Annotated in this window: 108 protein-coding genes, 1 tRNA gene, 2 other RNA genes, 3 pseudogenes, 1 riboswitch and 1 other annotated feature (1 of these 116 cut by a window edge); of the genes and pseudogenes, 104 read left to right on the top strand and 10 right to left on the bottom strand. The window is 36.8% G+C overall.

All coding sequences use genetic code 11. The features are described 5' to 3' along the window. Positions 1 to 28: 28 nt before the first annotated feature. Positions 29 to 874, bottom strand: coding sequence for an AraC family transcriptional regulator (locus tag OCV53_RS11140; RefSeq protein WP_022374924.1), 846 nt, complete (start codon positions 872 to 874; stop codon positions 29 to 31). Between the two features lie 173 nt (positions 875 to 1047). On the opposite strand from OCV53_RS11140, the pseudogene OCV53_RS11135 reads away from it, so the two are divergent. The 13 genes and pseudogenes from OCV53_RS11135 to OCV53_RS11075 form a co-directional block, all read left to right on the top strand. After that, positions 1048 to 1396: pseudogene (locus OCV53_RS11135) on the top strand (MFS transporter); the annotation flags it as partial. A 50-nt stretch (positions 1397 to 1446) separates the two neighbouring features. Next, entirely contained in the window at positions 1447 to 1833 is a 387-nt protein-coding gene (locus OCV53_RS11130; protein WP_055198314.1) for a hypothetical protein, read from the top strand. A gap of 646 nt (positions 1834 to 2479) precedes the next feature. Further along, on the top strand, positions 2480 to 4483 hold the full coding sequence (locus OCV53_RS11125) for a hybrid sensor histidine kinase/response regulator (RefSeq protein ID WP_055198312.1): 2004 nt from the start codon (positions 2480 to 2482) through the stop codon (positions 4481 to 4483). A gap of 119 nt (positions 4484 to 4602) precedes the next feature. Next, entirely contained in the window at positions 4603 to 4920 is a 318-nt protein-coding gene (locus OCV53_RS11120) for a PBECR4 domain-containing protein (protein WP_055198310.1), read from the top strand. Further along, positions 4912 to 5002, top strand: a riboswitch (cyclic di-GMP riboswitch). It overlaps the preceding gene by 9 nt. 232 nt (positions 5003 to 5234) lie before the next feature. Beyond that, complete coding sequence (locus OCV53_RS11115; protein ID WP_055198308.1) at positions 5235 to 8441, top strand: response regulator; 3207 nt, start codon at positions 5235 to 5237, stop codon at positions 8439 to 8441. Between the two features lie 456 nt (positions 8442 to 8897). Further along, entirely contained in the window at positions 8898 to 9200 is a 303-nt protein-coding gene (locus OCV53_RS11110) for a hypothetical protein (RefSeq protein ID WP_148368964.1), read from the top strand. Between the two features lie 36 nt (positions 9201 to 9236). Beyond that, positions 9237 to 9383 carry a hypothetical protein gene (locus tag OCV53_RS11105; protein ID WP_022374522.1) on the top strand — a complete coding sequence of 49 codons (147 nt, stop codon included), beginning with the start codon at positions 9237 to 9239 and terminating at the stop codon, positions 9381 to 9383. A 105-nt stretch (positions 9384 to 9488) separates the two neighbouring features. Further along, positions 9489 to 9677, top strand: coding sequence for a hypothetical protein (locus tag OCV53_RS11100; protein ID WP_022374521.1), 189 nt, complete (start codon positions 9489 to 9491; stop codon positions 9675 to 9677). 144 nt (positions 9678 to 9821) lie between these two features. Further along, positions 9822 to 9986 (top strand): MATE family efflux transporter, encoded by a 165-nt coding sequence (locus OCV53_RS11095; RefSeq protein ID WP_081020117.1) that lies wholly within the window; start codon positions 9822 to 9824, stop codon positions 9984 to 9986. A gap of 310 nt (positions 9987 to 10296) precedes the next feature. Beyond that, positions 10297 to 11667 (top strand): MATE family efflux transporter, encoded by a 1371-nt coding sequence (locus tag OCV53_RS11090; protein WP_055198304.1) that lies wholly within the window; start codon positions 10297 to 10299, stop codon positions 11665 to 11667. 16 nt (positions 11668 to 11683) lie between these two features. Continuing rightward, the gene (locus OCV53_RS11085) at positions 11684 to 12280 is read left to right on the top strand and encodes a cytidylate kinase-like family protein (RefSeq protein ID WP_055198302.1); all 597 of its coding nucleotides are present in this window, start codon (positions 11684 to 11686) and stop codon (positions 12278 to 12280) included. 118 nt (positions 12281 to 12398) lie between these two features. Beyond that, positions 12399 to 12599: a PF20097 family protein gene (locus tag OCV53_RS11080; protein ID WP_022374516.1), complete on the top strand. Its 201-nt coding sequence runs from the start codon at positions 12399 to 12401 to the stop codon at positions 12597 to 12599. A gap of 200 nt (positions 12600 to 12799) precedes the next feature. Then, a complete protein-coding gene (locus OCV53_RS11075) occupies positions 12800 to 14674 on the top strand; it encodes a glycogen/starch synthase (RefSeq protein WP_055198300.1) in 1875 nt (624 codons plus the stop codon). 307 nt (positions 14675 to 14981) lie between these two features. On the opposite strand, the gene OCV53_RS11070 is transcribed toward OCV53_RS11075, so the two are convergent. After that, positions 14982 to 15998: an MATE family efflux transporter gene (locus tag OCV53_RS11070; protein ID WP_331485946.1), complete on the bottom strand. Its 1017-nt coding sequence runs from the start codon at positions 15996 to 15998 to the stop codon at positions 14982 to 14984. Positions 15999 to 16457: 459 nt separating this feature from the next. Between OCV53_RS11070 and OCV53_RS11065 the strand changes: the two genes are divergently transcribed. The 51 genes and pseudogenes from OCV53_RS11065 (at position 16458) to OCV53_RS10815 (ending at position 63576) form a co-directional block, all read left to right on the top strand. After that, positions 16458 to 17366, top strand: a complete 909-nt coding sequence (locus OCV53_RS11065; protein WP_055198298.1) for a hypothetical protein — start codon at positions 16458 to 16460, stop codon at positions 17364 to 17366. Between the two features lie 279 nt (positions 17367 to 17645). Further along, on the top strand, positions 17646 to 19586 hold the full coding sequence (locus OCV53_RS11060) for an OPT family oligopeptide transporter (RefSeq protein ID WP_055198296.1): 1941 nt from the start codon (positions 17646 to 17648) through the stop codon (positions 19584 to 19586). A gap of 80 nt (positions 19587 to 19666) precedes the next feature. Continuing rightward, positions 19667 to 20002 (top strand): PqqD family protein, encoded by a 336-nt coding sequence (locus OCV53_RS11055; protein ID WP_022375407.1) that lies wholly within the window; start codon positions 19667 to 19669, stop codon positions 20000 to 20002. Positions 20003 to 20028: 26 nt separating this feature from the next. Beyond that, complete coding sequence (locus OCV53_RS11050) at positions 20029 to 20373, top strand: hypothetical protein (RefSeq protein ID WP_022375406.1); 345 nt, start codon at positions 20029 to 20031, stop codon at positions 20371 to 20373. Positions 20374 to 20386: 13 nt separating this feature from the next. After that, positions 20387 to 21838 carry an aminoacyl-histidine dipeptidase gene (locus OCV53_RS11045; RefSeq protein ID WP_022375405.1) on the top strand — a complete coding sequence of 484 codons (1452 nt, stop codon included), beginning with the start codon at positions 20387 to 20389 and terminating at the stop codon, positions 21836 to 21838. A 384-nt stretch (positions 21839 to 22222) separates the two neighbouring features. Beyond that, a pseudogene (locus OCV53_RS11040) lies at positions 22223 to 22528 on the top strand (5-methyltetrahydropteroyltriglutamate--homocysteine methyltransferase); the annotation flags it as partial. 262 nt (positions 22529 to 22790) lie between these two features. Continuing rightward, positions 22791 to 23306, top strand: a complete 516-nt coding sequence (gene rimM, locus OCV53_RS11035; protein ID WP_022374561.1) for a ribosome maturation factor RimM — start codon at positions 22791 to 22793, stop codon at positions 23304 to 23306. Continuing rightward, complete coding sequence (gene trmD, locus OCV53_RS11030; RefSeq protein WP_022374562.1) at positions 23299 to 24018, top strand: tRNA (guanosine(37)-N1)-methyltransferase TrmD; 720 nt, start codon at positions 23299 to 23301, stop codon at positions 24016 to 24018. Before rimM ends, trmD begins: the two co-directional genes overlap by 8 nt. Then, positions 24005 to 24844: a Cof-type HAD-IIB family hydrolase gene (locus tag OCV53_RS11025; protein ID WP_055198294.1), complete on the top strand. Its 840-nt coding sequence runs from the start codon at positions 24005 to 24007 to the stop codon at positions 24842 to 24844. The genes trmD and OCV53_RS11025 overlap by 14 nt, the downstream gene beginning before the upstream one ends. A 170-nt stretch (positions 24845 to 25014) precedes the next feature. Then, positions 25015 to 25362: a 50S ribosomal protein L19 gene (rplS, locus tag OCV53_RS11020; RefSeq protein WP_009265055.1), complete on the top strand. Its 348-nt coding sequence runs from the start codon at positions 25015 to 25017 to the stop codon at positions 25360 to 25362. 117 nt (positions 25363 to 25479) lie between these two features. Next, positions 25480 to 26025, top strand: coding sequence for a signal peptidase I (gene lepB, locus OCV53_RS11015; RefSeq protein ID WP_022374267.1), 546 nt, complete (start codon positions 25480 to 25482; stop codon positions 26023 to 26025). Between the two features lie 24 nt (positions 26026 to 26049). Next, complete coding sequence (ylqF, locus tag OCV53_RS11010) at positions 26050 to 26907, top strand: ribosome biogenesis GTPase YlqF (RefSeq protein WP_055198292.1); 858 nt, start codon at positions 26050 to 26052, stop codon at positions 26905 to 26907. A 26-nt stretch (positions 26908 to 26933) separates the two neighbouring features. Continuing rightward, positions 26934 to 27455 carry a signal peptidase I gene (lepB, locus tag OCV53_RS11005; protein WP_022374269.1) on the top strand — a complete coding sequence of 174 codons (522 nt, stop codon included), beginning with the start codon at positions 26934 to 26936 and terminating at the stop codon, positions 27453 to 27455. A gap of 10 nt (positions 27456 to 27465) precedes the next feature. Further along, positions 27466 to 28122: a ribonuclease HII gene (locus OCV53_RS11000; protein WP_022374270.1), complete on the top strand. Its 657-nt coding sequence runs from the start codon at positions 27466 to 27468 to the stop codon at positions 28120 to 28122. 15 nt (positions 28123 to 28137) lie between these two features. Next, positions 28138 to 28485: a YraN family protein gene (locus tag OCV53_RS10995; protein ID WP_022374271.1), complete on the top strand. Its 348-nt coding sequence runs from the start codon at positions 28138 to 28140 to the stop codon at positions 28483 to 28485. Further along, positions 28475 to 29293, top strand: a complete 819-nt coding sequence (gene pgeF, locus OCV53_RS10990; protein WP_022374272.1) for a peptidoglycan editing factor PgeF — start codon at positions 28475 to 28477, stop codon at positions 29291 to 29293. Before OCV53_RS10995 ends, pgeF begins: the two co-directional genes overlap by 11 nt. Positions 29294 to 29411: 118 nt before the next feature. Beyond that, positions 29412 to 30734, top strand: a complete 1323-nt coding sequence (der, locus tag OCV53_RS10985) for a ribosome biogenesis GTPase Der (RefSeq protein ID WP_008393643.1) — start codon at positions 29412 to 29414, stop codon at positions 30732 to 30734. Further along, entirely contained in the window at positions 30734 to 31357 is a 624-nt protein-coding gene (gene plsY / locus OCV53_RS10980; RefSeq protein WP_022374273.1) for a glycerol-3-phosphate 1-O-acyltransferase PlsY, read from the top strand. The genes der and plsY overlap by 1 nt, the downstream gene beginning before the upstream one ends. Before the next feature lie 14 nt (positions 31358 to 31371). Next, entirely contained in the window at positions 31372 to 32382 is a 1011-nt protein-coding gene (locus OCV53_RS10975) for an NAD(P)H-dependent glycerol-3-phosphate dehydrogenase (RefSeq protein ID WP_055198290.1), read from the top strand. A gap of 69 nt (positions 32383 to 32451) precedes the next feature. Next, complete coding sequence (locus OCV53_RS10970) at positions 32452 to 33723, top strand: aspartate aminotransferase type Ic (protein WP_055198288.1); 1272 nt, start codon at positions 32452 to 32454, stop codon at positions 33721 to 33723. Positions 33724 to 33918: 195 nt separating this feature from the next. Beyond that, positions 33919 to 34770, top strand: coding sequence for a diaminopimelate epimerase (gene dapF / locus OCV53_RS10965; protein WP_022374276.1), 852 nt, complete (start codon positions 33919 to 33921; stop codon positions 34768 to 34770). 35 nt (positions 34771 to 34805) lie between these two features. Continuing rightward, positions 34806 to 36263: a UDP-N-acetylmuramoyl-L-alanyl-D-glutamate--2,6-diaminopimelate ligase gene (locus OCV53_RS10960; protein WP_055198286.1), complete on the top strand. Its 1458-nt coding sequence runs from the start codon at positions 34806 to 34808 to the stop codon at positions 36261 to 36263. Between the two features lie 46 nt (positions 36264 to 36309). Further along, entirely contained in the window at positions 36310 to 37185 is an 876-nt protein-coding gene (locus OCV53_RS10955; RefSeq protein ID WP_055198284.1) for a shikimate dehydrogenase, read from the top strand. Between the two features lie 108 nt (positions 37186 to 37293). After that, complete coding sequence (gene spoIVA / locus OCV53_RS10950) at positions 37294 to 38766, top strand: stage IV sporulation protein A (RefSeq protein ID WP_022374964.1); 1473 nt, start codon at positions 37294 to 37296, stop codon at positions 38764 to 38766. A 129-nt stretch (positions 38767 to 38895) separates the two neighbouring features. After that, complete coding sequence (locus OCV53_RS10945) at positions 38896 to 39858, top strand: beta-ketoacyl-ACP synthase III (RefSeq protein WP_055198282.1); 963 nt, start codon at positions 38896 to 38898, stop codon at positions 39856 to 39858. Positions 39859 to 40030: 172 nt separating this feature from the next. Continuing rightward, entirely contained in the window at positions 40031 to 40834 is an 804-nt protein-coding gene (locus OCV53_RS10940; protein ID WP_022374962.1) for a GTP pyrophosphokinase, read from the top strand. A 7-nt stretch (positions 40835 to 40841) separates the two neighbouring features. Beyond that, a complete protein-coding gene (locus tag OCV53_RS10935) occupies positions 40842 to 42203 on the top strand; it encodes an RsmF rRNA methyltransferase first C-terminal domain-containing protein (RefSeq protein WP_055198279.1) in 1362 nt (453 codons plus the stop codon). Continuing rightward, positions 42194 to 42940: a pseudouridine synthase gene (locus OCV53_RS10930; RefSeq protein ID WP_055198277.1), complete on the top strand. Its 747-nt coding sequence runs from the start codon at positions 42194 to 42196 to the stop codon at positions 42938 to 42940. The genes OCV53_RS10935 and OCV53_RS10930 overlap by 10 nt, the downstream gene beginning before the upstream one ends. Further along, positions 42927 to 43598, top strand: coding sequence for an HAD family hydrolase (locus tag OCV53_RS10925; RefSeq protein ID WP_055198275.1), 672 nt, complete (start codon positions 42927 to 42929; stop codon positions 43596 to 43598). The genes OCV53_RS10930 and OCV53_RS10925 overlap by 14 nt, the downstream gene beginning before the upstream one ends. A 26-nt stretch (positions 43599 to 43624) precedes the next feature. Continuing rightward, positions 43625 to 44383 carry an SDR family NAD(P)-dependent oxidoreductase gene (locus OCV53_RS10920; RefSeq protein ID WP_055198273.1) on the top strand — a complete coding sequence of 253 codons (759 nt, stop codon included), beginning with the start codon at positions 43625 to 43627 and terminating at the stop codon, positions 44381 to 44383. 11 nt (positions 44384 to 44394) lie between these two features. Then, complete coding sequence (locus OCV53_RS10915; protein WP_055198271.1) at positions 44395 to 45369, top strand: RluA family pseudouridine synthase; 975 nt, start codon at positions 44395 to 44397, stop codon at positions 45367 to 45369. Then, positions 45369 to 45932, top strand: a complete 564-nt coding sequence (locus tag OCV53_RS10910) for a Holliday junction resolvase RecU (protein WP_055198269.1) — start codon at positions 45369 to 45371, stop codon at positions 45930 to 45932. The genes OCV53_RS10915 and OCV53_RS10910 overlap by 1 nt, the downstream gene beginning before the upstream one ends. Positions 45933 to 46019: 87 nt before the next feature. Further along, positions 46020 to 46901, top strand: a complete 882-nt coding sequence (locus OCV53_RS10905) for a YicC/YloC family endoribonuclease (protein WP_022374955.1) — start codon at positions 46020 to 46022, stop codon at positions 46899 to 46901. Between the two features lie 18 nt (positions 46902 to 46919). Continuing rightward, positions 46920 to 47537: a guanylate kinase gene (gene gmk, locus OCV53_RS10900; protein ID WP_055198267.1), complete on the top strand. Its 618-nt coding sequence runs from the start codon at positions 46920 to 46922 to the stop codon at positions 47535 to 47537. An 11-nt stretch (positions 47538 to 47548) separates the two neighbouring features. Next, positions 47549 to 47791, top strand: a complete 243-nt coding sequence (rpoZ, locus tag OCV53_RS10895; protein WP_022374953.1) for a DNA-directed RNA polymerase subunit omega — start codon at positions 47549 to 47551, stop codon at positions 47789 to 47791. A 74-nt stretch (positions 47792 to 47865) separates the two neighbouring features. After that, entirely contained in the window at positions 47866 to 48693 is an 828-nt protein-coding gene (locus OCV53_RS10890; protein ID WP_022374952.1) for an undecaprenyl-diphosphate phosphatase, read from the top strand. 14 nt (positions 48694 to 48707) lie between these two features. After that, positions 48708 to 49478 carry a sigma-70 domain-containing protein gene (locus tag OCV53_RS10885; protein WP_022374951.1) on the top strand — a complete coding sequence of 257 codons (771 nt, stop codon included), beginning with the start codon at positions 48708 to 48710 and terminating at the stop codon, positions 49476 to 49478. A 35-nt stretch (positions 49479 to 49513) separates the two neighbouring features. Next, entirely contained in the window at positions 49514 to 50521 is a 1008-nt protein-coding gene (locus OCV53_RS10880; protein WP_022374950.1) for a deoxyguanosinetriphosphate triphosphohydrolase, read from the top strand. Between the two features lie 63 nt (positions 50522 to 50584). Next, positions 50585 to 52360 carry a DNA primase gene (dnaG, locus tag OCV53_RS10875; protein ID WP_055198265.1) on the top strand — a complete coding sequence of 592 codons (1776 nt, stop codon included), beginning with the start codon at positions 50585 to 50587 and terminating at the stop codon, positions 52358 to 52360. 36 nt (positions 52361 to 52396) lie between these two features. After that, positions 52397 to 53488 carry an RNA polymerase sigma factor RpoD gene (gene rpoD / locus OCV53_RS10870; RefSeq protein WP_022374948.1) on the top strand — a complete coding sequence of 364 codons (1092 nt, stop codon included), beginning with the start codon at positions 52397 to 52399 and terminating at the stop codon, positions 53486 to 53488. A 9-nt stretch (positions 53489 to 53497) separates the two neighbouring features. Next, positions 53498 to 54193 (top strand): tRNA (adenine(22)-N(1))-methyltransferase, encoded by a 696-nt coding sequence (locus OCV53_RS10865; protein WP_022374947.1) that lies wholly within the window; start codon positions 53498 to 53500, stop codon positions 54191 to 54193. Next, complete coding sequence (locus OCV53_RS10860; RefSeq protein ID WP_022374946.1) at positions 54183 to 54974, top strand: Nif3-like dinuclear metal center hexameric protein; 792 nt, start codon at positions 54183 to 54185, stop codon at positions 54972 to 54974. Before OCV53_RS10865 ends, OCV53_RS10860 begins: the two co-directional genes overlap by 11 nt. Before the next feature lie 41 nt (positions 54975 to 55015). Continuing rightward, entirely contained in the window at positions 55016 to 56671 is a 1656-nt protein-coding gene (locus OCV53_RS10855) for a nucleoside kinase (protein WP_055198263.1), read from the top strand. 22 nt (positions 56672 to 56693) lie between these two features. Then, positions 56694 to 57041: RNase P RNA component class A (gene rnpB, locus OCV53_RS10850), an RNA gene on the top strand. A gap of 255 nt (positions 57042 to 57296) precedes the next feature. Then, on the top strand, positions 57297 to 57983 hold the full coding sequence (locus OCV53_RS10845; RefSeq protein WP_055198325.1) for an N-acetylmannosamine-6-phosphate 2-epimerase: 687 nt from the start codon (positions 57297 to 57299) through the stop codon (positions 57981 to 57983). Positions 57984 to 58001: 18 nt separating this feature from the next. Then, complete coding sequence (locus OCV53_RS10840; RefSeq protein WP_022374943.1) at positions 58002 to 58823, top strand: MurR/RpiR family transcriptional regulator; 822 nt, start codon at positions 58002 to 58004, stop codon at positions 58821 to 58823. Further along, positions 58820 to 59548 carry a glucosamine-6-phosphate deaminase gene (nagB, locus tag OCV53_RS10835; RefSeq protein ID WP_055198261.1) on the top strand — a complete coding sequence of 243 codons (729 nt, stop codon included), beginning with the start codon at positions 58820 to 58822 and terminating at the stop codon, positions 59546 to 59548. Before OCV53_RS10840 ends, nagB begins: the two co-directional genes overlap by 4 nt. 335 nt (positions 59549 to 59883) lie before the next feature. Continuing rightward, positions 59884 to 60525: a cell wall hydrolase gene (locus OCV53_RS10830; protein WP_055198258.1), complete on the top strand. Its 642-nt coding sequence runs from the start codon at positions 59884 to 59886 to the stop codon at positions 60523 to 60525. 47 nt (positions 60526 to 60572) lie between these two features. Further along, positions 60573 to 60811 (top strand) — a binding site (T-box leader). 71 nt (positions 60812 to 60882) lie between these two features. Further along, positions 60883 to 61905 carry an ABC transporter substrate-binding protein gene (locus tag OCV53_RS10825; RefSeq protein ID WP_055198256.1) on the top strand — a complete coding sequence of 341 codons (1023 nt, stop codon included), beginning with the start codon at positions 60883 to 60885 and terminating at the stop codon, positions 61903 to 61905. A gap of 19 nt (positions 61906 to 61924) precedes the next feature. Beyond that, entirely contained in the window at positions 61925 to 62806 is an 882-nt protein-coding gene (locus OCV53_RS10820; RefSeq protein ID WP_055198255.1) for an ABC transporter permease, read from the top strand. Next, positions 62803 to 63576, top strand: a complete 774-nt coding sequence (locus tag OCV53_RS10815; RefSeq protein ID WP_055198254.1) for an ABC transporter ATP-binding protein — start codon at positions 62803 to 62805, stop codon at positions 63574 to 63576. Before OCV53_RS10820 ends, OCV53_RS10815 begins: the two co-directional genes overlap by 4 nt. A 231-nt stretch (positions 63577 to 63807) precedes the next feature. Here the strand turns inward: OCV53_RS10815 and OCV53_RS12570 are convergent. Further along, positions 63808 to 64235: pseudogene (locus OCV53_RS12570) on the bottom strand (transposase); the annotation flags it as partial. Positions 64236 to 64587: 352 nt separating this feature from the next. Here OCV53_RS12570 and OCV53_RS10800 point away from each other — a divergent pair. From OCV53_RS10800 to OCV53_RS10735, 14 genes are all read left to right on the top strand, one after another. Continuing rightward, entirely contained in the window at positions 64588 to 65289 is a 702-nt protein-coding gene (locus OCV53_RS10800; RefSeq protein WP_055198251.1) for an ABC transporter ATP-binding protein, read from the top strand. Further along, positions 65290 to 68019 (top strand): FtsX-like permease family protein, encoded by a 2730-nt coding sequence (locus OCV53_RS10795; RefSeq protein WP_055198250.1) that lies wholly within the window; start codon positions 65290 to 65292, stop codon positions 68017 to 68019. A gap of 59 nt (positions 68020 to 68078) precedes the next feature. Beyond that, on the top strand, positions 68079 to 68342 hold the full coding sequence (locus OCV53_RS10790) for a hypothetical protein (RefSeq protein ID WP_055198248.1): 264 nt from the start codon (positions 68079 to 68081) through the stop codon (positions 68340 to 68342). Between the two features lie 65 nt (positions 68343 to 68407). Continuing rightward, a complete protein-coding gene (locus OCV53_RS10785) occupies positions 68408 to 69307 on the top strand; it encodes a LysR family transcriptional regulator (RefSeq protein ID WP_055198246.1) in 900 nt (299 codons plus the stop codon). Positions 69308 to 69363: 56 nt separating this feature from the next. Then, complete coding sequence (locus tag OCV53_RS10780; RefSeq protein ID WP_055198244.1) at positions 69364 to 71061, top strand: AAA family ATPase; 1698 nt, start codon at positions 69364 to 69366, stop codon at positions 71059 to 71061. A gap of 29 nt (positions 71062 to 71090) precedes the next feature. Further along, positions 71091 to 72149 carry a 16S rRNA (cytosine(1402)-N(4))-methyltransferase RsmH gene (gene rsmH / locus OCV53_RS10775; protein WP_055198242.1) on the top strand — a complete coding sequence of 353 codons (1059 nt, stop codon included), beginning with the start codon at positions 71091 to 71093 and terminating at the stop codon, positions 72147 to 72149. Positions 72150 to 72332: 183 nt separating this feature from the next. Beyond that, positions 72333 to 74294: a PTS fructose transporter subunit IIABC gene (locus tag OCV53_RS10770; protein ID WP_055198240.1), complete on the top strand. Its 1962-nt coding sequence runs from the start codon at positions 72333 to 72335 to the stop codon at positions 74292 to 74294. A gap of 274 nt (positions 74295 to 74568) precedes the next feature. Beyond that, positions 74569 to 74988, top strand: coding sequence for a 6-carboxytetrahydropterin synthase QueD (gene queD, locus OCV53_RS10765; RefSeq protein WP_008393720.1), 420 nt, complete (start codon positions 74569 to 74571; stop codon positions 74986 to 74988). Positions 74989 to 74993: 5 nt separating this feature from the next. Further along, a complete protein-coding gene (queE, locus tag OCV53_RS10760) occupies positions 74994 to 75662 on the top strand; it encodes a putative 7-carboxy-7-deazaguanine synthase QueE (protein WP_055198239.1) in 669 nt (222 codons plus the stop codon). A gap of 27 nt (positions 75663 to 75689) precedes the next feature. Beyond that, entirely contained in the window at positions 75690 to 76277 is a 588-nt protein-coding gene (folE, locus tag OCV53_RS10755) for a GTP cyclohydrolase I FolE (protein ID WP_022375443.1), read from the top strand. A gap of 18 nt (positions 76278 to 76295) precedes the next feature. After that, complete coding sequence (gene queC, locus OCV53_RS10750) at positions 76296 to 76961, top strand: 7-cyano-7-deazaguanine synthase QueC (RefSeq protein WP_055198238.1); 666 nt, start codon at positions 76296 to 76298, stop codon at positions 76959 to 76961. 215 nt (positions 76962 to 77176) lie between these two features. Next, positions 77177 to 78352 carry an iron-containing alcohol dehydrogenase gene (locus OCV53_RS10745; RefSeq protein WP_022375445.1) on the top strand — a complete coding sequence of 392 codons (1176 nt, stop codon included), beginning with the start codon at positions 77177 to 77179 and terminating at the stop codon, positions 78350 to 78352. A 649-nt stretch (positions 78353 to 79001) separates the two neighbouring features. Beyond that, positions 79002 to 80372, top strand: coding sequence for a hypothetical protein (locus OCV53_RS10740; RefSeq protein WP_055198237.1), 1371 nt, complete (start codon positions 79002 to 79004; stop codon positions 80370 to 80372). Between the two features lie 55 nt (positions 80373 to 80427). After that, positions 80428 to 81783: an AAA family ATPase gene (locus OCV53_RS10735; RefSeq protein ID WP_055198236.1), complete on the top strand. Its 1356-nt coding sequence runs from the start codon at positions 80428 to 80430 to the stop codon at positions 81781 to 81783. Between the two features lie 68 nt (positions 81784 to 81851). Here OCV53_RS10735 and OCV53_RS10730 read toward each other — a convergent pair whose 3' ends face one another. After that, positions 81852 to 82850: an acyltransferase family protein gene (locus OCV53_RS10730; protein WP_055198235.1), complete on the bottom strand. Its 999-nt coding sequence runs from the start codon at positions 82848 to 82850 to the stop codon at positions 81852 to 81854. A gap of 18 nt (positions 82851 to 82868) precedes the next feature. Beyond that, positions 82869 to 84224 (bottom strand): MATE family efflux transporter, encoded by a 1356-nt coding sequence (locus OCV53_RS10725; RefSeq protein WP_022375450.1) that lies wholly within the window; start codon positions 84222 to 84224, stop codon positions 82869 to 82871. A gap of 317 nt (positions 84225 to 84541) precedes the next feature. Here OCV53_RS10725 and gltB point away from each other — a divergent pair, with 317 nt between their 5' ends. From gltB to OCV53_RS10695, 6 genes are all read left to right on the top strand, one after another. Further along, positions 84542 to 89086 (top strand): glutamate synthase large subunit, encoded by a 4545-nt coding sequence (gltB, locus tag OCV53_RS10720; RefSeq protein ID WP_055198233.1) that lies wholly within the window; start codon positions 84542 to 84544, stop codon positions 89084 to 89086. A gap of 9 nt (positions 89087 to 89095) precedes the next feature. Next, complete coding sequence (locus tag OCV53_RS10715; protein WP_055198232.1) at positions 89096 to 90583, top strand: glutamate synthase subunit beta; 1488 nt, start codon at positions 89096 to 89098, stop codon at positions 90581 to 90583. Positions 90584 to 90741: 158 nt separating this feature from the next. Then, complete coding sequence (locus OCV53_RS10710) at positions 90742 to 91335, top strand: DUF5662 family protein (RefSeq protein ID WP_022374635.1); 594 nt, start codon at positions 90742 to 90744, stop codon at positions 91333 to 91335. 67 nt (positions 91336 to 91402) lie between these two features. Continuing rightward, positions 91403 to 91579: non-coding RNA, 6S RNA (gene ssrS / locus OCV53_RS10705), on the top strand. A 95-nt stretch (positions 91580 to 91674) separates the two neighbouring features. Next, positions 91675 to 92802, top strand: a complete 1128-nt coding sequence (locus OCV53_RS10700) for an AI-2E family transporter (protein WP_022374634.1) — start codon at positions 91675 to 91677, stop codon at positions 92800 to 92802. Between the two features lie 44 nt (positions 92803 to 92846). Continuing rightward, entirely contained in the window at positions 92847 to 93017 is a 171-nt protein-coding gene (locus OCV53_RS10695; protein ID WP_022374633.1) for a (2Fe-2S)-binding protein, read from the top strand. Positions 93018 to 93054: 37 nt separating this feature from the next. Here the strand turns inward: OCV53_RS10695 and OCV53_RS10690 are convergent. Both OCV53_RS10690 and OCV53_RS10685 read right to left on the bottom strand, forming a co-directional pair. Next, positions 93055 to 93138, bottom strand: a tRNA-Leu gene (locus OCV53_RS10690). Positions 93139 to 93271: 133 nt separating this feature from the next. Further along, a complete protein-coding gene (locus OCV53_RS10685) occupies positions 93272 to 93886 on the bottom strand; it encodes an NUDIX hydrolase (RefSeq protein ID WP_022374632.1) in 615 nt (204 codons plus the stop codon). 122 nt (positions 93887 to 94008) lie between these two features. Here OCV53_RS10685 and OCV53_RS10680 point away from each other — a divergent pair, with 122 nt between their 5' ends. The 12 genes from OCV53_RS10680 (at position 94009) to OCV53_RS10625 (ending at position 105161) form a co-directional block, all read left to right on the top strand. After that, a complete protein-coding gene (locus OCV53_RS10680; protein WP_022374631.1) occupies positions 94009 to 94623 on the top strand; it encodes a DUF4362 domain-containing protein in 615 nt (204 codons plus the stop codon). A 23-nt stretch (positions 94624 to 94646) separates the two neighbouring features. Next, positions 94647 to 95084 (top strand): RrF2 family transcriptional regulator, encoded by a 438-nt coding sequence (locus OCV53_RS10675; RefSeq protein ID WP_022374630.1) that lies wholly within the window; start codon positions 94647 to 94649, stop codon positions 95082 to 95084. A gap of 142 nt (positions 95085 to 95226) precedes the next feature. Continuing rightward, positions 95227 to 96156, top strand: a complete 930-nt coding sequence (cysK, locus tag OCV53_RS10670; RefSeq protein WP_055198230.1) for a cysteine synthase A — start codon at positions 95227 to 95229, stop codon at positions 96154 to 96156. Positions 96157 to 96423: 267 nt separating this feature from the next. Next, positions 96424 to 99063: a DNA polymerase I gene (gene polA / locus OCV53_RS10665; RefSeq protein ID WP_055198228.1), complete on the top strand. Its 2640-nt coding sequence runs from the start codon at positions 96424 to 96426 to the stop codon at positions 99061 to 99063. Positions 99064 to 99076: 13 nt separating this feature from the next. After that, entirely contained in the window at positions 99077 to 99664 is a 588-nt protein-coding gene (coaE, locus tag OCV53_RS10660) for a dephospho-CoA kinase (RefSeq protein WP_055198226.1), read from the top strand. Between the two features lie 107 nt (positions 99665 to 99771). Continuing rightward, positions 99772 to 100554 (top strand): MBL fold metallo-hydrolase, encoded by a 783-nt coding sequence (locus OCV53_RS10655; RefSeq protein WP_022374626.1) that lies wholly within the window; start codon positions 99772 to 99774, stop codon positions 100552 to 100554. A 22-nt stretch (positions 100555 to 100576) separates the two neighbouring features. Further along, positions 100577 to 100849: an ACT domain-containing protein gene (locus tag OCV53_RS10650; protein WP_015530898.1), complete on the top strand. Its 273-nt coding sequence runs from the start codon at positions 100577 to 100579 to the stop codon at positions 100847 to 100849. A gap of 12 nt (positions 100850 to 100861) precedes the next feature. Then, complete coding sequence (locus OCV53_RS10645; RefSeq protein WP_009204555.1) at positions 100862 to 102226, top strand: PFL family protein; 1365 nt, start codon at positions 100862 to 100864, stop codon at positions 102224 to 102226. 255 nt (positions 102227 to 102481) lie between these two features. Beyond that, positions 102482 to 103711 (top strand): tyrosine--tRNA ligase, encoded by a 1230-nt coding sequence (gene tyrS, locus OCV53_RS10640; protein WP_055198225.1) that lies wholly within the window; start codon positions 102482 to 102484, stop codon positions 103709 to 103711. A 123-nt stretch (positions 103712 to 103834) separates the two neighbouring features. Then, positions 103835 to 104485: a YczE/YyaS/YitT family protein gene (locus tag OCV53_RS10635; protein WP_070097227.1), complete on the top strand. Its 651-nt coding sequence runs from the start codon at positions 103835 to 103837 to the stop codon at positions 104483 to 104485. A gap of 23 nt (positions 104486 to 104508) precedes the next feature. Continuing rightward, positions 104509 to 104766 carry a hypothetical protein gene (locus OCV53_RS10630; RefSeq protein ID WP_055198224.1) on the top strand — a complete coding sequence of 86 codons (258 nt, stop codon included), beginning with the start codon at positions 104509 to 104511 and terminating at the stop codon, positions 104764 to 104766. Positions 104767 to 104837: 71 nt separating this feature from the next. Continuing rightward, positions 104838 to 105161 carry a hypothetical protein gene (locus OCV53_RS10625; protein WP_242852161.1) on the top strand — a complete coding sequence of 108 codons (324 nt, stop codon included), beginning with the start codon at positions 104838 to 104840 and terminating at the stop codon, positions 105159 to 105161. A gap of 132 nt (positions 105162 to 105293) precedes the next feature. On the opposite strand, the gene OCV53_RS10620 is transcribed toward OCV53_RS10625, so the two are convergent. Continuing rightward, positions 105294 to 106217, bottom strand: coding sequence for a Cof-type HAD-IIB family hydrolase (locus tag OCV53_RS10620; protein WP_055198220.1), 924 nt, complete (start codon positions 106215 to 106217; stop codon positions 105294 to 105296). A 189-nt stretch (positions 106218 to 106406) separates the two neighbouring features. On the opposite strand from OCV53_RS10620, the gene OCV53_RS10615 reads away from it, so the two are divergent. From OCV53_RS10615 to OCV53_RS10605, 3 genes are all read left to right on the top strand, one after another. Then, complete coding sequence (locus OCV53_RS10615; protein WP_055198218.1) at positions 106407 to 106691, top strand: autorepressor SdpR family transcription factor; 285 nt, start codon at positions 106407 to 106409, stop codon at positions 106689 to 106691. Then, a complete protein-coding gene (locus tag OCV53_RS10610) occupies positions 106672 to 107328 on the top strand; it encodes an SdpI family protein (protein ID WP_055198216.1) in 657 nt (218 codons plus the stop codon). The genes OCV53_RS10615 and OCV53_RS10610 overlap by 20 nt, the downstream gene beginning before the upstream one ends. A 203-nt stretch (positions 107329 to 107531) precedes the next feature. Beyond that, positions 107532 to 109946, top strand: coding sequence for a glycyl radical protein (locus OCV53_RS10605; protein ID WP_055198215.1), 2415 nt, complete (start codon positions 107532 to 107534; stop codon positions 109944 to 109946). A gap of 160 nt (positions 109947 to 110106) precedes the next feature. Here the strand turns inward: OCV53_RS10605 and OCV53_RS10600 are convergent, their stop codons facing one another. Further along, the gene (locus tag OCV53_RS10600) at positions 110107 to 111009 is read right to left on the bottom strand and encodes a glycyl-radical enzyme activating protein (protein ID WP_022375321.1); all 903 of its coding nucleotides are present in this window, start codon (positions 111007 to 111009) and stop codon (positions 110107 to 110109) included. A 192-nt stretch (positions 111010 to 111201) separates the two neighbouring features. Here OCV53_RS10600 and OCV53_RS10595 point away from each other — a divergent pair, with 192 nt between their 5' ends. Further along, entirely contained in the window at positions 111202 to 111882 is a 681-nt protein-coding gene (locus OCV53_RS10595) for a fructose-6-phosphate aldolase (RefSeq protein ID WP_022375322.1), read from the top strand. Positions 111883 to 111974: 92 nt separating this feature from the next. After that, positions 111975 to 112733, top strand: coding sequence for a DeoR/GlpR family DNA-binding transcription regulator (locus OCV53_RS10590; protein WP_055198213.1), 759 nt, complete (start codon positions 111975 to 111977; stop codon positions 112731 to 112733). Positions 112734 to 112829: 96 nt separating this feature from the next. On the opposite strand, the gene OCV53_RS10585 is transcribed toward OCV53_RS10590, so the two are convergent. Then, complete coding sequence (locus OCV53_RS10585) at positions 112830 to 113132, bottom strand: hypothetical protein (protein ID WP_022375324.1); 303 nt, start codon at positions 113130 to 113132, stop codon at positions 112830 to 112832. 162 nt (positions 113133 to 113294) lie between these two features. Here OCV53_RS10585 and hrcA point away from each other — a divergent pair, with 162 nt between their 5' ends. The 3 genes in view from hrcA to dnaK are tightly spaced (at most 50 nt apart) and all read left to right on the top strand, a layout consistent with a single transcriptional unit that may run on beyond the window. Further along, positions 113295 to 114329, top strand: a complete 1035-nt coding sequence (gene hrcA / locus OCV53_RS10580) for a heat-inducible transcriptional repressor HrcA (RefSeq protein WP_172674566.1) — start codon at positions 113295 to 113297, stop codon at positions 114327 to 114329. After that, positions 114304 to 114915 carry a nucleotide exchange factor GrpE gene (grpE, locus tag OCV53_RS10575; RefSeq protein WP_055198209.1) on the top strand — a complete coding sequence of 204 codons (612 nt, stop codon included), beginning with the start codon at positions 114304 to 114306 and terminating at the stop codon, positions 114913 to 114915. The genes hrcA and grpE overlap by 26 nt, the downstream gene beginning before the upstream one ends. A 50-nt stretch (positions 114916 to 114965) precedes the next feature. Continuing rightward, positions 114966 to 115343 carry the beginning of a molecular chaperone DnaK gene (gene dnaK, locus OCV53_RS10570; protein WP_055198207.1) on the top strand. Its footprint extends 1482 nt past the window's final position, so 378 of the gene's 1860 nt are visible here — the first part of the coding sequence; the start codon lies at positions 114966 to 114968; its stop codon lies off the right edge, out of view.

Raw genomic sequence — 115343 nt, 5'->3', positions numbered from 1 at the left:
CGATGAAATTCCCTATGAAATAAAAATGCTAATTACTCAGTACAGTCCCATGGCTACGCTGATTTTTTCGATATCCAGAGGGAGAAACACCCATCCATCGTTTAAATGCCTTAGAAAATGTTGCAGGGTCTCCATACCCGCAGGAATTACTGATGCTTTCAATAGAAAGAGTCGTTGTACTTAATAACTCAGATGCTTTCGTGAGTCGAAAAGTCGCAAGATAATCTTGAGGACTTTGTTGGAAATATTTTTGAAACAATAAGTAAACATAACTTCGATCAATACAAAGATATTTCGCAATGTCATAAATATGAATCCCATCCCAATAATTATTTTTAATATATTCGACTGCTTTGTTGATATAAACATATTCAGAATCTGTCTGTGTATCTGTCTCCATTGGATTTTCTGCAAGAATTGAAAGAAACTCATATAAAAGACCAGTTCTTCGAAGATCTGAAGCAAAACCAGATCTTGCATGAACTAGCATATCATTGACAAGCCAGTATAAATCTTTCCCTTTATCACAATGAAAAACTGGCTGCGAAGAAGAAAGACCAATCTGTTTTAATAATTCAGGAACCATCGTTCCGTTAAATCCAACCCATAAATATTCCCATGGTTCTTTTGCATCAGCTTGGTAAAAAGTAAGCTCATCTGGTTCGATAAAGAATCCTTGCCCAGTTTCTAAATGATAGGTCTTATCACCTTTTTGAAAAATTCCTTTCCCGTTTAAAATAAAATGAATTAAATAATGTGGGCGGACGGCTGGTCCAAAACTATGGAGAGGAGCTGTCGTAGAATATCCGCAAAATTGTAATAAAAGATCTCGGTCTTCATTATTTAAAAAAGTTAAAACTTGTGCTTGTTCCATAAAAAATTCTCCTAAACATGATCTGATTATAAAATATTCTGATGATTTATTCAATATTTTGACAAAAATATAAAACAAAACTTCATAACGCAAGATAAAAATAGATGCTATACTTTAAGTACATCATGAGAGAAGAAAAACAAAGGGCCTTACAATTAAAAAAGAGAAAAACGATGAATTTAACAAAAAAAGAAAAGTTTTCATTTGGCTTTGGAGTGCTTGGAAAGGACGCTATCTGCTGTTTTGTAGGTAATTTCCTAATGTTCTATTTTACAGACGTTTTGTTTTTGGCACCGGCATTTGTAGGAACATTATTCTTTGTAGCAAGAATCTGGGATGCGATCAATGACCCAATGATGGGATTAGTTGTTGATAATACTCATAATCGATTTGGCAAATTTAGAACATGGTTATTGGTGGGAACACTTTTAAATGCAGTTGTATTATACGATCATGGACGTTCCATACTGGTCATGGCTTCCTAATTTAACAAACGATCCTCATGAGAGAGAATCTTTAAACAGATCATCAATATTTTATTTAAAAACAAACAGCTGATCGCATACATTGCCATGGTATGCGTTGCCGCTGTAGCGCTCGGATTAAGTACATATGCTTGGTTTGTAAGTAATAATAATGTAGATGCAATTACAACAGATATTAGTGCACAGTCTAACTCTGCTTATCTTGTAATTCAGGAAGCAACTGCTGACAAAACAGCAACAGATAACACATCTGAATCTTCTGCAACAGCTGCAGAGGCAGTAACAAACCAGTATGCACATAAAGATACATTTTATATCGGTACTGGTGGATACGATGGCAGCTTTACGAATCTTAAAGTTGAAGATGTAAAAGTATCAGCAAAGGATAATGCTAAAGCAGATCTTAAAGATTGTGGTGTAACAGTTACATTTACTGCAACACCTTCTCAGCCAGGAAACAAAACACAGGCATAATTTAACTTTTCATACCCCACGGTTGTGGCGTGGGGTACATACCAAAGAGTAGAAGAGAAATTCTGCTTTTTGGTATGTAACGAATAATAGGGTTGAGGCAACCACTACAAACATCAGCGCAACTGCAAATGGTTTTATTCTCCAGATTGCAACTGCGGATCAAGGTCCACAACATGGTGGGGAACAAACTTCATTTAACGTAAATGTAAAACTGGCAGGTATTTCTGCTGAATAAGACAGCAAATATGAATTGAAAGGCCATGGCTTTTCTCTTTTTCTCCAAATTCCCCTATTGTCAACTATCCCCAATCTCCTCCACGCATTTTCGGTACATCTGATGAATTGCTATTTCACCGACTTCTGGTATAGTCATGTAACTGAAAAGAAAACTTCAGAAGGGAGAAATGCAATATGCGAAAAAAACAGGATATCATATGGGAGAGAAGCACACTATGGGAATCAGTGGAGAAATGGGTGAATAAGTATTTGAATAGTTACCACACTCTTTTTTATTGACGGACACACAAAAATAAGGATATAATCTGTATCAGAGAATTTACAGGGAGATAAATAAACATGAGTCAGGATATTATTAATAATCGTTTTTTTAGAAGAGTCGATATTTGCTATTGCCGATGGATACTGCGTGATCAATCTCACAAAGAATATCGTACGTGGTTCCATGTATCAGGTAGTTAATGGAAAAAAATATAATCTGAATGAACAATTAGGTTTGCCGGAAAATTCAAGCTTACAGAGTCTGGTAGATGCATGGGCATTGACCATACCTGAGGAAGATCTTAAAGATTTTCAGCACGAGTTTGACAGAGAACGATTATTAAATCGGTTTGAAAATGGTGAACGGCATATATCGTTCCGATACTGGACCAGGACTGCTACTTTTGAGCCCATGCTTGCAGAAGATCACATGGCCCTGTACCGTGAAGAGGAAACTGGAGATGTCATTGCAGTTAATTATGTTCTTGACCGTACAGAACATTACCGTTTAGAGGAAAAAGAGCGGGCACTGGAAAAATCAAACAGAGAGTATGCGAAGCTTCTGGCAGAAGAGAAAAAGCATAAGGCCATGATCGAGGAATTGACAAAGAAACTGCAAAGTCAGCTGGAGTTATTTACCGTATCCATCCCTGACGGTGTCAAAATCAGTAATGATGACCCAGAATACTCTTTCAAATATGTTTCAGAACAATTTGCAAATATGCTCGGTTACGCAACGCCAAAGGAACTGATGGATGCTTCTGGCGGTAATATTATCGGTCTTGCCCATCCAGATGACGTGAAGGTCGGACTTGCAGATGCATTAAATCAATATACTCATTCTGATCATTATGCTACTATTTACCGGATACGCTGTAAGGACGGCACATACAAATACATCGAAGATCGTGGACAGAAAGTAATAAAAGAAGACGGAACCATTGAACATTGGAATCTCATGCTGGATAAAAATGACTTCATGCACAAATCAATTGCATTGGAAAGTGAAAAGAAAGCAAATAAAAGCAAGTCTGATTTTCTCTCCAGGATGTCTCACGATATGAGAACCCCGCTGAATGGAATTATCGGATTGATGAAGATTGCTGAGAAACATTTTGATGACAGGGAATTGGTCCTGAAAAATTTCAGAAAAATGCAGGTAGCTGCAGACTATCTATTGTCTCTTATTAATGATATCCTTCAGATGAGCAAAATTGAAGATGGAAATGTACCTCTGACGCAGGAAATCATCAACTTTGAGGAATTAAGTCAGGATGTTCTGACTATCATAGAACAGCGGGCAAAAGACAGAGGAATCCAGATGCAGTTCCGTGCAAAAAAGGAAGGGCTTCGATATCCTTTTATTTATGGAAGTCCGGTACATTTAAGACAGATATTTCTTAATATTTATGGAAACTGTATTAAGTATAACCGGATTGGCGGCAAGATAATGACGGTGTCAGATTATACAGAAGCTGTTGACGGAATTACGACATATGAGTGGACCATAACTGATACTGGCATTGGTATGAGCAGGAAATACCAGGAGCATATATTTGAGCCGTTTTCGCAGGAAAGAGAGGATGCAAGAAGTACACAGCAGGGAATTGGACTGGGAATGGCGATTGTAAAAGGTCTGATTGAAAAGATGGGTGGAACTATTGAAGTTAAAAGCGAAGAAGGCATTGGCTCAACCTTTATCATCAGGATTCCGTTTAAACTTGCTCCCGCACCAGATACAGTAAAGAAAACAGCGGCACAGATGGATATCAGCGGATTAAACTTATTGCTGGTAGAGGACAATGAATTGAATGCAGAAATTACGGAAACGCTGTTGTCTGATGAAGGTGCAAATATGACAGTTGCAAGAGATGGATTGCAGGCGGTCAGAATGTTCCAGGAGAAATCGGAAGGTTATTTTGACGCAATTCTGATGGATATCATGATGCCTGTAATGGATGGGATTACTGCGACAAAAACAATCCGGTCACTGAAACATCCAGATGCTGAGACAACCCCGATTATTGCCATGACAGCAAATGCATTCAGAGAAGATAAAGAAAAGTGTCTGGCAGCAGGAATGAATGCTCACTTGGCAAAGCCTATAAAAATTGAAAACGTAAAGAGAATTTTGTGTGAATATTGTGTGTAGTGATTGCAACTTCTCAAATCCGTATACCTATTTTTCACGTTCTGTAGGATATTATAACGTAAATGTAAAACTGGCAGGTATTTCTGCTGAATAAGACAGCAAATCAGAAGATGGTGTGTATGGAAAATAATGATTACGGATTATTGTATGATGCAGCCGTTGCGTGGAAAGAACTAACAGAATATTATTATGTTTTTACATTTGGCTACAAACAGCAACTGTACACAATTCATCTATCATTTCCATCTGAAAAGGTTCCACATCTTGCAGCCAGTGAAATTGTAATAAATAATTTTATGGTGAGTGGTTTGGCGAGCCGATCGATAACTGACAATGCAGGCTGGCATACGCAAAATACACAGATTTTCTATTCAGCAATATTGACGTATGAAAAACTTTATGGTATTTTGTTTTTGATAAAAATAGAAATTATTTAAAGGCAAACCTGCTGAAAGGCAGGGACGCAAAGCCAGAAGGGGCTAAAGTCAGAAAGTTTGACCAGGTCAGCCGGTTGCCACTGTTTCCATATCATCATAATATATGGAAAAGATGTTTGAACAGAAGAGATTCCGATACCTTTTATACTATATAGATGTGTGATTTTAGAGAAATATAGTAGGGACACTGGCAGATTTTGGCAAGTGTCCTTTTTGTATGCAAAAATAGGTAACAAAACTAGCAGGGACAGGTTCTCTGTATACAGATAAAAGCAGGATAGTGAAGCATAAAACAGAGAGAGGATTTTTATAAAATGGAAAATTATGAGGACAAAATATATTCCTTAGGTGAGACTGTAACGGGACAGACACAGACCATGTCACAGGCCGTACAGAAAACACTGGAAAATAATGGTGGAGTAGGTATAATGACAGGATCTTATGACCCAAACCTGTCTATTTTGTCTGTGAATAATCTGCTGTTGCATAGTACAGGATATACATTCGATACTTTCATGGAACAGACAAAAGGCTCATTGAGAAACTTCTTTTATGGTGAGGAAGATATACTGGAGCGAGACCGTTTTTGGCAGCTTCACGGAACAGGGGAAGCACAGATCCTTGCAGCAGACGGTACAGTGAAAAATGTACGGCTTTGTAAAGAGGATGCGACAGATGAGGCGGGCAGACAGATCTGGGTTATGTCCGTACAGGTCAACTGGGATCATGTAAATTTGACACTGCTCAATGAGGCTATCTATTCCGGCTTCTGGTATTTTGACTGTGACGAAAACAGTGAGATTGTGAATGCAAACTGGAGTCATGAATTCCGAAAAATGCTTGGCTATCATAACACTTTGGACTTTCCGAATAAACTGGAATCCTGGTCAGATCTTCTGCATCCACAGGATAAAGAAAGAGTAATGGTGCAGCTTCAGGCGGCAATTAAGGATAAGACGAACCAGATAAAATACCAGGTAGAGTATCGTATGAGAATGAAGGATAATCAATACCAGTGGTTTCGGGCATCGGCAGAAGTAATACGCCGTCTGGATGGTTCTGCCAGCAGAATTGCCGGGATTTTTATTAACATTGATGGGGAGAAAAAAGAAATCATGCAGGCACAAAAATCTGCTGCTTTCCACCGGGCTTTTACGAAAGCAGATTTGTGCGAGTATTATGTGAATCTGGAAGCAAATACTTTTGATACCTTTAAGGTTGAACCGTCCCTGATGACCGTCTTTGAACAGAGTCATACGTGGGATGAATTGATCCGGCATTTTGTGGATTCCTATGTTGTGGAGATAGATAAGAAGGCGGTATCCTCTTTTTACGACCGTGGTTATATTGCAGAAAGGCTGAAGGGTCTGGAAACCGAATTGGATTTGGAGTGCCGTATCACTCTGAATGGAGAAGAACGATGGGTCCGCAATGTGGTCATACGTGGCGAGATAGAGGATTCAGAATATGCCATGATCTTTCTGCGTGATATCACAGAGGCAAAGGTAGAGAGCGCACGGCATCTGCAGATGGCAGCGGATAATGCTTCCATGGAGCAGCTGATCCAGAGTATTGTGCGTCTGGTTGACCGCTTTGTTGTCTGTGATCTGGAAAATGACAAATATGAATTCTACAATCTGAATGGACATATGATATATAAACCTCTGGGATTTTATCATGATTTTCAGATGCAGGTTCTTGAAAAATATAAGACACTGGAACCATTGGAAACTATAGATATCCTGATAGCCCCGGATAATATTCAGAAAAAACTGAAAAGTGAAAATGATATTTATAAGTTTGAGTATTGCAGCCTGGATGAAAAGACTTATAAAATCGCTTCTTATATTCCCTTGGAATGGAAGAACGGAAAGCTGGAAAAGGTATTGCTGGCATCCATGGATGTGACACAGGAGAAGAAAGCAGAGATTGAATCCCGTCAGGCACTGAAAGAGGCTTACCGGTCCGCAGAAAATGCAAATCGTGCGAAAACAGAATTCCTTTCCAATATGTCCCATGATATCCGGACACCAATGAATTCGATTGTGGGTCTGACGGCAATCGCAGGAGCAAATGTTGAGAGCCAGGACAGAGTCATTGAATGTCTCAGCAAGATCACAGAATCAAGCCGCCATCTGCTGGGGCTGATCAATGAAGTGCTGGATATGGCACGTATTGAAAGTGGAAAAATGACACTGGCACAGGAAGATTTCAATCTGTCAGATCTGGTAGATAATCTTATTACACTTACGAAACCGGTGCTTGATGAACATAAACATAATTTTGATATACACATCAATCATATTGAACATGAGGCTGTCTGTGGTGACAGCTTGAGGATTCAGCAGGTATTTGTGAATTTGATGAGTAATGTGATCAAGTATACACCGGATGGCGGGAATATTATTTTTTCCATAGAGGAAAAGCCAAATGGATTTTCAGAACTTGGATGCTATGAATTTACGATTGAGGATAATGGGATCGGTATGTCACCGGAATTCCAGAAAATCATGTTTGATCCGTTCAGCCGCGCGGATGACTACCGGACAACCAGAGTCCAGGGAACTGGTCTGGGAATGGCAATCAGCAGAAATATTGTGAACCTGATGAATGGCACTATTAAAGTGGATAGTACCTTGCACAAGGGAACTAAAATCACAGTAACAATTTATCTGGATCTTCAGGAAACAGAAAAAGAACAGGACAAAAATCTGATGAATCTGCCGGTTCTGGTAGTGGATGATGATAAGACATGCTGTGAAAGTACAGTTGCCACACTGAAGGAAATTGGTATTATGGGTGAATGGGTTCTCTCTGGCAGGGAAGCGGTTGAGCGCTGTTATGCACGGCATGAGTTGAAAGATGATTACTTTGCTGTTATTTTAGACTGGAAGATGCCGGATATGGATGGTATAGAGACTGCCAGACAGATCCGGAAACGGATAGGAAAAGAGATCACCATCATTGTATTGACATCTTATGAATTCAGCGAGATTGAAGAAGAAGCAAAGGCGGCGGGCATAGATGCTTTTATTGCAAAACCGCTGTTCCGTTCCCGGCTGACGGCTACACTGCGGCAGTTTACTTTAGGAAGAAAAGAAAAAACAGCAAGAAATTATTTGGAGAAGCTGTCAGAATCAGACTACACGGGAAAAAGGATTCTGCTGGTTGAGGATAATGAGTTGAACAGAGAAATTGCTGGTGAAATTTTGCAAATGACAGGTGCAAAAGTGGAAACGGCAGAAAATGGGAAAATTGCAGTTGAGAAAGTGGAAGTTTCTCCGAAAGGTTCGTATGATCTTGTTTTTATGGATATCCAAATGCCGGTCATGAATGGTTATGAGGCAACTGCAGCAATCAGGAGCCTTCCGGGTGAAAAGGGAAAACTGCCTATTGTTGCCATGACTGCCAATGCTTTTGCAGAAGATGTACAGCTGACCAAAAATACAGGCATGAATGGACATATCGCGAAACCGCTGGATATGAATAAGCTGAATGATGTTCTGGAAAACTGGCTGTAATTGCCTTCCTGGATGCATGGGAAAAGCAGCTAGGAAACATAGAGAGGGTTTTGTTATGACAGAAATCTCACAGGCTGTTTGCAACGAGGGAAGAGGCTGAAAAGAGTATTGAGAAGGCACCAGAGACAAAGAAGGTGCGTGGAAATCCGTATGACCGATGGTATTGAACGGAGGGTAAAGTAAATAAATGCATCAGGGAAAAACTGTTGTTGTCAGTGGAGAGATCTGCAGATGACAGCAGGTTTATTTTTTTGTCCGGAAAGTCAAAAAATCAGAGACCAGGACTCCTTGGAACAGTAGGAGGTGGTTTCTGGCAAATATGTGTATGCTGGGAAAAAGCGATGTGCAAAATATCAAAAGTTTATCCTAATCCCTGACAATGCAAGCTGGTATACGGCTATACGCTCTGAAAGCCTTATAAAAGCAAATTATAAAATCGTTAAAAGGTTGTTTGGTTTGAATTATATCCTTCAAAAGTATCATCGTTCAGTAAGTAACGTTGGTTTATTACTTGCATATAATCTTTGCATGCAGATTGTAAAGAAGCTTGGAAGAGAAAAAATGTTTGCAATGGTTGGATACAATGCATCTCTTCCACAGCAGTCAGCAGCAACATTAAATGGAATCCGTATCATTATGATCGTTATTCCAATGATCTTTGCAGTGATCAGTTACTTGATCTATGCAAAAGCATATAAATTAAAAGGTGATTATTTAGACAACATGACAAAAGAATTAAATGTGATTCATGAGGCATAAGTCTTAAAATAAAAAGGAAAAATAAGGAGAAAGTTTATGAACATTTTTTATCATGAGAAAGCACAGGAATTTCATCTACAAAATGAATCTGTCAGCTATATTATGAAAGTTTTAAAGAATGGACAGATCGGGCAATTATATTATGGAAGTGCAATACCAGATAAAGAAGATTTTACTTATTAAGAAAGAAATCTAGTCAAAGAATCACTAATAAATTTAATAGTAACTTTAAAATCATCACCTTCAAGCTATAATAAAGCAAAAGAATAGTTAGAAGGGGATTTTTATATGGCGAAATATCAAAAGAAATTAGAAGAAGACATAAGGTGCCCTCTGGAATATGGATTAACAAGAGTTTTAGACGATACAGAAATGCCAGAAGATAAAAATAATGTACCATTTTACCAAAAACATGGATTTTCTCTTATGGAAAATGGTGCGGCAATCCAGATTTGTAATTATGATAATGTGCATTAAATATTAATTAATAAATTGCGGGGATTTAATGATCAACACGTAAGCTGAAGGAATAATTTTATTTTTTTCAGAATGTTTTTTGTAGATTCCTTTATCTAGCTCTAATATTTTTTTATCAATATTTTATACAATCTGGTAGACAAGATGTTCATTAGACATATTGAAGGGGCAGAAAAAGTGATGGGAAGTTGTACATGGATGTTGATTGTATTATCAGTCATATTAACAGTGATCATGTTGCTTTTTGGAAAAAATATTTTACAGTTGTTTGGTGCAAGTAATGATACGATCATTTATGCAGTGGACTAGCGGCAATGGGTGTTTATCTGGCAGAACCGATTGTAGATACAATGGCTGTTTGTACGACAGGGCCTATGTTTTATATATATTATCGGAAATTAAAATAATATATTTTTTCATTTGACTTTTTCAAAAAATCAAAATATAATAAAAACCAAACGAGTAGCAAACAAGCGTAAATCCAGTTTTTGCCACTCGTTTTTTCTATTTTTAAAATCATAAAATGTCATTAAAAAGTGTGTAGCGAATCAGCGTAAGTCCAGCTTATTCTGATAAACTACACACTTTTTTTATGTAGAAAAAGGAGGAAAAAATAAAAATGGCAGAAAGTAACAAGATGAAGGACATGCCAGTCAATAAACTCATGATCAAGATGGGAATTCCAATGATCTTATCGATGGCATTGCAGGCAGTTTACAATATTGTAGACAGTGCCTTTGTAGGGAATATGAGAGTAGGAAGCGAGGCAGCTTTAAATGCCTTGACACTGGTATTTCCAGTTCAGATGCTGATGGTTGCGGTAGGAATCGGAACGGGCGTAGGAACGAATGCACTTCTTGCAAGGACGCTTGGACAGGGAAATCATAAAAAGGCAGCCAAGGTTGCTGGAAATAGTCTGTTTTTGGGCGTGATCATTTATGTGATCTGTTTATTATTTGGAATTTTGGGAGTAGAAGCATATATTTCATCCCAGACTGTTGATCCACAAGTAATTTCTATGGGAACAAGTTACCTTAGAATATGTGGTGTAATTTCTGTGGGGATTATATTCTTTTCACTATTTGAAAAGTTATTACAGGCAACAGGCCGATCCTTCTATTCAACGATCGGTCAGGTTGTGGGTGCAGTGGTAAATATCATTCTTGATCCGATCATGATTTATGGAATTGGTCCAGTTCCAGAAATGGGAGTTCAAGGCGCAGCTTATGCAACGGTCATCGGACAGGTAGCATCCGCAGTGTTATTGTTTATCTTTCATATAAAATTAAACAAAGAATTTGAACATGGAGCAAAGTATATGAAGCCAGATGTTGGAATTATCAAAGAAATATATGCGATTGGACTTCCAGCGATCATTGCACAGGCATTGATGTCAATTATGGTATATGTAATGAATCTTATTTTAAAATTCAGTCCTTCTGCCCAGACAGCCTACGGATTGTTCTATAAAGTACAGCAGTTTGTCTTATTCTTAGCATTTGGATTAAGGGATGCGATTACACCAATCATAGCATTTGCTTATGGGATGGGAAGTAAAAAGAGGATAAAAGATGGAATCAAATATGGTTTGATGTATACAATTGTATTAATGATCTTCGGAATTTTGATCACAGAAGGTTTTCCAGGCTTTTTTGCAACGTTATTTAACGCGGGAAGTTCCAGAGAATATTTTATTGGTGCAATGAGAATTATCTCGATCAGTTTTATTTTTGCTGGGATTAATGTGGCATATCAGGGAATATACCAAGCATTGGATGGTGGTATGGAATCATTAATTATTTCACTGCTTAGGCAACTTGTGGTCATATTACCCCTGGCAGGAATCTTTTCAATCTTTGTAAGAAATGACCAGGCAGGAGTATCTTTAATCTGGTGGGCATTCCCAATTACAGAACTTGCAGCATGTCTGATCGGATTTATCTTTTTAAAGAAGATAAGAAAAACAAAAGTGGACCGGTTAACACATTAAGAAGGAGGAAGATATTATGGAAAAAAGAATCATTACAATCAGCAGAGAATTTGGAAGTGGCGGCCGTTTTATTGGAGAAGAAGTGGCAAAACAGCTTGGAATTGCTTATTACAGTGAAAATATCATAGATCAGATTGCACAACAATCTGGATTATCACCAGAATATATCGAAGAAAATGCAGAATTATCACCCAAAAGAGGATTTTTTGCCTATGCATTTTCAGGTCGTGATATTACAGGAAAATCCGTGGATGATATGTTGTATGAGGCACAGAGAAAAGTAATCCTGGAAATCGCAGAAAAAGAGCCTTGTGTTTTGATTGGAAGAAATGCAGATTTTATATTGAAAGATAGAGAAGATGTGCTGAATGTATTTATATATGGAGATATGCCAGAGAAGATCAAACGTATCTGTAAGTTATATGATGTTACGGAAGATGGGGCAGTGAAACTGATAAAGGATACAGATAAAAGACGAAGGACAAATTATAATTTCTATACGGAACAAAAATGGGGAATGGCTAAGAATTATACATTGTCATTAAACAGTTCACAGTTGGGATATGCAAGGTGTAAGAAGATGATCATGGATTGTATGGATATTTGCATTTGAAAAAGGAATTATTTATGGAAAAAATAGCGACAGGTAGAAAGTTGTGGTAAAATATAAGTAATTAATCGAAAGATTAAAAGAAACTTTGATATGTTACAATGAAATGGAGGGGATGAGGATGAAGTGTCCATATTGTAACAAAGAAATGGAAAAAGGATATATTCAGTCAAAGCATGGTCTTGGATGGAATAGAAAAAAGAGAGTATTAGCAGTTAGCTCTGGATGGTTTGCAGATCAACCATTGGAATATGAAAGCGTTGCTTATCGATGTGGGGATTGTAAGAAGATTATCATTGATTATAATCAGCAGGAAGAATAAAATTTTTCACAAGAGGGTTGCAAATGCAGTTTCACAAAATTGGGAATTTGCATAGATAATAGAAATGTGATGATGAGGCATTGTATATTACTAAAGTGATATACAGTGCCGTTATTTTTGTGATATAATAAAAATATAGATGAGAATATCATCAGATTTATTACAAAGTGTAGGACTTATTTTGCAGATTGGAGGCAAATATGAGCAGAAAAAGCAGAACAAAAAGCAAGACAAGAGCGAATGCAAAGACTAGAACGAAAAAAGCTGTTACAGCAACAGCGAAAAATACGGATACAGAAAAGACTACTATTTCAACAGTAGAAAATACGGATGAAAAAACTACAGCTGTTAAAGCAGTAAAGAAAACGGAAGAAAAACAGATAGTTCCAACAGTTAAGAAGACGGAAGAGAAAAAAGCAGATATTCCGACAGTAAAAGATGCGGAAGAGAAAAAAGCGGCTGCTTCAACAGAAAAAAAGGCAGCTAAGAAAAAGAAAGCTGTTTCCACTGCAAAAAAAGAAGATACTAAAAAAGAAACTGTTCCAGTTGAGCAAGAAGTAGTTGCTAAACAAGAAGCACCTGTAGAACAGGAGCAACCAAAGGAATATGTAGATCTTGGACCAAGAAGAAGTGTCGTTTTCATTGGCTCAGAATGCTATCCATTTGTAAAAACAGGAGGACTTGGAGATGTCATGTCTGCATTGCCAAAGAGTCTTGCAAAATTAAATGTTGATGTGAAGGTTATTCTTCCAAGATACAAATGTATTCCTTGGGAATATCAAGAAAAGATGGAGTATAAAGGCTCTTTTTATATGAACCTTTGCTCTGATGGAAAACAATACTATGTTGGTATTATGGAATATCAGGAAGACGGCGTTGTTTATGATTTTATCGACAATGATGAATTTTTCTCCTGGGGTAATCCATATACAAATCTGATCGATGATATTCCAAAGTTTTGTTATTTTTCCAAGGCAGCATTGGCGGCACTTAATTATCTGGATTGGGTTCCAGATGTTGTACATTGCCATGACTGGCAGGCAGCTTTGGTGCCATTGTATCTAAGAACATGTTTTGCCGATACAAATGTAGGACGTGCAAGTGCAGTACTTACGATACATAACCTCAAATTCCAAGGTATTTATGATAGAAAGATGATCCAATACTGGTCAGGACTTCCGGACTATGTATTTAACAAAGACTGCCTGACTCAAAACTGGTTAGATGCGAATATGTTAAAAGGAGGAATCACATACTGCAATAGACTTACAACTGTAAGTAATACATATGCAGGAGAGATTCAGACAGAAGAATACGGAGAAGGACTTGCAGAGCACCTAAGATATCATCAAAATAAGATCAGAGGAATTGTAAATGGTATTGACGTTAATATCTGGAATCCATCCACAGACAAACTGTTAAAAGCCAATTATGATGCAAGCAATGCAATCGAAAATAAAAAGATCAATAAGAAAGCACTGCAGGAATCTTTAGGTTTAGAAGTAGACGAAAATAAAATGGTGATCGGACTGATTTCTCGTCTGACAAACCAGAAAGGACTGGATCTTGTAAATGATGTAATTCCAGGTGTCATGGATGGAAATACACAGGTCGTTGTCCTTGGTACAGGTGATTCCTGGTATGAAGATGCATTCCGTTCTTATGAGAATCAATACAAGGGAAGCTTCTGTGCTTATATCGCCTACAATGAGAATGTAGCTCACAACGTTTACTCAGGATGTGATGCCCTCTTAGTTCCATCAAGATTCGAACCATGCGGACTGACACAGCTGATCGCTATGAGATACGGTGCGATTCCAATCGTAAGAGAAACAGGAGGACTTAGAGATACCGTTCAGCCATATAACATGTTTGATAATACGGGAAATGGCTTTACATTTGATAGATATGAAGGCGGTCTGCTCTATGATACGATCAACAGAGCAAAGACCTGCTACTTTGAAAATCGAGCAAACTGGGATGATATGGTCATTCGCGATATGAATAAAGATGTATCTTGGGAGACAAGTGCATGGCAGTATAAGAATATGTATTTGGAGCTGACACCAAGATAAAATTCTCATTTGTAGGTAGTGTTGCATATATGAGTCAGAAAGAAGATAAGAAGATAAATATTTCTTCTTATCTTCTTTTTGACTCATACAATGGAACGCTATTCAAATCACTACACAGTGTGTATGTTAAACGATGTTGGCTGATAAGTTTTGTATTCGTTGACGGAAGATGAAAGGACTTTAAGAACACCGATTTGACGAGATGTTTAAAATACATTCAAAGCTTCAATCCTCTGTCTGAGAAATTCCTAATTTATAGCCAATAACATTCTCCACACGTGTTCGGTAGTGGTTTCGATCACGCAAATTAAAATTTCCTCAAAAGCAACGGCACCTCTGCTAAAAGCATTCCAATCCACCCGGCAAGATAAGAAAATGGCAATGCTTCGATCTGCAAGGAAAAATGAAACACAAGAACAGCCGCAAATATCACACGAACCGACATATTCACAAAACTACTGATCAAAGTAATCTTAAGATCTCCGATTCCGCGAAAATATCCCTGAACTCCATTTGTAACTGCAGGGAACAGATACATCAAAGAGATTAGTTTCAAATAAGTCACACCATGTTTGCACACGACAGGATCATTTGAAAAAAGCTGCATCAATGGGTGAGCCAAAAAGAAGCATACAAAAAAGATAAAAATTCCATAAAAAAGTTCAATCTTCATTCCACAACGAAAAGCAGCCTTAATACGATCGGTCTTTTTTGCACCTTTATTTTGTGCCATCAAAGCTGTCATCGCATGAGCAATATTTTGCTGTGGCATATAGGCAAAATCATCGATACGGTTTACAGCTGCAAAGGCAGCGGACACAAAGACACCCATTGAGTTTACAATAGATTGCACACCCAACTTACCAAGCTGTACGGTTGCTTGCTGCATCGCAGAAGCCCATCCGTAAGCAATCGTCTGTTTTAAAAGAGATGGATCAAAGATGAGCCATTTCTTGCCAAGTCGCAGGATTGGGACTTCCTTTTGAATATAAATGATACAAAGAATACAGGAAATTGCTTCACTTAATACAGTAGAAATCGCACATCCCTCACTTCCCATATGAAAAATAAGCACAAAAATAAGATCTCCAAATACATTGACAACAGAACTGATGATCAAAAAATAAAGAGGAGACTTGCTGTCTCCAAGAGCACGAAGCGTACTTGCAAAGCAATTATACATAAATGTAAAGATAAGCCCAGAAAAAATAATCCTTAAATAAAGTTTTGTCATAGGAATGATCACGAAATCCACCTGCATTAAGGTCAGGATTGGGTAAGCAAATAAGATGCAAAGAATAGACAATACAAGAGAAAAAACAATATAAATGTGGTGTGATATTTCCAGTAGTAAGGTCTTTTTCCATTGTAATAATTCTCCGCTCTTATGTAAATTTTACACTGTAGGCTATTGTATCATGTTTTGATGATAATCTCAAAGATCAGAGTGTTAGATTTGATTAAGAACTGATATAATAGGAGAAACAACAAAGATTTTGAAGGAGAGGAAAATGAAACTTGCACTAGTACAAATGAACATGAAAACAGACATACAAAAAAATCTTGACAAAAGTCTGCAATACTGTGACAAAGCAAAGGTGCGGATCTGGTCATAGTTCCAACAGCGAATACGAAAGCAGAACCAATGGAGACGTTTGAATGGGAAATGCGTGTTCAGGCAATGCATAACCAGAAGGCCAGAATAGTATAGTTAGAGATGTTTCATAATCTTTGGCATATTAATAAATAGAAAGATAAGTAAGAAATTGGAGAGTATCACTATATGGAAAAGTTAAATAAAAAAGCATACTATCATCTGCCAGGACTATTTGAATTTTATGAGCTGTATTGCGTATTTCTTCCATTATATAGAAAACATAGAGAATATTTTTATGAATGGTGTGAAATCAGCTCTATCTATGGATCTCCGGCGGATTGTATCTGGGGAGGAGGTCGTGCTGGCTTTGGTTCGGATAATCCAGAAGAAGCTTTAGAATTAATGAAAGAATATGGAATCTCGGCACGACTAACGTTTAGCAATAGTTTGTTAAGAGAAGAACATCTGTCGGATAGGAAATGTAATGAATTATGTAAATTATTTGAAGAAACAGGGCAAAAAAGAAATGGTGTGATCATCTATTCTGATTTATTACTTGACTATATAAAAAAATATTACAAAGGCTTATATTTTGTTTCTTCAACGACAAAAGTTTTAACAAACTTTGAAGAATTTTTAAATGAGGTAAAGAAAGAAGATTTTAAATACGTTGTACCAGATTTTCGCTTGAATAAAGCATTTGATCAATTGAAAAAATTATCAAACGTGGAAAAAGATAAGGTAGAATTCTTATGCAATGAATGCTGTTGGTATGGATGTAAGGAAAGAAAGCAGTGCTACGAAACAGTCAGCAGGAAAAATTTAGGAGAAAATATTTCAGAACATATCTGCCAAGCACCAGAAGCTGATCAAGGATACCGCTTTTCAAAAGCAATGAAAAATCCAGGATTTATAAGTGTTGATGATATTAAAAATACTTACTTGCCAATGGGGTTCTCTAATTTCAAAATAGAAGGACGAAGCCTTGGAAGTGCTTTAGTATTGGAGTTTCTGCTTTATTATATGGTAAAGCCAGAATATCAGATTCATGTGAGGGAAGAAGTATATTTGGATAATATGCTGGATTTATTTTAAATTTTAAGTTGTGGAGTTGGCCAATTTAATGTGGTGTGTATGGAGAATGGTATCAGATAAGAATTAAGGTTTTCTCAGACAGATAATATGAAATGTTTGATGGAATTGTGGTTTTTATTGGGAAGTGGAGCAAGTGACTTATTGGATGAAATCAGGGAAAACGTAAGATGTGTTGAATGACGGGTTGGAATCTTAAAAAAATAAGGGGTTCCATTTTCTTCAACAATTTAGTATAATAGAAAGATACAGTGAAATATATATTGAAAATAGGAGAGAAAAATGGAAAAGAAAAATGACTTTAAGCCATTTATTCCCGCAGATAAAGTGTTACCCGAATTTACAGTTACATCAGTAATTCTTGGTATGATCCTAGCGGTTATATTTGGTGGTGCCAACGCTTATTTAGGATTAAGAGTTGGTATGACTGTATCAGCCTCTATTCCAGCGGCAGTTATTTCTATGGGTGTGATCCGAATGATCTTAAAGAAAGATTCCATTCTTGAGAATAACATGGTACAGACAATTGGTTCAGCAGGTGAATCATTAGCGGCAGGAGCAATTTTTACAATTCCTGCTATTTTTATCTGGGCATCAGAAAAAGGAAGTGGAGTGAGTGCTCCATCTTTCGTATCTATTGCATTGATCGCTCTTTGCGGTGGTATTTTAGGAGTACTTTTTATGGTACCTCTTCGTACAGCCCTGATCGTAGAAGAACATGGAACACTTCCTTATCCTGAAGGAACAGCTTGTGCAGAAGTACTTTTAGCTGGAGAACAGGGTGGAAGCAAATCAAAAGTTGTATTTGCAGGACTTGGAATTGCAGCAGTTTATAAATTTATTGCAGATGGTTTAAAACTTTTCCCTAGTGAAGTTCAATTCTCAATGCAGGGAAATTATACAACCTCTGTTGGTATGGATGTCCTTCCAGCGTTAGCAGGTGTAGGTTATATCTGTGGAGCACAGGTATCAAGTTATATTTTCGCAGGTGGTGTGTTATCATATCTTGTGTTAATTCCTGCAATCGCTTATTTTGGTGGAGATTCTGTATCAAAGGTTGTTGATGAAGCAGGAAAGACACTAGCTTTTAATCAGTTATCTGCTTCTCAGATCTGGAGTAATTATGTCAGATATATCGGTGCAGGTGCTGTAGCAGCAGGTGGACTGATCAGTTTGATCAAGACATTCCCTACTATGGTTAAGACATTTGGACATGCCATGAAAGGATTTGGTAAGACAGGTGATAGTCAGCTAAGAACGCAGCAGGATTTATCTATGAAAGTTGTTCTTGGAGGAGTATTGATCATTGCAGCTTTAATCTGGTTATTACCAGAGATTCCAGTAAGCCTCTTAGGAGCATTGATGATTGTTGTCTTTGGTTTCTTCTTTGCAACTGTATCATCCAGAATGGTTGGTATTGTAGGAAGTAGCAATAACCCAGTATCAGGTATGGCGATCGCAACACTGATCGTAACAACATTTATCTTAAAAGCAACTGGTAATACAGGAGCAACAGGTATGGTATCAGCAATTTCCATTGGTACAGTTATTTGTATCATTGCAGCTATGGCTGGTGATACTTCACAGGATTTAAAGACAGGTTATATCGTAGGTGCGACACCTAGATTACAGCAGATCGGTGAATTGATCGGTGCTATTGTGGCAGCATTTGCGATTGGAGGAGTTATGTATCTTCTGAATGCAGCATGGGGATTCGGTTCTGACCAGATTCCTGCACCACAGGCAACTTTGATGAAGATGGTTGTTGAAGGTGTTATGGGTGGTACATTACCATGGGTATTGATCTTCATGGGAGCATTTATCGCCATTGTTGTTGAGATCCTTGGAATTCCAGTATTAGCATTCTCTATTGGTCTTTATTTACCAATTTACTTAAGTGCACCAATCATGGTTGGTGGAGTTATTCGTTGGTTTGTTGACAATAAGAAAAAATACGACAGTGATAAAGCGAGAAAAGATGGATCAGACAGAGGTGTCCTTTATGCGGCAGGTATGATCGCAGGAGAAGGTATCGTTGGTATCCTTCTTGCTGTATTAGCAGTATTTAATGTTGCGGATAAGATCGATCTTTCTTCCGTATATGGAGGAGCTTTTGAAACGACTGGCAACTGGGTTGGTTTAGTAGCGTTTATAGTATTACTTGCTACACTATTCTACTTCACAAGAAATAAAAAGACGATTGAAGTAGATGCAGAAAAATAATAAAATAAATATGTATTTCAGTGAGAAGAAAGCACTGCTGCGATCACGCAGTAGTGCTTTCTAAATAAAAAGGTGAATTGATGAAAGATAAGAAGAATTATATTGATCATATCCCGAAGATCAATGATATGAAATGGGAAGTATTAGAAGATGGAATTGTAGAAATCACTGTAGAAAATAAGGGATTCTATAATACAATCGCACAGAAATTGTTTAAAAGGCCACGATATAGTTTCATCAAATTAGATGAATATGGAAGTTTTGTGTGGCAGAAGATCGATGGAAAGAAAAGTATTTACGAGATAGGGAAAGAACTTGAAAGCGCTCATGAAGGTGCAGCGACACAATTATACGAGAGATTGTCACAATATTTTGCAATTTTAGAAAGAAACAAATACATTATTTTTGAAGAATAAACCTTATTAGGTAAAAGGAATTTAAAATGAAATTATCAACAGCGATCATAGGTATTGTTTTATTTGCCATAGCGACGATGATCCTATATGGATGGGGAATCGTTAAACAAAAGAATCAGACAAATGACCTGATGAATTTGCTTTTTAGCAAAGGACAGGATAAAATAAAAAAGTATTTAAAACAAAATGAATACATTACAATTTCACAAGTGGAACAAATTTGCGAAGGTCTCGAAGCAAAACAGCCATTTTCAAGAAATAGAGCGGTTGTAAAGGATAAGAGAGACTATGCAAAAAAACTTGTAGAATATATGCTGAAGACGAACCAGCTTGAAAAAGAGGGTAGTCGTTATAAAATGCATAAAAAATAAGGAGGACATAGAGATGTCAGTATTAGGAGAATTACAGCCAAACAAAGTATTTCAATATTTTGAGGAGATTTGTGCAATCCCTCATGGGTCAAGAAATTTACAGCAGATCAGTGATTATCTGGTAGATTTTGCGAAAGCACATGGATTAAAATACAGACAGGATGAAGATTTAAATGTGATCATCTGGAAAGATGGATCAAAAGGGTATGAAGATTCTGATCCAGTCATCCTTCAGGGACATATGGATATGGTAGCAGTGAAAGAATCAGACTGCGACAAAGATATGGAAAAAGAAGGATTAGACTTAGAAATTGATGGAGATTATATTTTAGCCAAAGGAACTTCCTTAGGTGGAGATGATGGAATTGCCGTTGCATACACACTTGCCGTATTAGATGATGAAGAAATGGCACATCCACCGATTGAAGCGATTTTCACAGTCAATGAAGAAATCGGTATGTTAGGAGCAGCAACCATTGATGTTTCTGATCTGAAAGGACGTTTATTTATGAATATGGACTCTGAAGATGAGGGCGTATTCACAGTCAGCTGTGCAGGTGGAGCATCTGTGATCTGCAAGATTCCATATGAGACAGAAACAGTCAATGCATCAGTCATCGAGATTAAAATGGATGGATTTACAGGTGGACATTCTGGAGTTGAGATCATCAAAGGACGTATGAATGCAAACTGTGCAATGGCAAGAGTGTTGTTAAGTTTGTTCAATGAGGTTGAAATGCAGCTTGTTTCAGTAAATGGTGGAGAAAAAGACAATGCGATCGCGAAATTCAGCGAAGCATCTGTTGCAGTACTGCCAGAAGAAGTAGAAGAAGCAAAACAGATCATTGAAAATACATTTGCACAGATCAAAGAAGAATATAAAGTGACAGATCCTGGTGCAAGATTAACAGTAAATGTAAAAGAAACTGCTGACGTAGAGACATTTACAGAAGATACAACATTTGCAGTAGTGACTGCAATGGTTCATATGCCAAATGGTGTTCAGAGAATGAATCCAGAGATTGAAGGATTGGTACAGACATCACTAAATATGGGGATTTTAACAACGAAAGATTCTGAAGTACAGATGACATTTGCAGTTAGAAGTTCCAGTGAAACAGAGAAACAGTATCTGATCGCTCAATTGACATCTCTGTCTGAAACATTAGGTGGAGAGATAGAAATCGTAGGACCATATCCAGGATGGGAGTATAAAGCAGATTCCAGACTACGCGAAGTTATGGTTGAGGCATACAAAGATTTATACAATGGAGAAGAACCTGTGGTTGAAGGAATTCATGCAGGACTGGAATGTGGAATCTTTGCTTCAAAATTACCAGGACTTGATGCGGTATCCTTTGGTCCTCAGATGGAACATATTCATACGACAAATGAAGTATTGAGTATTTCATCTACGGAACGTACATGGGAACTGGTTGTTAAGACATTGGCGGCATTGAAATAAATTTTAAATTTTGTAATTGGCCAACTGTAGATTTCGAGTATATGATAAAAATAAATAAACGATCGGAAGAGTAGCTAGAGAATTTTACTCACGTTTTTGCAGATCGCTGATTCGCTGGCTTTCCTTGCGAAACTCGCTTTCAAGGGTATTCAAATTTGAATTCTTTGAGGCTCAAACATCGCACCAAGCCAGCTTCGAATCCGCAAAAAACGTGGCAAAATTCTAATGCTGCTCTTCCGATCGTTTATTTATTTTTTATCATATACCTGAAGTCAATCGTGTGGACAATTCACAAGATTAGAAAATTTACCGACGTATCAGGTGATTAAGAATGGACATTGGAACCAGGATCGATTATGTAAGAGTTGATACGCACAGAGATAATCAGTCAATGCATATTATCTGGAATATGATGATAAGAGATCAGGAGGATTTGCGCCACTTGCGAAAGTAAGCGGAGATAAGAAAGTAGTTTTAGGACTAGTGACTACAAAAACACCAGAACTAGAAGACAAAGAAAAAGTGATCGCAAGAATTCATGAAGCAGCAAAATATGTACCACTTGACCGCCTATATTTAAGCCCACAGTGCGGATTCGCGTCATGCGAGATCGGAAATAAACTGACAGAAGAACAGCAGTGGGCGAAACTTAAACTTGTAAAAGAAATCGCAGAAGAAGTGTGGGGATAAATTCTAATTTGCGACGGTAGGCTTTTGTATTCGTTAACAGAAGATCAAAGGAACTTAAGAACACCGATTTGATGAGATGTTTGAGATACATTCAAACTTCATATCTTCTGTCATGAAAAAACTAATTTACAGTAAATACTGTTCTCCATACACATCCGGTAGTGGTTTCGATTACGTAAATTAAAATTTAAAAACTAGTTGAGTTTTCCCAAACCTTTCTATACAATAAATAAGAAGAAAATAAATGAAAGGAATTAAACTTATGGAAGAATTCTTACAAGTAGGAGCGATCGCGAACACACATGGTATCGCAGGGGAAGTCAAAGTATTTCCGATGACAGATGATATCAAACGATTTAAGAAATTAAAAGAAGTATATTTAGATACAGGAAAAGAAAGAAAATTATTACATGTAGTATCATGTAAATTCGTAAAGAATCAGCCAGTTTTAAAATTTAAAGAATTTACAAATATTAATGAAGTAGAGATGTATAAGAGAAAAGGACTGTTTGTTACAAGAGATCAGGCAGTGCCTCTTGGTAAAGATGAATACTTTATTGCAGATCTGATCGGCCTTTCTGTGATCAGAGAGGATAATGGAGAAGTTCTTGGAAAATTAACAGATGTTTTACAGACGGGTGCAAATGATGTCTATGAAGTGAAAATGGAAGATGGGAAAGAAATTTTGCTTCCGGCGATCAGAGAATGTATCAAGAAAGTAGATCTTCAAAAAGGCGAGATTACAGTTCATGTGATGAAAGGATTATTAGATGAATAGATTTCATATATTAACATTGTTTCCAAAGATGGTAATGGATGGGCTTAATACAAGTATTATCGGCAGAGCGATCGATGCAGGACTTCTTGAGATCAATGCGGTTAATATCCGTGATTATTCTACCAATAAGCATATGAAAGTAGATGATTATCCATATGGAGGTGGAGCTGGACTTGTGATGCAGCCGGAGCCGGTTTATCGTGCGTATAAAGATCTTACAAAAAACATGAAGAAAAAGCCAAGAGTCGTTTATTTGACTCCGCAGGGAACAACGTTTCATCAGGAGATGGCAAAAGAACTTGCAAAGGAAGAAGAATTGGTCTTTTTATGTGGACATTATGAAGGAATCGATGAGAGAGTTTTAGAAGAGATCGTTACAGATTATGTATCTATTGGGGATTATGTATTGACTGGAGGTGAACTTCCAGCAATGGTTATGATTGATTCGATTTCAAGACTGGTTCCAGGAGTCTTACATAATGATGATTCCGCAGGGGATGAATCCTTTGAAAATGGATTGCTTGAATATCCGCAGTACACAAGACCACCTGTATTCTTAGATAAAGAAGTACCAGAAGTCCTTCTCTCAGGGCATCATGAGAATATCCGCAAATGGAGACATGAACAGTCAGTGAAACGAACCAAAGAGAGAAGACCAGATCTTTGGGAAGCATATGAGAAGGAGATGGAAGAAAACAATGGGAACAAGTAAGATCAGACTTGTTGCGGTTGATATGGATGGAACCCTTTTAAATAGAGAACGTAAGATCACACAATATACACAGAATGTCATCCGACGTGCGGTTAGTCAAGGTGTTGTTTTTGCACCTGCAACAGGACGAGCGGTCAATGCACTTCCACAAGAATTAAAAGATATGGAAGAAATCCGTTATGGGATTTTCAGTAATGGGGCGACAATCTATGATTTAAAAGAAAAGAAAGTTCTTTATAAAAATCAGTTTGAGCAAAAAAGGATTTTGGAATTAATGGATTTTCTAAAACAATTTGATGTAATGCAAAGTTACAGTATGAATGGACAATCATATGCTGCGAGAAAAGACATGGAAAATGTTGATTATTATCAATTAGATTCTAATACGAAAGCGATCATTCATAATTCAAGAAAACTGATCAATGATCTGGAAGATTTTTTAAAAGAACATGACAAGACGGAAACAGTAGAGAAAATAACTTTATTATTTCGTACAAAGGAAGAAAGAGCAAAGGTCTGGAAAGCATTAGAAAGATTTGATGATATCCAGTATTCAAGTTCTCTTCCAAAGAACATTGAAATCTCCAAAAAAGGATGTAATAAAGGAGATGGGCTTCTTCATTTGGCTAAGAGTCTTGGAATTAAAAGGGAAGAGGTCATGGGCTGTGGAGATGCAGATAATGACAGGGAATTATTAGAATGCTCAGGATTTTCTGTAGCCATGGAAAATGGAATCGATGAAATAAAAGAGATTGCAGATTATATTACGGTAACGAATGAGGAAAATGGTGTTGCCAAGGCGATGGAGAAATTTGTATTAATTTAATACTAATATATAGAGCAAGCATATAAAGATATCTGAATTGAAAAAAATACAAAAAAAGGCTTGCAGCATACAAAAAAATATGATAATATGTTCAAGTTGTTATAAATATGGATGGTCCTCTGTTACATTTGGTATTAAGAACATCTAAAAACGTTCAAGGAGGAACAACAATGAGCGCACAGGATATTATTAAAAGCATCGAAGATGCACAGTTAAGAGAAGTTGCTGAATTCAAAACAGGAGACACTGTAAGAGTTCACGCGAAAGTAAAAGAAGGAAACCGTGAAAGAATCCAGGTTTTCGAAGGAACAGTCATCAAAAGACAGAATGGTGGAGCACGCGAAACATTTACTGTAAGAAAACAGGCAAGTGGTGTTGGTGTTGAAAAAACATGGCCAGTACATTCTCCAATCATCGAAAAGATTGAAGTAGTAAGACGTGGTAAAGTAAGACGTGCTAAATTATACTACTTACGTGATCGTGTTGGTAAAGCAGCAAAAGTAAAAGAAAGAGTATAATCAGACAGAGATTATCAAAAGAGAGGGATAGGCTGTATAAGCTTATCCCTGTTTTATTATATAGGATTTTGCTATATAATATCACACAGAGAAATTATATAAGGAAAGGAGTTCTCTATGAGGAAAGGATATACAATGACCTATCAGATGCGTAAGAAACAACGTCAGCAAAGAGAAATTATTATTCAATATGCACTTAAATTTGTAGGTGTTGTGTTACTTGCATTTTTGATCGTGCGATTCGTATGTTTCAGTTTTACGATTCAGGGAGATTCAATGTCACCATCGATCAAAAAAGGTGAAAAGCATCTGGTAAATCGTTTGATCTATCAGATCAAAGGACCAAGTAGATATGATGTGATCGTATTTAAGGCAGATGATAAGAATGGAAATTATTATGTAAAACGAGTTGTTGGACTTCCTGGAGAAAAAGTTCAGATCAAGAATGGACGAATTTATGTAAATGGAAAGAAAACAAAAGCATATTCCAGTCAAAAGATTTTATCCGCAGGACTTGCATCAGAAGAAATTACATTAAAGAGCGAACAGTACTTTGTCGTAGGAGATAACTACAATAATAGTGAGGACTCCAGAAGTGCAAGTGTTGGAAATATAAAAAGATCAAATATTGTTGGAAAAGTCGGTATCAAATACTGGCAGTGATAACAGAGGGAAGGAGATAGAAAAATGGATTTTCAGTGGTACCCAGGTCATATGACCAAAGCAAAACGTATGATGCAGGAAAATATGAAACTGATCGATATCATGATCGAGCTTGTGGATGCAAGAATTCCACTAAGCAGCAGGAACCCTGATATTGACCAGTTAGCAGCGAATAAATCAAGACTGATCTTATTAAATAAGACAGATATGGCGGATGAACGAGTGACTGCACAATGGGAAGAATATTTTAAAGAAAAAGGATTTTATGTAGCAAGGACAAATGCAAGATCCGGAAAAGGTGTCAAAGGGACACAGGCGATCGTCATGGATGCGTGCAAAGAAAAATTAGAAAGAGACAGAAAACGAGGAATTAAAAATCGTCCGATCAGAGCAATGATCGCAGGAATTCCAAACGTTGGGAAGTCAACCTTTATTAATAGTCTGGTTGGAAAAGCCTGTACAAAGACAGGAAATAAACCAGGTGTTACAAAAGGAAAACAATGGATCAAGTTAAATAAAAATATTGAATTATTAGACACACCAGGGATTTTGTGGCCTAAATTTGAAGATCAGCAGGTTGGATTACGTCTTGCATTGATCGGGTCTATCAGAGATGAGATTTTAAATCAAGATGAAATGGCAATTGAACTGATCGAATATCTGAAAAGTCATTATAAAGGAATTTTAGCAGATCGTTATCAGGTAGATGAAAGCGAAGACAAAGTGAAGATTTTAGAGCAGGTTGCAATGAATCGTAATTGTAAGATGAAAGGAAATGAATTAGATTACGAAAAAGCATCCAAGATTCTGCTAGAAGAATTCAGAAATGGGAAATTAGGAAAGATTTCTTTGGAAATTCCAGAGGAAATAAAAGAGGCATAAAAGTCTCTTATGGGGCAGGTAAAACAATGTTTAAAAGTATAATAAGATTACTGGTAACTATTCTGATCACAATCGCATTTGCTTTTTTGATGATCACATATGTGGGAGAGAGAACAAAAGTAAGCGGGCATTCAATGGAGCTGCAGCTGCATGACCAAGATCAAGTGTTGTTAGATAAGCTGACATATCGTTTTCGTAATCCTAAAAGATACGAAATTATCGTATTTCCTGGTCCAGAAGGCGGGGATCAGTTTTTTGTGAAACGAGTGATCGCACTTCCAGGAGAAACTGTGAAGATCGCAAAAGGAAAAGTTTATGTGAACAATAAAGAAGTGAAAGATTATTCTAAGGATCATACAACGGATCCATGTGAGTTGAAGTCAGAACTGCATCTTAAATCAGATGAATATTTTGTTCTAGGGGATAACAGAGATAACAGCAATGACAGCAGATACAAAGAGGTTGGTACAGTAAAGAGGGCAGAGATTACAGGAAGGGTCGTCTTTAGATTCTATCCTTGGAAGAGTGCAGGAGTGATCCGCCCATAGGAAGGATTTTATGACAAAGAAAGAAGAGCGAGAAGCCAGAAAATTAGAAAAGTTAAGACTTGAAAAAGAAAGAATGTATAAAATGTTTTCTTTCGAGAGAGAATATGCGGATCGTCAGTCCATCTGCGGAATTGATGAAGTTGGAAGAGGACCATTTGCAGGTCCGGTTGTTGCAGCAGCAGTGATTTTACCAAAAGATTGTGATATCTTATATCTGAATGATTCCAAGAAACTTTCTGAGAAGAAAAGAGAACTTTTATATGATGAGATTTATGAAAAAGCAGTAGCGATCGGAATTGGAATGTCTTCAGAGAAAGTGATCGATGAGATCAATATCCTGCAGGCAACTTATAAAGCAATGCAGCAGGCAATTTCAAAGCTTTCCGTAAAACCAGATCTTTTATTAAATGATGCAGTTACAATCCCAGAGGTAGACATCGAGCAGGTACCGATCATCAAAGGTGATGCAAAAAGTGCGTCAATTGCAGCGGCAAGTATTGTTGCAAAAGTTACAAGAGACCGAATGATGAAAGAATATGATGCAGTCTATCCGGGATATGATTTTGCAAAGAATAAAGGATATGGAACAAAAGCACATATTGAAGGAATCAAAAAACAGGGAATCTGCGATATTCACAGAAGAACATTTGTAAAGAAATACATATAAAAAGAACTATATAATATGAAGAAGAATAACAGAGAAACCGGGGCAAAGGCAGAAGCGATTGCCTGCTGGTTTTTAGGACAGCAAGGATATGATATTCTTGAACAAAACTTCTATACGAAAGTCGGAGAGATTGATATCATAGCAAAAGAAGGTCAAACATTGGTTTTTGTGGAAGTGAAATACAGAAAAGATGATAAAAAAGGATATCCGGCACAGGCTGTAGATCAAAGAAAACAGCAAAAGATTCGAAAGAGTGCAATGATTTATTTAAAGAAGAATCATTTATCCTTTGAACAGCAGATGCGTTTTGATGTAGTAGAGATTTTAGGAAAGAAGATCAGGGTGATAAAACATGCATTTTAAGAAATCAAATGACAATCAGTCTACGATATTACATGAAGGAAATGTTCCATATCTGACATTTAGGAAATTAGATCAAGCAGGAGTCAGACATGGATTTTCAACTCGGATAGGTGGAGTCAGTGAAGGGATGTTTGCAACACTGAATTTAAGCTATAACCGTTGTGATAAAAAGGAAGCCGTGGATGAAAATTTCAGGCGAATCGGGAAAGCAATTGGATTTGATCATACAAAACTTGTGTTTTCTAATCAGATCCATGAGACAAAAATCCATAAAGTAACAAAAGAAGACTGCGGAAAAGTCATGAAAGATATGGATGGTCTTGCAACAAATGAGCCAGGAATTCCGCTTTATACAGGATATGCAGATTGTGTTCCATTATTCTTTTATGATCCTGTAGAAAAGGTTGCAGCATTGGCACATTCTGGATGGAGAGGAACAGTTGGAAGGATCGGTGCCAAGATGGTACGATTTTTGGAAAGTGAATATGGATGCAAAAAAGAAAATATCGTTGCAGCGATCGGGCCATCAATTTGTCGAAGCTGCTATGAAGTCAGCGAGGATGTTGCAGAGAAATTTAAGAAAGAACTGACAGGACATGATGCAAAGGAATTTCTGGATGATAAAGGAAATGGAAAATATCAGTTAGATCTTTGGAAAGCAAATGAGATCATTTTAACAGAAGCAGGAATTCTTCCAGAGAATCTAGATATTACAGATATCTGCACATGCTGCAATCCGGACTTATTGTTTTCACATAGAGCAAGTCATGGAAAACGTGGGAATTTAGCAGCATTCATCGTATTATAATATGATATAAAAATAGTATTTTATTTTGTGAAATTCTTCACACTGGACGAATTTCATAAGATAAGGTATACTTAGAAACAGTACAGGTTTTTGAAACATTTAGAGAGGTATATAGATTATGAGTAAGCCGATCATTGCCATTGTAGGAAGACCCAATGTAGGAAAGTCTACATTGTTTAATGCACTGGCAGGAGAAAAAATTTCAATTGTAAAAGACACACCGGGAGTAACAAGAGACCGTATCTATGCAGATGTAACATGGTTAAACTACCAGTTTACATTGATTGATACAGGCGGTATTGAACCAGATAGCGGTGATCTGCTATTAAGTCATATGAGAGGACAGGCAGAGATCGCGATGGAAACAGCTGATGTAATCATCTTTCTTACAGACGTAAGACAGGGACTTGTTGATGCCGATTATCAGGTGGCAGATATGTTAAGACGATCTGGAAAACCAATTGTTTTAGCGGTCAACAAAGTAGATAATTATGAGAAATTCGTTCTGGATACTTATGAATTTTACAATCTGGGACTTGGAACGCCATTCCCAGTTTCAGCAAATTCTAAGATTGGATTTGGTGATCTGTTAGATGAAGTTCTTGTTCATTGTAATCCACAGGATGCAGATGAGAAAGAAGATGAGAGACCAAGAGTTGCAATTATCGGAAAACCAAACGCAGGAAAATCTTCTCTGATCAACAAGTTATTAGGAGAAGATCGTTTAATTGTTTCTGATATTGCTGGAACAACAAGAGATGCGATCGATACAACAGTGAAACGTAATGGAAAAGAATATGTATTCATCGATACAGCGGGACTTCGAAAGAAGGCCAGAGTGAAAGAAGATATTGAACGTTACAGTGTCATCCGTACTGTTGCAGCTGTAGAACGTTGCGATGTGGCAATCTTAGTTATTGATGCAGAAGAAGGAATTACAGAACAGGATGCCAAGATCGCAGGAATTGCACATGAACGCGGAAAAGGTATGATCATTGCGGTCAATAAATGGGATTTGATCGAGAAGAACGATAAGACAATTTACAAATTTACAAATCAGGTCAGAGAAGTACTATCTTATATGTCTTATGCAGAGCTTGTTTTCATTTCTGCGAAGACTGGACAGCGACTTCCTAAGATCTTTGATGTACTTGATATGGTTATCGAGAACCATGCATTACGTGTACAGACAGGAGTCTTAAACGAGATTCTTACAGAAGCGGTTGCTATGAAACAGCCACCATCAGACAAAGGAAAGAGATTAAAACTTTACTATATTACACAGGTTTCTGTGAAACCACCAACATTTGTTGTATTTATCAATGATCGTCAATTGATGCATTTTTCATACACAAGATATCTTGAAAATCAGATCCGTAATACATTTGGATTCAGAGGAACACCAATCCATATCATTGCGAGGGAAAGGAAGGAAAGATAATGGTAGTTTGTATTGTTGTGTGTATGATCGTCGGATATTTATTTGGGTGCATCCAGACAGGATATATTGTCGGGCGTGTAAACAAGATCGACATTAGAGATTACGGAAGTGGAAATTCCGGGACAACGAATACATTAAGAACCCTCGGAAAGACAGCAGCGATCATTACGTTTCTTGGAGATGCAGCCAAAGGACTTGTGGCAGTTAATCTTGCAAGATATGTGATCATGCCTGCATTTGGTGTAGAGGGAGAAGCTTATCTTTGGCTTTTGACAGGGTTTGCAGTAGTACTAGGACATAATTTTCCGTTTTACCTTGGATTTAAAGGTGGAAAAGGAATTGCAACAACAGGGGGAGTTATTTTTGCATTTCACTGGCAGCTTGGGTTGATCTGTGCAGCAGTATTTTTGATCATTACGATCATTTCAAAGTATGTATCATTGGGATCGATCTGCATGGTACTGATCATACCGTTTATTTTGTATTTTAACAATCCACAAGACTGGAAATTAGTCGTTGTTGGATGTATTTTTACGGCCATGGCAATCTGGCGCCATCGTGCAAATATTGTTCGTTTGATGAATGGTACTGAGAATAAATTAGGTCAGAAAGTAAAACGTTAGGAGGAACTAAGACTATGAAGAAAGTCAGCGTTATTGGTGCAGGAAGCTGGGGAAGCGCTCTTGCAGTGTTATTAGCAAATAATGGACATGAGGTGACTTTATGGACACATGATCCACATGAAATCGAGATGCTTTCTACAAAGAGAGAACAGCAGGAAAAATTACCAGGTGTAAAATTACCAGATAATATCGTAATTGAAGCAGATCTTGAAACAGCTTTAACAGATGAAGATGTTGTTGTTATGGCAGTTCCTTCACCAGTTGTTCGTACGGTCGCAAAACAGATGTCTCCTTTCGTGAAAGATGGGCAGATCATTGTGAATGTTGCAAAAGGTATTGAAGATGTTACATATAAGACATTATCTGATATCATCGAAGAAGAAATTCCAAATGCAGAAGTTTGCGTATTATCAGGACCTAGTCATGCAGAAGAAGTAGGAATAGGAATTCCTACAACGGTTGTAATTGGTGCAAAAAATAAAAAGACAGCAGAGATGCTTCAGGACGTATTTATGAATAAAGTATTCCGTGTATACACAAGTTCAGATATTATCGGAATCGAACTAGGAGGAGCATTAAAAAATGTTATCGCATTAGCAGCCGGAACAGTTGATGGTCTTGGATATGGAGACAATACAAAAGCAGCGTTAATGACAAGAGGAATTGCGGAGCTTACACGTCTTGGAGAAGCCATGGGAGGAAAGCCAGAGACATTCTCAGGACTTACAGGAGTTGGAGATTTAATCGTTACATGTACAAGTGTACATAGTCGAAATCGTAAAGCAGGATATTTAATGGGAAAAGGTATGACTGCCGATGAGGCCATGAAAGAAGTAAAAATGGTTGTAGAAGGTGTATATTCAGCCAAAGCAGCCCTTGGACTTGCAAAGAAGTGCAATGTATCTGTACCAATCGTGGAAGCAGTGAACAGAGTACTATTTGAAAATGCAGATCCAAAAGAGGAAGTTTCAAACTTACTCCTTCGTGAGAAAAAACAGGAACATACAAATCTGGAATGGGATTAATCAGATTTTATATAATATAAAAACATAAACATATACAAAACATAAAAACATGAAGGAAGGAAGACAACAATGGAATCATTTAGGGAAATGTCAAAAGAAGAGTTACAGGCGCAGGAAGTGGAAGTAAACAAAAAGTATCAGGAATTTAAAGATCTTGATCTTTCACTCAACATGGCAAGAGGAAAACCAGCACCAGACCAGATCGATCATGCAAATGGAATGCTTGAGACGATGACGGATTATCATGCAAAAGATGGCTTAGATGTGCGTAATTACGGAGTCCTTGATGGACTTCCAGAGATGAAAGAGATTTTCAGTGATCTGCTTGATATCCCAGCGAAGAATATCATCGTTGGAGGAAATGCAAGTCTGAATCTGATGTTTGATCAGATGATGAGACTGGTCGTATTTGGAACAGAAGGAGAAAAACCTTGGGGACAGCTTGAGAAAGTAAAATTCTTATGTCCAGCACCAGGATATGACAGACATTTCATGGTTACAGAAACATTAGGATTTGAACTGATCACAGTTGATATGACACCAGAAGGTCCAGATATGGATCAGGTAGAGAAATTAGTAGCAGAAGATGAAAGTATCAAAGGAATCTGGTGTGTACCAAAATATTCTAACCCACAGGGAATCTGCTACAGTGATGAGACAGTTGACCGTCTTGCTTCCATGAAGACAGCAGCCAAAGATTTCAGAATCTTCTGGGATAATGCATATGGAGTACATCCAATCTTTGAGGATGTGAAAGTTAAGAATATCTTAGATGCATGTAAAGAAGCAGGAAATGATAACAGAGCATACTATTTCTTCTCAACATCAAAGATTACATTCCCAGGTGCAGGAGTATCTATTATTGCATCTAGTGATGATAATATCGCAGAGATTAAGAAAGTTATGACAGCCCAGACAATCGGATATGACAAGATCAATCAGCTTCGTCATGTACAGTTCTTTAAGAATGCAGATGGAATCAGAAAACATATGCAGATTTTAGCAGACTGTTTAAAACCTAAATTTGAGACAGTTCTTAATACATTAGACAAAGAACTTGCTGGAAGCGGATTAATTTCATGGGAAAGTCCAAAGGGTGGATACTTTGTATCTGTAGATGTTCTTCCAGGATGTGCAAAGAGAGTGGTGGAACTTGCCAAAGAAGCAGGAGTTACATTAACTGGAGCAGGTGCTACATATCCATATAAGAAAGATCCAAAAGACAGTAACATCAGACTTGCACCTTCTTACCCTACAGTAGAAGAATTACAGCAGGCAATGGATCTGTTTTGTGTATGTGTAAAGAAAGCAGGAATTGAAAAACTGTTAGAACAGGCATAAGATTTATGCATCGTTAAGAAATATTATGAGGAGTATTCTTTATCAAAGATGATAAGGAGTATTCCTCATTTATTTTTGTAATGATATCATTTGATTTTGAAATACAAATTCAAAGATTGTATCTGTACAATTAACACGTTGATGTGATAAAATAAAAATGTTTATTCGTAAAACAACAAAAAAGGAGTTGATTACATGAAATTTACAAAGATGCACGGTTGTGGCAATGACTACGTATATGTAAACTGTTTAGAAGAAAAGATCAATAACCCGAATAAAGTGGCAAAATTTATCAGTGACCGGCATTTTGGAATTGGTTCTGATGGAATGATCTGTATCTGTCCGTCAGATAAGGCTGATTTTAGAATGGCCATGTATAACTCTGATGGTTCTGAAGGAGCCATGTGCGGAAATGGTGTCCGCTGTATTGCTAAATATGTCTATGATTATGGACTAACAGATAAAACGACGATCACGATCGAGACAAAGGGTGGAATCAAAGAATTAGACCTTACAGTAGAAGATGGCAAGGTTACATGGGTAAAGGTTGACATGGAAGCACCAATTACAGAAGCTTCTAAGATTCCAGCAATCTATGATGATCTTACAGAAGTGATCGATCAGCCAGTGATCGTTGATGGAAAAGAATATAATATCACATGTATTTCCATGGGAAATCCTCATGGAGTTGTATTTGTGGATTCTGTTGCAGATATTGACATTGAGAAGATCGGACCGAAGTTTGAGAATCATCCAATGTTTCCAGATCGCGTGAATACAGAATTTATCGAAGTAGTTGATGAGAATACAATTAAGATGCGTGTATGGGAGAGAGGTGCAGGAGAAACTCTTGCCTGCGGAACAGGAGCATGTGCAAGTGCTTATGCATCTTATTTAAATAAGAAAACAGGAAAGAAAGTCTTAGTACATCTCTTAGGTGGAGACCTTCAGATCGAATATGATGAAGAGAAAGATACGATCTTTATGACAGGACCAGCAACAACAGTATTTGATGGTGAGATCGATCTTACAGGAATTGACGATTAAGAGTAGAAAGACAGAAGAATTATTGGAGATAGAACATGATTTTAAAAGAATTATTAGAACGCTCAGAATATACCCTTGTACAGGGAAGTGAAGATGTAGAGATTTCTACATTAGTATATGATTCAAGAAAGATTGAAAAAGGCAGTGTATTTGTATGTATCAGTGGAGCAGCTTTTGATGGACATAAGTTTGCAGCACAGGCAGCAGAGCTTGGAGCAGCAGCGATCGTTGTAGAGAAAGATGTAGAAGTTCCAGAAAGTTTAACAGTGATCAAGTTTGATAACACAAGACTTGCATTAGCTGAAATGTCAGCAGCATACTTTGGATATCCGGCAGAAGAATTGACAACGATCGGAATCACAGGAACCAAAGGAAAGACAACAACAACATATATGATCCGTGCAGTCTTAGAACATGCAGGACAAAAGACAGGACTGATCGGAACGATTGAGACGATCATTGGAGATGAAAAAATTCCATCCGTCAATACAACACCAGAATCTTACATCGTACAGGAATCTTTCCGTAAGATGGCAGATGCAGGTCTTAAAAATGTTGTAATGGAAGTATCTTCACAGGCTTTGATGCTTCATCGAACAAGTGGATTTGAATTCGATTATGGAATTTTTACAAACCTTGCAGAAGACCATATTGGGGAAAATGAGCATAAAGATATGGATGATTATATTCATTGCAAGAGTTTACTATTCCAGCAGTGTAAGCAGGGAATCGTTAATGGAGATGATGATTATGTAGAAAGAATCATCAAAGACCATACATGTGCGATTGAAACTTATGGAATGAAAGATACAAATGATGTCTACGCAGAGAATATCACAAGAATTCAGGAACCTGGATATCTTGGAGTTGCGTATGATCTTAAGGGAAAACAGGAATATAACGTACATGTAGATATCCCTGGAGATTTTACAGTATATAATTCATTGGCAGCAATCTCTCTTTGCCGCCATATGGGAATTGTCAAAGAAGATGTATTATCTGCATTAAATACAATTCAGGTCAAAGGACGTTTAGAGATCATCAAGACTCCTGGAGATTATACATTAATGATCGACTATGCACATAACGCTATGAGTCTTGAAAGTCTTTTAACAACGATCCGTAAATATAATCCAAAGAAGATCTATTGCTTATTTGGATGTGGTGGAAACAGAGCAAAAGCAAGACGTTATGAGATGGGAGAAGTATCATCAAAACTTGCAGATCTTACTGTTGTAACATCTGATAATCCAAGAAATGAAGAACCAATGGATATCATCAATGATATTTTGATTGGTGTTCATAAAGCAGATGGAGAATATGTTACAATCCCAGACCGTAAAGAAGCAATCAAATATTGTATGGAACATGCCGGAGCAGGAGATATTATTATCCTTGCAGGAAAAGGACATGAAGATTATCAGGAGATCAAAGGTGTGAAACATCACATGGATGAGAGAGATTTGATTCAGGAAATCATCGAAGGAAGATAGAATATCTGCCTTTTAAAATATAAAGAAATAAAGGAGAATTACAAACGTGGAAGCAAGAATTTCAGGAACAACAAAATTATTTGGACTGATCGGTTCACCGGTTTCACATTCCGCATCACCAGCGATGCAGAATTACGGGTTTCAGGCATGCGGAGTCGATGGAGCTTATCTTGCCTTTGATATTAAAGAAGAGGAAGTACCAGAATTCATCAAATCCATGCGTCTGTTAAATATCCAGGGATGCAACGTTACAATGCCAAACAAGACAGCAGCAGCCCAGAATATGGACGAATTATCACCAGCAGCAGAACTGATCGGAGCTGTAAACACAATCGTAAACAGAGACGGAAAATTATACGGACATATCACAGATGGTGAAGGTTTTGTTGCAAACTTAAAAGATCATGGAATCAGCGTTGAAGGAAAAGATATCGTAATCTTTGGAGCAGGTGGAGCAGCAACAGCCATTCAGGTACAGTGTGCATTAGATGGAGCAAAATCTATCACAATTTTTAACCCAAGAGATCCATTTTTTGAAAGAGCCCAGAAGATGGTTGAGAAGATCAAAGCCAAAGTACCAGCATGTCAGGTGGAATTATATGATCTAGATGCAAAAGATACAATGCGCACAAAGATTGATGGAGCAGATATCTTAGTAAATGGAACATTGCTTGGAATGAAACCAAAAGAAGATACAACAGTGATCACAGATACAACAATGTTCCACGAAGGATTAGTTGTAGCAGACGTTGTATACAATCCAGAAGAAACAAGATTCTTAAGAGAAGCAAAAGAACATGGATGTATCACAGTTCCAGGAAAAGGAATGTTATTATGGCAGGGAGTTGCATCTTTTAAATTATTCACAGGAAAAGATATGCCTGTTGATGAAGTAAAAGAAAGATTCTTCCAGGGAGTATAAGATACATATTGGAATGTTACAAAAGACCAGATACGGTAAATATACTGTTTTCTGGTCTTTTTTTCTTAGAACCTTCATATACTTTATCAGTCTATGAAGGAGGAACTTATGGATCAGTTTAATGTATATAAAGATATGAAGGCAAGAACAAATGGGGAGATTTACATAGGGGTTGTTGGTCCGGTGCGTACAGGGAAAAGCACATTTATCAAGCGTTTTATGAACCTGATGGTATTACCCAATATCGAGGACGAGAATGACAGAAATCGTGCGAATGATGAACTTCCCCAGTCATCAAGCGGTAAAACAATCATGACAACTGAGCCGAAATTTGTCCCAAATGAAGCAGTTTCTATTAAAGTAGAAGATGGAATAGAATTAAATGTACGCCTCATTGATTGTGTAGGTTATATGGTAAAAGGTGCAACAGGTCATATGGAAGGAGAAGAAGAGAGACTTGTAAAAACACCATGGTTTGATTACGAGATTCCATTTACAAAGGCAGCAGCAATCGGGACAAAAAAAGTTATCACAGATCATTCTACGATCGGGGTGGTTGTAACGTGTGATGGGTCTTTTGGTGAAATTGATGCAAAGCAGTATGAACCTGCGGAAGAAGAGACGATCAACCAGCTAAAGGCTTTAAAGAAACCATTTGTAGTATTATTAAATACGATTCATCCATATTCAGAAAGTACAAAACAATTAGCAGAACAAAAAGAAGAAAAATATGGAACAAAAGTGTTGCCGATGAATTTGGAGCAAATGAAAAAAGATGATATCTACCAGTTTTTAAAGAGTATATTAATGGAATTTCCAATTTCATCGATCGGATTTTATGTTCCAAGATGGACGGAAATGTTAAAAAAAGATCATCCGTTAAAAATGGAATTACTAGAAATGGCTAGAGATGTCATTTCAAACAAAACAACGATGAAAGATATCTATGATGATGAAGATAAACAATACAAATACATAACAAGCCAGAAAATAGAATCGGTATCAATGGATAGTGGCGAAGTAATCATAACTGTAAAAGTGGGAGATTCCTATTATTATGATTTCTTAAGCGAAACTACGGGAATGGAAATTCACAATGAATATGAATTTATCCGGATCATGGGAGAACTTTCAAAGAAAAAGAAAGAATATGAAGAAGTCGGGGAAGCACTTGCAGCAGTTAAGCAGCGAGGATATGGAGTGGTAACACCAACGAAGGAAGAAATTGTATTAGAACAGCCGCAGATCGTAAAGCATGGTAACAAATATGGGGTAAAGATCAAAGCAAGTGCTCCATCCATTCATATGATCCGTGCCAATATTTCCACAGAAATCGCCCCAATTGTCGGAGAAGAATATCAGGCGAAAGATTTGATGGAGTATATTGAACAAGGTTCACAGACTCCGGGAGAGAGTATGTGGGATGTTAATATTTTTGGAAAAACGCTGGAACAGCTTGTCGGAGATGGCATGCAGACTAAGGCTTTAAAGATGACCGATGAAAGTCAGCAAAAGCTTCAGGATACAATGGAAAAGATCATCAATGAAAGTAATGGGGGTCTTGTATGCATCATTATTTAAGAACGTTGACAAACGGATAGAAAAAGAATATACTTTGATAGACAAAGTGTTTTTTTGATTCATAGAATTTAGCAAAATAAAGACGGATCAAAGATAGAAAAAGAAGCGATTAAGATAAGTGGAGTAATTATGTCTGTAAAAATATTAGGAACAGGAAGTTTTCTTCCAGAAAAATCAGTAAGCAACGATGACCTTTCCAAAGTAATGGATACAAGTGATGAATGGATCTCATCAAGAACAGGAATTCGAAGCAGGCACATTTCAATTGAAGATACAACCTCAACAATGGCAGTCAAAGCAGCAAAGAAAGCATTAGAGAATGCAGGGGTCAGCGCAGAAGAATTAGACCATATTTTTGTTGCAACGTTATCAGGAGATCATGCGACACCAAGTACATCCTGTCAGGTGCAGAAGGGAATCGGAGCGGTCAATGCAGTGTGCATGGATATCAATGCGGCATGTTCAGGATTTGTGTATGGATTGAATACAGCAATCGCATATGCAAGAGCAGGAATGGGCAAGAAGATGATGATCATCGGAGTTGAGACGCTTTCTAAGATTCTTGACTGGAGTGATCGAAGCACTTGTGTATTATTTGGGGATGGAGCAGGATGTGCGATCGTCGAAGCGGATGATTCAAGAGAGATTTACATTGATGTAGGGTCTGATGGAGCAAAAGGAGATGTCTTAACATGTGAGGAAAGACACCTTAACAACCTTCTTGTAAAAGATGATTCACCAATGCAGCAGGTTACTATGGATGGGCAGGAGGTATTTAAATTTGCAGTCCGTATGGTGCCAAAGAGTATTACAAAGGTGCTTGATCAAGCTGGAGTTGATAAAGAAGAAGTGAAATATTTTGTACTTCATCAGGCAAATCGAAGAATCATTGAGGCAGCGGCCAGAAGATTAAAACAGCCGATCGAAAAGTTTCCGATGAACGTAGATCGATGTGCCAATACATCATCTGCAACGGTGCCAATCCTTCTAGATGAGATGAACCAGAAAGGTATGTTAAATCGCGGAGATAAGATTGTTTTAAGCGGTTTTGGCGGAGGACTTACATGGGGATCTGTTTATCTTACATGGTAGGTGGATAACCAACAAGATACGAAAGAGAATAAAAATAGTCAGCTTACATAGAAAAATAAGAGTTGACTATTTTTTTATGTAAATATAATAGCAGGAATCCTGCAATGCAGGATTCTTTTTGAAGTTAAAATATGGTATAATGAGTGGATAAGTACAGGAGGGAATCGAATTAATGGAATTACAGTTATGGAGAGAAATGCTCACCCCATATGAGCTGGCAGTAGATGAACTTGTGTTAAAGTTTCGGCATATTATAAGAGAATACAGGAACGTCGGAAGATATTCACCGATCGAGCAGGTTGACGGACGTGTAAAATCAATTTCAAGTATCTTAGATAAGATGCAGAGAAAGAAGATTAATGTCAACGATGTGGAGAAGGAATTGGAAGATATTGCAGGAGTTCGACTGATCTGCCAGTTTGTGGAAGACATTGATAAAGTCTTGGAGATCATAGAGAGCCGTTCTGATATGGAGATCAAGAGCCACAAAGATTATATTTCACATTCCAAAGACAGTGGATATCGAAGCTATCATGTGATCATTTATTATGAAGTGAATACAATTTATGGGAAGAAACGAATTCAGGCAGAGATTCAGATCAGGACACTTGCGATGAATTTCTGGGCAACGGTAGAGCATTCATTACAGTATAAATATAAAGGAGATATTCCAAAACACGTAACAGATAAGCTTCTTGTGGCAGCAGATGCGATTGATGTCTTAGATCATGAGATGTCAACGGTTCGTGACGAGATCATGGACGCACAGAATTCGTTCCGTAAGAAATCAAATCTTGTATCAGAGATTCTTCATACGATGCAGAATTTATATAAAGTTGCAAATCGTCATGAAGTTTTAAAGATTCAGGATGAATTTTATAAAATATACGAGACAGGAGATATGGAACGCTTAGAGCATTTTAATAAGCAGTTAGATATCATTGCAGAAGGATATCGTGCTCAAAGCATTTCTTAGGAGAGATATGAAATTACCAGAATTATTTGAAGAGAAGATGAGACGCCTCTTAGGTGAGGACTTTGAAGAGTATGAGAAGCATTTAGATGATCCTGCATACTATGGAATCAGAGTGAATACATTAAAGATTTCTGTGGAGGATTTTTTAAAGATCTGTCCATTCAAAGTGACAAAAGTACCTTGGACAGACAATGGATTTTATGTAGACAGAGAAGAAAAACCATCCAAACACCCATATTATCATGCAGGACTTTATTATATTCAGGAGCCAAGTGCGATGACACCAGCTTCCTACTTACCAGTAGAGCCGGGAGATCGCGTACTTGATCTGTGTGGAGCACCAGGTGGAAAATCAACAGAACTTGGAGCAAAGTTAAATGGAGAAGGACTTTTAGTATCTAATGATGTCAGTATATCAAGAACGAAAGCATTGATTCGTAATATTGAGATGTTCGGGATCAGGAATGATATGATCCTTTGTACCGAAGCCAAATATTTAGTACCATCAATGACAGGTTTTTTTAATAAGATTTTAATTGATGCCCCATGTTCTGGGGAAGGAATGTTTCGAAAAGGAAATAATGAGATCAAGAACTGGCAGCAGAAAGGAAGCGAACCATATGCGAAGTTACAGCGAGAGATCGTTGATGATGCGATCAAGCTGTTAGCTCCAGGTGGTATGCTGTTATATTCTACCTGTACATTTTCTCCAGAAGAGAATGAACAGGTCATAGAATACCTTTTAGAGAAGAATGATGATCTTTCTTTAGTCCCAATGAAGATGTGTGAAGGTTTTGATCACGGACATCCGGAATGGACATTGATAGGAAGAGAAGATATCAAGCAGTGTATCCGATTATGGCCTCATAAGATCAAAGGAGAAGGTCATTTCCTTGCATTATTAAAGAAAGAAGATGGACCACAGCCAACATTCAAATATGAGAAGATCAAGAAAGTAAAACTTACTCCTGAGACAGAAGAATTCTTTAAAAACTGTAAGATGGATATCGACTGGAGTCATGTCAGGGAGCATCAAGGCAAGTTATTTTATTTAAAAGAAGATATTCCAGAGATGAAAAAGGTCAGAGTTCTAAGAAAGGGTCTCTACCTAGGAGAGATGAAGAAAGGTCGATTTGAGCCAAGTCAGTCATTTGCGGTGGCACTTTCAGCAGATGAATATAAGCCATATCTTTCTTTTGATATCAACGATGAGAATACCATAAAATATTTAAAATGCGAGACATTAGATGTTGATACAGCAACCGAAGGAATCCATCTGATAGGGACAAATGAATTCCCATTAGGATGGGCAAAGATCAAAAAAGGACGACTGAAGAACAAATATTCTTCCAGCTGGAGATGGTTATAATGGCAAAGAAAACCAGGTTAGACAAATTTTTATGTGACAGTTTAAATATCACAAGAAAAGAAGCAAAAGAAGCGATCAAAAAAGGAAAAGTTACGATCAATGGGGAAATAGTGAAGAAACCAGAAAGTAAACTGGATGCAGAGGATGATCAAGTGGAATTAGAACATCAGCCGGTTATATTTGAACAGTTTCATTATCTGATGCTTCATAAACCGCAAGGTGTTGTCTCTGCGACAAAGGACGATCATGATAAGACAGTGCTTGATCTGATACATGAAAACTTTAAAGATAAGCTGTTTCCAGTTGGCAGACTCGATAAGGATACCGAAGGATTACTAATTCTCACTGATGATGGGATGCTTGCACACGAGCTGCTTTCTCCAAAGAAACATGTAGATAAGGTATATTTTGCAAAAGTATCTGGAAGCTTTACAGACGAAGAAGTTAAAAAATTTCAGGAAGGTTTGGATATTGGCAATGGAGAGAAATCAAAGGAAGCAGATCTTGAGATACTGACAGCAGGAGAAGATCAGTCAGAAGTTTTGATCACGATCACAGAAGGAAAGTTTCATCAGGTAAAACGTATGGTAAAAGCGGTTGGAAGTGAAGTTTTATACCTAAAGAGATTATCTATGGGATCTTTAAAGTTAGATGAAAAATTAGAACTTGGAACGTACAGAAGATTAAGCGAGACAGAGTTACAAGAACTAAAGGAGCATACAAATGTTAGAAAATAAAAAGGCAGTGATCTTTGATCTGGATGGAACATTAGTAGATTCCATGTGGATCTGGAGAGAGATCGATATCCGTTTTCTTGGAAAGTATGGGTTACAGGTGCCGGAAGGTTTAAATGATGAGTTGGAAGGTTACAGTTTCCATGAGACAGCAGTATATTTTAAGAAGCGATTTGAACTGCCTCTTACGATTGAAGAGATTATGGAGACATGGAATCATATGGCTTCTGAAATCTATGTGAATGAAATTCCATTAAAAGATGGAGTCCAAGATTTTATTTCGTTATTAAAAGAACGAGATATGAAGCTTGCGATTGCAACAAGTAATTCCAGAAAATTAGCGAAAGACTGTTTAAGAGCAAATGGCATTCTGGATGCGTTTGATTATATTTGTACATCTGATGAAGTCCCAAGAGGAAAACCAGAACCAGATGTGTATCTTCATGCGGCGAAGATGATCGATACCAAGCCAGAACATGCATTGGTATTTGAAGATATTCCATATGGACTGCTTGCCGGGAAACGTGCGGGGATGGAAGTCTGTGCGGTAAAAGATTCATATTCTGAACGTGCGGTCAAAGAAAAGCGAGAGATAGCAGATTACTATATTGATACATATTATGACATATTAAATGGGACCTACGAGACATTAAAGAAATAACAAAGGTCAAGAGAAAGGGTGATCATATGAGAGATATTGCACTAGTAACTGGAGCATCCTCAGGAATAGGGAAAGAATTTGTTAGACAGATCGCAAAGAAATACAAGGGATTCGATGAAATCTGGGTGATCGCAAGAAGAAAAGACAAACTAAGAGAACTAAAAAAAGAGATTATTGGAACAAGAGTTAGGATTCTTCCATTAGATCTTATGAAAGAAGAAAGTTTTGAACGTCTTAGAAAGGTTCTTGCAAAAGAACGTCCTACTGTAAGAATTCTAGTAAATGCTTCAGGATTTGGAATTTCTGGTTCTTTTGAGCATCAGACAGAAGAAGATGCAGCAGGAATGATTCGTTTAAATTGTGAAGCATTGACAAGAGTTACCTACTTGGTACTTCCATATGTAAGCAGAGGATCTTTTATTTATCAGATGGCATCTTCTGCAGGATTTGCACCACAGCCTGATTTCACAGTTTACGCAGCAACAAAAGCATATGCAAAAAGTTTTTCTATTGCTCTTAGACAGGAGCTATCAGGACAGGAAGTTAAAGTCATAGCGGTATGTCCTGGACCAGTGAAGACGGAATTCTTTGATCGTGCATATGAGCAGGAAGAGATGAAGTTTTATAAGAAATTTGCTATGGCAGACCCAAAGAGGGTTGTAAGTAAAGCAATCCGTGATGCAAGGAAGAATAAAGCAGTATCTGTCTATGGATTTACAATGAAAACAACAAGGATCATCTGTAAGATCTTACCCGGAAAATGGATTGCCAAAATCATGGGTTAGAAGGATAAAAAATGAGAGAATTAAACATAACAGCAAGAGAGGAAGGACAAAGACTTGACAAGATCCTCTCGAAATATTTAAATAAAGCACCGAAAAGTTTTTTGTATAAAATGCTTCGAAAAAAAAATATCAAATTAAATGGAAAAAAGGCAACTGGAAATGAAAAATTATCTAAAGGAGATCAGGTCTGCATCTATCTTGCAGAAGATACAATCAGTAAATTTAGGGAAGAAGTAAGGGCTGGAAAACAAAAACTGAAACTTGATATTTTGTACGAAGATGACAATGTTATTATGGTAAATAAACCATGGGGAATCTTATCCCAGAAATCAAAATCAGAAGATATATCGATTAACGATCAGATCATCCCATATGCAGTGAATCAAGGATTGATCAGTGAAAAAGAATTACAAGTAGTCAAACCGTCCATTTGTAATCGTCTTGATCGTAATACAACAGGCATCATCATCTGTGGAATTTCAATGGAAGGACTGCAGACAATGGCAGAGATGTTAAAGAATCGAGATATGGAGAAGTATTATCTTTGTATTGTGAAAGGGAAACTTAACAAACCACAGAAAGTTAGTGCATATTTAAGAAAAGATGAGAAAACAAACAAAGTAACAGTTTCAAAGCAAGAGATTTTCGGCGGAAATCATATTGAAACGGCTTATGAACCTGTAATCTCAAATGATGAATTTACACTATTAAAGGTAAAACTTATCACAGGAAAGACACATCAGATTCGTGCCCACCTTGCAAGTATCGGACATCCACTGATCGGTGATTTCAAATACGGAGATAGAAAGATCAATCAGCAGATGAAGCAAAGATTTGGATTAAAAGACCAGTTGCTTCATTGTCAGGAAATCGTGTTCCCGAAACATATGAAAACATGTAGTAATCTTTCAGGAAAGAGAATTCAGGCACCGCTTCCCAAAAGATTTGAAACGATCAAACAGGAATTATTTGGGAGAGATTTATAATGGCGGAAGATAAATGGAATGTAAAAGGTCTTAGAGGTTCTGTACTGGAAGAATTGATCAATTATACAAATGAAAAATACCGCCAGCAAAAACTTGCGCTAGTGCAAAAAATACCGACATCGATCAAACCAGTAAGGTTCGATAAAACAAAACGTCATATCACACTTGCTTATTTTGATCAGAAAAGTACAGTCGATTACATAGGAGTTGTGCAGGGGATCCCTATCTGTTTTGATGCAAAGGAATGTGCAAAAGACGTATTTCCACTTCAGAACATTCATGAACATCAGGTAGAGTTTATGCGGCAGTACGAAGAGCAGGGCGGCATTAGTTTTTTATTGATCTATTTTACATCAAGACATGTCTGTTATTATATGTCATTTCAGGAGATGATGAAATACTGGAATCGTGCAAAAGAGGGCGGAGTCAAGCATTTTAAATATGAAGAATTAGATATTGGATTTTTTGTTCCATTAAAGCATGGAATGATCCTTCATTATCTGGAATGTCTGCAGAAAGTTCTGAAACAAAAAGATCAGCAAGATTCGTGTCGAAAAGATTGACGAAAAGCTAAATTTTGCGTATAATATAACATTGACGAAAAAGAAAACCTGTGGATGTTGGCCACAGAGTAGAAAAGGATAGATTTTATGATCAGAAGCATGACAGGATTTGGACATGGGGAAGTGTCCAATGACAAGAATCAGAAAGTCACAGTGGAGATGAAATCCGTCAACCACAGATATTGTGATATTTCATTAAAACTTCCCAAGAAATTAGCCATGTTTGAGGCAAATATCCGTAATATCATGAAAGAATATGCGAGTCGTGGAAAGATTGACATTTATGTATCATATGAAGATCTTTCAGAGACAGCAGTAAGCCTTCATTATAATCAGGCAATGGCAGCAGAATATATGCAGGTATTTAAGAAGATGCAGGAAGATTTTGGTATTGAGACAAAGATCACTGCGGAAGCACTTGCTAAGTATCCAGAAGTTGTAACACTTGAAGAAGTGCAGCAAGATGAAGAAGTATGGTGGGAGCTGTTAGAAGCTGCATTAAGACAGGCTGCCGAGAAATTTGTAGAGACAAGAACGATCGAAGGAGCAAATCTTAAGAAAGATCTGCTTGGAAAACTAGATCAGATGGCAGCAGATGTGGCATTTATTGAGAGACGTTCTCCACAGATCATTGCTGAATATAGAGCAAAATTAGAAGAGAAAGTGAAAGAATTTTTAGAAGACTCAGCAATTGAAGAAAACAGGATTGCGGCAGAAGTTACATTATATGCAGATAAGATTGCTGTTGATGAAGAGATTGTAAGACTTCAAAGTCATATCAGTTCTATGACAGATGTGCTGGAAAGTGATGAAAGTATTGGAAGAAAGCTTGATTTCATGGCACAGGAGATGAACAGAGAAGCGAATACGATCTTATCAAAGTCAAGTGATGTTGATCTTGCAGATCATGCAATTGAACTGAAGACAAATGTTGAGAAAGTAAGAGAACAGATTCAGAACATAGAGTAAGATAAGAAGGGAAAGATCATGGAAAAGAGAGGTTCATTACTGGTACTGTCTGGATTTTCTGGTGTTGGAAAAGGAACAGTAGCAAAGAAACTGGTAGAAAAATATGGATATAGTTTATCAATTTCCGCAACAACAAGAAAGCCGAGAGAAGGTGAAGTTGACGGAAGGGAGTATTTTTTTAAGACGGTAGATGATTTTAAAAATCTGATCGACTATAATGGATTTATTGAGTATGCCAGATATGTGGACAATTATTATGGAACGCCAAGAAAGTTTGTAGAAGAAGAACTTGCAGCAGGACATAATGTGATCTTGGAAATTGAAGTGCAGGGTGCGTTTAATATTAAGAAACAATATGAAGATGCATTATTGATCTTCATTACGGCACCAAGCGCTGCGGCAATCAAGGAACGCCTGGTAGGAAGAGGAACTGAATCGGAAGAAGTGATCAACAAACGTATTAATCGTGCCAAAGAAGAATCTGAGGATATGAATAAATACGATTATATTGTGATCAACGATCAGGTAGAAGATTGTGCAGATCGAATTCATGCCATTGTACAGGCAAAAGACTGCCTGCTTGGAAATAACCTTAAATTTATAGAAGAAACTAAAAAAGAATTAGAACAACTATAGGAGGAATTATTATGTTACATCCATCATATACAGAATTAATGAAAGTTATCAATGGTGACAGTGAGGAAGAAAAAGTTATCTCAAGCCGTTACTCTATTGTACTTGCAAGTGCTAAGAGAGCAAGACAGATCATTGCAGGAGATATGCCATTAGTAGAAGAAAAAGATGGTGCAAAACCATTATCTACAGCAGTTGAAGAGCTTTGGGAAGAAAAAGTAAAGATTCTTGGAGACGATGAAGAAGTAGAAGAATAGAAATAACAAGGAAAACAAAACAGGGTGCTTAGGGATTCCTAAACACCCTTCTTTGTACAGACAGGGAGTTTTTTATGGACATTATTTTATTACTGAAAACCGTATTACTTGGAATTGTCGAGGGAATTACGGAATGGCTGCCGATCAGTAGTACGGGACATCTGATCTTGGCAGATGAATTTATTAAATTAAATATGACAGGTGCCTTTAAGGAAATGTTTGACGTTGTGATTCAGTTAGGTGCGATCATGGCAGTTGTTGTTTTATATTTTCATAAGTTAAATCCATTTTCACCAAAGAAAAACCATAGGGAAAAGATGGATACTATTGTTTTATGGACAAAGGTAATTCTTGCGGTATTTCCAGCAGCAATTATCGGCATTTTATTTGACGACTGGTTGAATGCACATTTTTATAATCCTCCAGTAGTTGCAGCAATGCTGATCATTTATGGTATATTATTTATCATAATTGAAAACCGCAACAAACGAATCAGAAGAAGACCAATGAATGATCTTACAAGATTATCTTATGGAATGGCATTGGGAATTGGTGTGTTTCAGGTATTAGCATTAATTCCAGGTACATCGAGATCAGGAGCAACGATCCTTGGAGGAATCTTACTCGGGTGTTCCAGAACGGTTGCTGCCGAATTCTCATTTTTCTTAGGAATTCCAGTAATGTTTGGAGCAAGTTTATTAAAGATCGTGAAATTTGGTCTTGCATTTACAACAACACAATTGATCGTACTGATCGTTGGAATGGTAGTATCCTTCCTTGTATCTATCGTAGCGATCAAGTTTTTACTTGGATATATTAAGAAGAATGACTTTAAGGCATTTGGTGTATACCGAATTATACTCGGTCTGCTAGTGATCGTGTATTTTGCATTCATCAAATAAGGAGTTTGTAAAACATGGATAAGAATTTATTTCTAAAGAATATGGAAGAGATGATCGCCATTGCAAAGACAAATGGGAATCAGATTGACCACAAAGAGTTATTAGATTATTTTAGTGATTATAATTTGAATGAAGAAGCAAAGAAACTTTTGATCGCAAGCTTTATAGAAGCGGGAATTCGTGTGCTTGGAGTAGATGAAGCACAGATTGTTGCTGAAGAAGAGGCGGAGGCGAAAGCTAATGTGTCCGAAGAAGAACAGGGTGCGATCCGTTTTTATGAAGAAGAATTAAGCCAGATGGATCTTCCGGGGGAAGAAGAGCAGAAAGAGCTGATCACATCATGGCTTGCTGACAAAGAAGATGGAGAAGCAGTGATTGAAAGCTTTCTTCCGCAGATTCTTGAAATTGCAAGGAATCATATGGGAAAAGGTGTCTTATTTGGAGATCTTGTGCAGGAAGGTAACATTGGTCTATTAGAAGCAATGGCAATCTATCAAGATGGAGATGCAGAAGGATTTCTTGCACATGCCAAAAGTGCAGTAGAAGATTCTATTCTTGATGCAATTGCAATGCAGAGAGGTTCTGACAGTGTTGGAGAGGCAATGGCAATCAAGGCAAACCGCTTAGATGATGCTTCAACATTTTTATCAAAAGAACTTGGAAGAGAGCCAAAGATCGAAGAATTAGCAAAATATCTTTCTATGACAGAGGAAGAGGTAAAGGATATTATGAAGATTTCTCTCGATGCACTTTCTGTTATGGAAGCAGATATTAAACAGTCATAAAAATCCTTGGTGTTGACAGAAGGGAGGATGATCTTATGAATATCAGAGAAAAACAGGAACAGACGGAATTAAGTCTGTTAAGCCCATATGCAACACGAAGTATTGATACAAAAGGAAGAAGAAAGCCGGAAGAAGAATGTGAGATACGCACCTGTTTCCAAAGAGACAGGGATCGAATCTTGCATTGTAAAGCTTTTCGTCGTTTAAAAGATAAAACACAGGTGTTTTTATCTCCAGTAGGAGATCATTATAGAACGAGACTTATGCATACACTTGAAGTGTCACAGAATGCCAGAACGATCGCGAGAGCTTTGAATCTTAATGAGACATTAACAGAAGCAATTGCACTTGGACATGATCTTGGACACACGCCATTTGGTCATGCAGGAGAACGTGTATTAAATGAGATGAATCCCAAAGGATTTAAACATAATCAGCAAAGTGTGAGAGTTGCTCAGTATCTTGAGAAGAATGGTGATGGGTTGAATCTTACATGGGAGGTATTAGACGGTATGAAAAATCATTCAATGAAAAGCATGCCGCATACTCTGGAAGGCAAAATTGTCCGTCTGGCAGATAAAATTGCATATATCAATCATGATATTGATGACTCTGTACGTGCCAAAGTTTTAAAGGAAGAAGATCTTCCAAAGGAATATACAAATGTGCTTGGAACGACCTATCGTGAGAGAATTAATACGATGGTGCTTGATATTGTAAAACATAGTAGTGGTATCAATGATATTGTTATGTCTCAGAAGATAAGGGATGCAATGACAGGTCTTCGAAGTTTTATGTTCCAGAGAGTTTATGAGGAGCCAAATACAAAGAAAGAGGAAGAAAAGATAAAGAACATTATTGAACCATTATATGAGCATTATCTTTATCATATAGAGGAACTTCCAGTGTATAATCAGAAGATGATCAATTCAGAAGAAGATAAAGAACAGGCGGTTTGTGACTATATTGCAGGGATGACAGATCATTTTGCGATTGAGCAATATACAGAGATTTTTATTCCTAAATTTTTTATGCAAAAATAAAGGAAAATTAAAAAAGATGCAGAATAATATATTATAGAGGGATTTTTTAAGGAGGGACAAGCATTGATTTACGGAGAAGAAATCATAGAAGAGGTGCGAAGCCGGAATGATATTGTAGATCTCATCTCCACGTACGTACCGCTAAAGAAAAAAGGAAGTTCTTATTTCGGATTGTGCCCATTTCACAATGAAAAATCGCCCTCTTTTTCTGTGAGCCGGGATAAACAGATGTATTACTGTTTTGGCTGTGGTGCCGGTGGTAATGTTTTTACTTTTTTAATGGAATATGAGAATTTTTCTTTTCCGGAAGCGTTAAAATATCTGGCAGAACGAGCTGGAATGGAGCTTCCAGAAGAAGAATTGAATGAAGAAGCTAAACGAACAATGGATGCGAAAGCCAGACTTCGAGAGATGAACAAACTTTCTGCCAATTATTTCTATTATCTGCTTCACAGCAAACGAGGGCAGAAAGGACTTGCGTATTTGAAAAATCGTGGGATCACAGATGAGACAATCAAGAGATTTGGACTTGGATATGCAGATATTTACAATGATGATCTGTATCGTTTTCTAAAAAGCAAAGGATACAGTGATGAAGAATTGAAAGATTCTGCACTCGTAACGATCGATGAGCGACGAGGCGGAAGTGATAAGTTCTGGAACAGAGTTATGTTTCCAATCATGGATGTCAATAATCGTGTGATTGGTTTTGGAGGCAGAGTTATGGGAGATGGTTCGCCCAAATATTTAAATTCAAAAGAAACCACATTATTTGATAAAAGTCGTAATCTTTATGGATTGAATTTTGCAAGAAGTTCAAGGAAGAAAGAGATTATTTTATGTGAAGGATACATGGATGTTATATCTATGCATCAGGCGGGATTTACAAATGCAGTAGCTGCGCTTGGAACTGCATTTACTAGTGGACATGGAACGTTACTTAAGCGTTATACAGAGAATGTCATACTTTCTTTTGACAGCGATGAAGCAGGACAAAGAGCTATTTTGCGTGCAATTCCGATTCTTAAGGAAGCTGGACTGACAGTTCGTGTATTAAATCTCAAACCATACAAAGATCCAGATGAATTCATCAAAGGGTTAGGAAGAGAAGCTTTGGAAGAAAGAATCAGTCATGCAACAAGCAGTTTTATGTTTCAGATACAGGTAGCTGCAGGAAGATATGATCAGAACGATCCAGAGGAGAAGACAAAATTTCAGCATGAAGCAGCAAAATTACTTTCAACAATTGAAGAACGTCTGGAACGTAAGAATTATATTGATGCTGTATCAAGGGAATATTATATTGATGCAAAAGATTTGGAAGAACTTGTTAATTATTATGGAACTTCCGGTTATGCAACAACACAGAGACAGCAAAATACGCCAAGACAGCCGGAGAGAAGGTTGCAGCAGAGTGAAGCAAAAGAGGAAAAGAGGAAACAGCCACAGAAACTTCTTCTTACATGGATGGTAAATGAACCACAGTTATTTGAAAAACTGGATGGGATCATCGGTCCAGATGATTTTTATGAACAGATATATCATGGAGCGGCATTACTGCTTTTTAAACAATATGCAGAAGAAGGGGCAGTAATACCAGGAAAGATATTAAATCAATATACAGATCTAGAAGATCAGAAAAAGATCGCAGAATTATTTAATACAACACTAAAGATCAGTCCATCACCGGAAGATCGTGATAAAGCGTTGAATGATATTGTGCGAAGAGTAAAAGAAGACAGCATTGAACAACAGATGAACGCAACAAATGATATTTTGAAATGGCAGGATTTGATCAGGGAGAAAGCAAACCTTGCAAAATTGCATATTTCATTATAGGTTGGTTAAAATAGGAAGAGAAGAAAGGGACGAATTATGGAAGGTACAATGGAACAGTTCACCGAGAAACTTGCAGGTCTGGTGGAATTAGGAAAAAAGAATAAAAACTTTTTGGAGTATGCACAGATTGATTCATATTTCAAAGATATGAAATTGACTTCTGATATGATGGAAGCAATTTATGATTATTTGGAACAGAATGGAATCGATGTACTTACTCTTGCCGCAGTTGCAGACGATGATGATGATCTCGATGATACAATAGAGGATGAGACAGAGATTGCCGTTCCTGATGGTGTCAGCATTGAAGATCCAGTTCGTATGTACTTAAAAGAGATTGGTAAAGTACCACTTCTTAGTGCAGATGAAGAGATCAAACTTGCAAAGAGAATGGAAGAAGGGGATGAAGTAGCCAAGAAGAAACTTGCTGAGGCAAACCTTCGTCTGGTAGTAAGTATTGCAAAACGTTATGTAGGACGAGGAATGCTTTTCCTTGACCTGATCCAGGAAGGTAATTTAGGTCTGATCAAAGCAGTGGAGAAATTTGATTATCGTAAAGGATATAAATTTAGTACTTATGCGACATGGTGGATTCGTCAGGCAATCACAAGAGCAATTGCCGATCAGGCAAGAACAATCCGTATTCCAGTGCATATGGTAGAAACGATCAATAAATTGATCCGTGTATCCAGACAGCTTCTTCAGGAGCTTGGAAGAGAACCATCTCCAGAAGAAATTGCAGCAGAGATGGATATCCCAGTGGAAAGAGTTCGTGAGATTTTAAAGATTTCTCAGGAACCAGTATCACTAGAGACACCAATTGGTGAAGAAGAAGACAGTCATCTTGGAGATTTTATTCAGGATGAGAATGTACCAGTACCAGCGGATGCAGCAGCATTTACACTGTTAAAAGAACAGTTAGACGAAGTACTAGGAACATTAACAGAGAGAGAACAGAAAGTTTTAAGATTACGTTTTGGATTAGATGACAGCAGAGCAAGAACACTTGAAGAAGTCGGAAAAGAATTTAACGTTACAAGAGAACGTATTCGTCAGATCGAAGCAAAAGCACTGCGCAAGTTAAGACATCCAAGTCGCAGCAGAAAATTAAAAGATTATTTAGATTAAGGTATGATTATGGAATTATCAAACAGATTAGAGACGATCGCATCATTTGTCACAGAAGGATATGTTGTGGCAGACATCGGGACAGATCATGGATACATACCAATCTATTTAACAAAGAATGGAAACTGCCCGAGAGCCTATGCGATGGATGTAAATAAAGAACCATTAAGCCGTGCAAAAGCACATATTGAAGAAGAGAATGCAGGAGAAACCATTTCCTGCATTCTTTCTGATGGATTGCATGAATTACCGCAAGATGAAGTGGATTCCGTTGTGATCGCAGGAATGGGAGGAGACTTAGTTGTAAGGATTTTAGAACAGGATTTTGATAAGTTAGCAAATGTCAAAGAACTGATCTTATCCCCACAGTCTCATTTAGAAAGAGTCCGCCATTTCTTAAATGATCATGGATTTCGCATCTTAGAGGAAGAGTTTTTAAAAGAAGATGGAAAATATTATGTTGTGATCCGCGCAGTTCATGGAAAACAGCATTATAATAAAGAATGTTTTTATCGTTTTGGAGAAGAATTAATTCTTGCAAAACATCCAGTACTTCTTGAGTATCTGGATCAGGAATATATAAAATATTCAAAGATCAAAGAAAGTCTTACAGATGATTCAAAGGAACATATTAAAAGACGCAAAGCTGAAGTAGAGGATTTACTTGGAGATATCATGGAGGCACTTTGTTATTATGAATTGTAGAAAACTGATTGACCTTTTAGAGATGGAAGTACCATTAGAGACAGCAGAAAGCTGGGATAATCCAGGATTTCTTGTTGGAGATAAAGAAAAAGAGATTAAAAAAGTTTTAGTTGTTCTGGATATTACAAATGAAGTGGTAGAATATGCGATCAAAGAACAGGTAGATTTTATCCTTGCACACCATCCAGTGATCTTTTCAAAGATCAGCAGATGTACCAGTGATGATTTCCTTCAGAATAAACTTTTGAAGCTGATCAGTCATGGAATCTGTGCTTATGGAATGCATACTTGTTATGATGTATGCAGAATGGGAGACCGTATGGTAGAACGTCTGGGACTTAATAATCTATGTGGACCTGTAGAAGATAGTGCATCTGGTAATGAAAAGGCACAGGGAAAAGGAATCGGTATCACAGCATACATCGAAGGAGATGTGACTGTTGGAGAGTACGCAAAGAAAGTCAAAGAAGCATTTTCATTAGAAAGTGTTATGGTATTTGGTGATTCAAATACGAAGATTTCAAAGATCGCGATCGTTCCAGGATCAGGAAGAAGTATGATAAGCACAGCTAAGCAGACAGGTGCTGATGTATTTTTAACAGGAGATATCGGACATCATGAAGGTCTTGATGCTATAGATATGGGAATGTGCGTGATCGATGCAGGACATTATGGATTAGAACATGTATTTATTGATGATATGAAACAATTCCTTTGTGATCAGACAGAAAATCTGGAAGTGATCACATATAAAGCAGGAAGTCCATATAAAGTTTTTTAAATAAATTTGTTTATTGATGAAAAAGAAAGAAGTGATGGTATATGATCAAAGTTACAGCAGGTCAGTCTATTTATGAAGTAGAAGAAGGAACAACACTTGAACAGCTTGCGAAACAGCTGCAAAAAAAAGAGGAACCAGTGATCCTTCTCGCTTACATGGATGGGAAATTAACAGAGTTATTTACAGAGATCAAAAAAGACTGTCATGTACGTTTTGTTACATTGAAAGAACAAGCAGGATATATGGCGTATAAACGTACGGCGACTTTTATATTTTTAAAGGCATGTGAAGATCTTCTTGGAAAAGGTGAAAGCACGAAGATAGCAATTGATTATTCTATTGGAAACAGTATCTTTTGTGATTTTTCTTCCATGGAGCGGGTAGTAGATGATAAATTTGTACATTCTATTCAAAAACGTATGGAGCAGTTGTACGAGTCAGATTTACCGATTACAAAAAGATCATTAGATACCGATCAGGCATCAAGATATTTTGACAGTGTTGGATTTAAAGGCAAGAGAGAATTGTTTAAATTCCGCAGAGAATCAAAGACAAATATTTATTCTATGGATGGATATGATAATTATTTTTACGGATATATGGCACCATCAACAGGGTACATTCCTACATTTTTAGTTTCAGCATATCAGCATGGTGTTGTGCTTCAGATTCCAAAGCGGAAGCAGACAGAAGAAATTGTGCCGTTTACTCCGCAGCCAAAGCTCTTCCATGTGATGCAGCGATCCAGAGAGTGGACAAAGACAATGGGAGTCGATACTGTTGGAGCTTTAAATGACGAGATCACATATGGCAATATTAACCACCTGATCTTATTACAGGAAGGTTTACAGGAGAAGCTTCTTGCAGATATCTCAGATGAGATTGTAAGCAAGAACAAACGGATCATTTTGATCGCAGGGCCTTCATCCTCAGGAAAAACAACATTTTCACACAGACTGTCTATTCAGTTAGAGATTGCAGGCTTAACACCGCATCCAGTTTCTATGGATGATTATTTCTTAGACAGAGAACTTTCACCAAGAGATGAAAATGGAAATTATAACTTTGAAACAATTGCATCATTAGATGTAGATCTTCTGACAAAACATATCAATCAGCTGTTAAATGGCGAAGAAGTAGATGTTCCAAGTTACAATTTTGTTACTGGAAAAAGAGAGTATCATGGACACAAATTAAAGATTGGACAAAAAGATGTTCTCGTTATGGAAGGAATTCATGGATTAAATGGAACTCTCACAAACGAGATTCCAGAAGATGCAAAATACAGAATCTATGTCAGTGCATTAAATCAGATCAATTTGGATGAACATAACAGAATACCAAGTTCCGATGGAAGATTATTGCGAAGAATCGTAAGAGACGCGATGACAAGAGGAAATGATGCCAGAGAGACCATCTCCAGATGGGATTCCGTAAGAAAGGGAGAAGAAGACAATATCTTCCCATATCAGGAAGAAGCAGATGTCATGTTTAATTCTGCACAAGTCTATGAGATCGCGGTACTGAAACAATATGCGGAACCTTTGCTTTTTGCAGTTCCAAAAGATTGTCCTGAGTATCAGGAAGCAAAAAGACTATTAAAATTTTTAGAATATTTCTTAAATATTCCAAGCGAAGCAATTCCAAAGACGTCTCTTTTAAGAGAATTTATCGGTGGTAGTTGCTTTGACGTGTAAGATGTGATATAATAATTGGCGCTTAGTCGGACAAATGGTCGCGCCGTTTCAGACGAAAGGGAAACGGTGAGGAAAGTCCGGGCTTCACAGGGCAGGATGCCGGATAACGTCCGGTAGGGGCAACCCTCAAGCTAGTGCAACAGAAATATACCGCCACATAAGTGGTAAGGGTGAAATGGTAAGGTAAGAGCTTACCGCCTGGCTGGTAACAGGCAGGGCATATGTAAACCTCATCCGAAGCAAGACCGAGATGAAAACGATAGATCGGCCCGATCTGTTTTCAGGTGGGTCGCTGGAGCTTGCTGGTAACAGCAAGTCGAGATAGATGACCATTCAACGACATAACCCGGCTTATCGTCTGGCTAAGCGTTATAAGAGAAATATCAGAGAAGTTGTGAGAGGAATCTTGCAGCTTCTTTTTTAGTTTATAGAAGAATTCATTTCTTTCAGAAAATGGAGAAATTCTTGAAAGAAATTGCAGAAATAACAAGAAAAACAGTAAAAAAAGGAAGTTTTTAAGCTAGCTATGAAAGAACTTTCAAAATTATCAATAGAACTTGAAATTAATTTTAAAATGGATATACTAAAAGTATCGAAAGCGAAAGCACGTAAGAGAGGAATTAAAATGAATCCAAGAATTGAGAATTTAAAAGGAAAACTGATCGTATCATGTCAGGCATTGCCAGATGAACCCCTGCACTCTTCTTTCATTATGGGAAGAATGGCACTTGCTGCAAAACAGGGCGGAGCATCAGGAATCCGTGCAAATACACCAGAAGATATCAAAGAGATCAAAACACAGGTAGATCTTCCAGTGATCGGGATCATCAAGAGAAATTACGATGACTGTGAGATTTATATTACACCAACGATCAAAGAGGTCGATGAACTAATGGAAGCAAAACCAGAGATCATCGCATTAGATGCAACGATTTCCAGTCGTCCAAACGGACAGACATTAGATAAATTTTTCCATCAGATCAAAGAAAAATATCCAGACCAGCTGTTAATGGCAGACTGCTCAACCATTGAAGAAGCACTACATGCGGATGAATTAGGATTTGATTTTATTGGAACAACCATGGTTGGATATACGAAACAAAGTAAAAATCTTAAGATTGATGAAAATGATTTTGAAATCTTAAGAACCATCCTTTCCAAAGTAAAACATCCAGTCATTGCAGAAGGAAATATCAACACACCAGAGAAATTAAAGAGAGTGTTAGAGTTAGGAGCATACTGTGCAGTTGTAGGATCAGCAATTACAAGACCACAGCTGATCACAAAGACATTTGCAGATGCGATCAAATAGATAAAAAGGATCAATACGATGGACTATTATGTAAAATCAGTGATACCGATCATTGAATCCAATTATGAAAATTTTACAGCACTGGAAAGAACAATTGCAGATTTCTTTATGAAGAATCAGAAGAAAGTTGATTTTTCGGCCAAAGAGATTGCCAAACGATTATTTGTGTCAGAAGCATCCTTATCGAGATTCGCAAAGAAATGCGGATATCGGGGATACCGTGAGTTCATTTATCAATATGAGGAAACATTTGAGGAGAAAAATAAAGAACTCACGGGACACACAAGGCAGGTTCTAAACACTTACCAGGAACTGTTAAATAAGACATACAGCCTGATGGACGAAGCACAGATCCTAAGGATCTGTGAGAAATTAGGACAGGCAAGGAGAGTATTTGTCTGCGGAAAAGGAAGTTCCGGCCTTGCTGCAAGAGAAATGCGCTTAAGATTTATGAGGATTGGAGTAGATATCAATTCCATTCAAGATCCAGATTTGATGAGAATGCAGGCAGTATTCCAAAAAGAAGGCTGTCTTGTGATTGGAATCAGTATCAGTGGAGAAAGTGAAGATGTATTTTATTTACTCGAAGAATCAAAAAAAAGAGGAGCCGACACCATTTTGATCACAGGAAAGAATAGAGATGATTATGAAAATATCTGTGATGAGTTAGTCTTGATTGCATCAAGAAAATACTTAGATCATGGAAATGTTATCTCACCTCAGTTTCCAATACTGATCATGTTAGACCTGATATATTCCTACTACTTAGAACACGATAAAAAGAAAAAAGAAACTATGCACGATGATACTGTGCGAGCATTAAAAGGAGAAAGAAAATGAGAATTATCGAAACAAAAACTTATGAAGACATGAGCAAACAGGCAGCAAACATTATTGCATCTGTCGTAACATTAAAACCAGATTGCATGTTAGGACTTGCAACAGGATCTTCACCAATCGGAACATACGAAGAATTAGTAAAAAAATATGAAGCAGGAGAATTAGATTTTTCTGAAGTTACAACAGTAAACTTAGATGAATATAAAGGATTACCAAAAGAAAACAAACAGAGCTACTACTACTTCATGCATGACAATCTGTTTGACAAAGTAAATATCAAACCAGAAAATACACATTTACCAGATGGAACAAACTTAGACAGCGAAGAAGAAGCGGCACGTTATGAAGCATTAGTACAGTCTTTAGGAACAGTTGATCTTCAGCTTCTTGGATTAGGAAGAAATGGACATATCGGATTTAACGAACCAGGAGACAGCTTTGTAGAGCCAACACACTGTGTGGATTTAAAAGAAAGCACAATTGAAGCCAACAAACGATTCTTCGAATCAGCAGATGATGTACCAAAACAGGCATACAGCATGGGAATCGGAACAATCATGCGTGCGAAGAAAATCTTAGTTGTAGTCAGCGGAGAAGACAAAGCACAGGCATTAAAAGACACAATCTGCGGACCAATCTCTCCAAAAGTACCAGGAACAATCTTAAGATTACATCCAGACGTAACAATCGTAGCTGATGAAGCTGCTATGTCATTAATGAAATAATTGGATGGAATAAGTTTTAATAAGTAGATGAAAACACCATTTTTTTGATATAATTGATTTATCAGGGAAGTGGTGTTTTTACTTTTTATATAAATGTTTATTTTATATTGACTGTTAATTGGCAGAAATGTGAGGTGCTTAAAATGAAGCGATGAACCAGATTCACGACCGCCGTTACGGCGAAAAACTCAGCAATGAAGGGCGGAATGATATCCTTGCATATGGAATTGCATTTTGCAAGAAAAGATGTAAAGTGGTAGTGGAAAGGTTGTAGATATGAAAATTCATGAATAATCAAAAAATAACTGCATATACTCTTTCTTAAAGGAGCGTATGTGACATTGAAGAAGAAAATAGAAATCGCAGCCATCTTATGTTCCATCGGCATTTGTGGCTTTGGACAAAATGTATTCGCAGGAGAATTCTTACGATTACCAGCCAAAACCAATGCCAAAGTAGAACAAGTGGTGCAGACAAGACTTTTGGAAGAACAACGGGCGTATCTGATGCAGGCACAGCTTATGACGAAAGTGAACCTAGAGCAGCAGATCAAAGACAAACCCGTCTATATTCCAAAAACAGAACATGTAGTCACACAAAGAGAACGATCGATCCTTGAGAGGATCGTAGAAGCAGAAGCAACCGATAAAGATGAAAAAAGTAAGATACTCGTAGCAAATGTAATTCTAAATCGTGTAAGGAGCAAAGAATTTCCAAACTCGATCGAAGCCGTTGTGTTTCAAAGAGTTTATGGGAAAGTCCAGTTTTCACCGACAGCTGATGGAAGATATGAATCGGTTCATATCACAAAGAGTACAAAAAGAAGTGTAAAAAAAGCATTAGAAGATGGAATCGACTATTCCGAAGGAGCCTTATATTTCGTAGAAAAAACGATGGCAAATCCCAAAAATGTTTCATGGTTTGATGAGGCACTGACCAGATTGTTTACTTACCAAGGACATTCTTTTTACAAATAGTGCTTGACAACAAACCATAAAAGTATTATGATTTTAGACAAATAGAAAAGAAACCGTTGAGAAAGAGTAGTAAGCAGGATCAGAATGATTCAAAGAGAGCTGCAGGTGGTGAGATTGCAGTATGATTTCCCTGGTGAATGGACTTTCGAGGGTGATTTTGAAAGTAATAAGTAGGAATCGCCGGGCACCCGACCCGTTACCAGAGTGGGCATATATGATAGTATATGATTTAAGTGGACACAGCTAGTGTCAATTTGAGTGGTACCGCGGATAATTCGCCTCAAGCATATTTGCTTGGGGCTTTTCTTTTTTTCTATTGAAGAAACGTACAACTTGAATTCAAAAGGAGAATGAATTATGAGAACAATGAAGAAAGTATTAGCAGCAGGATTAACAGCAGTCATGGCAATGTCCTTGATGGTTGGATGCGGAAGTAAGAAAGATGACAGCGCATCTAAGACATACAACTTAGGAATCATCCAGTTTGCTGAACACGGATCATTAGATAACTGTCGCAAAGGATTTTTAAAAGGTTTAGAATCCGAAGGTATCAAAGAAGGAAAGAACTTAAAGATTACATATAAAAACTCACAGGCAGATACAGCTACAGATAATCAGATCGCATCAAATTATGCATCCAAGAAATTAGATATGATCTGTGCGATCGCAACACCAAGTGCACAAAGTGCATATAACGCAGCAAAAGATACAGATACACCAGTCATCTATACAGCTGTTACATCACCAAAAAAAGCAGGATTTGTAGATAAAGATGGAAAGAACGTTGGAAATATCACAGGAACTTCCGATCTTGTACTTGCAGATAAACAGTTAAAACTGATCCGTCAGATGATGCCAAAAGCAAAAAACGTCGGAATCTTCTACAGCACAAATGAAGCAAATTCCAAAGCGGGAATAGAAGCTTATGAAAAAGTAGCTGACAAATACGGATTCAAGATCATCACACAGGGAATCACAGCTTCCGCAGATATGCCAATGGCAGCAGACAGCTTACTTAAGAAGGTTGATTGCATCACAAACTTAACTGATAACTTAGTAGTCAGCAATATGCAAACATATATTCAGAAAGCAAATAAATTAAATATCCCAGTGTTCGGATCTGAAGTAGAACAGGTAAAATTAGGATGCGTTGCTTGTGTCGGAATCGACTTCGTGAAATTAGGAGAACAGACAGGTAAGATGGCAGCTAAAGTCTTAAAAGGTGAAGAAAAAGCGAAAGATATGAAATTCGAAACATTTAACAACGGAGATGTCATCATCAATACAGCAGCAGCGAAAAAAATCAACATGACAATCAGCAAAGATGTTAAAAAACAGGCAAAACAGACATTTGACAAGATCAGCACACCAGAAAAATAATCAGGAGATGTAAAACATTATGGAACAATTGATCATAGGCGTATTTGAGCAGGGATTTATCTATGCGATCATGGCGCTTGGCGTATATATCACATACAAAATATTAGACTTTCCGGATCTGTCCGTAGACAGTACTTTCCCATTAGGAGCAGCAGTGACAACCGTCATGCTCTCCTCAGGAAAGAACCCATTACTGGCACTTATTGCAGCAACCGCAGCCGGAGTAATTGCAGGAATGGTCACAGGAATCATTCATGTAAAATTTAAAGTCAGAGACCTATTATCTGGGATTATTGTTATGACAGGTCTTTACACATTAAATTTAAGAATTGTAGGTGGAAGTGCAAATGTTCCATTATTTAACTACAACTCCGTATTTGATAATGACTTCATCAATGGAATCTTTCCAGAAGTATTAGCCCCATATAAAACAGTGATCATCATTTTTATCATCATGATCATTGCAAAAGTATTATTAGACCTATATTTAAAGACAAAATCAGGATATCTCTTAAGAGCAGTTGGAGACAACGAAACAATCGTAACATCCCTTGCAAAAGACAGCGGATTTGTAAAAATCGTAGGGCTTGCAATTTCAAATGGATTAGTTGCATTAGCTGGAAGTGTTATGTGCCAGCAGCAGAGATTCTTCGAAATTTCTATGGGAACTGGAACGATCGTGATCGGACTTGCCAGTGTTATCATCGGAACAAATGTATTTAAAGGAAATCTTTTAAAAGCAACAACTGCAGTTGTCATCGGTTCCGTGATCTACAAAGCATGTGTAGCGATCGCAATCGAAGTAGGATTACCAGCAACAGACTTAAAACTTATTACAGCAGTCTTATTCCTGATCATTCTGATCATTAGTATGGACCGTAAGAAGAAGGTGAAGGCATGATTGAATTAAAACATATCGACAAATATTATAATATCGGAACAGTCAATGAAGTCTGCCTGTTTAAAGACTTTAATCTGACGGTAGATGACGGAGATTTCATTTCTGTGATCGGAAGTAATGGATCAGGAAAGACATCGATGTTAAACCTGATCTGTGGAAGCTTACAAGCAGAAGCAGGAAATATCATTTTAAATGAAGAAGATATTTCTCATCAAAAAGAATACATCAGACAGAGAAAGATCGGACGTGTTTATCAGAATCCAGCCATGGGAACTTGTCCATCCATGACAATCCTTGAAAATATGTCTCTTGCAGACAATAAAGGAAAGAAATTCGGACTTGGATTTGGGACAAATAAGAAAAGAATTGATTATTACAGAGAATTATTAAGCCAGTTAGGACTCGGACTTGAAGATATGATGGGAAGCAAAGTAGGTTCTCTCTCTGGTGGACAGAGACAGGCAATGGCACTTCTTATGACAACAATGGCACCAATCGAGATCTTAATTCTTGATGAACATACGGCTGCACTTGATCCAAAGACAGCAGAACTGATCATGGAGTTGACAGGAAAAGTTGTTAAAGAAAAGAAACTGACAACGATCATGGTTACACATAATCTGCGTTATGCGGTAGAATATGGAAATCGTATTCTTATGATGCATCAGGGACATGCGGTACTTGATAAGGCTGGAGAAGAGAAAACAAAGCTGGTTGTAGATGATCTTTTGGATCAGTTTAATCAGATTAGTATTGAGTGTGGAAACTAAAATTTAATTTGTAGTTGGCCAACTGTAGATTTCGAGTATATGATAAAAAATAAATAAACGATCGGAAGAGTTGCTAGAGAATTTTGCTCTTCCGATCGTTTATTTATTTTTTTTCATATACCTGAAGTCTATAGTGTGGACAATTCACAATATTGGAAAATTTGAGGTGGTGTGTATGGAGAATGGTATTGGATAGGAATTAAGGTTTTCTCAAACAGATGATATGAAGTTTAAAAGTTTCCGGCACAGTTTCATCTTTTCTTTCTTGTTGCGGCAGGAAAGAAGTCCATAGTGACGGATCCTTACAAACCCTTTGGGAAGCACATGCATCAAAAACATCCGCAGAAAGTCTATTCCCTTGATCGTATGTGGGATGTATCTTCTACCATTCCTGTAATCTTTTACAAGGTAAGTAACTGTCTGATCTGTCATATAAAATATCCAGCAATTCCTTAAATTCATAATGGTTTTGTAAGTTTCTGGCTTTCCCATGATATTCAAGTTTGTCCTTTATCTTTCCACTGATTCGCAGTATCAAGTCCTCCGCCAAGCACGATCATATGAAGATGCGGATGATAGAGTGTATCATAAAGAAGTTTCTGGTTGCAGTACATCAAAGGATACAGTTCTTTCGGCACTGTGAACACTGTATGAAAATAAAGTTACAGGTTGAAGCAGAGATACCACAGCGGCGTTTATCCAGGATAAATGTTCTGGCATCCAAAAGAGTCAGTTTTTCCATAGGTTTGTAGCCAAGATATTTCATAAATAGACTGATAAAAACCTCCATGATGATAACGACATAAAAAAGAAGCTACCAGTCTCATGGAGGTCCTCGTAAGAAAGAAAAACTGAGCCATAGCCTTGGCAGGCCATCGCACAGCGATTTAGTTCAATCAGAATTTAAGCCGTAAGTCTAGAAATCTAATATATTTTTTGATACAATAATGTTAGGCAATACTAACCATATGTTAGCAAACACTAACTTTCAAAAAATGAGAGGAATAATATATGTATTTAGAGATAAAAGATATGAAAAAAAGCTTCGGGTCAGGTGAAAGCTACAACCAAGTACTAAAAGGAATCACAACGAATATCGAACAAGGCCAGATGTGTGTCATTCAAGGAAGCAGTGGTTCAGGAAAGTCAACGATGTTAAATTGCATCGGTGGATTGGACACCATGGATTCCGGTTCAGTTAAAGTCGATGGCAATGAAATATCTGGATTAAGCGCAGATGAACTTTCCGAATACCGTAGAGCAAATCTGGGATTTATCTTCCAGTTTTACAATCTGGTACCAAACCTTACGGTCAAAGAAAATATAGAAATCTGTCAGTTTTTAACGGAAGATCCTCTGGATATGGATGAACTCTTAGAGACTCTTGGTTTAACAGAACATCAAGACAAATTCCCGGCACAATTATCTGGTGGACAGCAGCAACGATGTGCGATCGCAAGAGCATTGATCAAGAATCCAAAATTATTGCTCTGTGATGAGCCGACAGGAGCGCTTGACTCCAAGACATCCAAAGATATCTTAATCTTATTAGAAAAGATCAATCAGCAATATGGAACAACCATGCTGATCGTAACACATAATAACGTAATCCGTGACATGGTACATAAAGTGATCATCATCAGAGACGGCCAGATCAGTGAAGAATATGAAAATGAAACGAGAGTACCTGCAAAATTACTGGAGGATCTGTAAATGGAAAAAGTATTGAGAAAAAGGGCATGGAGGGATTTAAAAGAGAATAAATTCCGTTATCTTGCACTGGCGTTTCTGATCATCATCAGTATGTATCTGGTTATCAGCTTGATCGGAGCAGCAGATACGATCATTGATGGGACGGCAAGGCAGGCGAAGAAACATAAGTTGGAAGATGGACAGTTTCAGGTGTTTGTGCCATTAACGAGAAAACAAAAAGAAAACCTTACCAAGAAAGGGATTACATTAGAAGAGACATTTTATCTTGACTTTAGACAAAAAGATGGAAGCAAGTTAAGAATCTTTCAGAATCGTAAAAAAGTCGATAAAATTAATCTGGATGCAGGTCGATTAGCAAAAAATAAAAGAGAAGCTGTTATAGAAAAAAGATATGCACAAGAACATAACTTAAAAATAGGATCAAAGATCACGATAGATGGTAATTCTTATAAAATAACAGGAGTCGGATCAGTCCCAGACTATGATGCATGTTATGAAAAGCTATCAGATAGTACTGTAGACAGCAAACAATTTGGACTGGCATTTGTAACGGAAGATGCCTATCAGAATCTCAAAGAAAACGAAAACGGTATTCAGTCTGAAGAATATATTTATGCATATCGATTAAATGGTGCAATGACCCAGAAACAGTTAAAAAACAAATTAAAGAAGATCACATTTAACCCTGATGATGTGGATGATCCATATTTTAAAGATTACTGGAAAGAAACTGCAGGAAAGAAAGATGATATCAAAGATGGAATCAGGAAGCTTACCGATGCAAGTACCCAGATGTCTGACGGATTAAAGAAACTAAGCGAAAATAATGAAACACTGCAAAAAGGTGCCGATCAGATCTTTCAGGCACACTTAAAAACAGCAGGAAGCCAGTTGGTCTCCTTTGGCGTAACATCTTTGACAGAAAATAATTATGCGAGTATTCTAAAAAGATTGATCGCAAAATCAAATGATGGATTGACAAGATTATCCTTAGAGTCTGCCAAAGAGCAGCTGGATGCATTAAAGACATACAGAGATGGAATCAAAGCATATACCAATGGGGTCGAAAAAGCATCTGATGGAAGCAAGAAATTAAAAAAAGGCACAGATCGATTAGAAGAAGGTACAGAAGAACTGATGAAAGCATTTGATATGGAAACCTCAAATCTGACGCAGTTTTTAAAGGCAGATGATAACACGAGAATCGGAGCAGCAGCCAATGATCAGGTGATCAACAAATTTGCAGGAATGGTAGCAGGTGTGATTATTATGATCTTATTTACTTATGTGATTTCTGTCTTTGTTATTCATGGAATTGAGAAAGAAAGCAGTATTATCGGAACATTGTATGCACTGGGAGTGACAAAAAAGCAGCTATTAAAATATTATCTGACAGTACCTGTAATTGTAACATTTTTCGCGGGACTCGTTGGAATGGTTGTTGGATACAGTCCGCTAGGAATTCCAGTACAGATGCAGGATTGCTATGATTATTATTCCATACCAGATTTAACACCAGAGATTCTTGTTTATCTTTTGATCTATGGAGTTATTATGCCGCCACTTATTGCAGTGATCGTTAACTATTTTGTCATAAGAAAAAAACTTTCAAAGCCAGCACTCTCCATGATAAGAAATGAACAGAAGAAGAACCATATTTCAAAAGTCAAATTAGGAGATATGCCCTTCCTTACAAAATTCAGGATCAGGCAGTCTCTTCGTGAGGCAAGAGCTGGATTTACGGTAGTATTTGGAATGTTTATCGCATTATTAATTATGATGCTTGGTCTGGATTGTTATGTGATGTGTGATTATATCAGCAAAGAAAATAAAAGAGATACGGAATTTGAATATATGTATACATATAAATATCCAGACAAAAAAGTGCCGAAAGGTGGGGATGCGTGTTTTGTAAAAGGATTACACAAAGAAGTATGGGGATATGATCTTGAGATTTCTCTCGTTGGAATAGAAAATGATAATCCATATTTCAGTCAAGATAAAGACCTTCCAAAAGCAAAGAATAAAGTGATTATATCATCTGCAATGGCACAAAAATATGATCTGAAAAAGGGAGATTCCATTGTATTATCCGATGAAGAAGATGAAATGGATTATGCATTCAAAGTAGCAGATATTACACAATATTCTTCTGGTATGTACGCATTTATGGATATCGACAGCATGAGAGATCTCTTCCAGACATCTTCTGATTATTACAACATGGTTGTTTCGAAGAAGAAATTATCAATTGATTCTGGAAAATTATATGCAACGACAAGTAAAAAGGCAATCGAGGAGAGTTCGGATATATTTATCAATATGATGAAACCGATGATGGGAATGGTTGTTGGCCTTTCTGTTATCATCTTTGCGATTGTTATGTATCTGATGATCAAAGTAATGATCGATCGTTCTGCACAAAATATTGCATTGATGAAAGTGTTTGGATATCGCAAGAAAGAGATTAAGAAACTTTATCTCGATGGAAATTTCTATATGATCGCAATTGGAGCACTGATCAGTGTTCCATTATCCAAAAAAGTAATGGATGCGATGTATCCAGCCATGGTTTCTAATATAGCGTGTAGTATGAATTTAAGTTTCACATGGCAATTATATGCATTGGTTTATGCAGGAATTATAATTACATATCTGATAATTAACAAGTTATTAGTGCGTAAGATTTACAAAGTTGGACTTTCTGACGCATTAAAAAGTCGTGAATAAAAATAAATAGGAAGAAAATGCCTCCATATGATAAAATGTCATTATGGAGGTATTTTATAATGCTAGCAAATGAAATTCAGAAAATGAAAATAACAGGAAAAGAAATTTATGGCATATATCAGCCAGATATTTGTTATGTAAGCAGAGATGAAATCGAAAGAACGCTACAGATAATCGTTCCAGAAACAACACCAAATCAGGGAGAACCAGACAATCCGGAAGGATTAGAAATCGGCAGCAAAAATGTCTATGGGCATCCATATTTCTGGAGTGAACCAACATTAAGTCTGATCGAGCAGTTTTTCAAAAAATATATGAAATAGACGTCTTTGCCAGATGATATAAACTATTGTATAATGGTACAAAAAGACCAAAGAAGGAAGAGACGATGACATTACAACAGTTAAGATATGTCGTAACAATCGCAGAGATCGGAACGATCAGCAAGGCAGCAGAAGAACTCTTTGTATCACAGCCAAGCCTTACCAAAGCATTAAAAGAACTGGAAAAAGAGATGCAGATCACGATCTTTGACCGCACCAACAAAGGAATTCATGTATCCAGAGAAGGAGAAATTTTTCTCGGATACGCAAGGCAGGTGCTGGAACAGGCGGCATTGATCGAAGAGAAATATAAACATAAAAATGGCGGGAAACAGGAATTTTGTATCTCAACACAGCATTATTCCTTTGCAGTTAATGCATTTGTAGATTTGATCAAGGAATATGGAAGTGAGAATTACGATTTCAGTTTGCGAGAGACACAGACCTATGAGATCATCGATGATGTGGCAAGAATGAAAAGCGAGATCGGAATTTTATATCTCAATGAATTTAATGCATCTGTACTTGAGAAGATCATGAAAGCGAATGATCTCAAATTCACGGAACTATTTGTCGCAAGACCACATATTTTCATCTGTGACAAGAACCCACTGGCACAGAAAGATCAGGTTACAATGGAGGATCTCAAAGATTATCCATATCTGTCTTTTGAACAGGGAGAACATAATTCATTTTATTATTCAGAAGAAATGTTCAGTACCGAAGTGCGCTCAAAGAATATTCGAGTCAGAGACAGGGCAACGCTGTTTAATTTACTGATTGGATTAAATGGATATACGATCAGCAGTGGTGTGATTGACAAGGAATTAAATGGAGAGAATATTATCGCAGTTTCGCTTGCAGAAGAAGGCGAGATGCATATAGGGTATGTGACACATAAGAAGACGAAACCTAGTAGATTAGGAGCTATCTATTTGGAAGCATTAAAGAGGCATGTACAGTAAAAAAATAAAAACAACATGGATATTGCAATGAAGGTAAAGAAAAAGGAGGGATCAGTATGGCAAGAGTTGTCGGTATTGGACATCAGGATTTTGAAACTGTCCGAATAAAAAACAATTTTTATATTGATAAAACTGAATTCATCAAAGAATGGTGGGAATTTGATGACGCAGTTACGCTGATCACCCGCCCCAGACGTTTTGGAAAAACATTAAATATGAGCATGTTAGAGAAGTTTTTTTCCATCGAATATGCTAAAAGAGATGAATTATTCGAAGGACTAAATATCTGGAAATATAAAGAATACCGGGAAATTCAAGGAACATACCCAGTGATCTTTTTAAGTTTTGCAAATGTAAAAGAAAATACTTACGAACAGGCAAGAGAAAGTATTTGCCGTATCATACAAGAGCTTTATAATCAAAATATTTTTCTTCTTCATACGGATTTGCTGACAGATAATGAGAAAGAAGAATACAAACAGATTTCAACAAGGATGAATGACAGTATGATTTCTGATTCCATTCGAAAGATGTCAGATTATCTAAGTCGCTATTATGGAAAGAAAACAATTATTTTATTAGATGAGTATGATACACCAATTCAGGAAGCTTATGTTGGGGGATTTTGGTCGGATTTGATGGGAGTTTTAAGATCTTTGTTAAATTCTACATTTAAAACAAATCCATATCTGGAAAGAGCAATCATGACAGGAATCACAAGGGTCAGCAAAGAATCCATCTTTTCAGATCTTAATAATCTGGAAGTTGTGACAACAACATCAAAGAAATACGAAGATAAGTTTGGATTTACACAGGAAGAAGTGATAAAAGCTCTGAAAGAATATGATTTAGAAGACAAAAAAGAAGAAGTAAAACTTTGGTATGATGGATTTTGTTTTGGAGAGGCGAAAGAAATCTATAATCCATGGTCAATCATAAATTATCTGGATAAAAAGGAAGTAGCTCCATATTGGGCAAATACAAGCAGTAATTCCTTGATCGGAAAGTTGATCAGAGAAGGAAATACACAGGTAAAAGAATCGTTTGAATTATTATTAAATGGAAAAGAAATTGTGACAGAATTAGATGAGCAGATTGTATATGATCAGCTGGATCTAGAGGAAACAGCAATCTGGAGTCTGTTACTTGCGAGTGGTTATCTGAAAGTAGAAGAAAAAATAAGAGATGATTCTGATTATCTAAATTGGAAGCAGTTGTACCGTTTAAAATTAACAAACTTTGAAGTAAAAGTAATGTTTGCACATATGGTAAAAAACTGGTTTTCAAAGACTGGTGGAGATTATAATGCATTTATTAAAGCAATGTTAAATGATGACATAGAAGCAATGAATGCTTACATGAATCGGATATCAATGCGCATTTTCAGCTATTTTGATGTAGGGAAAAAATCGTCAAAAATGTTGGAACCAGAGCGATTTTACCATGGATTTGTGCTTGGACTTCTGGTAGAATTAATGGATCGCTATGAAATAAAATCCAATCGTGAAAGTGGTTTTGGAAGATATGATGTGATGTTAAGGCCAAGAAATGTCAAAGATAAAGCAATCATTATGGAATTTAAAGTAATCAGTCCTAAGAAAGAAAAATCTTTAGAAGAAACAGCACAAAATGCATTGGAACAGATTAAAGAAAAGAATTACAAAGAAGAGCTAATCGAAGCAGGAATCAGTGAAAATAATATTAAAGCATATGGCTTTGCATTTGAAGGGAAAAATGTCCTGATCTCAGATTAACAAATTACAATAAAGAAAGGTAGAAAACAATGGAACAGCAACAGCCAGAAAAAAAACATAAACGAAGGGTAAGATACAAAGGAACTCATCCAAGAAGATTTGAAGAAAAATATAAGGAATTAAACCCAGAAAAATACGGAGATACGATTCAAAAAGTCATCAGCAAAGGAAGTACCCCAGCTGGAATGCATATTTCTATTTGCGTAAAGGAAATTCTTGAATTTTTCGATATTCAGCCAGGACAAAAAGGCTTGGATGCAACCTTAGGATATGGCGGACATACAAGAAAGATGTTAGAAAAGTTACAGGGCAAAGGTCATATCTACGCATTAGATGTAGATCCGATCGAATCTGTAAAGACAGAGAAACGTCTGCATGATGCAGGGTTTGGAGAAGATATCTTAACGATCAAGCATATTAATTTTGCTAATATTGATCAGGTAGCCGAAGAAGTTGGACCATTCGATTTCATTTTAGCCGACCTTGGCGTATCCTCCATGCAGATTGATAATCCGGAAAGAGGATTTTCTTATAAATTTGAAGGACCATTAGATTTAAGACTGAATCCAGAAAAAGGAATTTCAGCGGCAGAGCGTTTAGAAGATATCACGAAGGCTGAATTTGAAGGAATGCTCATTGAAAATGCAGATGAGCCGTATGCAAAACAGATTGCAAAAGAAACCGTTGCAACGATGAAACGGGGAAAGAAGATCAAGACAACAACAGATCTTAAAGATGTCATTGAAAGAGCATTAAACTTTTTGCCGGAAAAAGAGCGAAAAGAAGCAGTTAAAAAATCCTGCCAGAGAACATTTCAGGCTTTGCGTATTGATGTAAACAGCGAGTTTGAAGTATTAGAAGAATTATTGGAGAAACTTCCAGACGCATTGGCACCAGGTGGAAAGGTTGCGATCCTTACATTCCACTCTGGAGAAGATCGACTTGTAAAACATGCGTTTAAGTATGGGAAGAAAATAGGAATCTACAGTGATGTAGCCAAAGATGTTATTCGTCCATCAAAAGAGGAATGTGCCCAGAACGGAAGAGCAAAATCAACAAAGATGCGCTGGGCGATCAAAGTGAAATAAAAATTAAAAGGAAGGGAAATATTAAAAAGAGGTATGCTTTTTAATATTTCCTTTTTTTCAAAAATATGAAAGAAAATGGTTTAAAATGATTGACTTTGACTGAAACTGTGTTATAATGAAGAAAAAAAAGAAACAAATGATTGATTTTGACGTTTTTAATTTTGGAAAAGGAGGATAACCTGTATGAGAATTACAGAGCTGTTGCAGGATGCAACAATTGACCTTGGTGTGAAGGTTAACAGCAAAGAAGAAGCAATTGATCATCTGGTTGATTTAATGGTCAAGGGCGGAAACATCACAGATCGCGAAGAATACAAGAAGGGCATTTTAGCAAGAGAAGCTAATGGAACAACTGGTATCGGAGGAGGGATTGCAATTCCTCATTCTAAGAACAAAGCAGTAACTAAGGCTGGTTTGGCTTCTATGACAGTACCAGACGGAGTCGATTATGAAGCAATGGATGGAGAACCATCTGACGTATTTTTTATGATCGCAGCACCAGCAGAAGGAAGTGACGTGCATTTAGAGGCATTGTCAAGATTATCTGTGATCTTAATGGATCCAGTATTTAAGGACAGCTTATTGAAGGCAACAAGCAAGGAAGAATATCTTGCATTGATCGACAAGAAAGAAACAGAAAAATTCCCAGAAGAGGCGGCGAAGGAAGAAGAGAAACCTGCTGTACAAGAAGAGAAAGCAGACGATGGAACGATCAGAGTTCTTGCAGTTACAGCATGCCCAACAGGAATCGCTCATACATTCATGGCAGCAGAATCTCTTGAGAATAAAGCAAAAGAGATGGGAATTACATTAAAAGCTGAGACAAATGGTTCAGGTGGAGCAAAGAATGTCTTAACAAAAGAAGAGATTGAAAATTGTGATGGAATCATCGTAGCAGCAGATAAGAACGTTGAGATGGCACGTTTTGATGGAAAACAGGTTCTTCAGACAAAAGTAGCGGACGGAATTAATAAACCAGAAGAACTGATCCAGACAATTTTAGATAAGAAAGCACCAACATATCATCATTCAGGAGCAGCAGCACAAGAAGATAGTGCAGAAGGTGAAAGCGTTGGACGTCAGATTTATAAACATCTGATGAATGGTGTATCTCATATGCTGCCATTTGTAATCGGTGGAGGTATCTTGATCGCTCTTGCATTCTTAGTAGATAATCAGGCAATCAACCCGGCAAACTTCGGTAAGAATACACCACTTGCAGCTTTACTAAAGACAATCGGTGAACAGGCATTTGGATTTATGCTTCCAATCTTAGCTGGATTTATTGCAATGAGTATTGCAGACCGACCAGGATTAGCGATAGGTTTCGTTGGTGGAGCATTAGCAAATGGTGGTTATACATTTGCAAATATCATGGCATATGACTCTACCAAAGCCGTTTCCTCTGGATTTATCGGAGCATTATTTGCAGGTTTTGTTGGTGGATATATCATGGTTTTATTAAGAAAACTGTTTGATAAATTACCAAGTGCATTAGAAGGGTTAAAACCAATTTTACTATTCCCAGTTTGTGGTATTTTAATTATGGGTGTTGTGATGATCGCAGTTAATCCGGTTGTTGGAGCGATCAATACAGGACTGAATAACTTCTTATCATCTATGAGTGGAACAAGTTCTATCCTTTTAGGAGCAGTTCTTGGAGCGATGATGTCCATTGATATGGGTGGTCCATTTAATAAAGCAGCGTATGTATTTGGTACAGCACAGTTAACAGTAGCCAATGCAGGACCAGAACAGTATGCGATCATGGCAGCTGTTATGGCCGGAGGAATGGTACCTCCACTTGCGATCGCACTTTGTACAACATTCTTCAAGAATCGTTTTACAGAGAGTGAAAGAAAATCTGGTGTTGTAAATTACATCATGGGATTATCATTCATTACAGAAGGAGCTATCCCGTTTGCAGCAGGAGATCCAATCCATATCCTGCCACCATGTATCGTAGGATCTGCAGTAGCAGGTGCGTTATCCATGGCATTTAAATGTGGACTTCCAGCACCACACGGTGGAATCTTTGTTATTGGAGTCATCACGAATCCAGTACAATACTTAATTTCTGTAGTAGTTGGTGCAGTTATTGGAATGATCGTTATGTCATTTACAAAGAAACCATTAAATAAATAAGATTGTAAATAACCATTTACAATAAATTAATTCCTCATATTTTCATAAGCAATATTTATAATAAGTAAACAGAGATTGTGAAATTTTGCAATCTCTGTTTGCTATTTTGATAAAACAATGATATACTAGATAAGATTTTAGAAATCAAAGACAGTTCATTCGTACCATCCTGTCTATAAACAAAACTAGGACTGAGAAGAAGATTTTCAGGATACAGGTACGCGTGCTTGTATCCTTTTTTGATTGAAAATATATGTAGAAGGGAAAGAAGAAAATGTATCAGTTAACAACACATGCATCCTTTGATTCAGCTCATTTTTTATCGGGTTATGAAGGAAAATGCAGCAATATCCACGGTCACCGCTGGAAATTAGAAGTTACCGTACAAAGTGAAACATTAGAACAGACAGGGCAGATTCGAGGAATGGTTGTCGATTTTGGACAGTTAAAAGATGATATCAAAAAATTAGCAGATGAGTTTGATCATAGTCTGATCATAGAAGATGGAACATTAAAAGAGAAGACAGTAGAAGCATTGAAAGAGGAAAATTTCAAAATGATCTTCGTAGATTTTCGTCCAACTGCAGAGAGTTTTGCAAAATATTTTTATGATAGAGTGAAAGAAATCGGATATGATGTCAAGTTAGCGAAAGTTTATGAGACACCAAATAATATGGCAGCATATGGGGAGTAAATGAGATGGAAACATTTAAAGTAGTCGAAACCTTTGTAAGTATCAACGGAGAAGGAAAGAAAGCTGGTCGTCTTGCTATGTTTATCCGATTGAAAGGATGTAACTTAAACTGCTCTTACTGTGACACAACATGGGCAAACAAAAGAAATGCAAAGTGTGAACTTTTAACAGCGCCACAGATCGTAGAAAGAATTAAAGAGGCAGGAGTAGAACTCGTTACATTAACTGGTGGAGAACCACTTCTTGATGAAAATGTATCAGAACTGATCGGAAGTATCTTAATGATGCCAAAAGTTGAGATTGAGATTGAGACAAACGGAAGTGTACCGATCAAATATTATAAAGAAAGAGATAACAGATTGACAATGACAATGGATTATAAACTTCCATCCAGCAACATGGAAGAGAGTATGTGCCTTGAAAATATGGAATATTTAAAACCATGGGACGTTGTCAAATTTGTTATTGGAAGCAGGGAAGATTTAAACAGAGCAAAAGAAATCATCGAAAGATTCAGCCTGTGCCAGAAGGCGATCGTATATTTCAGTCCTGTATTTGGCAAGATCGAACCAGAAGAAATCGTTGAATTTATGAAAGAAAACAAGCTTAACAAAGTCAGATTCCAGATTCAGATCCACAAAGTCGTATGGGATCCTGACAAGACAGGCGTTTAGTACTAATTTATTATGGGAGGAAATACTATGGCAATCGATAAAGAAGCGATCAAGGAACACGTAAGAGGAATCCTTGTTGCACTTGGAGATGATCCAGATCGTGAAGGATTAAAAGAAACACCAGATCGTGTCGCAAGAATGTATGAAGAAGTCTTTGAGGGAATGAATTATAGTAATCATGAGATCGCACAGATGTTTTCAAAAACATTTGAAGATGATCTAAGTGTCAAAGACCACAAAGATATGGTGATCGTAAAAGATATAGATATCTTTAGCTATTGCGAACACCATATGGCATTAATGTATGATATGAAAGTTTCTGTGGCATATCTGCCAAAAGATAAAGTATTAGGACTTAGCAAGATTGCAAGAATCTGTGACATGGTTGGAAAGCGCTTACAGCTTCAGGAAAGAATCGGAAGTGATATCGCAGAGATCATCATGGAAGTTTCAGGAAGTGAAGATGTAGCCGTTTATATCGAAGGGTGCCATAGCTGCATGAGTGCAAGAGGAATCAAAAAACAAAATGCTAAGACAGTGACAACAACACTTCGTGGAGCATTTGACACAGATTCTACATTAAAATGGCATTTTATGATGCAGGCAGGAAAATAAGAAAAGGAGATAAGCAAAATGGCAAAACCAAACAAAGCCGTTGTTGTATTCAGCGGTGGACAAGACAGCACAACATGCCTTTTCTGGGCAAAGAAGAAATACGATGAAGTGATCGCACTTTCATTTAACTACGGGCAGAGACATTCCAAGGAACTTGAATGTGCCAAGAAGATCTGTAAAGAACACGGGGTAGAACATCATATCTTAGATATGGAACTATTAAACCAGTTAGCACCAAACTCTTTAACAAGAGTAGACATGGAAGTAGATCATGAAGCACCAAAAGAAGGAACACCAAATTCATTTGTTGATGGAAGAAACATGTTATTCTTAACATTTGCAGCTGTTTTTGCAAAACAAAGAGGAATTCATGTATTAGTAACCGGTGTTTCCCAGAGTGATTTCAGTGGATACCCAGACTGTCGCCATGTCTTTATCTCATCCCTAGAGACAACATTAACACTTGCCATGGATTATGAGTTTGAAGTGATCACACCACTGATGTGGATTGACAAGAAACAGACATGGGAGATGGCTGACAAATTAGGTGTTTTTGATATCGTAAGAAATGAAACTTTAACATGCTATAATGGAGTGATGGGTGATGGATGCGGAGAATGCCCAGCATGTAAGTTAAGAAGACATGGATTAGAGGAATATTTAAAAGTCCGTGGACATAAATAAGAATATACAAAAGAGAAAAAGGATCTTGTAATTGTACAAGGTTCTTTTTGCTATTTATACATATGAATAAATGAAAAAAAGTTGCAAGAAAGCATTGATAAAATTTTAACAATAGTGTACTATGTATTTGTAGCGAAACAATCGATTGAAATCGGATATTCAGATATATGAGGATAAGTTCAATTTCGGTCATCCAGGTAAAAGGAGATGTAGTTATGGCAAGATTTACATTACCAAGAGATTTATACTTCGGAGAAAACGCATTAGAGACACTAAAAACAATCAAAGGAAACAAAGCAGTATTATGCCTAGGCGGCGGATCTATGAAACGTTTTGGATTTGTTGACAAGGTTGTTGGATATTTGAAAGAAGCTGGAATTGAAACAAAACTGATCGAAGGAATCGAACCAGATCCATCTGTAGAAACTGTTATGAAAGGTGCCAAAGTGATGCAGGAATTTGAACCAGACCTGATCATCGCAATGGGTGGAGGATCACCAATTGATGCAGCAAAGGCAATGTGGGTATTTTATGAGCATCCACAGACAACCTTTGATGACATCAAAGATCCATTTACAATCCCACCACTTCGTAATAAAGCAACATTTATCGCAATTCCATCAACCTCAGGAACAGCAACAGAGGTAACGGCATTCTCAGTAATTACAGATTACAGTACAGGAATCAAATACCCACTGGCTGATTTTGAGATCACACCAGATGTAGCGATCGTAGATCCATCATTGGCAGAGACCATGCCACAGACATTAACAGCACATACAGGAATGGATGCATTAACTCATGCAATCGAAGCTTACGTTGCAGGATTACATTCTCCATTCTCAGATCCGTTAGCGATCCATGCGATCGAGATGATCTTTGATAACCTGAAAGCATCTTATGAAGGGGACATGCAAGCAAGAGGAAACATGCATATCGCACAGTGCCTGGCAGGAATGGCATTTTCTAACGCACTGCTTGGAATCGTACATTCCTTAGCCCATAAGACAGGAGCAGTCTTTGATACAGGACACATTCCTCATGGATGTGCAAATGCAATCTATCTTCCATATGTCATCCAGTACAATGCCAAAGTCTGTGAAGACAGATTCGCAATGATCGCAAGAAAATTAGGACTTCCTGGAGTTACAGATAAGGCATTAACTTTATCACTGATCAAAGCAGTAGAAGATTTGAGAGCAAGTCTTAATATTGTGTCTAATCTGAAAGATTTCGGAGTAAATGAAGAAGAATTTATTGAGAAGAAACATATGATCGCAGAGAGAGCAGTTGGAGATGCTTGTACGGGATCTAATCCGAGAGAAACATCTGTTGAGGATATGGAGAAGATATTGGAATGTATTTATTATGGTAAGGATGTGACATTCTAAAATTTAATTTATAAAACAAACAGTAGTGTATCGAGTATAAAATGAAACAGACACATATATTAGGGTTTGAAAAACGAATTCCATTGACGGCTTTTTTGCAAAACGCTGATTCGCAAAGATTCCTCTGCAAACTCGCCTACGGCTCAAACATGCAGCCATCTTTGCTGCGATTTTTCAAAAAAGCCTATGGAAATTCTATCATTTCGAACCCTAATATATGTGTCTGTTTCATTTTATACCTGAAGGCTACTTGGTTTTAAAATTAAGATTTTCATAGACAGAGGGAATGCTGGATATAGTTTATAGGATTCCAATAAAGTTTTCGACAAACAGAAATTGTTAAAAAATGCTTTATATAAATGATTTGAATTCAAAAATATAGTATGTTATTGTTAAAATATAAAACAATAAAACGGATAAATGATTAGGAACAATAAAGTTGAAGGTATAGGAATTAAGCTGGTGGTACATAGAGGAAGAAACAATGAGGAAAAACAATAAAATCTTACTTATATAGTTTAACGATCTTACCTAAAGCCAAAAATTTAAGAATGAACGCATATATGATTTATAAAGTGCAGGTAATAGGATTGAATAATTAAGTAACATCAATGCATTTCTAAAAATTTAAGAAGTGAGGGGTGGTCATATGAATCAAAAGAAGCAATTAACAAAACTTCAAAGAAAACAAGAAGAATGCCAGCTATTTTCCAAAAAAGATAAGAAGATTATAAAGCAGTTAAGTCAATGTAATAGCAGTTATTATAAAGCAAAAGTAATGGATATGCTTATTTATGAACTAGAAGACTGGAGTTATGATATTCTAAAAGTCATGGTAAAAGATCAAGACAGACTTGTTGCGGAAATGGCGGTGCGATCCTTGGCAAATTTTATTAAGGCAGAGGATTTTGCAAGTTTATTGGAAGAGTTTGAAGAGTGCACGGATTTTATAAAATATGATATTGTTGATATGATAGGATATATTGGATTTAAGAGAAAACTGTCTGATGATGTTATAGAAAAAAGGATGCATGAAATATTATCAAAGTTAAAGAAAGACAGAAGGGCAGTTTATAGTACTTATGCGGAATTATATTATGTAACGCAGGAAAAAAAATATATTTATGAAATCTTAAAAGATTTAAAATCTAAAGATGATGACATAAGGCATTATGTTTTGTATACAATAGATAGAATGATTATAGAAAATAACTTAAATGATAAAAAATTATTAGATGATCATAAACAGTTATTACAAAAAATGGAACAAAAATTACATTTAAATATGAAACACGAAGAACGATATAACCGTATATTCAGAGAACGTTTAATTCGTTCCATTCGTAAAACATTAGGAAAGCCGACAGAAATCATTTATTCCAAGGAAAGAAATTTTTATGAACAGATTCCAGAGGATTCGGAACATATTTTACAAAGATGTATTTTCGAATTATATTATCCAATCCATGATGATCGACAAGAAATCGTTTTAAATCTGTTAAGAGACAATAAAGAAAAAATAAAAGATGAATGTTTTTACATTTTTGGAAGTTACATTGAAAGTCTCTATGGAAATGATGAAGTTAATGTATATCAAGAATGGCTGGAAGAGAATGGTTCAAGAGAAAATGAAGCAATCATCTTATATTTGAGGGCAGTTTGGGAAGTTGCACTTAGTGATTATGAAGTATCAAATAAAAGAGCCTTAAGATATGCAAAAAAAGCTTTGAAATGTACCAAAGATATTCCTGCAATTTATCATCTCATTGGCAGACTAACAAGCCCGGATACGGATTATTACATAGAGCTAAAAGAAAAAGTGAAACAACATACAAAATATGTAACACTACACGAAATCGATGATATTCCATTGGAACAATTATATAGCTATGAGACATTTTTACAGATGGATGTTCTAAAGAGGATTGTAAAACCAGAGAATTTTTCATGTATCTGTATTGAAGAAGATTATGAGAAGTTTTGGAATTGGGGATTGGAGAAGAGTGTTTTTGGTGAATAGACGAAGTCAGTAAAATAATGTATAATAAGAACCAAAATAAGGAGGAATCCAACTCATGGGAAGATATCTAAATAGTTCAATTCCATATGCGTTATATCAAGGTGAAGCAAATCAGCCATATTTTGTAGATAAATCATTATTGCTGACAGAATTGTTCCCTGTTTTGGATGCAGGGAATCAGCATGTTTGTATCACAAGACCAAGACGTTTTGGAAAAACGATCATGGCTAATATGATCGCAGCATTTTTGAGCAAAAAAGTGGATTCAGATTCGATTTTTGGAAGATTAAAGATTGCCGGTAATACGAAATATAAAGAATACAGAAATAAATATAATGTGATTTCTATTGATTTTAGTAAGATATCAAGATCCTGTGATTCATATGCTGATTATATAGGGAAAATCGAAATAACGTTGATCAGAGATTTGAAAAAGAAATATCCACAGATCGAAGTTTACGAAGATGATTCTGCGGCGGATGTGCTAGAGACGATTTTTGAAGAATGCAGTCAGGAACGTTTTGTTTTTGTTTTGGATGAATGGGATTTTATTTTCCATAAAGATTTTATTACGGAAGAAAATAAAAAGCAGTATATCCAGTTTTTAAGTAATTTATTAAAAGACCGCCCATATGTTCAAATGACTTATATGACAGGAATTCTTCCAATTGCAAAATATTCCGATGGATCGGAATTAAATATGTTTGATGAGTATGATATGGCATGCAAAGAAAAATACAGTGAATATTTTGGCTTTTTGGATGAGGAAGTGGATCAGCTTTATAATATTTATAAAAAGATAACAAAGAACCCGAAGATTTTAAGAATTGAATTAAAAGAATGGTATGATGGTTATCGAGCGGCAGCAGGAGATTATTTATATAATCCAAGATGTGTTGTCTGTGCATTAAGAGATAACCAACTGGCAAACTATTGGACAAGTTCGGGAACTTACGATTCCATTTTCAACTATATCAAAGGAAATATAGCGGATGTGAGAAATGATATTGTATTGATGGTTGCGGGAGAACGTGTTCCGGCAAAAATGCAGCAATATGCAGCAACAGCAAATGATTTATATACAAAAGACCAGATTTATTCAGCAATTGTAAATTTAGTATATCTTTCTGCAAGAGATGAATATCGTGTTGAGAGAGAAGATAAAGCAGGAAAAGGATTTGTGGATTTTATCTTCTATCCAAAAAGAAATGATATACCTGGAATCATTTTAGAACTTAAAATAAATCATACGCCACAGGAAGCAATAGAACAGATTAAAGAGAAGAATTACCAATTGAAATTCCAAGGAAAAATTGGAGAAATTTCAGCATATGAAGGAAGTATATTAGCAGTTGGAATCAGTTATGATAGAAAAACGAAGAAGCATAGTTGTGAAGTAGAAAAGCTATAAATAAAAAAAGGATACACAATCAATTTGAAAGTAATATAAAATCGGTTGTGTATCTTTTTATTATGGCATTATTTTAGCTGATCAGGCAGAAAACTGAAAATATATTTTTCTGATTTTTTTACTATGAATGCGCCAATATAAGTGGCAAGAAGTTCAAAAATCAACCCAATATAAACAGAAATTCTAAACATACCACAAAATCTTATGATCCAGAAAGTCAGAACATGATGGACAAGCATTGCTTGATAACTGTATTTTGCAAGAAAAGATATGAATGGAAAATTAAATTTCATTACAAAATATCCGAAAGAGTACAGAAAAATAAATAAAATAAAACCCATAAAAACAATTGGAAAATTGTCACCAAAATAAGAACGAAAATCTATATTACATAGTACTAAAATAATACCGAAAGAAATAAAAGATGTCCATTTACTTAATAAAAAGTTTCGATGTTCATAAAACCATATTCCAGCAAGAAAAGACGCTGTGCATACAAAAAAATCGGTTCTTCCAAGATCACATATGATTTGAAGAATAAAAATGGCACTTATGATCATATAAACAACAGATCGATGATTTTTCCATAATGTTAAAAAAACAGGAAATAAGATATAAATAAGAATTATAACACCTAAAAACCATTCACCAACTGAATAATATCCTATACCATTTGGTAAAAAATATCCATCTATACCTATTATTGAAAAAAGAATATAGATAGGATTCCCACCCCAAAAAATTGTTTGGTGTTGCATGGATCGAATAATAAATACGGCAAGCCATACAAGCCAAAAAGAAGGGTAAATACTTCGAAATCTGCGGTAATAATATTTTTTGAATGAAAAATGAGAAGCGTAATTCATAAATAATACATATCCACTGATGATTAGAAATGTATAGACCGCTGATTGTCCCCAGCGGCCAGATGCATAACCATATAAAGGAAGATGTTTATTTGTAATATGATCTTGAACTAATGAACAACTATAATGATATATAACGATAATTAACATGGAAATTGCACGTACAAATACAATTGCAAGGTCTTTATGTTTTGAAATCATAAAACAATACCTCTGTTTCTAATGAAATGATCGTAATTCATGTACCGCAAATGTAATCGCACATATCGCCGCAAATCCATCCGCAATTGGTGCTGAAAACATAACTCCCTCAATTCCAAAGAAAATCGGCAGAATGATCATCAATGGCAGCAAGAAAATAACCTGTCTGGTCAATGAAAGGAAAATACCACGGTTCGCCTTTCCAATCGCCGTAAAAAAGTTCGCAGTAATTGGCTGTAAACCATTAATAAAAGTACAAAACAAGAAAATTCGAAAGAACTTCTCAGCAAAACGGAAGTAAGCTTCACTCTCAGAACCAAAGATTCCAATGATCTGTCGTGGGAACAACTGGAAGCAGATAAAAGAAACCGTACTGATGATCGTTGCAGAGATTGCAGCTTTTAAATAGGCTTCTCGCACACGATCCAGTTTCTTCGCACCATAGTTATAACTGATGATTGGCTGTAATCCTTGGGAAATACCAATATTAATGGAGAAAAAGATCATATTGATCTTTGTGATGATCCCGGCACATGCTAGAGGGATATCGCTTCCGTAAGAAGATTTTGCACCATATCGGATTAAAACATTGTTCATAACGATCTGTACGACCATCATAGAAACCTGATTAAAAAATGGTGCCATACCAAGGGAAACAATTCTTCCGATATAATGTGGGTGTGGTTTTAATCTTTTCAATGTCAGATCGACGGTCTTAAATTTTCTTAAATATAAGATTACCATAATACCAGAAACAATCTGCCCGATCACAGTTGCCCATGCAGCACCGGCAATTCCCATATGAAAACCAAAAATCAATGTAGGATCAAGGATCGTATTAATGATTGCACCAGTCAAAGTACAAGCCATAGAAAACTTTGGACTTCCATCAGCACGTACAAGATTTGTACCTCCAGTTGTTAAGATCAAAAATGGAAAACCAAGGGATGTAATTCCGGTGTAGGTTAAAGAATAATTTAAAACACTAGAAGTTGCTCCAAATAAGATCATCATTGGTTTTAAAAATAGTCTTGTCACGATGCAAAGAATCACACCAAGTGAAAATAGCATGGTGATCGCATTTCCAGCGAAGGAAGCTGCTTCATTCTTTTCGCGTCGTCCCATGCAAAGGTTAAAGTTTGCAGCGCCACCAATTCCACACATTAAAGCGATGGAAGTACAAGTGATGACTAATGGGAAAGCAACATTCGTTGCGGCATTTCCAAGCATTCCAACGCTTCGGCCAATAAAAAACTGGTCTACCATATTATATAAAGCACTTACGACCATAGCGATAATGCTTGGAATTGCAAAACGAAGAAGCAAGCTAGAAATCTTCTCAGTACCGAGAGGATTTGTCTTTTGTTCATTCATAATAAATAAAACCTCTTCTTTCTAATTAATATATCAATGTTATAAAAATGGTCCAAATGATTAAATTTAATCGAAACGGACGTTATTTAGTATAGTATAAATGACAAAATAGTACAACTTTTTTAAAAAAGTTTTTGAGAAATAGTGCTTAATAAACGAGAAAATAAGAGATAATTTAATATATTATCAGAAAATAACTATATATAATCTCAAGAAGTCTAATTATCTGACAACTTAAGAAAATTCATACTTTACAACTAGGGAAAATTTCGATATGATAAGAAAAAACAACGAGAGAACACAGCGAGAAAGGATGAATGGATATGAAACAGACAAATCAAATTCCTGGATTATATGATCCAAGTTTTGAGCACGATAACTGCGGTATCGGTGCCTGTGTAAATATTAAGGGAGTCAAGAATCATCAGACAGTAGATAATGCACTGAAGATTGTTGAGACATTAGAGCATCGTGCAGGAAAAGATGCAGCAGGAGAGACAGGAGACGGTGTAGGAATCATGCTTCAGATTTCACATAAGTTCTTTAACAAAGCCTGCAAAGAAGCTGGAATCAATATCGGGAAAGAAAGAGAATACGGAATTGGAATGTTCTTCTTTCCAAATGACGAATTAAGACTTCGTCAAGCAAAGAAGATGTTCGAGATCATCGTTGAGAAAGAAGGAATGACATTCCTTGGATGGAGAGAGGTTCCAACAGTACCAGCAGTTCTTGGTAAGAAAGCAGTAGAATGCATGCCAAAGATCTTACAGGGATTCGTTGCAAAACCAGCAGACGTTGAAAAAGGACTTGATTTTGACCGTAAATTATATATTGCAAGAAAAGTATTCGAACAAAGTAATGAAGAATCTTATGTCGTTTCATTATCCAGCAGAACGATCGTATATAAAGGTATGTTCTTAGTTGGACAGCTTCGTACATTCTTTAAAGATCTTCAGGATCCAGATTACGAATCAGCAATCGCACTTGTACATTCACGATTCAGTACAAATACGACACCAAGCTGGGAGAAAGCTCATCCATATCGTTTTATCGTACATAACGGAGAGATCAACACAATCCGTGGAAATGCCGATAAGATGCTTGCCAGAGAAGAGAATATGGAATCAGAGTACCTCAAAGATGAAATGCACAAACTGATCCCAGTGGTAAACCCAAACGGATCTGACTCTGCAAGACTTGATAATACATTAGAGTTCTTAGTTATGAGTGGTATGGATCTTCCACATGCGATCATGATCACAATCCCAGAACCATGGGAGAACAATAAAGTCATTTCACAGGAGAAACGTGATTTCTATCAGTACTATGCAACAATGATGGAACCATGGGATGGACCTGCATCTATCATCTTTACAGACGGTGATCAGGTAGGAGCGGTACTTGACCGTAACGGACTTCGTCCATCAAGATACTATATCACAGATGATGATCAGCTGATCTTATCATCAGAGATTGGAGTTCTTGACATCGATCCAACAAAGATCGTAGTTAAAGAAAGACTTCATCCAGGAAAGATGTTATTGGTTGATACGATCAAAGGAGAAGTGATCGCAGATGATGTAGTCAAAGAAAAATACGCAGAGAAAGAACCATATGGTGAATGGTTAGATAGTAATCTGTTGGAATTAAAAGACTTAAAGATTCCAAATGAACCAGTTCCAACATACGGAGCAGAAGAACGTGAAAAACTGATGAAAGCGTTCGGATATACATATGAAGATATCCGTACAGCAATTCTTCCAATGGCATTAAATGGGACAGAAGCGATTGCAGCGATGGGAAATGATACACCACTTGCAGTGTTATCTAACCGCCATCAGCCATTATTTAACTATTTTAAACAGTTATTTGCGCAGGTAACAAACCCTCCAATCGATGCGATCCGTGAGGAACTTGTAACATCAACAACGGTTTATGTCGGAAAAGAAGGTAATATCTTAGATGAGAAACCAGAAAACTGCCGCGTATTAAAAGTACACAACCCAATCCTTACAGATACAGACCTGTTAAAGATCAAATCCATGAACAAAGAAGGATTTAAAGTTGTAGAACTTCCTATTATATATTACAAGAACACATCTCTTGAGAAAGCATTAGACCGTTTATTCGTAGAAACAGACAGAGCTTACAGAGATGGAGCCAACATCATCATTCTTTCTGACAGAGGAGTCGATGAAAACCATGTGGCAATTCCTTCATTATTAGCAGTATCCGCAATGCATCAGTATCTGATCAAGACAAAGAGACGTACATCTGTTGCACTGATCTTAGAGAGTGGAGAACCAAGAGAAGTTCATCATTTTGCAACACTGTTAGGATATGGTGCATGTGCAGTAAACCCATACCTTGCATTACAGGGAATTAAGAAACTGATCGATGAAAATATGCTTCAGAAAGATTACTATGCAGCTGTTGAAGATTACACAAATGCGATCCTTCATGGAATCGTTAAGATCGCATCTAAGATGGGTATTTCAACATTACAGTCTTATCAGGGATCTCAGATCTTTGAAGCGATTGGTATTAATTCTGATGTTATTGAAAAATATTTTACAAATACAGTCAGCAGAGTGGAAGGTATTTCATTAAAAGATATTGAAGCGGATGTAGATGCAAGACATGATACAGCCTTTGATCCACTCGGACTTGAGAATGATCTGACATTAGAGAGTTCAGGAAGTCATAAATGCAGAAGTGGAAAAGAACAGCATCTTTACAATCCACAGACGATTCATACACTTCAGGTTGCAACAAGAACAGGAAGTTATGAGCTGTTTAAACAGTATACAGATATGATCGATAAGGAATTAGAGCCAGGAAACTTAAGAGGTTTAATGGAATTCAATTACCCAGAAAAAGGTATTCCAATCGAGAAAGTAGAAAGCGTTGATTCTATTGTCAAACGTTTCAAGACAGGAGCAATGTCTTACGGATCTATTTCCGGAGAAGCACATGAAACACTGGCGATTGCTATGAACAAATTAGGTGGTAAATCAAACAGTGGTGAAGGTGGAGAAAGACCTGAGAGATTAAAAGTTGGAAGAGACGGATTAAATCGTTGCTCAGCGATCAAACAGGTTGCATCTGGACGTTTTGGAGTAACAAGTGAATATTTAGTAAGTGCCAAAGAGATTCAGATCAAGATGGCACAGGGAGCAAAACCGGGAGAAGGAGGACATCTTCCAGGTAAGAAAGTTTACCCATGGATAGCAAAAACTCGTCATTCAACAGCCGGTGTAAGCTTAATCTCACCACCACCTCATCATGATATTTACTCTATCGAGGACTTGGCACAGTTAATTTATGACTGTAAGAATGCCAACAGAGATGCAAGAATCTCTGTAAAACTGGTATCCGAAGCAGGAGTCGGAACTGTTGCATCTGGTGTAGCAAAAGCTGGAGCACAGGTTATCTTGATCTCTGGTTACGATGGTGGTACAGGAGCTGCTCCTAGAAACTCTATCTACAATGCAGGACTTCCTTGGGAGCTTGGACTTGCAGAAGCACATCAGAATCTGTTAATGAATGATCTTCGTAACAAAGTTATCGTTGAGACAGACGGTAAGTTAATGAGTGGTAGAGACGTAGCAATCGCAGCAATGCTTGGAGCCGAAGAATTTGGTTTCGCAACAGCACCACTTGTAACACTTGGATGTGTCATGATGAGAGTATGTAACTTAGATACATGCCCAGTCGGAGTCGCAACACAGAATCCAGAATTACGTAAGAGATTCGCTGGAAAACCTGAATATGTTATCAACTTCATGAGATTTATTGCTCAGGAATTAAGAGAATATATGGCAAAATTAGGAGTTGCTACTGTTGATGAATTAGTTGGACGTACAGACTTATTAAAACCAAACGCAAAAGCAGCCGAAAAACATGTTGACTTGTCTAAGATTCTTGGATATAAATATGATCCAGCTCAGAAGATGGATTACAATCATAAAAATGTATATGATTTCAAACTGGAAAAGACAGCAGATATGAAAGTTCTGATGAAAGAATTAATGCCAGCACTTGAGAAGAAACAAAAGAAGATCATTCAGTTGGACGTTACAAATATTGACCGTACATTTGGAACGATCTTTGGATCAGAGATCACAAAACGTTGGGGTGAACAGGCATTAGATGATGATACATATATTGTAAAATGTAATGGAGCCGGTGGACAAAGCTTCGGAGCTTTCATTCCAAAAGGTCTTACATTACAGTTGGTTGGAGATAGCAATGACTACTTCGGAAAAGGACTTTCTGGTGGTAAATTAATCCTTTGTCCTCCAACAGGTGTCAAATTCAAAGCAGAAGATAATATCATCGTAGGTAACGTTGCATTATACGGAGCAACAAGCGGTAAAGCATTTATCAATGGTGTTGCAGGAGAACGTTTCTGTGTCAGAAACTCAGGAGCTACAGCAGTTGTTGAAGGAGTTGGAGATCATGGATGTGAATACATGACAGGTGGTCGTGTTCTTGTTCTTGGACCAACAGGAAAGAACTTCGCAGCTGGTATGAGTGGTGGAGTTGCTTATGTATTAGACGAAGACAGCAAGTTATATAAGAACTTAAATAAAGAAATGGTTTCTGTAGAAACTGTAACATCTAAATACGATGTTATCGAATTAAAAGATATGTTAAAAGAACATGTTGCATATACAAATTCCGAAAAAGGAAAAGAAATTCTGAAAGACTTTGAACAGTACCTGCCTAAATTTAAGAAGATCATGCCAAATGATTACAAAGCAATGTTAAATCTGATCGTTCAGATGGAAGAACGTGGATTAAGCAGTGAGCAGGCACAGATGGAAGCATTTAATATGAAAGCAAATGCAGGAAAATAGGAGGAAATTATGGGAAAACCAACTGGATTTTTAGATTATGAAAGAGAAGACGCCCGTGCAGAATCTCCGAAAGAACGAATCAAACATTTTAATGAATTTCATATTCCTCTTTCAAGAGAAGAACAGCAGAAACAGGGTGCAAGATGTATGGACTGCGGAGTACCATTCTGTCAGTCAGGAAAAGTATTATTAAATGGAATGGCATCAGGTTGTCCACTAAACAATCTGGTACCAGAATGGAATGACCTGATTTATACAGAAAACTGGGAACAGGCATATTTAAGACTTAAAAAAACAAACCCATTTCCAGAGTTTACCGGACGTGTATGTCCGGCACTCTGCGAGAATGCTTGTACATGCGGATTAAATGGGGATCCTGTATGTTCCAAACAAAATGAGTTAAGTATCATCGAATATGGATACAAACACGGACTTGCCAAAGCAAGACCACCAAAATTTCGTACAGGAAAGAAAGTTGCAGTCATTGGTTCCGGACCTTCTGGATTATCTGCAGCAAATTCTTTAAATAAACGTGGACATGAAGTGACTGTGTACGAACGCTCCGACCGTCTTGGTGGATTACTAATGTATGGAATTCCTAATATGAAACTGGAAAAACATATCGTAGAACGTAAGATTGCGATCATGAAAGAAGAAGGAATTCATTTTGTAACAAATACAAACGTCGGAAAAGATATCAAACCAGAACAGCTAAAGAAAGACTACGATGCAGTGATCTTAGCATGTGGATCTTCTAATCCAAGAAATATTGAAGTTCCTGGACGCGAAGCAAAAGGAATCTATTTTGCAGTTGACTTCTTAAAATCTACAACAAAGAGTCTGTTAGATTCTGGATTAAAAGATAAGAAATTTATTTCTGCAAAAGGCAAAAACGTCATCGTTATCGGTGGTGGAGATACAGGAAATGACTGTGTTGGTACATCCATCCGTCATGGAGCAAAGAGTGTGACTCAGTTAGAGATGATGCCAAAACTTCCAGACGAACGTGCAGAAAATAACCCATGGCCAGAATGGCCAAGAATCTGCAAGACAGATTATGGTCAGGAAGAAGCAATCGCTGTTTTTGGACATGATCCTCGTATTTATCAGACAACCGTTAAAGAGTTTAAGATGAATAAAAAAGGCGAAGTAACAAAAGCTGTTTTAGTAAGTCTTGAAAGTAAAAAAGACGAGAAAACTGGAAGAATGATGATGGTACCAGTGGAAGGATCTGAAAAAGAAATTCCAGCAGATTTAGTACTGATCGCAGCAGGATTCTTAGGAAGTGAAGCATATGTTACAGAAGCCTTTGGTGTCAAAGTAAACCAGAGAACAAATGTAGAAACAAAACCAGATAGCTTTGCTACAAACGTCGAGAATGTCTTTACTGCAGGAGATATGCATAGAGGACAGTCACTGGTCGTATGGGCAATCCGTGAAGGAAGAGATGCAGCTCGTGAAGTTGACAAACGGTTAATGGGATATACAAACCTGTAATCTTACTGGAAAAAGTAAAAGTGATGTCAGAGATAGAAATATATCATCTGACATCACTTTTTTTCGATAACCTCTTTTCAATTGGAATAGTTTTTGCTATGATAATCGATAGAGAAAAGATTCTTAGAGAAGATATCGAGAGGGAGCAGATGTAAGTTATGCATTTTATTGGACATTTTAAAACAATCACAAGACATAAGATTCTGGTAGCAAAAGGCTGTTTCAAGTTAGGACTATATTATCAGGGGATTATGCATGATATGTCAAAATATTCGCCAACTGAATTTCTGGCAGGTGCAAAATACTATCAGGGAACGGCAAGTCCGAATAATGCAGAAAGAATGGACAAAGGAATTTCTACCGCATGGCTTCATCACAAAGGTCGTAATCGTCATCATTTCGAATACTGGATTGATTACAGTATTGACAAAGAACATCCGGGACTTGTGGGAATGAAGATTCCTAAGAAGTATATGGCAGAGATGTTCGTAGACCGAGTCAGTGCCGGAAAGATTTATAATGGTGATAAGTTTGACCAGAAGAGTCCGCTTGAATATTTCGAACATGGAATTGGAGCAACGATCATGTGCGATGCATCGAAGAATTATTTATTAAAACTTTTGAAGATGTATGCAAAAAAAGGCGAAAAATACACATTTGCATACCTGAAAAAGGATTTGAAAGAGGACATCAGTGGTTATGATAAGATATCACCATTTCAGCCATTTTCAAAAAATATTAAAATTGGATAGAATTTCATGTATCTGTGACTTGAAATCTTAACATACTTACAGTATAATATGTAATGTAAATGAGATAAGAAGCCTGGGGTGTGCGATAACTTGCTATTTTGAACCTACATTTATTTGTCATGGGACTTCATATAATTGACTGGATGTCAAGCCCTGATACTGGGGGACGGCAGAACGTTGATCGAGAAAACCCACCTAGCTCTGCTAGGCGTCAAAATTGCGAGACCGGCATTCCGGGTATATGATATGCAAAAGATAAAGTGAGGGACTGTTAGTTTTAGCAGTCCCTTTTAAAAATTTGCGAAAGAAATAAACTGTAAAATAAAAAGGAGAAAATTTGTGAAATTTTTTAAAGAAAATGATAAAACACCATTTATATTAGTGGCGTTTGGAATTACATTATATTTGATATTAAGCAATCTAAAGATTGTGTTTTCTGGAATTTCCTATGCGAGTTCTGTTGCATTTCCGTTTATTTTGGGAAGTTGCCTTGCTTTTATAATTAATGTTCCAATGCGTTTTTTTGAAAATCGAGTGTTTCATAAGGTGAGAAAAGGAAAGCGAGCGTTAAGTCTTATTGCAGCATTGTTAAGCATTGTTGGTGTGATCATATTAGTTTCAAGACTGATCATTCCAGAACTTGTTGAAACAATCTTCAAATTATCAAATAATATTCCAGGGTATGTAAAAGAAATACAAGATTTTTTAGAACATTATTCGATCAATAAGCCAATGGTACATAAGTATGTAAATCAGATTACTTTTGACTGGGATAAAATTAGTGGAGGATTGATATCATTTTTGCAGGATAGTGCTACTAATATGCTGAATTCTACAGTGAGTGTCATTTCGAATGCAGTACAGGTTGTCGTAAGTTTTGGATTAGGCTTTGTTTTTGCACTGAATGCGTTATTACAAAAAGAAAGATTATCTGTGCAGGTGAGAAAAGTATTAGTGGCTTTTCTACCAGAGAAGACTGCGAAATATATTGTAAGAGTTGGAAGATTATCCAATAATACATTTTCAAGTTTCCTTTCCGGACAGTGTTTAGAGGCTGTAATTCTTGGAAGTCTCATTTTTGCATCTATGACTTTATTAAGACTTCCATATGCAGTTTTGATAGCAGTTTTTATTGCAACAATGTCATTGATTCCGATCATCGGCGGATTTATTGGGTGTTGTGTAGGCGTATTGCTGATCTTGATGGTAAACTGGAAGCAGGCAATCATATTTATTATTATGTTTGTCGTTGTGCAGCAGTTTGAAGGAAATGTCATTTATCCGCATGTCGTAGGAAATTCTGTTGGACTTCCAGCAATGTGGGTGTTGGCTGCGGTAACGATCGGAGGCAATATCGCAGGAATTGCAGGAATGCTCTTTAGTATTCCATTTTGTTCTGTAGTGTATCAGTTGTTTGCAGAAGTTGTAAATAAGCAGATTAAGAAAAAGAATGTGGATATACCTTGACGAAAATGTACATAATACTTCTATAAATCAAAGGAGGTATTTTTATGGATCGAGATCAGATCATCTGTCCATGCCTTGATATCACAGCAGGGCAGATCATTGATGCGTATGAAGAAGGCGCGAAAACAGTTGAAGCGATCAAAGACGTAACAGGAGTAGGAACTGTCTGTGGTGCCTGTTTGGATGAGATTGAAGAATTAATACAGAATCTATAAATAAAAAAAGAATCTCTAGAAAGAGATTCTTTTTTAATGCCGATGGTGGGACTCGAACCCACACGTCCATAAGAACAACAGATTTTGAGTCTGTCTCGTCTGCCAGTTCCGACACATCGGCAGATTCAATTGTTCGACCTAAGATATATTATCATTTCTTTATCTCAATGTCAATGATTTTTATCAAACTTTATTTAAATAATAATCTCTGTGAAGAATAAGAATATGTCACAGAGATTATTATCATTTAATTTTTAGTTCAATTTCAAAAATGCAAAAGGATCAGAAGGATCACTCTGTATGAAATGTAACAAGAGATAATAAGCCTTTACAGAAAGGTTTTCTTCTTTCAAAATACGTTTTGCCTCAGTCTTGTCTACTAATTCAACTGATAAATCCTCATTTGGCTCTAAATGATCAAGATTTGGCATCCCAGTAGAAATTCCGTAAACGGTACAGTTAGTTTCATCCGTCATTCCGGCAGAAGAAAAATGAGGACGACTTAAAAAATCATCAAATTCGGCAGGAGTAAAAGTAAGTCCTGTTTCTTCTTTCATCTCACGGACTGCGGTTTCTTTCACAGATTCTCCAGGATCAATCAGTCCTGCTGGAAGTTCATATGTATAATCGTTTAAAGGATAACGAAACTGTTTTACCATGATCAGTTTATCAGCTTTTTCTCCGAACAAACTGTAAATAACAACACCATCAGGGATTACTTTCTTTGTAGCTGCCATCATTGTATTTTTGTCTTTTCGGCTTGCAACATAATAAGGGTGTGTATTCCCAAATTTATTTTCAGCTTCTAATTCATAAAGATTTAAAAATTTTACATTCGTTAAAGGTGTGATCTTGTTTATTTTACTCATAGGTTGTACCTCCTGTATATTCTATTGTAAAGCATCATAACAAGATTGACAATAGATACAAAAACAAGTATTATATACTAAAGCGATATGAAATAGGGAGATTACAGAAAAAAGGAGACAGGATGAGAAAGAAAATTATGATGACTGTGCTAAGTACGGTAACACTTCTGATAGCAGTTTCGTTCACAAGTTGTGGAAAATCAGCCAAACATACAAAAGAAACAACGACAGCTGTGAAAACAGAGAAAACCACGAAAGAAACAAAAAAGAAAGAGAAGATTGAAATTAAAATACTTTCAAAATATGATCAGATCAAGAAGTTGCTTTCAAAATACCCCAAAGAAATGACATCAAAAGAGGCCTCAGATCAAGAAATTGTAGTAATTGAGAATGAGTCATTTGATAAAGCGAGTAAAAAAATCTGGGATCAGTTTTTAAAAGATGTAAAAGATCAAAAAGATTGTGCAATTGTAATCTGTCAGTATACAGTGGAAGGAGATCCGATCCTTCAATATGTTTCGAATGTAGATGGTAAATTTTACTATGTGGAAGATTCCACACGAGATGCTTATGGTAGTGAAAAATATGTACAATATACTTATGACTATTACAAAATTTATAAACAGGATGGTCATTATACAGCAATCCTGACAACAAATAATAAACTGACATTTGATGAAGCACAAGATGTCCGCAGTTTAAAAACAGCGATACAGCTGCTGGATATTAAAGAATAATAAGAAAATGGAGCAGATGATTTATGAAAATTTCAACAAAGGGAAGATATGCCGTTCGATTAATGTACGATCTTGCAATGCATCATACGGGTGACTGGATTGCATTAAAAGACATATCAAGAAGACAGGAGATATCAGTAAAATATTTAGAACAGATCGTAAGACAGTTAAGTATCAGAGGATATTTAAAGAGTTTACGAGGACCTAAAGGAGGTTATCAGCTTTCCAGAGATCCAAAAGATTATACAATTTATGAGATTTTAAAAATAACGGAAGGAAGTTTACAGCCAGTAGCATGTTTGGATGATGAAGTAAACCAGTGCGACCGCTATCATGAATGCCCAACGATTGAGATTTGGGAAGGACTTGGACAGGTAATTGAAGAATATTTAAGTGCAATTACTTTAGAAGATATTGTGAATAAAGCAAGAATCAAAGGTGGAAATGACTATGTGATCTAAAAGATCACATGGTCTTTTTTCTTTTTAGGGGTAAAATGTTAATGGGCAAGAAAATATTTGACATTATATTGGAATCTGTTATACTAATAACATATTAAAAAGATAGGAAATATATGAAAATTAAAATAAAAGGAGCAAAACAATGTCAAACATATATAAAAATGTTACAGAATTAATCGGGAGAACCCCATTAGTAGAAGTTGAAAAAATAGAGAAAAGATTTAAACTGCAAGTAAGATTATTAGTAAAATTAGATGGATATAATCCAGCAGGAAGTGCTAAAGATCGTATCGCATATCAGATGATCCAGGATGCGGAAGAGGCAGGAAGGCTGAAAGAGGGATCAGTTATTATCGAGCCAACATCAGGAAATACAGGGATCGGACTTGCTGCAATTGGTGCATCTAAAGGATACAGAGTCATTCTTATAATGCCAGAGACAATGAGTGTGGAACGAAGAAACCTGTTAAAAGCATATGGAGCAGAAATTGTTTTAACAGATGGTGCGCTTGGGATGAAAGGAGCGATTGCCAAAGCAGAAGAATTAGCGGAAGAAATCGAAGATTCTTTCATTGCAGGACAGTTTATTAATCCATCCAATCCAAAAGTTCATCGTTTGACAACAGGACCAGAAATCTGGGAAGACACAGACGGAGATGTTGATATCTTTATTGCAGGAGTTGGAACGGGAGGAACTGTTACAGGAGTTGGAGAATATTTAAAATCCAAGAAAGAAGATGTGCAGGTCATCGCAATTGAACCAGCAACATCTCCAATGCTCTCAAGAGGTCAGGCAGGACCGCATAAGATTCAGGGAATCGGAGCCGGATTTGTGCCGGAAGTGTTAAATACAGATATCTATGACGAAATCATTCCAGTGGAAAATGAAGATGCTTTTGATTATGGAAAAGTAATTGCATTGGAAGAAGGAATTTTAGTTGGAATTTCTTCTGGGGCAGCACTTTATGCGGCAATTCAGGTGGCAAAACGGAAAGAAAATAAAGGAAAAACAATTGTAGCATTTCTTCCTGATAATGGGGATCGATATTTGTCAACTCCTTTGTTTTCATAGATTTTAATTTGTGGTTGATGATGGAAATTATTGGTGGAATATTATACGTGATCGAAACCACTACCGAACACGTGTGGAGAATGTTATTGGCTATAAATTAGGAATTTCTCAGACAGAGGATTGAAGCTTTGAATGTATTTTAAACATCTCGTCAAATCGGTGTTCTTATCTTATTTTTGTTACATATATGAAAGCCTACTTCAAATCCAACAATCTTTGTGTTAAAATATTTCAGAGTATAGAATTAGAGAAAAGGAGACATCTGGCATGGAACAGAAACTATTATTGATCGATGGAAACAGCATTTTAAACCGTGCATTTTATGGACTTCCAGATATGACAAATAGTCAGGGGCTTCATACGAATGCGGTGCTTGGTTTTTTAAATATCATGTTTAAATTTTTAGAGGAAGAAAATCCAACACACTTAGCGGTTGCATTTGATTTAAAGGCACCGACATTCCGTCACAAAATGTTTGCGGATTATAAAGGAACAAGAAAAGGGATGCCAGATGAATTAAGAGAACAGGTGCCTGTAATCCGTGAAGTACTGCAGGCGATGAACATTCCTTTGATGATGAAGGAGGGTTATGAAGCAGATGACCTTCTTGGAACGATGTCTGTTCTTGGAGAAGAAGCAGGATTTGAGGTGAAAATCGTATCTGGAGACCGAGATCTCTTACAGCTTGCAACGAAGAAAGTGCAGATCCGTATTCCAAAGACAAACAGAGCGGGAACGGTTGTTGAAGATTATTATGAAGATGATGTATTGGAAAAATATCAGGTAACACCGAAAGAATTTATCGATGTGAAAGCTTTGATGGGTGATGCATCCGATAATATTCCAGGAATTCCAGGAATTGGTGAAAAGACGGCAACGAAACTGATCAAAGAGTTTAAAACTCTTGAAAATGCATATGCGCATATCGATGAAGTGAAACCAAATCGTGCAAAGAACAATCTACAAGAATATTATGATCAGGGTGTTATGAGTAAGGAACTTGCAACGATCAAGTTAGACAGTCCGATCGATATTACATTTGAAGAAGCAAAACTGGGCAACTTGTATACAAAAGAAGCTTATCATATGTTAAAAGAACTGGAATTTAAGGCGATTTTAAAGCGTTTTGATGGGGAAGAACAGGAAGATTTTGAAGTCAAGATCAAAGAGATTGTTGATCTTGCAGAGGCGGAAGATATTTTTGCAAAGACAGCGAAGAAAAAAGAAGCTGGGATTTCTATTTATAAAGAGAATGATGCGATGTGGGTTGCATTAAATACAGAAGGAGAAGAAGTATACCTATTTAGCTGTGAGGGATTTGGATTCTTAACAGAAGATTTCTTGTATGAGAAAGTCGATCATTTATATCAGAAGATGGAACATGTAGCGATGATGGAAGTGAAAGAGCATTTGTCTCATTTAACGATCAATGAGATGACAAAGAGCATTTTTGATGTTTCTTTGGCTGCTTATCTGATAAATCCATTAAAAAGTACTTACGAATATGATGATATCGCAAGAGATTACAAATCTATGATGCTTCCATCCAGAAAAGAATTGATCGATAAGAAGCATCCAATGGTATCTGATGGAGTTTTAAGTGATGCTGGAAAGAAGATCATGGGGTATGAAGCTTATGTTGCAAGAGAGGCTATCAAACCATTAAGTAATAAATTAACAGAGCTTGAGATGATGGATCTTTATCGTGAAATTGAGATACCAACGATGTTTGCACTTCATGATATGGAAGTTCGTGGAATTCATGTAGATTCAAAAGCACTGAAAGAGTATGGAGATCAGCTGGTTGGAAGAATTGAAGAATTACAGGATTCTATCTACAAAGAAGCAGGCGAAGAATTCAATATCAATTCTCCAAAACAGCTAGGTGTTGTTTTGTTTGAGCATATGAAGTTAGAAGGTGCGAAGAAGACTAAGACTGGATATTCTACGAGTGTGGAAGTGCTAGAGAAGATTGAACATCTCTATCCGATCATTCCAATGATCTTAGAATACAGACAGTTGACCAAATTAAAATCAACGTATGCAGATGGACTGGCAAACTTTATTCAGGATGATCAGAGAATTCATGGAAAGTTTAATCAGACGATCACAGCAACGGGAAGAATCAGCAGTACAGAGCCTAACCTTCAGAATATACCAATCCGTATGGAACTTGGAAGAGCAATCCGAAAAGTATTTTTACCAGAGGACGGTTATGTATTCTTAGATGCCGATTATTCTCAGATTGAACTTCGAGTACTTGCACATTTATCAGAAGATGAAAAACTGATTCATGCATATGAAGAAAATCAGGATATTCATGCAAGAACAGCTTCTGAGGTGTTTGGAATTCCGATGGATGAAGTGACAAGTACACAAAGAAGAGAGGCAAAAGCTGTAAACTTTGGAATTATTTATGGATTAAGTGCGTTTGGATTAAGTCAGGACTTAAAGATTTCAAGAAAACAGGCACAGGAATATATTGATCGTTATTTTGCAATGTATCCACGTGTTAAAGAATTCTTAGACGGGGAAGTGGAAAAAGGAAAGACAGATGGTTATGTAAAGACAATGTTCAACCGAATCCGTCCGATCCCGGAATTAAAATCCAGCAATTTCATGCAGAGAAACTTTGGAGAACGTGTGGCAATGAACTCTCCAATTCAGGGAACAGCTGCAGATATCATCAAGATCGCGATGGTAAGAGTGAATATGAAATTAAAAGAAAAACAGATGAAATCTCGTCTGCTCTTACAGATTCACGATGAACTTTTGATTGAAACACATGTGGATGAATTTGATGAAGTCAAAGAAATTTTAAAGAATGAAATGATGAATGCAGCAAGTCTTCGTGTGCCATTAAGTATTGACATTGAACAGGGAGCAAGCTGGTATGAGGCTAAATAAGAGGTGAAAGTAAATGAAGATCATAGGAATTACTGGAGGTGTCGGCTCTGGGAAGAGTGAGATACTAAATATTTTAGAAAATGATTATCATGCAAAGATCATTCAGTCTGATCATGTGGCACATGAATTGATGGCACCAGGAGCAAGAAGTTATGATGCGATCATTCAGTCATTTGGAAATGGGATCTTAAATGAGGACAAAACGATCAACCGTCCAGTGCTTGGAGAGATCGTATTTCATGATGAAGAAAAACTTTCCTTATTAAACAGTATCACTCATAAAAATGTAGATGAAGAAATCTTATCAAGAATCGATCAGTTTGGAAAAGAAGAACCAGAAGGTCTGGTCGTTGTAGAATCAGCTTTGTTAGTTGGGGCAGGTTATGAAAAGAGATTTGACCAGTTATGGTATATTTATACAAGAGAAGAAGTGCGTTATGAGCGCCTTAGAGTATCCAGAGGATATTCTGATGAAAAAATTGCACAGATGATCGCAAAGCAGCAAAGTGAAGAAGAATTTAAATCTATGGCAAGCCATATCATTGATAATTCAGGTGATTTAGAAGACACAAAAGCACAAATTATAAAGATTCTTGGTTGATATTTTGTACATTTAAGAATACAGTGCAATTCTTGAATCTTAAATAACCTTATGATATAATGTTTGCCAATAGGGTCAGCCCAGAAGAGAAGAAAGAGGTATAATCCGTGAAACTATCAAGTTTAGCAAGCAGCAGTGAAGGAAATTGCATATATGTTGGAACACAGAAGACAAATTTATTAGTTGATTGTGGAGTTAGTGCAAAGCGCATTGAGAATTCCCTTTCAGAACTTGATCTTACGGTTCCAGAATTTGATGGAATTTTGATCACACATGAACACACGGATCATATCAAGGGACTTGGAGTTATCGCAAGACGATATGGACTTCCAATTTTTGCGACAGGAAAGACGATCGATGCGATCTTTGATTACAAGAACCTTGGGAAAGTAGATAAGAGCCTTTTTCATTCAATAGAAGCAGACAAGCCATTTGAGATTGGAGATATGAAAGTCAACGCATCTCACATATGGCATGATGCAGCAGATCCTGTTTGTTACTCGTTTTACTCAGAAGAAGGAGCCAAAGCAAGTATTGCAACAGACCTTGGAGACTACGATGAATATCTGGTTGAGAAGATTTATGATTCTGATATTTTATTTGTAGAAGCTAACCACGATGTGAATATGTTACAGGTTGGACGTTATCCATATTACTTAAAGAGAAGAATTCTTGGAAAACAGGGACATCTATCGAACGAAAGATGTGCTGAGCTGATCGAGGAAGTTGCAACTCCAAAGACAAAGAAAGTCTATCTTGGACATCTGAGTAAAGAAAATAACTATGAAAAACTGGCTTATGAAACGGTAAAGATTTCTTTACATAATTTCACATTACCGATTGAAGTGGCCAGAAGAGATACGGTATCTACCGTAACCAGTGTATCATAAGCATTTAGGAGGAAAAACACAAATGGAAAAAACAGTAATCACAGTTGTTGGAAAAGACGGTGTTGGAATCATCGCAAAAGTATGCAACTATTTAGCTAGCAACAATGTTAACATCTTAGACATCTCCCAAACGATCACAGGCGGTTTTTTTAATATGATGATGGTCGTAGATCCAGCTGGTTCATCCAAAGATATCGCGTTACTATCTAGCGAGTTAAAACAGATCGGTGAAGAAATCGGTGTTGTAATTCAGGCGCAGAACGAAAGAATCTTTGATATTATGCACAGAATTTAGCGGGGTGGCATCATGATTAATCTGAATGAAGTATTTGAAACGAATAAAATGATCCATGAGATGAATTTAGATGTTCGTACGATCACAATCGGTATCAGTTTATTAGATTGTGTGGGAACAACACTAGAGGAAGTCAAGGAGAATATTTATAATAAGATTACAACAGTTGCAAAAGACCTTGTAAAGACAGGAAAAGATATCGAAAATGAATTTGGTATTCCAATCGTTAATAAACGAATTTCCATTACACCAATTTCTTTAGTTGGTGGGAATGTATGTAAAACACCAGATGATTTTGTAGAACTTGCAAAAGTCTTAGATGCAGCAGCAAAGAAAGTTGGAGTCAATTTCTTAGGTGGATATTCCGCATTAGTAAGCAAAGGAATGACAAAAGCAGATGAACTTCTGATCCGTTCTATTCCAAAAGCATTAGCAGAGACTGATTTTGTATGTTCTTCAGTGAATGTAGGTTCTACAAAGACAGGAATCAATATGGATGCAGTGAAATTAATTGGTGAGATCGTCAAAGAAACAGCAGAACTTACAAAAGACAATCAATGTCTTGGATGTGCGAAGTTTGTAGTATTCTGTAACGCACCAGATGATAACCCATTTATGGCAGGAGCTTTCCATGGAGTTACAGAAGCAGATGCGATCATTAACGTAGGTGTCAGCGGACCTGGAGTTGTAAAACGTGCGATTGAAAATGTACGTGGAGAAAATTTTGAAGTTCTTTGCGAGACAATTAAGAAAACAGCATTTAAAGTAACTCGTGTCGGTCAGTTAGTAGCCAAAGAAGCTTCTAAGAGACTTGGAATCCCATTTGGTATCATTGATCTTTCTCTTGCACCAACACCAGCGGCAGGAGATAGTGTTGGAGAAATATTAGAAGAGATTGGATTAGAATATGCAGGAGCACCTGGAACAACAGCAGCTTTAGCAATGTTAAATGATCAGGTGAAAAAAGGTGGAGTTATGGCATCTTCTTATGTAGGTGGATTAAGTGGAGCCTTTATTCCAGTCAGCGAAGATCAGAGAATGATCGACGCAGTCAATGCAGGAGCTTTAACAATTGAAAAATTAGAAGCAATGACATGTGTATGTTCCGTAGGACTTGATATGATCGCAATTCCAGGAAAAACAAAGGCAACAACGATTGCTGGATTGATCGCAGATGAGATGGCACTTGGAATGATCAACCAGAAGACAACTGCAGTCCGTGTCATTCCAGCTATTGGAAAAGATGTTGGAGATCAGGTAGAATTCGGTGGATTACTTGGATATGCACCAATCATGCCAGTAAATGAATTCTCATGCGATGCATTCGTAAATCGTGGTGGAAGAATTCCAGCACCAATCCACAGCTTTAAAAACTAGAGATCAGAAAGTATCGAGGTGACAATTTTGGGGTATTAGATCAGCATGCAGACATTATATTATCAGAATCAGATATGATGGACATGCATACAGTCAAAGAACGAATGTCCGGATCATCTGTTAAGAGAACATGGGAGCAATTACACAAAATAATAGAGGAGTTCCCATAAATTCAAAGGAACGGCATATGCCGTGGACTAAATTATATAGATATAAACACAAATTAAGAAAAGAATTTAAAAGGAGATATATAAAATGAGTCAAAATGTATATGATGTGCTGCAGGAAAGAGGATTTATCGCACAGACAACACACGAAGAATTAAGAGAACTGTTAGGAAAAGAAAAAGTAACATTCTATATTGGATTTGATGCAACAGCAGATAGTTTAACAGCTGGACATTTCTTAACGATCATGGCAATGATGCATATGCAGAAAGCTGGGCATCGTCCAATCGCTTTGTTAGGTGGTGGAACAACAATGATCGGTGATCCATCTGGAAAATCTGACATGAGAAATATGTTAACAAAAGAAACAATCGATCACAATGCAAAACGTTTCAAAGAGCAGTTATCAAGATTTATCACATTTGATGATGACAAAGCAATTTTAGCAAACAACGCAGATTGGTTATTAAATCTAAATTATGTTGATTTCTTACGCGAAGTTGGAGTTCATTTCTCAGTTAATAAGATGTTAACAGCAGAATGTTACAAACAGAGAATGGAACGAGGACTTACATTCTTCGAGTTTAACTATATGTTAATGCAGGGATATGATTTCCTTGAATTAAACAGAAGATATGGCTGTAAATTAGAGATGGGTGGAAACGACCAGTGGTCTAATATCCTTGCAGGAGCTGACTTGATCCGCAGAAAAGAAAAGAAAGATGCTTACGGATTAACATTAACACTTCTTACAAGAAGCGACGGAGTGAAGATGGGTAAAACAATGGCAGGTGCTGTATGGCTTGATCCAGAGAAGACATCTCCATACGATTTCTACCAGTACTGGAGAAATATCGAAGATGTGAAAGTAGAAGAATGCTTATCACTTCTTACATTCCTTCCAATGGATGAAGTCCGAAGACTGGGAGCCTTAGAAGGAGCAGAGATCAACAAAGCAAAAGAAGTTCTTGCTTATGAAGTTACAAAGATCGTTCATGGAGAAGAAGAAGCGAAGAAAGCTCAGACAGCTGCAAAAGCAATGTTCGTAAGTGGCGGAGCAAATGAAGATGCTCCAACATTTGAATACGAAGCAGATAAATTAGCAGAAGGAATCGACATTCTTACAATGTTAGTAGATTCTAAACTTTGCACAACTCGTTCAGATGCAAGAAGAATGGTACAGCAGGGTGGAGTTTCTGTAAATGGTAAGAAAGTAGATGCAATTGATGCAACGTTTGGTAAAGCAGACTTTGATGATAAAGATCGTATTTTATTAAAGAAAGGTAAGAAAAAATTCTGCCAGATTAAAGAAAAATAATTAAAAAATAAACAAGCAGGAATCCCGGAGAGTTGATACTCCGGGGTTTTTTCGATATTCAAAAGGAAAATAAAAAAAGAAATATTAGAAAGAGAATCAGAAAAAGAAAAGAGGAAGAGAACTTTGAAAACAAAATGCACAAGAGGAATCATATATTTTATCGGTTTGATCGTGCTTGCACTTGGAATTGTATTAAATACAAAGACATTATTAGGAGTATCACCGATTATATCTATTCCATATAATATCTGTCATATCTGGCATTTAAACCTAGGAGCAATAACCTTTGTATTTTACTGCTTTTGTGTGTTGATAGAGGCAATCTTAAAAGGGAAAGAGTTTAAATTATATGAATTATTACAGATTCCAATGAGTCTTGTGACAAGTGTATTTATTAATATTTTTGACCGGTATTTAAATATTGTACCAGATACATTGGGACAGAAACTTCTGGTATTATTTTTTGCAATCGTTGTTACGGGAATAGGTGCAGCAACGATGGTTAATATGAAACTTGTACCAAACCCTGCAGATGCACTTGCAGCGACGATAGGAGATAAACTTGGCAAAGGCATGGGGATTGGCAAAAATGTTTTTGATGTTACTTGTTTTTGTACGTCAGGAATCATTGGACTTGTATTTACAAGACATATCATAGGACTTGGAATTGGAACTGTACTGGCAGTTATTTTTACAGGAAGAGTCATTGCAGTTTATAATTATTTCCTAAAACATCCAATGCAGAATCTTGCAGGAATCACTGTAGAATTATAAGCCAGAGATAATGAAAGCCCTTTATGTTACAAAAAATATGTAGAAAATTGTCGAAATTTATGATGTCTGGATTGTTTGGAGCGTGCCTGTTTATGTATGGAATGCCGATCAGACGAAAAGGCTTATATGGTTTTGTAATCTTTCTGATCGTTTGTATGGCAAGTGTTTTTTGGCTTACGGATGGTAAATTAGAAGCTGTAGAGCAGGCAAGAAAGGATATGGTGCATGGCATTCATGAATTAAGATATGGAAAAGATCAGATTCCAGAAGAATTCAGATGAAATGATGCGTGTAATATCAGAACAGAAAAAATCATTATATTTAAAAGCATACGTAGGTTCCGTATATAAAGATGGAGTCTGGATGGAAGGCAGTGGACGTAACTCCGGGATATTACTATAATGTGGAAACACTTCAGAAGATGGTAAACACACCAGAACAGATTAAGAAGAATGCAGCATTAAAGAACAATGGGTACAAAGGAAAGCAGACTGCAGGTTCTGGAAAAAGTGATAGGGATCTTACAGATAAAATGAAAAATACAGCAATGATTTTGTTAGGTGCGGTAACAGTGCTCGTAATTGCAGGCTTTATTTTGTTCGTGATCTTAGAAATCCGTTTATGGCTCTTAGAACAGACTCTTAAGAAACAATATGAACAGGCAGATATGGATTAGAAGATCAGAATCTTACAGATGCAGATTTTTGGATTGTTAGGAATCTTTGGAATTGAAACAAAATTTGGATGGAAAACAAAAGAAAAGTTAAAACTGAGGTATCAATTTCAAAAATATTGTATGTAATCTAAGCTAAATTTTGGAATAGTCCAATGCCAAACAAAAAGAACGACGAACTCGTGCAGCCAGTTCATTTTGCTCTAAAATATCTTCAATCAAGAATGCAACGCCATCCTGATCATTAGAAGGAGCAATGACAGAACATACATCTTTCACAGTAGCAGAAGCATTTGCCATAGCAGCAGTGACTCCAAGATCAAGAGATAACATAGAAAGATCATTCCCACTATCACCAACCGCAAGGATTTGTGAAGGAGTGATCTTTTTTGTTTGGGCATAACGAAGTAGAGCTGTTCCTTTCTGTGCATTTACATGTGTGATCTCCAGATCATTTTTGGAAGTTGATACCGCATGTAACTGATCAATCCCATGAATATCATCTTTTAAAGCATTGATCTTATCTTGATCAAAAAATGTAGTAGAGATTTTATAAATTGGTGTTTCACAGCCAAGCAGACTTTCTTTTCCTTCAAAAAAGCGAACTTTAGAAACCATCATTGCAAAGTCGTGCCAAGTACGGAAATATACTTTACCTTCTTGTTCAACGGCAGGAAACACTTCATTTTTATAATAAGATAATAACGTATTTTTATCAGTGATCGAGGTTTTTCCATATTCCGTTGCAATGTCAGCAAAAGCACCATGCCGTTCAAAAACAGTTAAGATCTGTTTTGCAATACTTTTTGGAAGCGAAGCGATATGAAATCCATTGCCGTGCACATCATAAGTGCAAGCCCCACTGTGGCAGATCATATCACAGGAAAGAGATGCCGCATCAAGTTCTCTTTTTGCAGCGCGATAATCTCTTCCAGTATTTACAATAAAATGAATTCCATGTTTCTGCAATTTTTTCACCGCATTGATCGTTCGGTCAGATATATATCCTTTGTCATTTAATAAAGTTCTATCCATATCGGATGCAAATAATCGTATCATATTAAGTACTCCTTTCGTGTGTATAAGATGATAGTAACAGGGAAATACAAAATTTAAATGATATCTATGTTAAATTTCTGCAATAAAAACTATTTAGAAAAAAATCTAAATACTAATTGACTTTTGAAATACATCATGCTATAAAGTAATTAGAAATATTTCTAAATAGGTACAGGAAGGATGAGAATTATGGGATTTGCAGAGACATTTAAAGCTTTATCAGACCCAATACGAAGAGAGATTCTTATGATGTTGAGGGATGGTAGTATGTCCGCTGGAGAGATTGGTTCTTGCTTTGATATGACAGGTGCAACCATTTCTTATCATTTGAAGATTCTTAAAAAAGCAGAGCTGATCTTCGAGAAGAAAGAGAAAAATTATATTTACTACACGTTAAATACATCAGTTGTTGAGGAAGTTATGTTATGGTTGTCAGAATTGAAGGGAGGGAATCATGATGTTAAAGAAGAATAAGAAGTTTTTTATTGCAAGTTGTATTGTAATTTTATTACCAATGTTTGCTGGATTCTTATTATGGGATCAGTTGCCAGCACAGGTGGCAACACATTTTGGAAGAAACGGCGAGGCCGATCGATACAGCAGCAAATTATTTGCAGTAGCAGGAATTTATCTGTTTTTGCTGGCAGTGCATATTTTATGTAGTGTTATCACAGAATTTGATCCTAAGAAAAGGAATGTTGGGTCTAAGATTTATCATCTGATCCTATGTATCTGTCCGGTTGTATCACTTTGGTGTGGGGTAATGATCTATGGAAATGCATTAGGATATAAAGACGTGATCAATTTAAATCTGTGGACGAATGTTTTACTAGGAATAGTTCTGATCGTTGTTGGAAACTATCTTCCAAAGTGCAGACAGAACTATATGATCGGAATCAAACTTCCATGGACATTGGATAATGAAGAAAATTGGGATTATACGCATCGAATGGCGAGAAAATGGTGGATCATCGGTGGAGTTTTGACGATTCTGCTTGGATTTCAGAAGTTTGTTGATCCAATTGGAGCAGCAGTAGGGATTATTTTGATCGTTACATTGATTCCTGCGATTGCTTCTTATATTTATTATAAGAGGCATAGAGTTATGTAAAAAAGCATTGTGGTAGATAAAAAAGAAATCAGATGTCATAATAGAATATGGCATCTTTTTATTTTATACAAAAAGAAGTTTCAAATGAAAATAAATATAATTATGAACCAAAAACTATTGACATATAATCAAAAAACTGTTACCTTATAACTACAAACAAAACAATAATTAGTTACGAACGAAACATTCTGAAAGGAGATACCATGAACAATACAGAACATTTCGGTAAATTAACAGAACGTATGCAGGCATTTCGTGAGGAAGTGCTCGATGCAAAACCATATATTGATGCCCAGAGAGCAGTATTAGCAACAGAAGCTTACAAAGAAAATCAGAACCAGCCAAGAGTGATGGTAAGAGCTCTAATGCTTCAGAAGATCTTAGAAGGAATGAGCATTTACATTGATGATAAATCCCTGATCGCAGGAAACCAGGCAACAAAGAATAAGAATGCGCCAATTTTCCCAGAATATACAATGGAATTCGTTATGAATGAATTAGATCTCTTTGAGAAACGTGACGGAGATGTCTTCTATATTACAGAAGAGACAAAAGACCAATTAAGAGAAATTGCACCATTTTGGGAGAATAATAACCTTCGTGCTAGAGGTGAAGCTCTACTTCCAGAAGAGGTAGATGTATTCATGGAGACCGGCGTCTTTGGAATGGAAGGAAAATTAAATGCCGGAGATGCTCATCTGGCAGTAAATTATCAGAGAATCTTATCCGACGGATTAAAGGGATATGAAAAAAGAGTAAAAGAATTAAGAGCAGCATTAGATTTCACAGATCCAGAAAGCATTGATAAGAACGTATTTTATAAAGCAGTTTTAGTAGTGATCGATGCTGTACGCAATTTTACACAACGTTACAGCAAACTTGCTAAAGAATTAGCAGATAAAGAAACAGATGCAAAACGTAAAGAAGAACTGTTACAGATGAGCGAGATCTGTGCGAAAGTTCCATATGAACCAGCAACATCTTTTAGGGAAGCCGTTCAGTCTGTTTGGTTTATCCAGCTGATCCTTCAGATTGAATCTAATGGACATTCTTTAAGTTATGGACGTTTTGACCAGTATATGTATCCATATTATATCAAAGATATCAACGAAGGAAAGATCACAAAAGACGAAGCGTTAGAATTATTAACATGCTTATGGATCAAAACATTAACAATTAATAAAGTTCGTTCACAGTCTCATACATTAAGTTCTGCCGGATCACCAATGTACCAGAATGTAACGATCGGTGGACAGACAACTGATAAGAAAGACGCAGTCAACGAATTAAGCTTTGTTGTATTACAGTCCGTTGCACAGACAAGATTGACACAACCAAACTTAACAGTTCGTTACCATGCTAATATCGACAAACATTTCTTTGATGAATGCATCGAAGTTATGAAGCTCGGATTTGGTATGCCAGCATTAAATAACGATGAGATCATTATCCCATCTTTTATCAACTGGGGTGTCAAAGAAGAAGATGCATATAACTATAGTGCCATCGGATGTGTAGAGACAGCAGTTCCAGGTAAATGGGGATATCGTTGTACAGGTATGTCATACATTAACTTCCCAAGAGTTCTGCTTTGTGCAATGAATGACGGAGTTGATTTAACAAGCGGTAAGAGATTTACAAAGGGATATGGTAAATTTACAGAGATGGAAACATATGAAGATCTCTTAGCAGCATGGGATAAGACAGTTAGAGAAATGACACGTTACAGTGTGATCGTGGAAAATGCAATTGATAAAGCATCAGAGAGAGATGTACCAGACATTTTATGTTCCGCATTAACAGATGACTGTATCGGAAGAGGAAAAACGATCAAAGAAGGTGGGGCAGTCTATGACTTTATCTCCGGACTTCAGGTGGGTATTGCGAATATGGCAGACTCTCTTGCAGCGATCAAGAAACTTGTATACGAAGAGAAGAAGATTACAAAAGAACAGCTTTGGAATGCAATTTTAGATGATTTCCAGTCTCCTGAAAACAAGAAGATTCAGGAAATGCTCATTAATGAAGCACCAAAATACGGAAATGATGATGACTATGTCGATCAGTTGGTCGTAGAAGCATACGATTCTTACTTAGATGAGATCAAGAAATATCCAAACACACGTTACCACAGAGGACCAATCGGAGGTATTCGTTATGGTGGAACATCCTCTATCAGTGCGAATGTTGGACAGGGAATGGGAACCGTTGCAACTCCTGATGGAAGAAATGCATTTGAACCATTAGCCGAAGGAAGCAGTCCGGCACATAATGCTGATAAGAATGGTCCAACAGCCGTATTTAAGACCGTTGCAAAACTTCCAACAGAGAAGATCACAGGTGGAGTCTTATTAAATCAGAAGATGACACCACAGATGTTATCAACAGAAGAAAACAAACAGAAATTAGAGATGTTGATCCGTACATTCTTCAACCGTTTACATGGATATCATGTACAGTATAATATTGTATCCAGAGAAACTTTGATTGATGCACAGAAACATCCAGAGAAACATAAAGATCTGATTGTTCGTGTAGCAGGATACAGTGCATTCTTTAATGTATTATCTAAGAAGACACAGGATGATATCATCGGAAGAACAGAGCAGACATTATAATTTATAAAAATAGAGGAATGGCAGTTGGCTTGAGTAGGGTTAACTGCTGTTTTTCGTGATAGACTAGAAGAAATAATATTCATGAAAGAAACAATTAAAAAAGCCTTGGCAAGAAGCTGTTCTGCCAAGGCCTTTTTGTGTATACAGGATTTTTAAAAGATTAAAAGAAACAGTCTATGCCCGCATCTAAAAATATCTGCTGATAATCGGTAAGATCCTCAGGATGCAATGCTTTCACATTCTCATAAGCATAAGTCTTACCGAGTAAATGATACTTGTTTTCACCGAACTGATGAAATGGAAGTAGCTGAACTTTCTTTGCACTCACTTTATTTAGTAAAGCAGCGATCCCTTTTGCGTCATCCAAAGAATCATTGAAATCAGGAATCACAGGGATTCGAGGAAGAACTTCAATTCCTTGAGAGATCGCCCATGCTAAATTTTCAATGATCTGTTCGTTATGGACATGGGTTCCTTCATAATGTTTATTACTGTCATAGTGTTTCACGTCAAATAAAAGCAAGTCAAACATCGGAGACAATTCTCTAAAAATCTCTTCCTTGATATATCCAGTCGTCTCAATCGCAGTATGAATTTTATGTTCTTTTAATTTTGCAAGCAATGCTTTTACAAAATCTGGCTGAACCATTCCTTCGCCACCAGAGATTGTCACACCACCACCAGATTCTTCATAGAAATCAATATCTTGAAGACAGACTTTGATAACTTCCTCTACATCTTTTGTTTCTCCTTCATAACTTAAGGCCTTTGCAGGACAGTTTTTTACACATTGAAGGCATCCAATGCATTTTGATGGGTCAACGTTTACATAGCCGTCATCTCCCATAGAAATTGCATGATTTGGACAGACATGAGTGCAAGTACCACAATGAGCACATTTTTCTCTGTCATATAAAATCTGAACTTGACTTAACTGTGATTCTGGATTTGCACACCATTTACAACGCAGTGGACAGCCTTTCAGGAAAACAGTTGTACGGATTCCTGGACCATCGTGAATGCTGAATTTTTGTATATTAAAAACAATACCATTTGTTTGCATGATAATTAAATTTCTCCTTTCATTTTCTATGATATATTCTAGCATAGAAGTTGCGAACTGTAAATATAACACTTACAAATGAAAGGAATATAATGAATAAATGAAAATAAATATTGACATATTCGAAAAATATGGTAAGATAGAAGTATCAAAAAACGAAATATATAATAAGACTTAGGAGGAGTTTTTATCATGGAATTTATTTTAGATACAGTGAATCTTGAAGAAATCAAAGATGGTGTAGACCATATGCCAATTGCTGGAGTAACAAGCAATCCATCAATCGTTAAAAAGACATCACCAGAAGATTTCTTTGGACATATGAGAAAAGTTCGTGAGATCATTGGAAAAGAAAGAAGCCTTCATGTACAGGTTATTTCATTAGATGCTGAGACGATCGTTAAGGAAGCTCATAGAATCTTAGAAGAGATCGATGATCAGGTATATATCAAAGTTCCTGTTTCATATGAAGGATTAAAAGCAATCAAGATCTTAAAATCAGAAGAAGTTAATGTAACAGCAACAGCAGTTTATGATCTGATGCAGGCATACTTTGCCTTAGCAGCAGGAGCTGATTATATTGCACCATATGTAAATCGTATCGGAAATCTTGGAGCAGATCCTATGGAATTGATCAGCAACCTGCAGGACCGCATTGAAGATGATGGATATGACTGCAAGATCGTAGCAGCATCATTCAAAGGCGTTGAACAAGTGAAGAATGCATTTAACTATGGAGCAGAAGCAATCACAGCACCATATGCAGTATTAAAACAGGTATTTGCAAATCCTAATATTGACAAAGCAGTTACAGACTTCAACAATGACTGGTACGCAGTTTATGGAGAAGGAAAAGGAATCTGCGACCTATAATATAAATAAAGAAGATTTTATGATATACTGATTAGGAAAGAGCCGCAAGACGGCTCTTTCCTAATATATAGGGCAAGAAAGGAAAAAGTTTTATGACAGATAGACAGACGAAAATTCTTGAAATTGTAAATCAAAAAAAGAAAGTAGAAGTTGCAACATTATCAAAGATGCTTGAAGTATCTCAGGTAACGATTCGAAAAGATTTAGATGCATTGGAAGAGCTTAATTTTTTAACAAGAGAACATGGTTATGCAACAATGAAGAATATGTCAGATATTAGTAATCGTATGGCTTTTTGTTATGAAACAAAGCAGCGGATCGCAGCCAAAGCAAGCGAGATCGTATCAGATGGAGAAACGATCATGGTAGAATCAGGTTCAAGCTGTGCACTGCTTGTAAAACAACTTTCTGAAACGAAAAAAGATATTACGGTGATCACAAATTCATCATACATCGCACGATTTATCAGAGAATCTGAGGGTGGAGTTACAAAGGTTATTGTTCTTGGAGGAGAATACCAGAAAGAAGCAGAAGTTATGGTTGGACCATTAGTAAAAACCTGTGCAGAAGCTTTTTATGTAGATAAACTGTTTATGGGAACAGATGGATATATTCCTGGAATAGGATTTACTAGTGGGGATATGTTAAGAGTAGAAGCTGCCAAGAGTATGATGGGTTCTGCAAGGAATTCGATTATTCTGACAGATTCTAGTAAGTTTTCAGAACATGGAGTTGTCATGCAGTCAAAATTTAAGGATATTGATATGGTATTTACCGATGACCAGATTCCATCAGAAGCAAAAGAAGTGTTGGAGCAAAATGGTATTACGGTAGAGATTGTACCAAGATAGATATATTAATAAGAAAAAAGAGATAAAATCATACAAAAACCCGGAACATAGATTAAGGATCAGATGTTTCGGGTTTTCTTTTATAATTAAAGAATATCAGGGTATATGTAAATCCAATTTTTCTAAAATATAAGAGGTATAAGGATCAACTTCATTTATCTGAGAAAAAACAGATTGTATTTGTTTGGTTTCTTTGGTATGCAGTGATTTTGAACAAGCAACGATAAAAAATAAGAATAAAATAGAAAATCCAATTCTTAATTTTAAAAAGGACCAGTAAGTAGGAGTTTGATCTTTCTGATTATTTAAATATCTGTGAAAATCATGGTTAGAATTTAATCTTTGGTAAGTATTATTAAGCCGTGTTTGTTCTATATTAAAGTTCATATTTTTATGCATGAAAAGTACCTCCTTTTGTACATTCTATTCAAAGAAGAAAAAAATTGAACAAATTTTCAAAAAAAGTAAAAGAAAAGGTTGACATTAAAATGCGAAAGTGCTACTTTAAATATAGATGTTAGCACTCGACATAAATGAGTGCTAATAACAGGAGGCGAAGATATGGAGTTAAATGATCGTAAGAAGTTAATATTGAAAGCGATTATCGCCAATTACCTTGAAACCGGTGAGCCGGTAGGATCAAGAACCATTGCAAAACATCCGGATTTAAATCTAAGCTCTGCGACGATTCGTAATGAGATGGCAGATCTGGAAGATATGGGATTTATCTTACAGCCTCACACATCCGCAGGAAGAATTCCTTCCGATGCAGGATATCGTTTTTATGTAGACCAGCTGATGAGTGAGCGTGACAATGAGCACGAAGAGAAACAGGCATTGATTCAGAGAGTTGATAAGATGGAAGTCTTATTAAAGCAGGTTGCCAATGTATTAGCAAGTAGCACGAATTATGCAACGATGGTTTCTTCTCCACATTATCAGAATGTGACATTAAAGTTTGTACAGCTGTCTCAGGTAGACCATGAACATCTGCTTGCAGTAATCGTCACACAAGGCAATATCGTAAAGAACAAGATGGTCCAAGTCGAAGAACCGCTTTCTAATGAAGATGTTCTGAAGTTGAATGTGTTACTTAATACATTTTTACAAGGATTATCCTTACAAGATATCAATCTCGCACTGATTCAGACGATGAGAGATCAGGCAGGAATTAGACAGGATGTGTTAGAACGGATTCTTGAAGAGATCGCCAAAGCGATCCATGATGCAGATCATATGGAAATCTACACAGGAGGAGCAACCAATATCTTAAAATATCCGGAACTTGGAAATCCGGATACAGCAACAGAGCTTCTTGATACGTTAGTAGAGAAGAAAGCCTTGACACAGTTGGTTGATTCAACACTGGAATCAGATTCCGATAATCACACAGGAATTCAGGTTTATATTGGAGAAGAATCTCCAGTTAAGAATATGAAGGATTGCAGTATCGTAACTGCAACCTATGAACTTGCAGAAGGTGGTACAGGTACTGTTGGTATCATCGGACCAAAGAGAATGGATTACAAAAAAGTCGTTAAGACTTTAAAGAACCTCACTGAGGAATTAGATGATATTTTTAAAGACAAATCTTAAGAAAGGAAGTGATGTGATGAGTAAGAAAAACGAAAACATCAACGAAGAAGTAAAGAACGCAGAAGAGACTGCTGAAGATATAAAAGATACAGAGACAAAGGAGGAAACTTCCAAAGAAACAAAGGAAGCAACCGCTGATGACAAGATCGCAGAATTAGAAGCGTCCGTAGCAGACTGGAAAGACAAATACCAGAGACTGATGGCAGAATTTGAGAACGCAAGAAAGCGTACAGCGAAAGAAGCCACACAGCGTTATGATATGGGAGCGATGGGAGTTTTAGAAAAACTTCTGCCAGTCATTGATAACTTCGAGAGAGGCTTAGAAGCCGTATCTGAAGATGAGAAAGATTCCGCATTCGTTAAAGGAATCGAACAGATCTACAAACAGTTTACAGCTGTGATGGAGGATCTGGGAGTAACACCAATGGATGCACAAGGAAAAGAATTTGATGCAAATCTTCACAACGCAGTGATGCATGTCGAAGATGATGATCTCGGTGAGAACATTGTTGCAGAAGAATTACAGAAAGGTTACATGTACAAAGAAAATGTATTACGCCACAGTATGGTAAAAGTAGCTAACTAATATTTATATTATATATAGAAATAAGAAGAAATCTTAGGAGGACATAGATCATGGGTAAAATTATTGGTATTGACTTAGGAACAACAAACAGTTGTGTAGCAGTTATGGAAGGTGGAAAACCAACCGTTATTACAAATGCAGAAGGTATGAGAACAACACCATCTGTAGTAGCATTTACAAAAACAGGAGAACGTGTGATCGGTGAACCTGCAAAACGTCAGGCAGTTACAAATGCCGAAAAAACAATCGCTTCTATCAAACGTCATATGGGAACAGATTACAAAGTTCAGATCGATGATAAAGCATATTCTCCACAGGAAATTTCAGCAATGATCTTACAGAAATTAAAATCAGATGCTGAAAACTACTTAGGAGAGAAAGTAACAGAAGCAGTTATCACTGTTCCAGCTTATTTCAACGATGCTCAG

Origin of the sequence: Anaerostipes amylophilus, assembly GCF_025567365.1 — a bacterium.
GTDB classification, from domain to species: Bacteria; Bacillota; Clostridia; order Lachnospirales; family Lachnospiraceae; genus Anaerostipes; species Anaerostipes amylophilus.
The sequence above is the reverse complement of the archived record's forward strand: the minus strand, read 5'-3'. Positions and strand labels throughout refer to the sequence as shown.

Excerpts from the sequence above, each read along its gene's own strand:
- OCV53_RS11140 (WP_022374924.1), bottom strand. The coding sequence starts at position 874 with ATGGAACAAGCACAAGTTTTAACTTTTTTAAATAATGAAGACCGAGAT.
- OCV53_RS11130 (WP_055198314.1), top strand. The coding sequence starts at position 1,447 with ATGGTATGCGTTGCCGCTGTAGCGCTCGGATTAAGTACATATGCTTGG.
- OCV53_RS11120 (WP_055198310.1), top strand. The coding sequence starts at position 4,603 with ATGGAAAATAATGATTACGGATTATTGTATGATGCAGCCGTTGCGTGG.
- OCV53_RS11115 (WP_055198308.1), top strand. The coding sequence starts at position 5,235 with ATGGAAAATTATGAGGACAAAATATATTCCTTAGGTGAGACTGTAACG.
- OCV53_RS11105 (WP_022374522.1), top strand. The coding sequence starts at position 9,237 with ATGAACATTTTTTATCATGAGAAAGCACAGGAATTTCATCTACAAAAT.
- OCV53_RS11100 (WP_022374521.1), top strand. The coding sequence starts at position 9,489 with ATGGCGAAATATCAAAAGAAATTAGAAGAAGACATAAGGTGCCCTCTG.
- OCV53_RS11095 (WP_081020117.1), top strand. The coding sequence starts at position 9,822 with ATGTTCATTAGACATATTGAAGGGGCAGAAAAAGTGATGGGAAGTTGT.
- OCV53_RS11090 (WP_055198304.1), top strand. The coding sequence starts at position 10,297 with ATGGCAGAAAGTAACAAGATGAAGGACATGCCAGTCAATAAACTCATG.
- OCV53_RS11085 (WP_055198302.1), top strand. The coding sequence starts at position 11,684 with ATGGAAAAAAGAATCATTACAATCAGCAGAGAATTTGGAAGTGGCGGC.
- OCV53_RS11080 (WP_022374516.1), top strand. The coding sequence starts at position 12,399 with ATGAAGTGTCCATATTGTAACAAAGAAATGGAAAAAGGATATATTCAG.
- OCV53_RS11075 (WP_055198300.1), top strand. The coding sequence starts at position 12,800 with ATGAGCAGAAAAAGCAGAACAAAAAGCAAGACAAGAGCGAATGCAAAG.
- OCV53_RS11065 (WP_055198298.1), top strand. The coding sequence starts at position 16,458 with ATGGAAAAGTTAAATAAAAAAGCATACTATCATCTGCCAGGACTATTT.
- OCV53_RS11060 (WP_055198296.1), top strand. The coding sequence starts at position 17,646 with ATGGAAAAGAAAAATGACTTTAAGCCATTTATTCCCGCAGATAAAGTG.
- OCV53_RS11055 (WP_022375407.1), top strand. The coding sequence starts at position 19,667 with ATGAAAGATAAGAAGAATTATATTGATCATATCCCGAAGATCAATGAT.
- OCV53_RS11050 (WP_022375406.1), top strand. The coding sequence starts at position 20,029 with ATGAAATTATCAACAGCGATCATAGGTATTGTTTTATTTGCCATAGCG.
- OCV53_RS11045 (WP_022375405.1), top strand. The coding sequence starts at position 20,387 with ATGTCAGTATTAGGAGAATTACAGCCAAACAAAGTATTTCAATATTTT.
- rimM (WP_022374561.1), top strand. The coding sequence starts at position 22,791 with ATGGAAGAATTCTTACAAGTAGGAGCGATCGCGAACACACATGGTATC.
- trmD (WP_022374562.1), top strand. The coding sequence starts at position 23,299 with ATGAATAGATTTCATATATTAACATTGTTTCCAAAGATGGTAATGGAT.
- OCV53_RS11025 (WP_055198294.1), top strand. The coding sequence starts at position 24,005 with ATGGGAACAAGTAAGATCAGACTTGTTGCGGTTGATATGGATGGAACC.
- rplS (WP_009265055.1), top strand. The coding sequence starts at position 25,015 with ATGAGCGCACAGGATATTATTAAAAGCATCGAAGATGCACAGTTAAGA.
- lepB (WP_022374267.1), top strand. The coding sequence starts at position 25,480 with ATGAGGAAAGGATATACAATGACCTATCAGATGCGTAAGAAACAACGT.
- ylqF (WP_055198292.1), top strand. The coding sequence starts at position 26,050 with ATGGATTTTCAGTGGTACCCAGGTCATATGACCAAAGCAAAACGTATG.
- lepB (WP_022374269.1), top strand. The coding sequence starts at position 26,934 with ATGTTTAAAAGTATAATAAGATTACTGGTAACTATTCTGATCACAATC.
- OCV53_RS11000 (WP_022374270.1), top strand. The coding sequence starts at position 27,466 with ATGACAAAGAAAGAAGAGCGAGAAGCCAGAAAATTAGAAAAGTTAAGA.
- OCV53_RS10995 (WP_022374271.1), top strand. The coding sequence starts at position 28,138 with ATGAAGAAGAATAACAGAGAAACCGGGGCAAAGGCAGAAGCGATTGCC.
- pgeF (WP_022374272.1), top strand. The coding sequence starts at position 28,475 with ATGCATTTTAAGAAATCAAATGACAATCAGTCTACGATATTACATGAA.
- der (WP_008393643.1), top strand. The coding sequence starts at position 29,412 with ATGAGTAAGCCGATCATTGCCATTGTAGGAAGACCCAATGTAGGAAAG.
- plsY (WP_022374273.1), top strand. The coding sequence starts at position 30,734 with ATGGTAGTTTGTATTGTTGTGTGTATGATCGTCGGATATTTATTTGGG.
- OCV53_RS10975 (WP_055198290.1), top strand. The coding sequence starts at position 31,372 with ATGAAGAAAGTCAGCGTTATTGGTGCAGGAAGCTGGGGAAGCGCTCTT.
- OCV53_RS10970 (WP_055198288.1), top strand. The coding sequence starts at position 32,452 with ATGGAATCATTTAGGGAAATGTCAAAAGAAGAGTTACAGGCGCAGGAA.
- dapF (WP_022374276.1), top strand. The coding sequence starts at position 33,919 with ATGAAATTTACAAAGATGCACGGTTGTGGCAATGACTACGTATATGTA.
- OCV53_RS10960 (WP_055198286.1), top strand. The coding sequence starts at position 34,806 with ATGATTTTAAAAGAATTATTAGAACGCTCAGAATATACCCTTGTACAG.
- spoIVA (WP_022374964.1), top strand. The coding sequence starts at position 37,294 with ATGGATCAGTTTAATGTATATAAAGATATGAAGGCAAGAACAAATGGG.
- OCV53_RS10945 (WP_055198282.1), top strand. The coding sequence starts at position 38,896 with ATGTCTGTAAAAATATTAGGAACAGGAAGTTTTCTTCCAGAAAAATCA.
- OCV53_RS10940 (WP_022374962.1), top strand. The coding sequence starts at position 40,031 with ATGGAATTACAGTTATGGAGAGAAATGCTCACCCCATATGAGCTGGCA.
- OCV53_RS10935 (WP_055198279.1), top strand. The coding sequence starts at position 40,842 with ATGAAATTACCAGAATTATTTGAAGAGAAGATGAGACGCCTCTTAGGT.
- OCV53_RS10930 (WP_055198277.1), top strand. The coding sequence starts at position 42,194 with ATGGTTATAATGGCAAAGAAAACCAGGTTAGACAAATTTTTATGTGAC.
- OCV53_RS10925 (WP_055198275.1), top strand. The coding sequence starts at position 42,927 with ATGTTAGAAAATAAAAAGGCAGTGATCTTTGATCTGGATGGAACATTA.
- OCV53_RS10920 (WP_055198273.1), top strand. The coding sequence starts at position 43,625 with ATGAGAGATATTGCACTAGTAACTGGAGCATCCTCAGGAATAGGGAAA.
- OCV53_RS10915 (WP_055198271.1), top strand. The coding sequence starts at position 44,395 with ATGAGAGAATTAAACATAACAGCAAGAGAGGAAGGACAAAGACTTGAC.
- OCV53_RS10910 (WP_055198269.1), top strand. The coding sequence starts at position 45,369 with ATGGCGGAAGATAAATGGAATGTAAAAGGTCTTAGAGGTTCTGTACTG.
- OCV53_RS10905 (WP_022374955.1), top strand. The coding sequence starts at position 46,020 with ATGATCAGAAGCATGACAGGATTTGGACATGGGGAAGTGTCCAATGAC.
- gmk (WP_055198267.1), top strand. The coding sequence starts at position 46,920 with ATGGAAAAGAGAGGTTCATTACTGGTACTGTCTGGATTTTCTGGTGTT.
- rpoZ (WP_022374953.1), top strand. The coding sequence starts at position 47,549 with ATGTTACATCCATCATATACAGAATTAATGAAAGTTATCAATGGTGAC.
- OCV53_RS10890 (WP_022374952.1), top strand. The coding sequence starts at position 47,866 with ATGGACATTATTTTATTACTGAAAACCGTATTACTTGGAATTGTCGAG.
- OCV53_RS10885 (WP_022374951.1), top strand. The coding sequence starts at position 48,708 with ATGGATAAGAATTTATTTCTAAAGAATATGGAAGAGATGATCGCCATT.
- OCV53_RS10880 (WP_022374950.1), top strand. The coding sequence starts at position 49,514 with ATGAATATCAGAGAAAAACAGGAACAGACGGAATTAAGTCTGTTAAGC.
- rpoD (WP_022374948.1), top strand. The coding sequence starts at position 52,397 with ATGGAAGGTACAATGGAACAGTTCACCGAGAAACTTGCAGGTCTGGTG.
- OCV53_RS10865 (WP_022374947.1), top strand. The coding sequence starts at position 53,498 with ATGGAATTATCAAACAGATTAGAGACGATCGCATCATTTGTCACAGAA.
- OCV53_RS10860 (WP_022374946.1), top strand. The coding sequence starts at position 54,183 with ATGAATTGTAGAAAACTGATTGACCTTTTAGAGATGGAAGTACCATTA.
- OCV53_RS10855 (WP_055198263.1), top strand. The coding sequence starts at position 55,016 with ATGATCAAAGTTACAGCAGGTCAGTCTATTTATGAAGTAGAAGAAGGA.
- OCV53_RS10845 (WP_055198325.1), top strand. The coding sequence starts at position 57,297 with ATGAATCCAAGAATTGAGAATTTAAAAGGAAAACTGATCGTATCATGT.
- OCV53_RS10840 (WP_022374943.1), top strand. The coding sequence starts at position 58,002 with ATGGACTATTATGTAAAATCAGTGATACCGATCATTGAATCCAATTAT.
- nagB (WP_055198261.1), top strand. The coding sequence starts at position 58,820 with ATGAGAATTATCGAAACAAAAACTTATGAAGACATGAGCAAACAGGCA.
- OCV53_RS10825 (WP_055198256.1), top strand. The coding sequence starts at position 60,883 with ATGAGAACAATGAAGAAAGTATTAGCAGCAGGATTAACAGCAGTCATG.
- OCV53_RS10820 (WP_055198255.1), top strand. The coding sequence starts at position 61,925 with ATGGAACAATTGATCATAGGCGTATTTGAGCAGGGATTTATCTATGCG.
- OCV53_RS10815 (WP_055198254.1), top strand. The coding sequence starts at position 62,803 with ATGATTGAATTAAAACATATCGACAAATATTATAATATCGGAACAGTC.
- OCV53_RS10800 (WP_055198251.1), top strand. The coding sequence starts at position 64,588 with ATGTATTTAGAGATAAAAGATATGAAAAAAAGCTTCGGGTCAGGTGAA.
- OCV53_RS10795 (WP_055198250.1), top strand. The coding sequence starts at position 65,290 with ATGGAAAAAGTATTGAGAAAAAGGGCATGGAGGGATTTAAAAGAGAAT.
- OCV53_RS10790 (WP_055198248.1), top strand. The coding sequence starts at position 68,079 with ATGCTAGCAAATGAAATTCAGAAAATGAAAATAACAGGAAAAGAAATT.
- OCV53_RS10785 (WP_055198246.1), top strand. The coding sequence starts at position 68,408 with ATGACATTACAACAGTTAAGATATGTCGTAACAATCGCAGAGATCGGA.
- OCV53_RS10780 (WP_055198244.1), top strand. The coding sequence starts at position 69,364 with ATGGCAAGAGTTGTCGGTATTGGACATCAGGATTTTGAAACTGTCCGA.
- rsmH (WP_055198242.1), top strand. The coding sequence starts at position 71,091 with ATGGAACAGCAACAGCCAGAAAAAAAACATAAACGAAGGGTAAGATAC.
- OCV53_RS10770 (WP_055198240.1), top strand. The coding sequence starts at position 72,333 with ATGAGAATTACAGAGCTGTTGCAGGATGCAACAATTGACCTTGGTGTG.
- queD (WP_008393720.1), top strand. The coding sequence starts at position 74,569 with ATGTATCAGTTAACAACACATGCATCCTTTGATTCAGCTCATTTTTTA.
- queE (WP_055198239.1), top strand. The coding sequence starts at position 74,994 with ATGGAAACATTTAAAGTAGTCGAAACCTTTGTAAGTATCAACGGAGAA.
- folE (WP_022375443.1), top strand. The coding sequence starts at position 75,690 with ATGGCAATCGATAAAGAAGCGATCAAGGAACACGTAAGAGGAATCCTT.
- queC (WP_055198238.1), top strand. The coding sequence starts at position 76,296 with ATGGCAAAACCAAACAAAGCCGTTGTTGTATTCAGCGGTGGACAAGAC.
- OCV53_RS10745 (WP_022375445.1), top strand. The coding sequence starts at position 77,177 with ATGGCAAGATTTACATTACCAAGAGATTTATACTTCGGAGAAAACGCA.
- OCV53_RS10740 (WP_055198237.1), top strand. The coding sequence starts at position 79,002 with ATGAATCAAAAGAAGCAATTAACAAAACTTCAAAGAAAACAAGAAGAA.
- OCV53_RS10735 (WP_055198236.1), top strand. The coding sequence starts at position 80,428 with ATGGGAAGATATCTAAATAGTTCAATTCCATATGCGTTATATCAAGGT.
- OCV53_RS10730 (WP_055198235.1), bottom strand. The coding sequence starts at position 82,850 with ATGATTTCAAAACATAAAGACCTTGCAATTGTATTTGTACGTGCAATT.
- OCV53_RS10725 (WP_022375450.1), bottom strand. The coding sequence starts at position 84,224 with ATGAATGAACAAAAGACAAATCCTCTCGGTACTGAGAAGATTTCTAGC.
- gltB (WP_055198233.1), top strand. The coding sequence starts at position 84,542 with ATGGATATGAAACAGACAAATCAAATTCCTGGATTATATGATCCAAGT.
- OCV53_RS10715 (WP_055198232.1), top strand. The coding sequence starts at position 89,096 with ATGGGAAAACCAACTGGATTTTTAGATTATGAAAGAGAAGACGCCCGT.
- OCV53_RS10710 (WP_022374635.1), top strand. The coding sequence starts at position 90,742 with ATGCATTTTATTGGACATTTTAAAACAATCACAAGACATAAGATTCTG.
- OCV53_RS10695 (WP_022374633.1), top strand. The coding sequence starts at position 92,847 with ATGGATCGAGATCAGATCATCTGTCCATGCCTTGATATCACAGCAGGG.
- OCV53_RS10685 (WP_022374632.1), bottom strand. The coding sequence starts at position 93,886 with ATGAGTAAAATAAACAAGATCACACCTTTAACGAATGTAAAATTTTTA.
- OCV53_RS10680 (WP_022374631.1), top strand. The coding sequence starts at position 94,009 with ATGAGAAAGAAAATTATGATGACTGTGCTAAGTACGGTAACACTTCTG.
- OCV53_RS10675 (WP_022374630.1), top strand. The coding sequence starts at position 94,647 with ATGAAAATTTCAACAAAGGGAAGATATGCCGTTCGATTAATGTACGAT.
- cysK (WP_055198230.1), top strand. The coding sequence starts at position 95,227 with ATGTCAAACATATATAAAAATGTTACAGAATTAATCGGGAGAACCCCA.
- polA (WP_055198228.1), top strand. The coding sequence starts at position 96,424 with ATGGAACAGAAACTATTATTGATCGATGGAAACAGCATTTTAAACCGT.
- coaE (WP_055198226.1), top strand. The coding sequence starts at position 99,077 with ATGAAGATCATAGGAATTACTGGAGGTGTCGGCTCTGGGAAGAGTGAG.
- OCV53_RS10650 (WP_015530898.1), top strand. The coding sequence starts at position 100,577 with ATGGAAAAAACAGTAATCACAGTTGTTGGAAAAGACGGTGTTGGAATC.
- OCV53_RS10645 (WP_009204555.1), top strand. The coding sequence starts at position 100,862 with ATGATTAATCTGAATGAAGTATTTGAAACGAATAAAATGATCCATGAG.
- tyrS (WP_055198225.1), top strand. The coding sequence starts at position 102,482 with ATGAGTCAAAATGTATATGATGTGCTGCAGGAAAGAGGATTTATCGCA.
- OCV53_RS10630 (WP_055198224.1), top strand. The coding sequence starts at position 104,509 with ATGTTACAAAAAATATGTAGAAAATTGTCGAAATTTATGATGTCTGGA.
- OCV53_RS10625 (WP_242852161.1), top strand. The coding sequence starts at position 104,838 with ATGGAGTCTGGATGGAAGGCAGTGGACGTAACTCCGGGATATTACTAT.
- OCV53_RS10620 (WP_055198220.1), bottom strand. The coding sequence starts at position 106,217 with ATGATACGATTATTTGCATCCGATATGGATAGAACTTTATTAAATGAC.
- OCV53_RS10615 (WP_055198218.1), top strand. The coding sequence starts at position 106,407 with ATGGGATTTGCAGAGACATTTAAAGCTTTATCAGACCCAATACGAAGA.
- OCV53_RS10610 (WP_055198216.1), top strand. The coding sequence starts at position 106,672 with ATGATGTTAAAGAAGAATAAGAAGTTTTTTATTGCAAGTTGTATTGTA.
- OCV53_RS10605 (WP_055198215.1), top strand. The coding sequence starts at position 107,532 with ATGAACAATACAGAACATTTCGGTAAATTAACAGAACGTATGCAGGCA.
- OCV53_RS10600 (WP_022375321.1), bottom strand. The coding sequence starts at position 111,009 with ATGCAAACAAATGGTATTGTTTTTAATATACAAAAATTCAGCATTCAC.
- OCV53_RS10595 (WP_022375322.1), top strand. The coding sequence starts at position 111,202 with ATGGAATTTATTTTAGATACAGTGAATCTTGAAGAAATCAAAGATGGT.
- OCV53_RS10590 (WP_055198213.1), top strand. The coding sequence starts at position 111,975 with ATGACAGATAGACAGACGAAAATTCTTGAAATTGTAAATCAAAAAAAG.
- OCV53_RS10585 (WP_022375324.1), bottom strand. The coding sequence starts at position 113,132 with ATGCATAAAAATATGAACTTTAATATAGAACAAACACGGCTTAATAAT.
- hrcA (WP_172674566.1), top strand. The coding sequence starts at position 113,295 with ATGGAGTTAAATGATCGTAAGAAGTTAATATTGAAAGCGATTATCGCC.
- grpE (WP_055198209.1), top strand. The coding sequence starts at position 114,304 with ATGATATTTTTAAAGACAAATCTTAAGAAAGGAAGTGATGTGATGAGT.